112 protein-coding genes, 1 tRNA gene and 1 riboswitch (2 of these 114 running past the window's edge) are annotated in these 112321 nt (G+C 70.9%); of the genes, 47 read left to right on the top strand and 66 right to left on the bottom strand.

Annotated elements, in window-relative coordinates; all coding sequences use genetic code 11:
• The 4 genes from GEV27_RS01950 to GEV27_RS01935 form a co-directional block, all read right to left on the bottom strand.
• Window positions 1-294, bottom strand: partial view of an FAD-dependent oxidoreductase gene (locus tag GEV27_RS01950; RefSeq protein ID WP_153933333.1) — the beginning only. The gene continues 1266 nt to the left of window position 1, outside the view; 294 of the gene's 1560 nt are visible here — the first part of the coding sequence; the start codon lies at window positions 292-294; the stop codon falls past the left edge of the window.
• A complete protein-coding gene (locus GEV27_RS01945) occupies window positions 291-1148 on the bottom strand; it encodes an FAD:protein FMN transferase (RefSeq protein ID WP_309221980.1) in 858 nt (285 codons plus the stop codon). The genes GEV27_RS01950 and GEV27_RS01945 overlap by 4 nt, the downstream gene beginning before the upstream one ends.
• Before the next feature lies 1 nt (window position 1149).
• Window positions 1150-1620: an FMN-binding protein gene (locus GEV27_RS01940; RefSeq protein WP_153933332.1), complete on the bottom strand. Its 471-nt coding sequence runs from the start codon at window positions 1618-1620 to the stop codon at window positions 1150-1152.
• Between the two features lie 89 nt (window positions 1621-1709).
• Window positions 1710-3116: an NAD(P)/FAD-dependent oxidoreductase gene (locus GEV27_RS01935; RefSeq protein WP_153654639.1), complete on the bottom strand. Its 1407-nt coding sequence runs from the start codon at window positions 3114-3116 to the stop codon at window positions 1710-1712.
• 173 nt (window positions 3117-3289) lie between these two features.
• On the opposite strand from GEV27_RS01935, the gene GEV27_RS01930 reads away from it, so the two are divergent.
• Window positions 3290-4645, top strand: a complete 1356-nt coding sequence (locus tag GEV27_RS01930) for an FAD-dependent oxidoreductase (RefSeq protein WP_153933331.1) — start codon at window positions 3290-3292, stop codon at window positions 4643-4645.
• A gap of 1 nt (window position 4646) precedes the next feature.
• On the opposite strand, the gene GEV27_RS01925 is transcribed toward GEV27_RS01930, so the two are convergent.
• On the bottom strand, window positions 4647-5309 hold the full coding sequence (locus GEV27_RS01925) for a TetR/AcrR family transcriptional regulator (protein ID WP_153933330.1): 663 nt from the start codon (window positions 5307-5309) through the stop codon (window positions 4647-4649).
• Between the two features lie 145 nt (window positions 5310-5454).
• On the opposite strand from GEV27_RS01925, the gene GEV27_RS01920 reads away from it, so the two are divergent.
• The 11 genes from GEV27_RS01920 (at window position 5455) to GEV27_RS01870 (ending at window position 16717) form a co-directional block, all read left to right on the top strand.
• Window positions 5455-6954: an MFS transporter gene (locus tag GEV27_RS01920; RefSeq protein ID WP_153933329.1), complete on the top strand. Its 1500-nt coding sequence runs from the start codon at window positions 5455-5457 to the stop codon at window positions 6952-6954.
• A gap of 148 nt (window positions 6955-7102) precedes the next feature.
• Window positions 7103-7798 (top strand): phosphatase PAP2 family protein, encoded by a 696-nt coding sequence (locus GEV27_RS01915; RefSeq protein WP_194944105.1) that lies wholly within the window; start codon window positions 7103-7105, stop codon window positions 7796-7798.
• Window positions 7795-8409 (top strand): DedA family protein, encoded by a 615-nt coding sequence (locus GEV27_RS01910; protein ID WP_153654644.1) that lies wholly within the window; start codon window positions 7795-7797, stop codon window positions 8407-8409. Before GEV27_RS01915 ends, GEV27_RS01910 begins: the two co-directional genes overlap by 4 nt.
• A gap of 46 nt (window positions 8410-8455) precedes the next feature.
• The gene (locus GEV27_RS01905) at window positions 8456-9322 is read left to right on the top strand and encodes a 3-hydroxybutyryl-CoA dehydrogenase (protein WP_153654645.1); all 867 of its coding nucleotides are present in this window, start codon (window positions 8456-8458) and stop codon (window positions 9320-9322) included.
• Between the two features lie 2 nt (window positions 9323-9324).
• On the top strand, window positions 9325-10506 hold the full coding sequence (locus tag GEV27_RS01900; protein ID WP_153933327.1) for an acyl-CoA dehydrogenase family protein: 1182 nt from the start codon (window positions 9325-9327) through the stop codon (window positions 10504-10506).
• Between the two features lie 95 nt (window positions 10507-10601).
• Window positions 10602-11435, top strand: a complete 834-nt coding sequence (locus GEV27_RS01895; protein ID WP_153933326.1) for a universal stress protein — start codon at window positions 10602-10604, stop codon at window positions 11433-11435.
• 26 nt (window positions 11436-11461) lie between these two features.
• Window positions 11462-12274, top strand: a complete 813-nt coding sequence (locus GEV27_RS01890; RefSeq protein ID WP_153933325.1) for a hypothetical protein — start codon at window positions 11462-11464, stop codon at window positions 12272-12274.
• Entirely contained in the window at window positions 12271-13554 is a 1284-nt protein-coding gene (locus GEV27_RS01885) for an NRAMP family divalent metal transporter (RefSeq protein ID WP_153933324.1), read from the top strand. The genes GEV27_RS01890 and GEV27_RS01885 overlap by 4 nt, the downstream gene beginning before the upstream one ends.
• Window positions 13555-13686: 132 nt before the next feature.
• Window positions 13687-14517, top strand: coding sequence for a universal stress protein (locus tag GEV27_RS01880; protein WP_153933323.1), 831 nt, complete (start codon window positions 13687-13689; stop codon window positions 14515-14517).
• Between the two features lie 6 nt (window positions 14518-14523).
• A complete protein-coding gene (locus GEV27_RS01875) occupies window positions 14524-15261 on the top strand; it encodes a universal stress protein (RefSeq protein ID WP_153933322.1) in 738 nt (245 codons plus the stop codon).
• 55 nt (window positions 15262-15316) lie between these two features.
• On the top strand, window positions 15317-16717 hold the full coding sequence (locus GEV27_RS01870; protein WP_208430726.1) for an APC family permease: 1401 nt from the start codon (window positions 15317-15319) through the stop codon (window positions 16715-16717).
• A gap of 7 nt (window positions 16718-16724) precedes the next feature.
• On the opposite strand, the gene GEV27_RS18185 is transcribed toward GEV27_RS01870, so the two are convergent.
• The 3 genes from GEV27_RS18185 to GEV27_RS01855 all read right to left on the bottom strand — a co-directional run bounded on the left by GEV27_RS18185 (window position 16725) and on the right by GEV27_RS01855 (window position 20262).
• Window positions 16725-18371, bottom strand: coding sequence for a M15 family metallopeptidase (locus GEV27_RS18185; protein ID WP_153933321.1), 1647 nt, complete (start codon window positions 18369-18371; stop codon window positions 16725-16727).
• A gap of 161 nt (window positions 18372-18532) precedes the next feature.
• The gene (locus GEV27_RS01860; RefSeq protein ID WP_153933320.1) at window positions 18533-19372 is read right to left on the bottom strand and encodes an alpha/beta fold hydrolase; all 840 of its coding nucleotides are present in this window, start codon (window positions 19370-19372) and stop codon (window positions 18533-18535) included.
• A 56-nt stretch (window positions 19373-19428) separates the two neighbouring features.
• The gene (locus tag GEV27_RS01855) at window positions 19429-20262 is read right to left on the bottom strand and encodes an alpha/beta fold hydrolase (protein ID WP_153933319.1); all 834 of its coding nucleotides are present in this window, start codon (window positions 20260-20262) and stop codon (window positions 19429-19431) included.
• Window positions 20263-20394: 132 nt separating this feature from the next.
• Here GEV27_RS01855 and GEV27_RS01850 point away from each other — a divergent pair, with 132 nt between their 5' ends.
• A complete protein-coding gene (locus GEV27_RS01850) occupies window positions 20395-20952 on the top strand; it encodes a helix-turn-helix domain-containing protein (protein ID WP_153654655.1) in 558 nt (185 codons plus the stop codon).
• A 13-nt stretch (window positions 20953-20965) separates the two neighbouring features.
• Here GEV27_RS01850 and GEV27_RS01845 read toward each other — a convergent pair whose 3' ends face one another.
• Window positions 20966-22861, bottom strand: a complete 1896-nt coding sequence (locus GEV27_RS01845; protein ID WP_153933318.1) for a penicillin-binding transpeptidase domain-containing protein — start codon at window positions 22859-22861, stop codon at window positions 20966-20968.
• 245 nt (window positions 22862-23106) lie between these two features.
• Complete coding sequence (locus tag GEV27_RS01840; protein WP_153933317.1) at window positions 23107-24117, bottom strand: SGNH hydrolase domain-containing protein; 1011 nt, start codon at window positions 24115-24117, stop codon at window positions 23107-23109.
• Window positions 24118-24199: 82 nt separating this feature from the next.
• Between GEV27_RS01840 and GEV27_RS01835 the strand changes: the two genes are divergently transcribed.
• Window positions 24200-24823 carry a TetR/AcrR family transcriptional regulator gene (locus GEV27_RS01835; RefSeq protein ID WP_153654658.1) on the top strand — a complete coding sequence of 208 codons (624 nt, stop codon included), beginning with the start codon at window positions 24200-24202 and terminating at the stop codon, window positions 24821-24823.
• A 4-nt stretch (window positions 24824-24827) separates the two neighbouring features.
• Here the strand turns inward: GEV27_RS01835 and paaI are convergent, their stop codons facing one another.
• From paaI to paaA, 6 genes are read right to left on the bottom strand one after another with little or no spacing between them, the layout of a single operon-like run.
• The gene (paaI, locus tag GEV27_RS01830; RefSeq protein WP_153933316.1) at window positions 24828-25280 is read right to left on the bottom strand and encodes a hydroxyphenylacetyl-CoA thioesterase PaaI; all 453 of its coding nucleotides are present in this window, start codon (window positions 25278-25280) and stop codon (window positions 24828-24830) included.
• Window positions 25273-26367, bottom strand: coding sequence for a 1,2-phenylacetyl-CoA epoxidase subunit PaaE (gene paaE / locus GEV27_RS01825; RefSeq protein ID WP_153933315.1), 1095 nt, complete (start codon window positions 26365-26367; stop codon window positions 25273-25275). The genes paaI and paaE overlap by 8 nt, the downstream gene beginning before the upstream one ends.
• Window position 26368: 1 nt before the next feature.
• A complete protein-coding gene (paaD, locus tag GEV27_RS01820; protein WP_153909873.1) occupies window positions 26369-26887 on the bottom strand; it encodes a 1,2-phenylacetyl-CoA epoxidase subunit PaaD in 519 nt (172 codons plus the stop codon).
• Window positions 26881-27804, bottom strand: a complete 924-nt coding sequence (gene paaC, locus GEV27_RS01815) for a 1,2-phenylacetyl-CoA epoxidase subunit PaaC (protein WP_153933314.1) — start codon at window positions 27802-27804, stop codon at window positions 26881-26883. The genes paaD and paaC overlap by 7 nt, the downstream gene beginning before the upstream one ends.
• A gap of 14 nt (window positions 27805-27818) precedes the next feature.
• Window positions 27819-28112 carry a 1,2-phenylacetyl-CoA epoxidase subunit PaaB gene (gene paaB, locus GEV27_RS01810; protein WP_153654662.1) on the bottom strand — a complete coding sequence of 98 codons (294 nt, stop codon included), beginning with the start codon at window positions 28110-28112 and terminating at the stop codon, window positions 27819-27821.
• The gene (gene paaA, locus GEV27_RS01805) at window positions 28109-29071 is read right to left on the bottom strand and encodes a 1,2-phenylacetyl-CoA epoxidase subunit PaaA (protein ID WP_153933313.1); all 963 of its coding nucleotides are present in this window, start codon (window positions 29069-29071) and stop codon (window positions 28109-28111) included. The genes paaB and paaA overlap by 4 nt, the downstream gene beginning before the upstream one ends.
• A 98-nt stretch (window positions 29072-29169) precedes the next feature.
• Here paaA and paaZ point away from each other — a divergent pair, with 98 nt between their 5' ends.
• Genes paaZ through paaK form a run of 3 tightly spaced genes read left to right on the top strand, consistent with a single transcriptional unit; the run spans window position 29170 to window position 32836 of the window.
• Complete coding sequence (gene paaZ, locus GEV27_RS01800; protein WP_153933312.1) at window positions 29170-31215, top strand: phenylacetic acid degradation bifunctional protein PaaZ; 2046 nt, start codon at window positions 29170-29172, stop codon at window positions 31213-31215.
• 2 nt (window positions 31216-31217) lie between these two features.
• Window positions 31218-31526 (top strand): EthD family reductase, encoded by a 309-nt coding sequence (locus tag GEV27_RS01795; protein WP_153909869.1) that lies wholly within the window; start codon window positions 31218-31220, stop codon window positions 31524-31526.
• Window positions 31523-32836, top strand: coding sequence for a phenylacetate--CoA ligase PaaK (gene paaK / locus GEV27_RS01790; RefSeq protein ID WP_153933311.1), 1314 nt, complete (start codon window positions 31523-31525; stop codon window positions 32834-32836). The genes GEV27_RS01795 and paaK overlap by 4 nt, the downstream gene beginning before the upstream one ends.
• Before the next feature lie 6 nt (window positions 32837-32842).
• Here paaK and GEV27_RS01785 read toward each other — a convergent pair whose 3' ends face one another.
• Genes GEV27_RS01785 through pdhA form a run of 4 tightly spaced genes read right to left on the bottom strand, consistent with a single transcriptional unit; the run spans window position 32843 to window position 37017 of the window.
• Window positions 32843-33640, bottom strand: a complete 798-nt coding sequence (locus GEV27_RS01785) for an enoyl-CoA hydratase/isomerase family protein (protein WP_153933310.1) — start codon at window positions 33638-33640, stop codon at window positions 32843-32845.
• 25 nt (window positions 33641-33665) lie between these two features.
• Window positions 33666-34949, bottom strand: coding sequence for a dihydrolipoamide acetyltransferase family protein (locus tag GEV27_RS18180; protein ID WP_309221979.1), 1284 nt, complete (start codon window positions 34947-34949; stop codon window positions 33666-33668).
• Window positions 34946-35935, bottom strand: coding sequence for an alpha-ketoacid dehydrogenase subunit beta (locus GEV27_RS01775; RefSeq protein WP_153933309.1), 990 nt, complete (start codon window positions 35933-35935; stop codon window positions 34946-34948). Before GEV27_RS01775 ends, GEV27_RS18180 begins: the two co-directional genes overlap by 4 nt.
• Window positions 35935-37017, bottom strand: a complete 1083-nt coding sequence (gene pdhA, locus GEV27_RS01770) for a pyruvate dehydrogenase (acetyl-transferring) E1 component subunit alpha (RefSeq protein WP_309221978.1) — start codon at window positions 37015-37017, stop codon at window positions 35935-35937. Before pdhA ends, GEV27_RS01775 begins: the two co-directional genes overlap by 1 nt.
• 160 nt (window positions 37018-37177) lie before the next feature.
• Between pdhA and GEV27_RS01765 the strand changes: the two genes are divergently transcribed.
• A complete protein-coding gene (locus GEV27_RS01765) occupies window positions 37178-37627 on the top strand; it encodes an Lrp/AsnC family transcriptional regulator (protein WP_153654670.1) in 450 nt (149 codons plus the stop codon).
• Between the two features lie 18 nt (window positions 37628-37645).
• Here GEV27_RS01765 and GEV27_RS01760 read toward each other — a convergent pair whose 3' ends face one another.
• A complete protein-coding gene (locus GEV27_RS01760) occupies window positions 37646-38062 on the bottom strand; it encodes a hypothetical protein (protein ID WP_153654671.1) in 417 nt (138 codons plus the stop codon).
• A 67-nt stretch (window positions 38063-38129) separates the two neighbouring features.
• Here GEV27_RS01760 and GEV27_RS01755 point away from each other — a divergent pair, with 67 nt between their 5' ends.
• Window positions 38130-38630 carry a PGPGW domain-containing protein gene (locus GEV27_RS01755; RefSeq protein WP_153909865.1) on the top strand — a complete coding sequence of 167 codons (501 nt, stop codon included), beginning with the start codon at window positions 38130-38132 and terminating at the stop codon, window positions 38628-38630.
• On the opposite strand, the gene GEV27_RS01750 is transcribed toward GEV27_RS01755, so the two are convergent.
• Both GEV27_RS01750 and GEV27_RS01745 read right to left on the bottom strand, forming a co-directional pair.
• On the bottom strand, window positions 38627-39229 hold the full coding sequence (locus GEV27_RS01750; protein ID WP_153933308.1) for a PaaI family thioesterase: 603 nt from the start codon (window positions 39227-39229) through the stop codon (window positions 38627-38629). The two genes, GEV27_RS01755 and GEV27_RS01750, sit on opposite strands and share 4 nt — an antisense overlap.
• Window positions 39230-39232: 3 nt before the next feature.
• Window positions 39233-39529 (bottom strand): putative quinol monooxygenase, encoded by a 297-nt coding sequence (locus tag GEV27_RS01745; protein ID WP_153654674.1) that lies wholly within the window; start codon window positions 39527-39529, stop codon window positions 39233-39235.
• Window positions 39530-39646: 117 nt separating this feature from the next.
• On the opposite strand from GEV27_RS01745, the gene GEV27_RS01740 reads away from it, so the two are divergent.
• Entirely contained in the window at window positions 39647-41179 is a 1533-nt protein-coding gene (locus GEV27_RS01740) for an AMP-binding protein (protein ID WP_309221977.1), read from the top strand.
• Between the two features lie 107 nt (window positions 41180-41286).
• Here the strand turns inward: GEV27_RS01740 and GEV27_RS01735 are convergent, their stop codons facing one another.
• The 9 genes from GEV27_RS01735 to dnaK form a co-directional block, all read right to left on the bottom strand.
• Window positions 41287-42363 (bottom strand): acyl-CoA desaturase, encoded by a 1077-nt coding sequence (locus GEV27_RS01735; protein WP_153933307.1) that lies wholly within the window; start codon window positions 42361-42363, stop codon window positions 41287-41289.
• Window positions 42364-42569: 206 nt separating this feature from the next.
• Window positions 42570-45950, bottom strand: a complete 3381-nt coding sequence (locus GEV27_RS01730; RefSeq protein ID WP_153933306.1) for a pyruvate carboxylase — start codon at window positions 45948-45950, stop codon at window positions 42570-42572.
• 74 nt (window positions 45951-46024) lie between these two features.
• Entirely contained in the window at window positions 46025-46915 is an 891-nt protein-coding gene (locus tag GEV27_RS01725; protein WP_309221976.1) for a hypothetical protein, read from the bottom strand.
• The gene (locus GEV27_RS01720) at window positions 46912-47934 is read right to left on the bottom strand and encodes an SPFH domain-containing protein (protein ID WP_153933305.1); all 1023 of its coding nucleotides are present in this window, start codon (window positions 47932-47934) and stop codon (window positions 46912-46914) included. The genes GEV27_RS01725 and GEV27_RS01720 overlap by 4 nt, the downstream gene beginning before the upstream one ends.
• Before the next feature lie 63 nt (window positions 47935-47997).
• Window positions 47998-48474, bottom strand: coding sequence for an RDD family protein (locus tag GEV27_RS01715; RefSeq protein WP_153909861.1), 477 nt, complete (start codon window positions 48472-48474; stop codon window positions 47998-48000).
• Window positions 48475-48573: 99 nt separating this feature from the next.
• Window positions 48574-48984: a heat shock protein transcriptional repressor HspR gene (locus GEV27_RS01710; RefSeq protein WP_153909860.1), complete on the bottom strand. Its 411-nt coding sequence runs from the start codon at window positions 48982-48984 to the stop codon at window positions 48574-48576.
• Window positions 48984-50126: a molecular chaperone DnaJ gene (gene dnaJ, locus GEV27_RS01705; protein WP_153654681.1), complete on the bottom strand. Its 1143-nt coding sequence runs from the start codon at window positions 50124-50126 to the stop codon at window positions 48984-48986. Before dnaJ ends, GEV27_RS01710 begins: the two co-directional genes overlap by 1 nt.
• 21 nt (window positions 50127-50147) lie before the next feature.
• Window positions 50148-50747 (bottom strand): nucleotide exchange factor GrpE, encoded by a 600-nt coding sequence (locus tag GEV27_RS01700; protein ID WP_309221975.1) that lies wholly within the window; start codon window positions 50745-50747, stop codon window positions 50148-50150.
• Complete coding sequence (gene dnaK / locus GEV27_RS01695) at window positions 50744-52588, bottom strand: molecular chaperone DnaK (protein WP_153654683.1); 1845 nt, start codon at window positions 52586-52588, stop codon at window positions 50744-50746. The genes GEV27_RS01700 and dnaK overlap by 4 nt, the downstream gene beginning before the upstream one ends.
• Window positions 52589-52740: 152 nt before the next feature.
• Between dnaK and GEV27_RS01690 the strand changes: the two genes are divergently transcribed.
• Window positions 52741-53352 carry a hypothetical protein gene (locus GEV27_RS01690; RefSeq protein ID WP_153933304.1) on the top strand — a complete coding sequence of 204 codons (612 nt, stop codon included), beginning with the start codon at window positions 52741-52743 and terminating at the stop codon, window positions 53350-53352.
• Complete coding sequence (locus tag GEV27_RS01685; protein ID WP_153933303.1) at window positions 53349-53834, top strand: hypothetical protein; 486 nt, start codon at window positions 53349-53351, stop codon at window positions 53832-53834. The genes GEV27_RS01690 and GEV27_RS01685 overlap by 4 nt, the downstream gene beginning before the upstream one ends.
• Before the next feature lie 76 nt (window positions 53835-53910).
• On the opposite strand, the gene GEV27_RS01680 is transcribed toward GEV27_RS01685, so the two are convergent.
• The 3 genes from GEV27_RS01680 to GEV27_RS01670 form a co-directional block, all read right to left on the bottom strand.
• On the bottom strand, window positions 53911-56166 hold the full coding sequence (locus GEV27_RS01680) for an MMPL family transporter (RefSeq protein WP_153654686.1): 2256 nt from the start codon (window positions 56164-56166) through the stop codon (window positions 53911-53913).
• Between the two features lie 43 nt (window positions 56167-56209).
• Window positions 56210-56773: a TetR/AcrR family transcriptional regulator gene (locus tag GEV27_RS01675; RefSeq protein WP_153909857.1), complete on the bottom strand. Its 564-nt coding sequence runs from the start codon at window positions 56771-56773 to the stop codon at window positions 56210-56212.
• 123 nt (window positions 56774-56896) lie between these two features.
• Entirely contained in the window at window positions 56897-57451 is a 555-nt protein-coding gene (locus GEV27_RS01670; protein WP_228764908.1) for a TIGR03086 family metal-binding protein, read from the bottom strand.
• 46 nt (window positions 57452-57497) lie between these two features.
• On the opposite strand from GEV27_RS01670, the gene GEV27_RS01665 reads away from it, so the two are divergent.
• Window positions 57498-58178, top strand: a complete 681-nt coding sequence (locus GEV27_RS01665; RefSeq protein ID WP_309221974.1) for a TetR family transcriptional regulator — start codon at window positions 57498-57500, stop codon at window positions 58176-58178.
• Here the strand turns inward: GEV27_RS01665 and GEV27_RS01660 are convergent.
• A complete protein-coding gene (locus tag GEV27_RS01660; RefSeq protein ID WP_309221973.1) occupies window positions 58162-59067 on the bottom strand; it encodes a rhodanese-related sulfurtransferase in 906 nt (301 codons plus the stop codon). The two genes, GEV27_RS01665 and GEV27_RS01660, sit on opposite strands and share 17 nt — an antisense overlap.
• A gap of 9 nt (window positions 59068-59076) precedes the next feature.
• Window positions 59077-59604 (bottom strand): 2'-5' RNA ligase family protein, encoded by a 528-nt coding sequence (locus tag GEV27_RS01655; protein ID WP_153909855.1) that lies wholly within the window; start codon window positions 59602-59604, stop codon window positions 59077-59079.
• An 18-nt stretch (window positions 59605-59622) separates the two neighbouring features.
• Between GEV27_RS01655 and GEV27_RS01650 the strand changes: the two genes are divergently transcribed.
• Entirely contained in the window at window positions 59623-61032 is a 1410-nt protein-coding gene (locus tag GEV27_RS01650; RefSeq protein ID WP_153933301.1) for an amidase, read from the top strand.
• 143 nt (window positions 61033-61175) lie between these two features.
• Here GEV27_RS01650 and map read toward each other — a convergent pair whose 3' ends face one another.
• Together map and GEV27_RS01640 are read right to left on the bottom strand one after the other, a co-directional pair.
• Window positions 61176-61943, bottom strand: a complete 768-nt coding sequence (map, locus tag GEV27_RS01645; RefSeq protein WP_153909854.1) for a type I methionyl aminopeptidase — start codon at window positions 61941-61943, stop codon at window positions 61176-61178.
• The gene (locus tag GEV27_RS01640; RefSeq protein ID WP_153654693.1) at window positions 61940-62311 is read right to left on the bottom strand and encodes a hypothetical protein; all 372 of its coding nucleotides are present in this window, start codon (window positions 62309-62311) and stop codon (window positions 61940-61942) included. Before GEV27_RS01640 ends, map begins: the two co-directional genes overlap by 4 nt.
• Window positions 62312-62421: 110 nt before the next feature.
• Here GEV27_RS01640 and GEV27_RS01635 point away from each other — a divergent pair, with 110 nt between their 5' ends.
• A complete protein-coding gene (locus tag GEV27_RS01635) occupies window positions 62422-63894 on the top strand; it encodes a cryptochrome/photolyase family protein (protein ID WP_153933300.1) in 1473 nt (490 codons plus the stop codon).
• A gap of 10 nt (window positions 63895-63904) precedes the next feature.
• Here GEV27_RS01635 and GEV27_RS01630 read toward each other — a convergent pair whose 3' ends face one another.
• From GEV27_RS01630 to GEV27_RS01600, 7 genes are all read right to left on the bottom strand, one after another.
• Window positions 63905-64726: an SDR family oxidoreductase gene (locus GEV27_RS01630; RefSeq protein ID WP_194944167.1), complete on the bottom strand. Its 822-nt coding sequence runs from the start codon at window positions 64724-64726 to the stop codon at window positions 63905-63907.
• Window positions 64723-65937 carry an acyl-CoA dehydrogenase family protein gene (locus GEV27_RS01625; protein ID WP_153909852.1) on the bottom strand — a complete coding sequence of 405 codons (1215 nt, stop codon included), beginning with the start codon at window positions 65935-65937 and terminating at the stop codon, window positions 64723-64725. Before GEV27_RS01625 ends, GEV27_RS01630 begins: the two co-directional genes overlap by 4 nt.
• A gap of 1 nt (window position 65938) precedes the next feature.
• Window positions 65939-66397 carry a MaoC family dehydratase gene (locus GEV27_RS01620; RefSeq protein WP_153654697.1) on the bottom strand — a complete coding sequence of 153 codons (459 nt, stop codon included), beginning with the start codon at window positions 66395-66397 and terminating at the stop codon, window positions 65939-65941.
• Window positions 66398-66479: 82 nt separating this feature from the next.
• Complete coding sequence (locus GEV27_RS01615; protein WP_153654698.1) at window positions 66480-67175, bottom strand: energy-coupling factor transporter transmembrane protein EcfT; 696 nt, start codon at window positions 67173-67175, stop codon at window positions 66480-66482.
• A complete protein-coding gene (locus tag GEV27_RS01610; RefSeq protein WP_153933299.1) occupies window positions 67172-68560 on the bottom strand; it encodes an ABC transporter ATP-binding protein in 1389 nt (462 codons plus the stop codon). The genes GEV27_RS01615 and GEV27_RS01610 overlap by 4 nt, the downstream gene beginning before the upstream one ends.
• Entirely contained in the window at window positions 68561-69178 is a 618-nt protein-coding gene (locus GEV27_RS01605; RefSeq protein WP_153654700.1) for an ECF transporter S component, read from the bottom strand.
• Window positions 69168-69277: riboswitch (TPP riboswitch) on the bottom strand. Its footprint overlaps the gene before it by 11 nt.
• Window positions 69278-69315: 38 nt before the next feature.
• Entirely contained in the window at window positions 69316-70689 is a 1374-nt protein-coding gene (locus tag GEV27_RS01600) for an FAD-binding oxidoreductase (protein ID WP_309221972.1), read from the bottom strand.
• Between the two features lie 42 nt (window positions 70690-70731).
• On the opposite strand from GEV27_RS01600, the gene GEV27_RS01595 reads away from it, so the two are divergent.
• Window positions 70732-71400, top strand: coding sequence for a GPP34 family phosphoprotein (locus tag GEV27_RS01595; protein WP_194839901.1), 669 nt, complete (start codon window positions 70732-70734; stop codon window positions 71398-71400).
• Window positions 71401-71457: 57 nt separating this feature from the next.
• Here GEV27_RS01595 and GEV27_RS01590 read toward each other — a convergent pair whose 3' ends face one another.
• A complete protein-coding gene (locus tag GEV27_RS01590) occupies window positions 71458-75114 on the bottom strand; it encodes an Ig-like domain repeat protein (RefSeq protein ID WP_194944104.1) in 3657 nt (1218 codons plus the stop codon).
• A 302-nt stretch (window positions 75115-75416) separates the two neighbouring features.
• On the opposite strand from GEV27_RS01590, the gene GEV27_RS01585 reads away from it, so the two are divergent.
• Genes GEV27_RS01585 through GEV27_RS01575 form a run of 3 tightly spaced genes read left to right on the top strand, consistent with a single transcriptional unit; the run spans window position 75417 to window position 77668 of the window.
• Entirely contained in the window at window positions 75417-75959 is a 543-nt protein-coding gene (locus GEV27_RS01585) for a DUF4916 domain-containing protein (protein WP_153654704.1), read from the top strand.
• Window positions 75959-76414 carry a GNAT family N-acetyltransferase gene (locus GEV27_RS01580; protein WP_153933297.1) on the top strand — a complete coding sequence of 152 codons (456 nt, stop codon included), beginning with the start codon at window positions 75959-75961 and terminating at the stop codon, window positions 76412-76414. The genes GEV27_RS01585 and GEV27_RS01580 overlap by 1 nt, the downstream gene beginning before the upstream one ends.
• A 60-nt stretch (window positions 76415-76474) precedes the next feature.
• A complete protein-coding gene (locus tag GEV27_RS01575; RefSeq protein ID WP_153933296.1) occupies window positions 76475-77668 on the top strand; it encodes an MFS transporter in 1194 nt (397 codons plus the stop codon).
• Here GEV27_RS01575 and GEV27_RS01570 read toward each other — a convergent pair.
• Entirely contained in the window at window positions 77654-78598 is a 945-nt protein-coding gene (locus GEV27_RS01570; protein WP_309221971.1) for an AraC family transcriptional regulator, read from the bottom strand. The genes GEV27_RS01575 and GEV27_RS01570 overlap by 15 nt on opposite strands.
• Before the next feature lie 164 nt (window positions 78599-78762).
• Between GEV27_RS01570 and GEV27_RS01565 the strand changes: the two genes are divergently transcribed.
• The 3 genes from GEV27_RS01565 to GEV27_RS01555 all read left to right on the top strand — a co-directional run bounded on the left by GEV27_RS01565 (window position 78763) and on the right by GEV27_RS01555 (window position 83841).
• Window positions 78763-79566, top strand: a complete 804-nt coding sequence (locus GEV27_RS01565) for an alpha/beta fold hydrolase (RefSeq protein WP_153654708.1) — start codon at window positions 78763-78765, stop codon at window positions 79564-79566.
• Window positions 79567-79702: 136 nt separating this feature from the next.
• Complete coding sequence (locus GEV27_RS01560; protein WP_153933294.1) at window positions 79703-83206, top strand: heterodisulfide reductase-related iron-sulfur binding cluster; 3504 nt, start codon at window positions 79703-79705, stop codon at window positions 83204-83206.
• Window positions 83207-83466: 260 nt separating this feature from the next.
• Window positions 83467-83841, top strand: coding sequence for a YchJ family protein (locus tag GEV27_RS01555; RefSeq protein WP_153654710.1), 375 nt, complete (start codon window positions 83467-83469; stop codon window positions 83839-83841).
• A 15-nt stretch (window positions 83842-83856) separates the two neighbouring features.
• Here the strand turns inward: GEV27_RS01555 and GEV27_RS01550 are convergent, their stop codons facing one another.
• The gene (locus GEV27_RS01550) at window positions 83857-84669 is read right to left on the bottom strand and encodes an ABC transporter permease (RefSeq protein ID WP_153933293.1); all 813 of its coding nucleotides are present in this window, start codon (window positions 84667-84669) and stop codon (window positions 83857-83859) included.
• A complete protein-coding gene (locus GEV27_RS01545) occupies window positions 84666-85595 on the bottom strand; it encodes an ABC transporter ATP-binding protein (RefSeq protein WP_153654712.1) in 930 nt (309 codons plus the stop codon). The genes GEV27_RS01550 and GEV27_RS01545 overlap by 4 nt, the downstream gene beginning before the upstream one ends.
• A gap of 190 nt (window positions 85596-85785) precedes the next feature.
• Between GEV27_RS01545 and GEV27_RS01540 the strand changes: the two genes are divergently transcribed.
• Window positions 85786-86997 carry an AGE family epimerase/isomerase gene (locus GEV27_RS01540; protein ID WP_153933292.1) on the top strand — a complete coding sequence of 404 codons (1212 nt, stop codon included), beginning with the start codon at window positions 85786-85788 and terminating at the stop codon, window positions 86995-86997.
• Window positions 86994-87884 (top strand): carbohydrate kinase, encoded by an 891-nt coding sequence (locus tag GEV27_RS01535; RefSeq protein ID WP_153909844.1) that lies wholly within the window; start codon window positions 86994-86996, stop codon window positions 87882-87884. The genes GEV27_RS01540 and GEV27_RS01535 overlap by 4 nt, the downstream gene beginning before the upstream one ends.
• Here GEV27_RS01535 and GEV27_RS01530 read toward each other — a convergent pair.
• The 3 genes from GEV27_RS01530 to dcd all read right to left on the bottom strand — a co-directional run bounded on the left by GEV27_RS01530 (window position 87874) and on the right by dcd (window position 90268).
• A complete protein-coding gene (locus tag GEV27_RS01530) occupies window positions 87874-88713 on the bottom strand; it encodes a carbohydrate kinase family protein (protein ID WP_194944103.1) in 840 nt (279 codons plus the stop codon). The genes GEV27_RS01535 and GEV27_RS01530 overlap by 11 nt on opposite strands.
• Window positions 88710-89624 (bottom strand): pseudouridine-5'-phosphate glycosidase, encoded by a 915-nt coding sequence (locus GEV27_RS01525; protein ID WP_243838806.1) that lies wholly within the window; start codon window positions 89622-89624, stop codon window positions 88710-88712. The genes GEV27_RS01530 and GEV27_RS01525 overlap by 4 nt, the downstream gene beginning before the upstream one ends.
• A gap of 68 nt (window positions 89625-89692) precedes the next feature.
• Complete coding sequence (gene dcd / locus GEV27_RS01520; RefSeq protein WP_153654716.1) at window positions 89693-90268, bottom strand: dCTP deaminase; 576 nt, start codon at window positions 90266-90268, stop codon at window positions 89693-89695.
• Between the two features lie 39 nt (window positions 90269-90307).
• Here dcd and GEV27_RS01515 point away from each other — a divergent pair, with 39 nt between their 5' ends.
• A complete protein-coding gene (locus GEV27_RS01515) occupies window positions 90308-90859 on the top strand; it encodes a dihydrofolate reductase family protein (protein ID WP_153933290.1) in 552 nt (183 codons plus the stop codon).
• Window positions 90856-91323 (top strand): GNAT family N-acetyltransferase, encoded by a 468-nt coding sequence (locus tag GEV27_RS01510; RefSeq protein WP_309221970.1) that lies wholly within the window; start codon window positions 90856-90858, stop codon window positions 91321-91323. The genes GEV27_RS01515 and GEV27_RS01510 overlap by 4 nt, the downstream gene beginning before the upstream one ends.
• On the opposite strand, the gene GEV27_RS01505 is transcribed toward GEV27_RS01510, so the two are convergent.
• From GEV27_RS01505 to GEV27_RS01485, 5 genes are read right to left on the bottom strand one after another with little or no spacing between them, the layout of a single operon-like run.
• A complete protein-coding gene (locus GEV27_RS01505) occupies window positions 91301-91729 on the bottom strand; it encodes a hypothetical protein (RefSeq protein WP_153933289.1) in 429 nt (142 codons plus the stop codon). The two genes, GEV27_RS01510 and GEV27_RS01505, sit on opposite strands and share 23 nt — an antisense overlap.
• The gene (locus GEV27_RS01500; protein ID WP_309221969.1) at window positions 91726-92904 is read right to left on the bottom strand and encodes a molybdopterin-dependent oxidoreductase; all 1179 of its coding nucleotides are present in this window, start codon (window positions 92902-92904) and stop codon (window positions 91726-91728) included. Before GEV27_RS01500 ends, GEV27_RS01505 begins: the two co-directional genes overlap by 4 nt.
• Window positions 92901-93545, bottom strand: a complete 645-nt coding sequence (locus tag GEV27_RS01495) for a bifunctional 2-polyprenyl-6-hydroxyphenol methylase/3-demethylubiquinol 3-O-methyltransferase UbiG (RefSeq protein ID WP_153933288.1) — start codon at window positions 93543-93545, stop codon at window positions 92901-92903. The genes GEV27_RS01500 and GEV27_RS01495 overlap by 4 nt, the downstream gene beginning before the upstream one ends.
• On the bottom strand, window positions 93542-94192 hold the full coding sequence (locus GEV27_RS01490; RefSeq protein ID WP_153933287.1) for a DUF2064 domain-containing protein: 651 nt from the start codon (window positions 94190-94192) through the stop codon (window positions 93542-93544). Before GEV27_RS01490 ends, GEV27_RS01495 begins: the two co-directional genes overlap by 4 nt.
• Entirely contained in the window at window positions 94189-94851 is a 663-nt protein-coding gene (locus GEV27_RS01485; RefSeq protein WP_153654721.1) for a glycosyltransferase family 2 protein, read from the bottom strand. Before GEV27_RS01485 ends, GEV27_RS01490 begins: the two co-directional genes overlap by 4 nt.
• 80 nt (window positions 94852-94931) lie before the next feature.
• On the opposite strand from GEV27_RS01485, the gene GEV27_RS01480 reads away from it, so the two are divergent.
• The gene (locus tag GEV27_RS01480; protein WP_309221968.1) at window positions 94932-96227 is read left to right on the top strand and encodes a hypothetical protein; all 1296 of its coding nucleotides are present in this window, start codon (window positions 94932-94934) and stop codon (window positions 96225-96227) included.
• Between the two features lie 2 nt (window positions 96228-96229).
• Window positions 96230-96946 carry a response regulator transcription factor gene (locus GEV27_RS01475; RefSeq protein ID WP_153654722.1) on the top strand — a complete coding sequence of 239 codons (717 nt, stop codon included), beginning with the start codon at window positions 96230-96232 and terminating at the stop codon, window positions 96944-96946.
• A gap of 23 nt (window positions 96947-96969) precedes the next feature.
• Here GEV27_RS01475 and GEV27_RS01470 read toward each other — a convergent pair whose 3' ends face one another.
• A complete protein-coding gene (locus GEV27_RS01470) occupies window positions 96970-98007 on the bottom strand; it encodes an NAD-dependent epimerase/dehydratase family protein (RefSeq protein ID WP_309221967.1) in 1038 nt (345 codons plus the stop codon).
• On the bottom strand, window positions 98004-98804 hold the full coding sequence (locus GEV27_RS01465) for an S-methyl-5'-thioadenosine phosphorylase (RefSeq protein ID WP_153933285.1): 801 nt from the start codon (window positions 98802-98804) through the stop codon (window positions 98004-98006). Before GEV27_RS01465 ends, GEV27_RS01470 begins: the two co-directional genes overlap by 4 nt.
• A 105-nt stretch (window positions 98805-98909) precedes the next feature.
• Between GEV27_RS01465 and GEV27_RS01460 the strand changes: the two genes are divergently transcribed.
• Window positions 98910-98980: transfer RNA gene (locus GEV27_RS01460), tRNA-Gly, on the top strand.
• A 256-nt stretch (window positions 98981-99236) separates the two neighbouring features.
• On the opposite strand, the gene GEV27_RS01455 is transcribed toward GEV27_RS01460, so the two are convergent.
• Window positions 99237-101375: an ABC transporter permease gene (locus tag GEV27_RS01455; RefSeq protein WP_153933284.1), complete on the bottom strand. Its 2139-nt coding sequence runs from the start codon at window positions 101373-101375 to the stop codon at window positions 99237-99239.
• Window positions 101376-101491: 116 nt separating this feature from the next.
• On the opposite strand from GEV27_RS01455, the gene GEV27_RS01450 reads away from it, so the two are divergent.
• Together GEV27_RS01450 and GEV27_RS01445 are read left to right on the top strand one after the other, a co-directional pair.
• Entirely contained in the window at window positions 101492-102094 is a 603-nt protein-coding gene (locus GEV27_RS01450) for a TetR/AcrR family transcriptional regulator (RefSeq protein WP_153933283.1), read from the top strand.
• Between the two features lie 108 nt (window positions 102095-102202).
• Window positions 102203-103159, top strand: a complete 957-nt coding sequence (locus tag GEV27_RS01445) for a GGDEF domain-containing protein (protein ID WP_194944102.1) — start codon at window positions 102203-102205, stop codon at window positions 103157-103159.
• Here the strand turns inward: GEV27_RS01445 and GEV27_RS01440 are convergent.
• The 3 genes from GEV27_RS01440 to GEV27_RS01430 all read right to left on the bottom strand — a co-directional run bounded on the left by GEV27_RS01440 (window position 103156) and on the right by GEV27_RS01430 (window position 105747).
• Window positions 103156-104103, bottom strand: a complete 948-nt coding sequence (locus tag GEV27_RS01440) for an NAD(P)-dependent oxidoreductase (RefSeq protein WP_153933282.1) — start codon at window positions 104101-104103, stop codon at window positions 103156-103158. The genes GEV27_RS01445 and GEV27_RS01440 overlap by 4 nt on opposite strands.
• A 76-nt stretch (window positions 104104-104179) precedes the next feature.
• Window positions 104180-104803, bottom strand: a complete 624-nt coding sequence (locus tag GEV27_RS01435) for a YigZ family protein (RefSeq protein WP_153933281.1) — start codon at window positions 104801-104803, stop codon at window positions 104180-104182.
• 26 nt (window positions 104804-104829) lie between these two features.
• Window positions 104830-105747: a LysR family transcriptional regulator gene (locus tag GEV27_RS01430; protein WP_153654730.1), complete on the bottom strand. Its 918-nt coding sequence runs from the start codon at window positions 105745-105747 to the stop codon at window positions 104830-104832.
• A gap of 116 nt (window positions 105748-105863) precedes the next feature.
• Between GEV27_RS01430 and GEV27_RS17965 the strand changes: the two genes are divergently transcribed.
• From GEV27_RS17965 to GEV27_RS01420, 3 genes are all read left to right on the top strand, one after another.
• Window positions 105864-105995 carry a hypothetical protein gene (locus GEV27_RS17965; RefSeq protein ID WP_255489016.1) on the top strand — a complete coding sequence of 44 codons (132 nt, stop codon included), beginning with the start codon at window positions 105864-105866 and terminating at the stop codon, window positions 105993-105995.
• 86 nt (window positions 105996-106081) lie between these two features.
• On the top strand, window positions 106082-106669 hold the full coding sequence (locus GEV27_RS01425) for an HAD family hydrolase (RefSeq protein WP_153654731.1): 588 nt from the start codon (window positions 106082-106084) through the stop codon (window positions 106667-106669).
• A 122-nt stretch (window positions 106670-106791) separates the two neighbouring features.
• Entirely contained in the window at window positions 106792-108654 is a 1863-nt protein-coding gene (locus GEV27_RS01420) for an acyl-CoA dehydrogenase (RefSeq protein ID WP_153933280.1), read from the top strand.
• 66 nt (window positions 108655-108720) lie between these two features.
• Here the strand turns inward: GEV27_RS01420 and GEV27_RS01415 are convergent, their stop codons facing one another.
• Window positions 108721-109188: a DUF4385 domain-containing protein gene (locus GEV27_RS01415; RefSeq protein ID WP_309221966.1), complete on the bottom strand. Its 468-nt coding sequence runs from the start codon at window positions 109186-109188 to the stop codon at window positions 108721-108723.
• A gap of 257 nt (window positions 109189-109445) precedes the next feature.
• Between GEV27_RS01415 and GEV27_RS17625 the strand changes: the two genes are divergently transcribed.
• Entirely contained in the window at window positions 109446-109988 is a 543-nt protein-coding gene (locus GEV27_RS17625) for a hypothetical protein (protein WP_228765133.1), read from the top strand.
• A 10-nt stretch (window positions 109989-109998) separates the two neighbouring features.
• On the top strand, window positions 109999-110931 hold the full coding sequence (locus GEV27_RS01410; protein WP_153654734.1) for an oxidoreductase: 933 nt from the start codon (window positions 109999-110001) through the stop codon (window positions 110929-110931).
• A gap of 21 nt (window positions 110932-110952) precedes the next feature.
• Here GEV27_RS01410 and GEV27_RS01405 read toward each other — a convergent pair whose 3' ends face one another.
• Complete coding sequence (locus GEV27_RS01405; RefSeq protein WP_153933278.1) at window positions 110953-111744, bottom strand: SDR family NAD(P)-dependent oxidoreductase; 792 nt, start codon at window positions 111742-111744, stop codon at window positions 110953-110955.
• A gap of 86 nt (window positions 111745-111830) precedes the next feature.
• Here GEV27_RS01405 and GEV27_RS01400 point away from each other — a divergent pair, with 86 nt between their 5' ends.
• On the top strand, window positions 111831-112321 hold the 5' portion of the coding sequence (locus GEV27_RS01400; RefSeq protein ID WP_153933277.1) for a MarR family winged helix-turn-helix transcriptional regulator. The gene runs 7 nt beyond the window's last position; the window shows 491 of its 498 coding nt (coding positions 1-491); the start codon lies at window positions 111831-111833; its stop codon lies beyond the right edge, outside the window.

Below are 112321 nucleotides of genomic sequence, written 5' to 3'. Positions count from 1 at the left end.
GTTGCCCGTGTCGATCGACAGCAGGGGCACGAAGAGGAAGAACAGCAGCAGAGCCGTGATGACGGCGGACTCCGCGTGCGGGCGGACCCGCCAGAGCAGGCCCAGCACCCGGTTGCTGACGTACGACGCGATGAGCAGCACCGCGAGGCAGACCAGGTTGTCGCCCGTCGACAGGCCCTCGATCACGCCCGTCGCGGTGAAGACGGAGTAGACCACGACGAGCAGCAGCAGGCTCAGGGTCACGAGGCGGTACGTCGTGACGCGGCCGAGCTGTCGGTCCAGCAGGTCCCTCATGTGAACACCTCTCCGGGGAAGTTCTCGGACCACTCGACGCGGCCGTCGGCGTGCATGCGCACGAACTCGTGGGGGAATCGCTGCGCGAGCAGGTCGGCACGTGCGAAGAAGTGCGCGGTGGCCAGCCCGTCGGCGCGCATGCACGAGCGCGGCACGACGACCCAGGTCGCGCGGACGTCTCGGGTGGGGCGCCCCGTGCGCGCGTCGAGCACGTGGTGGAGACCGTCGCCCCACGCCCGGCGGTTCGTCGCGGAGGCGCACAGCGCCTGGCCGGGGCCGACGTCGACGACGCCGATCGCCCGGGTGGGATCGTCCGGATGCTCCATCGCGATCCTGGTCGGGTCGGGGTCGTGGTGGTAGATGTCGCCGCTCGCGTCGATCGTGAAGTCGTCCACGTACGTCCCCAGGACGCCCGCGACGAGATCGACCAGGAGGCCCTTGCCGGCGGCACCCACGTCGAGCAGGATCGGCTGACGGGTCGTCAGGACCGGCGGGTCCCACGAGATCGAGTCCCAGTCCGGGACCGCAGCCGGGTCGTCCGCGGCCCTGAGCGAGTAGCCCGCGTCGTAGCCGAGCTCCGCGAGTCGGCGCCCCACCAAGGGGTTGACCGCTCCGTGGGTGGCCTCGTGCAGCTCGCCGTAGAACGAGAGCAGCAGGTCCGCCTCGTCCGGCAGCGTCCACCGCCCCGGCCGGCGGGCGATGTCCGCGACGAGCGAGTCGTCGCGGAACCGCGACCAGGCACGGTCGAAGCACTCGACCCGATGCGCCACGTCAGCCTCGGCACCGGCCGGAAGCGGCGCCCGCGAGTCGATCTGCCATGCGGTGCCGATCGCCTCGAACGTCCAGGCGTGCACGTCAGGCCCGGGCTTCGCCCTTGATGGTCTCGATCGCCTGGTTGAACCCCTGGCTCGTCAGCGACGAGCCGGCAACCTTGGAGACCGACAGGTCGTCGAGGCTCTTGCCCACGACCTGGTCGGCGACGCCGCCCGCGAACTTGTTCTGGTACTGCTTCGAGGTCAGGTCGTCGGCCTCGGGCGTCACGGTGACGTCCGAGATCTTGCCGTCGGCGACGGTCAGGTCGACCTTGACCGTGGACTCGCCACCGGGGTTGGTGTAGCTGCCCTCGGCGGAGTAGTCGCCGTCCGCGTACGACCCGGGGGAGGAGTCCGCCGCGTCCGTGGTGGCGGCGTCGCCCGGAGCGGCCGAGCTCGACGTCTTGGGGGACGCGGCGCCGTCGGACTCGCTGCTGCCGCATGCCGCGGTGATCAGCAGGACCGACGCGGCGGCCGCAGCCGAGAGCATCTTCTTGTGCGCAGGAAGTTTCATCGTCGGGCTCCAGGTGTCGGGGGCAGGTGAATGAAGGTTCAACCGTAGAACGAGGGGCGCCGGGGCCGAGTTCCTCGATGAGAGAGTTCTCATCGGGCCAGGTCTGCGAGGGCCGCGGTGGCGGCATGGAAGCCGCCCATCCCGTGGACCCCTCCCCCCGGCGGGGTGGACGCCGAGCAGATGTAGAGGCCCTTCGCGCCGAGCGAGTACGGATTCGGCGACATGCGGGGGCGCATCACGAGCTGCCACGGATCGTTGGCGCCGCCGCCGATGTCCCCGCCGACGTAGTTGGCGTTGTGCGCCTCGAGCTGGGCGGGCCGCGTCGTGGTCTGCGCGACGATCCGGTCGCGGAAGCCCGGCGCGAAGCGTTCGACCTGCCGGGTGATCGCCTCGGTCGCATCGCCGGTGTAGCCGTTCGGCACGTGCGCGTACGTCCACACCGGGTGCACGTTGCCCGCGGACCGGCCGGGATCGGCCAGGTACTGCTGACACGCCAGCACGAACGGCCGCGCGGGCATGCGCCCCGCGTGGACCTCGCGCTCGGCCGCGTCGATCTCCTCGAGGGTTCCGCCGAGGTGCACCGTGCCGGCCTGGGCGGCCCACTCATTGGCCCACGGCACTCCGCCCTCGACAGCGAAGTCGACCTTGACGACCCCCGGGCCCGAGCGCCACCTTCGCAGCGGTCGACGGACCCGGCCCGGGAGGCGGTCGCCCGCGACCTGCAGGACCGTCCGGGGGGAGGTGTCGAAGATGACGATGTCCGCCTGGGGCAGCTCGGTCACCCGGTGCCCCGTCTCGATGCGGCCCCCGTGCTCGATCACGTCCGAGGCGAGGGCGTTCGCGATCGCGATCGAGCCGCCCTTGGCGACGGGCCACCCGTACGCGTGGCTCGTCACGGCGAACATCAGCCCGAGACCGCCGGTCGTCGGTCGACCCAACGGGTGCATCGCGTGGGCCGCGAGCCCGGCGAACAGCCCGCGCGCCTCCTCGGTCTGCCAACGCCGGGCGATCCAGGACGCCGGCTGCAGCGCCCGCAGCCCGAAGCTCGCGAGCAGGAGCGGATGCCTCGGCACGTGCAGGACGGGGCCGAAGATCTCCTCGATGAGCGCATCGCTTCGCCGGACCAACGGCGCGAAGAGCCGGCGCCAGGCCTCGCCGTCGATGCCGAGGCCGTCGACCGTGCGGTCGAGGTCGCGGAAGAGCACCCCGGCGCGTCCGCCGTCGAGCGGGTGGACGGCATCGACCTGCGGCCACAGCCACTCCAGGCCGTGCCGCTCGAGATCGAGACTGCGAAAGAACGGCGATGCGACCCCGGTCGGGTGGGTCGCCGAGCAGATGTCGTGCAGCACGCCCGGGACGTTGAGCTCGGCCGAGCGGGTGCCGCCACCGATCTCGTCCTCGGCCTCCAGCACCGTCACCGCGACGCCTGCGCGGGCGAGCACGACGGCGGCGGCGAGGCCGTTCGGACCGGATCCCACGACGACGGCTGAGGTCATGCCACCGACCCTAGCCGGGCCCCCTCCGCCACCCCCGGGCCCGCGTCCTGTGACCCCGGTCACCCCTTGAGCGGTCGCATGGCAAGACGGGTTCGACGGCGTGGGACGACCCCTTAGGCTTGCCTAAGGGGCAACCTCCCCTTCCACAGAACTCCCGTCCTCAGGAGCAGTGCATGAGCAGGCAGTTGCGAGTCGCCGTCATCGGTGCCGGCCCCGCCGGCATCTACGCCGCCGACATCCTCACCAAGTCCGAGGGCGTCGACGCGCGCGTGGACATCCTGGACCGCGACCCCACGCCGTTCGGCCTGATCCGCTACGGCGTCGCGCCGGACCACCCGCGCATCAAGGAGATCGTCAAGGCGCTCAAGCGCGTCCTGTCGAACCCGGACATCCGCTTCTTCGGCAACGTCAACTACGGCTCGGACCTCAAGCTGGACCACCTCCAGCAGTTCTACGACGCGGTCATCTTCGCGACCGGCGCCCGCGCCGACCGCGATCTCGACATCCCGGGCATCGACCTCAAGGGCTCGTTCGGGGCCGCGGACTTCGTCTACTGGTACGACGGACACCCGGACGCACCGCGCGAGTGGCCGTTCGAGCCGCACGCCGAGTCGGTCGCGGTCCTCGGCGTCGGCAACGTCGGGCTCGACGTCGCCCGTATGCTGGCCAAGACCGCCGACGAGCAGCTCGTGACCGAGATCCCGCAGAACGTCTACGAGGGTCTCAAGGCCAATGCGGCCAAGGACATCCACGTCTTCGCCCGTCGCGGCCCCGCCCAGGTGAAGTTCACCCCCATGGAGCTGCGCGAGCTGAGCCACTCCCCCAACGTCGACGTGATCGTCCACCCCGAGGGCTTCGAGCTCGACGAGGGCTCGATGGACTCGATCCGCGCCTCGAAGTCGGTCAAGCTCGTCGTCGACGTGCTGCAGAACTACCTGGCCAAGGAGCCGAAGGGTGCGGACCACCGCATCCACATCCACTTCTGCCAGAACCCCGTCGAGGTCCTCGGCGAGGACGGCCGGGTCGTCGGCCTCCGCACCGAGGTCACCGAGCTCGACGGCACGGGCAACGCCCGCGGCACCGGCGAGTTCAAGGACTGGCCCGTGCAGGCGGTCTACCGCGCGGTCGGCTACCGGTCGGACAACCTGGCCGGCATCCCGTTCGACAACAACACGGCCACGGTCCCCAACGACGGCGGCCGGGTCATCGACATCGATGGCGAGCCGCTGCCCGGCGCGTACGTCACGGGCTGGATCAAGCGCGGACCCGTCGGCCTGATCGGTCACACCAAGTCGGACGCCGCCGAGACCATCCGTCTCCTGCTCGAGGACGTCGACCGCCTCCAGCCCCCCGCGAGCCCCGACCGCGAGGACGTCGACGCGTACCTTGCCGGCCGCGGCATCGAGTTCACGACGTGGGAGGGCTGGGAGAAGCTCGACGAGCACGAGATCGCCCTCGGCGAGGCGGCCGGGCGGGCGCGCATCAAGGTCGTCCCGCGCGACGAGATGCTGCAGATCAGCCGCAGCTGAGTCAGGCCGGGCGGCCCTGCATGTTGCAGATCGTGTCGTGCATCGCCTCGTCGGGCGGGGCGGTGCACGGCAGCGGCTGCAGGTCCGGCCGCGCCCGCAGGCCGTCGAGCAGCAGTGCGAGGTAGCGCCGCCACAGATCGGGCTGTGCGCTCGTCGTCATGACACTGATGACCATGAGCTGCATGCCGAGATCGGTCACGCCGACGTCGGGGCGCAGCGTGCCGTCGTCCTGGGCGCGCCGCACCAGCTCCTCGAGGATCGGCCCCAGTCGTTCGCGGCCGATGCTGCGGTGCGCGTCCTGGGAGATCGTCTGCGCCATGACCTCCTTGAGCCCGCGGTCGGCGACCTGGTGCTCGAGGGCCTGCTCGAGGAACCACGCGAGCCCCTCGTAGGCGTCCGCCATCTCTGCGGACCGCTCGGCGATCGTGACGATCTCGGCGATCCGGGACTCGAAGAGCGCCTGGACCAGCTCGGCCCGCTCCGGGAAGCGTCGATAGACCGTGCCCACCCCGATGCCCGCACGGCGGGCGATCTCGTCGTAGCCCGCGTCGAGCCCGTGCTCGGCGAACACCTCCACAGCCGTGTCGAGGATCAGCTGACGGTTGCGAGCAGCGTCGGCGCGCAGGGGGCGTTCCGCCTCCGCCGCCTCGATGCTCGTGGTCATTCGCCCATGCTACGGGAGCGGAGCCGATTCTCCGGTTCGTGCGGCATCTCACACACTCAACTGGAGCCAAGGTTCCGGTTCTGTCGTACATTGAAACGGAAGGGGGTTTCCACTTCTTCGTGACCTCACAAGAGCTGGAGATCCCATGGCCCGCACGATCACCGAGGACCGGGCGCCCGAGCCCGCGGTCGGCACGACCAATCCTCATCATGCGACCCGCTGGGTGATCCTCGCCGTCATCGCGCTCGCCCAGCTCATCGTCGTGCTGGACGCGACGATCGTGAACATCGCGCTGCCGACCGCGCAGGAGGCCCTCGGGTTCTCCAACGACAACCGCCAGTGGATCGTGACCGGCTACGCCCTCGCGTTCGGCTCGCTGCTGCTGCTCGGCGGTCGCCTGAGCGATCTGGTCGGACGCCGACCCATGTTCATCGCGGGCCTGATCGGCTTCGCCGTGGCGTCGGCCGTCGGCGGTGCCGCGCAGAACTTCGAGACCCTCGTCGGCGCCCGCGTCGCCCAGGGCGTCTTCGGCGCCCTCCTCGCCCCCGCGGCGCTGTCGCTGCTGACCGTCACGTTCGTCGACGCCAAGGAGCGCGCCAAGGCGTTCGCGATCTTCGGCGCGATCTCCGGCGGCGGCGGCGCGATCGGCCTCATCCTCGGCGGCGCGCTGACCGAGTACCTCTCGTGGCGCTGGTGCCTCTACGTCAACGCCCCCCTCGCGATCCTCGCAGTCCTCGGCGGCGTCTTCCTGCTCAAGAAGCAGCCGAGGTCCGAGGACGCCAAGGGCATCGACGCCCCCGGCACCGTCGTGGTCATCGCCGGCCTGATCTCGTTCGTGTACGGCTTGGCGAGCGCCGAGTCCGACGGCTGGGGCAGCGCCACCACGTTGATCTGCATCGGTGTCGGCCTGGCCCTGCTCGCCCTCTTCGCAGTGATCGAGAGCCGCGTCGAGGAGCCCCTGCTCCCCCTGCACATCGTGTGGGACCGCACGCGCGGCGGCTCGTTCCTCGTGGTCGCGATCGTGGGCATCGGCCTGTTCGCGGTGTTCTTGTTCCTGACCTACTACGTCTCGCTCACGCTGGGCTACACCCCGCTGAAGACGGGCTTCTCGTTCGTCCCGATGATCCTCGGCATCATGGTCACCGCGACCAGCTCGGCGGGGCTCGTCGCCCGCATCGGCCCGAGGATCCCGGTGTTCGTCGGCATGCTGCTCGCCGCCGTCGGCATGGTGCTGTTCGCCCAGCTCGACCTCGACAGCACGTACGCCGCGAACATCCTGCCCGGTCTCGTCATCACGGGCCTTGGTGTCGGGCTGTCGATGGCCCCGGCGTTCAGCGCTGCGGTCTCCGGCGTGGACGCCGAGCACGCGGGTGTCGCGTCCGCGTCGGTCAACACGTTCAACCAGATCGGCGGCTCGATCGGCACCGCGGTGCTGAGCGCCTTCGCCGCGACCGCCACCTCGGACTACCTGGCCGGCAGGACCCCGTCCGCCCTCAACCAGCAGCTCGCGGCGATGCACGGCTACACCACGGTGTTCTGGTGGTCCGCGGCGATCTTCGCAGTCGGCGCCGTCATCTGCGGGGCACTCCTCCGGAGCGGACCCATCACGATCGATCCGGACGCGGCGCCGGTCCTGGCTCACTGAGGAGCCGAGACCCGTCATGTCCACCCTCACCGGACAGCAGCGCGGCCCGGCCCGCGGGACTCCCTCCCCGCGTGGGCCGGCCGTGTCTGCGCATGCCCTGCGCGCAGGGCGCCGAGTCGCGTCGTCGACCGGCCTCCGGGAGGTGGCCGTGCTCGCCGGTCTCTGGGTCGCGTACAGCATCAGCCGCCTCCTGGCCACCGACGACCTCGCTTCCGCACGTGCGCGAGCGGGCGACATCCTGCACGTCGAGAGCCTGCTCCACCTCGACTTCGAGTCGTGGCTGAGCTCAACGGTGGGCGCCGTCACGCAGATCGCGGTGCCGATGTCGTTCTGGTACGCGACGCTGCACTACGTCGTGACACCGGCGGTCCTGGTCCTCGTGTTCCTGCGGCACCGCGCCGACTACCCGCGCGCCCGCAACGCGATCGTGATCGGCTCGGCCATCGGGCTGGTCTGCTACGTGCTCCTGCCGACCGCACCCCCGCGGCTCATGCCGGGCGGCCAGTATCTCGACGTCCTCGCGATGACCTCGACGTTCGGCTGGTGGGGCGGTGACGCGTCGGCCCCCGCCGGGCTCGGCCACCTCACCAACGAGCTGGCGGCCATGCCGTCGCTGCACGTGGGCTGGACCGTCTGGGTCGCCTGGGCGATCTGGCGTCACACGGGTCTCGTCGGGCGCGCGATCGCCTGCCTGTACGTGGCCGGGACGACCTTCGTCGTCATCGCGACCGGCAACCACTGGGTGCTCGACGCAGTCGCCGGGGCCGCGGTCGTGGCCGTCGGCATCGTCCTCTCCGGACGCATCGCGTCCCGCACTCCCGCTGACGACCTGGCCAGCAGATGATCGCCCCCCTGCTGGGCTTCGCGTTCGCCTTCGCCGAGTCCGGCCTGGGCCTCGGCGCGGTGATCCCCGGCGAGGTCGCGATCACGAGCCTCGCGGCGAAGACGGACGGACCGCTGGCGCTCGCGGTCCTGGGCGCAGCGGTCGCGCTCGGGGCGACGGCCGCGGACCACCTCGGACTCTTCATCGGACGGGCAGGCGGACCACGTCTGCGGGAGTCGCGGCTCATCGCCCGGGTCGGGGTCGAGCGCTGGGACCGCGCCGGCCGCCTCATGCAGCGCCATGGGTTCTGGGCCGTGCTGGCCAGCCGCCTGCTGCCCCTCGTGCGCACCGTCATGCCGGTCGTCGCGGGTGCGGCGCACCTGCGCTACCGCTGGTTCCTGCTGGCCTCCGTCCTCGGCGCGATCGCCTGGTCGAGCCTGTGGGTCGGCGCCGGCGCCGGCATCGCGGCAACCGGCGTCCTGGACGACCCCTGGCTCGTCGGTGGACTCGTCGCGGTGATCGTGGCGGGCCTGGTCATCCGTGCCCTCGTGCGCCGCCGGCGAGCTCGCACGGCACCCGAGCCGACCGGATCGGCTCCGATTTCGGCCACGGAGCCCGGCGAGATATTATGACGTCCTAGGAATTTACTAGGACGTCCTAGTGATTGAGGAGTGCTGCATGAGCGGAATCGACAAGGTCGGAGTCATCGGCGGAGGGCTGATGGGCTCGGGCATCACCGAGGTCGCCGCTCGCGCGGGTCTTGACGTCGTGGTCATCGAGATCAGCCCCGAGGCGGCCAAGGCCGCCGCCGAGCGCGTCGAGGGCTCTCTGCGCAAGGCTGAGTCCCGGGGCAAGATCGAGTCCGCCGAGGTCACCGCGGTCCTGGACCGGATCCGGTTCGAGACCGATCTGGAGACGCTGGCCGACCGCGATCTCGTGGTGGAGGCCGCCAGCGAGGACGAGCAGATCAAGCTCGAGCTGTTCCGTACGCTCGGCCGGGTCCTGACCAAGGACGACGCGATCCTCGCCTCCAACACGTCCTCGATCCCGATCGTCAAGCTGGGCGCGGTCTCGGGCCGTGCGCACCACGTCATGGGCGTCCACTTCTTCAACCCCGCGCCGGTCATGCAGCTCGTCGAGCTCATCCCGTCGCTGACGACGTCCGCCGAGACGCTCGACCGCATGCGCGGCTGGGTCACCGACACCTTGGGCAAGCAGCCGATCGACGCGACCGACCGCGCCGGGTTCGTGGTCAACAGTCTTCTCGTCCCGTACCTGCTGTCCGCGATCCGGATGTACGAGGCGGGCTACGCCTCGGCCGAGGACATCGACCGCGGCATGGTGCTGGGCTGCGGCCACCCGATGGGCCCGCTCGCCCTGTCCGACCTGATCGGCCTGGACACCATCAAGGCGATCGGCAAGTCGATGTACGACGAGTTCAAGGAACCCCTCTACTCACCCCCGCCGTTGCTCGACCGCATGGTCGACGCCGGACTGCTCGGCAAGAAGTCCGGGCAGGGCTTCTACGGCTACGAAGGACGCTGACGATGACCGACGCCGACCAGGCAACCGACATGTTCGTGCTCTCCGAGGAGCACCAAGCGATCCGCGAGGCCGTCCGGGCCGTCGCCGAGGACAAGATCGCCCCCTTCGCCGCCGACGTGGACGCGCAGCCGCGCTTCCCTCAGGAGGCCGCCGACGCGCTCCTGGCGTCGGACTTCCACGCTCCCCACGTGCCTGAGCAGTACGGCGGCGCCGGTGCGGACGCCCTCGCGACCGTCCTGGTCATCGAGGAGGTCGCCCGTGTCGACGTGTCCGCCTCGCTGATCCCCGCGGTCAACAAGCTCGGTTCGCTGCCGGTCCAGATCGGCGGCAACGAGGAGATCAAGGCCAAGTACCTCGGCAAGCTCGCGCGCGGCGAAGGCGGCTTCTCGTACTGCCTGTCCGAGCCGGACGCCGGCTCCGACGCCGCCAACCAGAAGACCCGCGCGGTCCGCGACGGCGACGGCTGGGTGCTCAACGGCGTCAAGCGCTGGATCACCAACGCGGGCGTCTCGGAGTACTACACGGTGCTCGCCCAGACCGACCCGACCAAGCGCACCAAGGGCATCACCGCGTTCGTGGTCGAGAAGTCCGATCCCGGCGTCTCGTTCGGTGCCCCGGAGAAGAAGCTCGGCATCAAGGGCTCGCCGACGCGCGAGGTCTACCTCGACAACGTCCGCATCCCCGGCGACCGCATCATCGGCGAGGTCGGCGAGGGCTTCTCGATCGCGATGAAGACGCTCGACCACACCCGCGTGACGATCGCCGCCCAGGCTGTCGGCGTCGCCCAGGGCGCCCTGGACTACGCGCTCGGCTACATCCAGGAGCGTCAGCAGTTCGGCCACCCGATCAGCGACTTCCAGGGCCTGCAGTTCATGGTCGCCGACATGGGCATGAAGATCGAGGCCGCCCGCCAGCTCACGTACGCGGCCGCCGGTCGCTCCGAGCGCGGCGACAAGGACCTCACGTTCTTCGGCGCGGCCGCCAAGGCGTTCGCCTCCGACACCGCGATGCAGGTCACGACGGATGCCGTCCAGCTCCTCGGCGGCTACGGCTTCACCGCCGACTACCCGCTCGAGCGCATGATGCGCGATGCCAAGATCACCCAGATCTACGAGGGCACCAACCAGGTGCAGCGCGTCGTCATGGCGAGACAGCTGCTCGCCGGGGTGCAGTCGAAGCTCTGAGGACCTAGGTCCCCGTTTTTTTCGGGTCCCGCGGCCGTGGCGCCGTCGCGCCGGGCGCCCCAGCGTTGCACCTGACCCCCAGGGAGAAGGCGACGATGAGCGGTGGACCGGTGGTTCTCGGCGATGACGGCACCCGCGGAGCGGCGATGGACTTCGCTCTGGCGGAGGCGCAGCGGCGGCACGCGCTGCTGAAGGTCGTGCACTGCGCGCCGCTGCCGACGGATCTCGGCGACCTCGTGGCCAGCGAGGCGGCCCACCGCGAGGTGCTGTCCGCGGGGCAGGAGCTGCTCGACAGGACCGCGCAGCTCATCGAGCAGCGCCGGGCCCAGGTCGACGTCGAGTACGTGCTGTCCGACCTCCCGCCGACCCAGCACCTGCTCGAGGAGTCAGGGACAGCGCAGCTCCTGGTCACGGGCATCGACGACATCCCGTGGTACGACCGACTGTTCGGCGGGGCCGTCGCCAGCTATCTCGCAACCCACGCGGAGTGCCCGCTGGTCACCGTCCCCAAGCATCTCGACGACGGCCGGCGGCACGAGGGTGTCGTGGTCGCCCTCGACGGCACGTCGGATGCACGGCCGCTGCTGTCCTTCGCCTTCGAGGTCGCACAGGGGTGGGGAACGACCCTGCACGCCGTGCGGATGGTGTCGGTCGGCGCCGTGCCCGACGTGGTCGAGAGCGCCCGCGCCAATCTCAGCGAGGTCCTCGCCGGGTGGGGCGAGAGCTACCCAGACGTGCGGGTCGAGCAGGAGGTCGTCGTCGCCGAGCCCAGCGACGCCTGCATCGCCGCGACCAGTCGTGCCGAGCTCGTCCTGGTGGGCCGGTCGGGCCGGCACCGGATCCGCCGGCCGACCGCGGCCGCCCTCGTGCGGCACGCCACGTGCCCGGTGGCCGTCGTGCCACTGGATCCGCGGCCGGCCGCGACGTGACGGAGGGCCCGGAGCGAGAGCTCACCTTGACCCAGCTCCTGGCGATCAGGATCAGGACAGCGGACGGCAGGAGCCTGGGGCGCCTCCGGGACCTTCGGATCGAGCGGCTCGCCCCCGGCTCACCGGTCGATCGCGTCCTGCTGGGCGCCGGTCGCGGCGACCGCTACGTCCTGCCGTGGTCCATGCTCGACCTCACGCCGGACGACAGCGTCGCGTCGACGCTCCGGCTCCGCTCGGAGGAGATCGGCAGCCACCGCGTGCGGGACGACGAGCCGTCGCGGCCCGGGTCGGGGGCGGTCTGGCTGGGTCGGGACGTCCTCGACTCCCAGGTGGTCGACCTGTCGGGCAGCCGACTCTCCCGGGTGTCGGAGGTGTTGTTGCGGGTCGACCACCATGGTGCGCCTGTGCCGATCGCCGTCGACCTGGGCGTCGGCGCGCTCATGGCCCGCATCGGTCTTCGCGCCGCCGCACGTCACCTGCCGCGGGTGATCGTCCCGTGGGACGATCTCTACCTCGCATCCGCGGGCGGTCACCGCTCGGAGCTCGCCGTGTCCACGGATCGGTTGGGTCGCCGGGACGCGTCCGTGGTCGCCGAGATCATCGCTCGTCTGCCGCTCAGGAGATCTGCCGAGGTCCTCCAGGCCGTCCCCTCGTCCCGCGCGGCCACGGCCCTCACGGCCAGCAACCGCGCCCTGCGCCGTCGGCTGGTCCGGCTGCTCCCCGCGCGCCGCTCGGACGCACCGGTCGTCAGCCACGACCGCGACTCGGTGACCGATGGCCGCAGGCTCCTTCGGACGGCGGGGTGGCGCGTCCCGCGTCCTCGGAGGACGAGCCGATGAGCGGTGCCCCGGCGTCTGTCGGCAGCACGGTCCCCCGTCCCGGTCCGCTGCGGCGCTGGCGACTGCGGCTCGTGGCCCTCATGGCCGTGGTGGGCCCCGGGCTGCTGGCGGGACTGTCCGACGACGACCCGGCCGGCATCACGACGTACTCCGTCCTCGGGACCGACTACGGCTATCAGCTGTTGTGGGTCCTGGCCCTGTCGACCCTGGCGCTGATCATCTTCCACGGACTCGCGGTGCGGGTCGGTGTGGTCACCGGGCAGGGACTCCTCGGTCTGGTGCGGGACCGCTACGGCCCCCGCGTGGGCTCCATGACCCTCGTGCTGCTGCTCATCGCCAATCTCGGCACGACGTGCGCCGAGCTCGCCGGCGTGGCGGCCGGCCTGGAGCTGTTCGGCGTCAGTCGCTACATCGCCGTGCCCGTCGCTGCAGCCGGTGTGTCGCTGCTGGTCCTCAAGGGAGCGTTCCACCGGGTCGAGCACGTCCTGATCGCGTTGGCCGCGGTGTTCGTCTGCTACGTCGTGGCAGGCGTGGTGGCAGATCCCGACTGGGGGGCGGCGGTACACGGCCTGGTCACGGTCTCGATGCCCGTCGACCGGGACGCGGCAGTCATCGTGTGTGCGACCGTCGGCACCACATTGGCGCCCTGGGGGCTCAGCTTCATCCAGTCGTACGCGGTGGACAAGAAGCTGACGGTCGACGACCTGCCGTCCGAGCGCATCGACGTGGTCGTGGGCTCGATCCTCACCGGTGTCATCGGCTTCTTCGTCGTGGTCACGTGCGCCGCGACCCTGCACCCCGTGGGCGCCTCGATCAGCGACGCCACGGACGCGGCCGACGCCCTCAGACCCCTGGTGGGCAAGGAGGCGCCCCTGCTGTTCGGCGCCGGGTTGATCGGCGCCGCGGTGCTCGCGGCGGCGATCCTGCCCCTGTCCACGGCGTACTCGGTGTGCGAGTTCATGGGCCGGGAGGGGGCGCTGGACGACGGCTTCTCCGGGGCTCCCCTGTTCTACAGCACCTACGTCACCATCATGGGCACCGCGGCAGCGCTCGTGCTGCTTCCCGGCGTCTCGCTCGTTCCCGTCCTGGTGCTGACCCAGGTGCTCAACCTCGTCCTCGTCCTGCCGCTCATGGTGATCATGTACCGCCTGGGCCGCGACCCCGGCGTCATGGGGACCTACAGGGTCTCGGAGCGGACCAGGGCCGTGTACCTCGCCGCGATCGTGCTGGTCGGTCTGTGCGTGACGGCGCTCGCGGTCCTCCTGCTCCCCGGGCGTTGACGCCACGCAGCGCGTGACGGTGGACGGCGACTGGGGCCCTTGGTCCCACCGATCGTGGCCCACCGGCGGTGACGGGGCGGGGTCCGCCCACCTGATCGTGAGAGCACCATCTCGAACCAGGAGCTCCCCCCCATGTCCAAGCCTGTCACCGTCGGCATCCTCGACAAGCAGCCCAACGTGCTGTCCTACGCCATCCGCGCTGCCGCCACCGGGGACAGCGTCCTCCGCGTCGTCCACGCCGCTGGCTTCCCGGCCCAGTCCGCAGACTTCTACGCCGGGATGGAGCTGCTGGACGATCTTCGCGCCGCCGGCCAGGGGGTGCTCGACGACGCCCGGGAGCTCGTCGAGCACGAGGCGCCCGACCTCACCGCCGAGTACGTCCTGACGACCGAGACCCCCCTCCACGCTCTCAAGCACGAGGCCGCCCAGGCGCGCATGCTGGTGCTCGGCTCGGACCAGGTGTCCTGGTTCGACCGGCTCCTGCGCAGCCGGGTCTCCGGACATCTGGCCCTTCACGCGGCATGCCCGGTCGTGGTGGTGCCCACGCTGCCGTCCGCAGAGGATCTCGGCCGACGGGTCGTCCTGGCGCTGGACGGCGACGCCTCGGACGAGGGCCCGGTGCGGTTCGCCCTCGAGCAGGCCGCAGCGCGCCGCGGGCCGCTCAACGTCGTCCATGCCCTTGCTGCGGGTGTACCCCCGAGCGAGGTCGGTCGGCTGCGCGCCGAGGTGAGCGGGGTGCTGGAGGACGCGAGCGCCGCCTACCCCGACACGCCGATCTTCACCTCGTTCTCCGTGGGAGAGGTCGGGCACGCGATCATTCACGAGGCCCGTCAAGCCGGGCTCGTGGTCGTCGGCAGGCCCAGCGGCCCCGCCAGGATGTTCTCCCGTCCGGTGGCCACCCAGGTCCTGCGTGAGGCGCACTGCGCGGTTGCCATCGTCCCTCCCACCTACAAAGGCCCCTGAACACAGATGCCCACACCACCCCCGGTCTCAGCCGGTATCGGACCCGACGAGGCACCCGGAGTGCTGCGCTACGCCACCATGGAAGCTGCACGGCGCGGGGCGACCCTGCGACTGGTCCACGCCTACACCGTCCCTCCCGCCACAGTGGGCGCGATGTACGGCTACGACTTTCCGGCCAGCTTCCGGGAGGCCGGACAACAGCTTCTGGACAGGTCTGCGGCGATCGTGTCGCACCTGGAGCCCGACGTGCGCGTCGAGCAGGTGCTGGTCCGTGGCACCCCCGCCAGGACCATGGAGGACGAGAGCCGCCTCGCCCAGCTGGTCGTCGTCGGTGGCGACACCGACAAGCCGCTGCTCATGCGTCTGTACGAGGGGCGCACGGCAAGCCACCTGGCGCGGAACGCCCACTGTCCCGCCGTGATCGTGCCTGCGGACTGGTCGGCGACACCCGTCGGCGGGGATGTCCTGGTGCTGGTGGACCACCACCAACCCCCGGACGAGGCGACCATCGACTTCGCGGCCGCTCACGCCCGACGGCTCCGTTGCGAGGTCATCGTCGTCGACATCGGCCCTCGTGCACGGCAGGTGGTCCACGACGCCGCGGCGACCGACGAGTCGGGTCTGGTGGTCGTCGGCCGTGACTCCCACCCCGGCCGGAGCCACCTGGCTCACCTCCTCGACGCGCCGACCTCGTGCCCCATAGCAGTCGTGCCCCCCTCTGCTCCCTCCGTTCGCAGGACCTAGGTCCCCGGGATCATCGGCCCTGTCGGACCCGCGGGGGTCGGCCGAGAATCAACGGGTGAGTGCGCCCAACACGGTTGACCGGGTGATCGCCCAGGGCCGCCAGATGGGCCTGACCCAGTCCACCGCCCTGGTCATCGGCAGCATCATCGGGGTCGGCGTCTTCAGCCTTCCCTACTCCTTGTCGAAGTTCGGTCCCATCAGCCTCGTGGCCATGGGCATCGCCAGCCTGACCGCGATCGCCTTCGCCCTGCTGTTCGCCGCCCTGAGCCGGCGGATGCCTGCCGACGGAGGGCTGTACGCGTACTCGCGCACGGCCTTCGGCAACGCCGTCGGGTTCGGCAACGCGTGGTCGTACTGGATCGACGCGTGCGCCGGCAACGCCGCGATCGCCGTGGGGTGGGTCTACTACGTCGAGCACTTCATCAACAAGGACGGGACGACCGGCGGCAGCGTCCTCATCGCGCTCACCTGCCTCTGGGTCCCTGCCGTGGTCAACATGACCGGGGTCCGCAACGTCGGCGAGCTCCAGGTCGTCACCACGGTCCTCAAGTTCATTCCCCTGCTCTTCCTGGCCACCGTCGGCCTGTTCTTCATCACGTCCCAGAACTTCTCGACGTGGAACACGAGCGGGGACTCCGACGTGTCCGCGATCGGCGGGGCGATGGCGATCTGCCTGTTCACCTACCTGGGGGTCGAGACGGCGGCCGTCGCGGCCGCGAAGGTGCGCAATCCGCGTCGCAACATCCCGCGCGCGACCGTCTTCGGGACGCTCGCGAGCGCCGTGGTCTACATGCTGTCCCTCACCGCGATCTTCGGCATCCTGCCCACGGCCACCCTCTCGCTCGAGGAGAACCGCGACTCGTACGCCGTCGCGACCAACACCATCCTGGGCGGGACCTGGTCCGGCGACCTCGTGGCGGCCGCAGTCATCATCTCCGGCATCGGGGCCAGCAACGGCTGGACGATGATCTGCGCCGAGATGCCCCGTGCCGCGGCCGAGGACGGCCTCTTCCCCGCCGCGTTCACCCGGACCAACTGGCGCGGCGCCCCCTTCGTGGGCATCGTGTGCTCGACCCTGTTCGCGTCTGCCGCCGTGCTCGTCAGCTTCTGGGGAGCGGACGGGTCCACGGTCTTCACGACGCTGGTGCTGACGACCGGCATCACCGCGGCCATCCCGTTCGGGTTCTCGGCCCTCGCGCAGATCGTCTGGCGCGTGCGGGACCGGCGCCTGGGCATCACCGCCCACTTCGTGCGGGACGTCCTGGTCGCCGTCGTCGCGGTCGCGGCGTCCATCGCGTTCATCTACTACTCACGCAACACCGGTGAGTCCGGGTACGTCGTGTGGGGTCCGTTCCTGCTGGCCGGCATCGCCCTCCTGCTCGGCGTGCCGGTCTATCTGGCCGAGCGCTCCCGCATGGTCCCGCCGGACCCCGTTCCCCCCTACGACGCGCCCTGAGCCGGGCTCACCCGTCGAAGTGGTGGCCGTCGGCGAGCCCGTACGTCCACCGGAACCCGTTGCGCTTCATGATCCGCGGCACCAGGTGCGAGCTCTTGGTCCAGGCGTACGTGCCGGCGGCCCGGGTGCGCCACCAGGTGTTGGGCACCCAGCCGTCGCTGCCGGACAGGTAGGGGTTCTCGAACGGGTTGATGTCGATCGCGCGGCCGTACGCGTGCAGGGAGCGCACACCGGGGCGGCCGACGACGTTGCGGCAGTTGAACGCGCTGGTGTTGTCCGCCGCCATCGACGCGTAGTCGTTCGCCCCACGCACCCGGGACGAGTAGCCGAACCGGTCCACGCGATACATCGCCCGGATGGACACCTTGTTCGTGTACAGATCGGTGAACAGCCGCGCGGTCTTGGCGCCGATCGCCTTGTGCACGACGATCTCGCCGCGGTGCCGGTAGCCGTCGAAGCCCCAGTAGTTGACCTTGACCACCCGCAGCGAGCTGCGGCCGACCGGGCAGCCCGAGCGCCACGAGCGTCCCTTCATCGACTTCCAGGTCTTGGCACTGATCTTCGAGACCTTCGCGTTCGCGCCCGATCCCGACGCACGGGACTGGGCGGGCAGCGACCTGGGCTTGGGCGATCCGGCGAGCCGTTTGATGACCTTGCCCGGCGGCACGTTGCGGACCCGGACCTTGGCCGAGGTGTCGCCGCTCTGCCACGTCGAGGACGCGACCTTGATGCGGAACCAGTACGTCCGGCGGGGCCGCGGGGACGCCTTCGCGACCCCCGAGGAGCTGGTGCGGGCCCGCGAGAAGGTGGTCCACCGGCCGTCCTTGTAGTGCTGGAACGACACCTTGGCGCTGGGCAGCGCGCCGAACTCCGTACGCACCTGGGCCGACAGCTGGGCCTTCTGCTCGTCCACGACCTTCGACGGGGCCGTGAGCGTCGCCGTGGTCGTCTGCCTGGACGCGCTGACCGCGTGCGGCGCGGAGGTGGACTCGTCGTAGCCCTCGACGCCCAGGTAGCGCGCCCGCAGGACCGTCCTGACCGACGTGATGACGACGCTGGTGGTGGCGGTGCCCGCTCCGGTCACGGTCACGTCGGCGACCTTGGCCCAGTCACCGCCGGACTGCTGCTCGAACCGGACCACGCCGAGCGCTGCGGGCTCTCCCGCGCCGGCCACGGTCGCGGTCAAGGTGATCGGGCGGCGCAGCTTGGTGCTGGCGGCGGCCTCGAGGGTCGTGGTGGTGGACGCGGCGACGCCCTCGTTCTGCGTACGCTGCGCGTCGCTGACGGCTGCGGCGCGCGTGTCGTCCCCGTCGAAGCGCGCGTAGTAGCTCGAGTACGCGCTCGACCGGTCGCCGTCCGCGGTCAGGGTCGCGACGCCCTCGGCGTCCGTGCTGCCCTCGGCGACGCGGGGATCCGGGACGCCGTCGTCCGGCAGGCCCCGGAACAGCGTGACGGGCGCGTCCGGGATGCCGCCCGCCGCGCCCTGGAGGATCGCGGTCGCCGTCACGTCGGCGCCTGCGGGGGTGCTCGCGGGGACCGACAGCTGCAGGGTGGTCGAGTCGTCACCGCTCGGGGCCGCGCCGGCAGGGGGCATCACGGACAGGGTGAGGGCGGCGGACACCAGGCCGGCCGAGACACTCGTGGCGATCTTCACGGCTGGTCCTCTCGGCGTGCGCGGGCGTGGTGCTGGACGGCGCACTCCCGCTCCGTGCCGGGCACTGCTCCCCCGGACGAAAGTACCTCCGTGAATCCTTGCCGTACACCCTGCACGACCCCGGCAGCGTGGTCGCTGCCGGGGTCGTGCAGGGTGGTCGACTACCTGACGCGGGCAGCCTTCTCGATGAGCGCGGCGACCGTGTGCGGTCCCTCCACCATCGCGAGGTGGTCGTTGCCGGTCCTCGTGACGGTGCCGTGCGCCCGCTTGGCCATCGCGAGCTGCTGGGCCGGCGGCAGGACCTTGTCGCGCGAGCCGATCAGGAAGAAGCTCTTGATCGTCTTCCATGCCGGCGCCCCCGACGTGTCCTTCAGCGCGGACAGCGCGATCGGCTCCTGCCCCGCGGCGAGCACGTCCGCCTTCGTGTTCGAGATCCTCGCGGCGAACACCTTCCGGAACAGCTCAGGCTTGACGTACGTGTCGACGTCACCCTTGCCCTCCGGGTACTGGACGAAGTTGAACACCTTCTCCGGGTGCGGGTTGGCAAGCAGCGAGCCTGGCTTCTCGCCGGTCAGGTTGTACGTGGTCTCCCCCTCGGCCGGCGCGTACCCGTTGACGTAGACCAGCGCCTTCACGCGCGGGGTCGCGGTCGCGGCGTTGGTGATGACGCTGCCGCCGTAGGAGTGGCCGACCAGCACGACCGATCCCTTGGTGTTCTGGTTGATGAACGCCGCGACGTTGGCGGCGTCCGTCTTCAGGTCACGCAGCGGGTTCGGCGCGTTCACGACCTTGTAGCCGTGCTTCTGCAGGATCTTCGTCACGGGAGCGAAGCTCGATCCGTCGGCCCAGGCGCCGTGCACGAGCACCACGGTGGGCTTGGCCGGGCTCGACGTCGGTGCGGGCGCTGCCGAGGCGGCCGGCACCGCAACGCCGAGGGCGGCTGCGGAGACTGCCGCCAGGCCGACGAGCGTGCGCTTCGTGAAGCGGGGGGTGATGGACATGATGTTTCCTTTCGTGGCGACGCGGCGCCGGTTGGGTGAGGTGGTGGTGGGAGGGGTCAGCGCGCCAGGAACGTGAGCAGCGCAGCGTTGAACTGCTCGGCGTGGGACACGGTGATGCCGTGCGGGCCGCCCTCGATGACGACGAGCTCGCTGCCGGGGATCGACTCGGCGGAGCGTCGACCACTGACCTGGAACGGGACGACCTGGTCGGCATCGCCGTGGATGACGAGGGTCGGCAGCGTGAACTTCTCCAGGTCGGGGCGGAAGTCGGTCCGGCCGAAGGCCGAGACGCCGGCGAGGGTGGCGCGGGGCGAGGCGGTGTTCGCCAGGTCCCGGCCGAAGAGGCGCTGCGCCTCGCTGACCGCCAGCCCCTCCGACGTCGAGTGGAACAGCGTCAGGAAGTGATCGACGAAGTCCGCGCGGTCCGCGGTGATGCCGGCCTCGAAGTGCGCGATCGTCCCGTCGTCCAGTCCACCGCCCGGGTGCCCGTCCTCGACGTGCAGGAACGGCGTCACGGCGCTGGCGAGGACCGCCTTCGCGACCCGTTCGGTGCCGTAGGCGCCGATGTAGCGGGCCACCGCCCCGCCCCCGGCGGAGAAGCCGACCAGCGTTGCCTGCGTGAGATCGAGCTGCCTCATCAGCGCGTCGAGGTCGGCCGCGATCGTGTCGAAGTCGTGGCCGTCCCAGGTCGGCGTCGACTGACCGAAGCCGCGGCGGTCGTACGTGATCGCCTGATGGCCGGCTTCGACCAGCGCAGCGACCTGCCTCTCCCAGGAGCGGCCGTTCAACGGCCAGCCATGGATGAGGACGACGGGAGCTCCGGTGCCGTCCACCTCGTAGTGGAGGTTGACGGCGGAGCCGTTCTCGGTGGCGACGGCGAGTTCAGGCATGTCTGTCTCAGATCTGTAGTGAGTTCTGAATTGCTACTTAGTTCAGAAACTGTACTTACTGAAATGGCAGCCGTGAACGGGACCTTGTGCCCGAAAAAGTCCCTTCGCGACGCGAACTCGATAGGATGAGTCATGAGCAACAACAGGGATTTCTCGGCGTGGCCGTGCTCGCTCGCGCGCTCGGTCGACGTGTTCGGGGACTCCTGGAGCGTCCTCATCGCCCGCGACGCGCTGCAGGGGCTCACCCGGTTCGACCAGTTCCAGCGCTCCCTCGGCATCGCCCGCAACACGCTGTCGGACCGGCTCGGCAAGCTCGTGGAGGCGGGCTTCTTCGAGAAGCGGTTCTACCAGGACAACCCGCCCCGCTCCGAGTACGTCCTGACCCCGATGGGCAGGGACTTCCTGCCGGTGCTGGCCGCACTGCTGGCATGGGGCGACCGGTGGCTCGACGGCGGGGCGGGCGCGCCCGTCAGCCTGCATCACCACGAGGACGACCACCACGCCGATCCCGTCGTGATCTGCGCCGACTGCGGGGACCCGATCGTCCACGACGACATCCAGTACTGCGTGGGACCGGGCTATCCCGAGGACTACGACGGTCCCCGTGACACCCGGGACCGACTGGCTCGCGAGCCCGGCGGGTCGGGGGGACGGCCGGCAGTGCCGTCCGGCACGCAAGCGATCGCCTAGTCCCAGCGGGACGTCAGCGAGCCGCGCGCAGGAGCTTCTCCAGCAGCGGCCCGGCGGTCGCGGACCCCGAGTCCCCGTCCCCGACGAACACCGAGACCGCGAGATCACCCTGGGTCCCGACCATCCACGCATGGGTCCGCGGCGGGACCTCGTCGCCGTACTCCGCGGTCCCGGTCTTGGCGCCGACCGGCGGTCCGGGCACGTCCAGGAGGAAGCGTCCACTTCCGTCGGTGACGACCGCGCGCATCATGTCGGCGAGGCTGGTCGCCTCCCGCGCCTTGAGCGGCTTCGCCGGGGCGGACGCGTCCTTCGGCCTCAGGTCCGGCAGCAGCACCGGGGTGACGAGCCGGCCGTCCTGGACCGAGGCAGCGACGACCGCCATCGCCAGCGGCGACGCCTCGATGCGGCCCTGACCGATCATCGACGCAGCCCGTTCCGTGCCCTTCGCCGTGTCGGGCACCGACCCGAGGAACGCCGGCACGCCGAGGTCGACGTCGCGGCCGAGCCCCAGCGCGTACGCCGCATCGGCCAGCCGGTCCTGCGGGGCCTTGTTCATCGTGGCGATCATCGCGGTGTTGCACGAGTTCGCGATCGCGGTGGTCAGGGAGACCTTGCCCAGCGCAGAGGACGGGTAGTCCGAGTAGTTCTTGAACGTCCGACCGTCGACCGTGACGGTCGGGGTGCACGGCACCTTCGTGCTCGGGGTGACGCCTGAGCGCAGGAACGCCAGTGCGGTCGCGATCTTGAACGTCGATCCGGGGGCGTACCGGCCCGAGGTCGCGGTGTCGTTGCCGTCACCACCTGGTCCGCTCGCGACGGCCAGCAGCTCACCAGTCGACGGCCGGACGGCGACGATCGCACTGGCCGGCTCGACGTCGCCCAGGATGTCGTCGGCCGCGGCCTGCAGCTTGGGGTCGAGCGTCGTGCGCAGCGACGTCCCGTCCGTCGGCTCGCTGGTGAAGACCTCCCGCGGGGCGACCGCCGGGTCGCTGACGATCGCGGCGATCTCGAGGCCCGGCCGGCCGCGCAGCTGCGTGTCGTAGCGCTTCTGCAGTCCCGACAGGCCGACCTGGTCGCCGGGCCCGAGCGCGCCCTTGGAGTCCTCGATGATCTCGGCGGTGACGTCCCCGACCGATCCGAGGAGCGGCTGCCCGAACGTCCGGGTGGGCCCGAGCGGCAGCTCGGCGTCGATGCCGACCGCTCCGGGGATCTTGGCCAGTGCAGCGTCCGCCGGGGCGTCCCCCGCTCGTACGACGAGACCCTCGACGAACGCCCGGGCACCGGACGCCTCGACCCGCTTGCGGAACGCGCTGGCATCGATGTCGAGCAGCTCGGCCAACGCGGTCGCCGAGCCTCCCGCGGCCCGGGCCTTGACCCGCGTCTTGTCGATGCCCACCCGGACCACCGGCCGCTGGGTGACCAGAGGCTTGTCCTTCGCCCCGAGGATGTCGCCGCGCTCACCGGCGACGGTGAGTGCGGTCAGTCGCTCGTCCCCCTTCACCGGCGCCACGATCGAGGGCTCCCACTCCACCTCCCAATGGTCGTCGGCCTCGACCAGCGACGCCTTGGTCGTGTACGACCACTCGGCCCCGCTGACGACGCGGCGGGTCGACAAGGTGACGGTGGCGGCGCCGTCCTGCTCGACCACCTTCGTGACCCTCACCTTCTGGGTGTTGCCCTCCCCGAGACCCTTGACGATGCGCTCCAGGTCGGCCTGGTTGTCCGTGGCCATCCCCCGCGTCGGGACCTTCGAGACGTCGCCCGACGTCAGCGCTGCCGCCAGATCGTTCGCGGTGTCCCGGGCGTCGGGCCCACCTCCGCCGCACGCGGCGAGCGCGCCGACGGCCAGGGCGAGGCCCGCACCGGCGGCCCCCAGTCGAGCAGGGCGGATCCGCCGGGGTGGGAGCATGCCGAGAAGTAGAGCAACTCGCCCCAGCACCGTCAACCGCGCCCCCCAACCCCCCACGAGTCACGCACGACCGCTGACGAGTCACGTATGAACGGTCGCGAGTCACGTACGACCGCTCACGAGTCACCTACGACGGCTGACGAGTCACGTAGGCCGACTCCTCGCCATCCGTACGCGACTCGTCACCATCCGTACGTGACTCGTCGGCGGTCGTGCGCGACTCGTCGGCGGTTGTGCGTGACTCGTCAGCGGTTGCGGGTGAGGGCGCCGTCGGTCGCGGCAGCCAGCTGGCGCGCGAGCTGACGCTGCGCGCTGACCGTGAACGTCTTGGTCAGGTGGCTCCCGGCGCGGTAGACGAGCACCCTGCAGATCACGGCGGGGCACCGCTGCAGTCCCGGGCAGTAGGCCGGCGCCATGTCGACGACCCCGACACCCGGAGTTGCCTCGGCCGCCGCACGCTGCACGGGCGCGGACGACTCGGCGAGCGGGCCCGCGAGCTCGTAGGCGCACCGCGTCAGGTCGCCGGGGTGGTCCTCGACGCACTGATAGGTCGGGTGCGAGGTCGGCATCGGGTTGTCCAGCAGGACGACGACCTGGATGCCGGCCGCCTGCAGCTTCTCCCAGTAGCGCTGCAGGCCGCGGACCATCGCACCCTTGCTCCGCTTGCCGTCGACGACGGCGGTGTCGTGCACCTGCGAGGTCACCACGACGTCGGGCTTGATCCGCAGGGCGTCCGCGAGGGCGGCCCGGCCCCACTCACGACAGTCGGTGAACGCCTTGCCGCCGCTCGTCATGTCGGCGTCGGTGAACGCGCAGGCGCTCTTGGTGCTGCTGAGCACCCGCCAGTGCTCACGCCGCCCGAGATTCGCGAAGGCGGTCTGCCACTGGCCGATCTTGGAGTCGCCGATGAGCATCACGGTCCGCTCGGCGTCCCGGTCGCCGTCGACGCACACCTTCGGCACCGCGTCCCCCGCGAGCACCTGGCACCCCTCGGCGTAGAGCGCGGGACGATCCTGCTTGGCGTCTCTCGGCAGTGGCCGGACCGAGCGGATCGAGTCCACCGCACCCCAGTCGACGTCTGCGTTCGCGGGATCCAGCAGCGCCGCCGCACCCGGGCTCTCGCCCGCGCGCGCGAGCGTCAGGGAGCCGCCCGTCGGCGGTGACGGCGACGTCCGACCCACCGTCACGACGACTCCTGCCACGACGAGGGCCAGCACGACGAGGGCGCCGACCACCAGACGTGTTCGCGCCGGCATGCTGCCTCCTCTGGTCGGCTCGGTGATCCGGGACGCTGCCACCGTACCGACGGGGGCGTTGCAGGCGTGAGAACCTAGCCTCATGTCCGACCAGGCCGCGACGCCCCCGGCACCCCGGCGCGGTCGCCCGGGGTACGACCAGGAGACCGTGCTGCGGCGCGCGATCGACCTGTTCAACCGGCAGGGCTACGACGGCACGAGCATGGGCGACCTCGCGAAGGAGCTGGGGCTCACCAAGTCCGCGATCTATCACCACGTGCCGAGCAAGGAGCACCTGCTGTCGGCGGCGCTCGACGAGGCCCTCGACAGCCTGTCGACCGCGGTGGACGGCGCCGCGGCGTCAGCCCCGGGCACCAGCGCGTACGCACGCCTGCGCACCGTGGTCCAGGAGTCGGTCGAGATCCTGGTGCAGCACCTTCCCGCCGTCACGCTCCTGCTGCGGGTGCACGGCAACAGCGAGATCGAGCTCGCGGCCCTCAAGCGGCGCCGGGCGATCGACGAGAAGCTCTCGGCGCTCGTGCAGGCCGCCGTCGACGAGGGAGCGCTGCGCGCCGACATCCCGCCGGACCTCATCAGCCGACTGCTCTTCGGCATGGTGAACTCGCTCGTCGAGTGGTACCGACCCGGCGGTCCGGTGGACGCCGACATGCTCGCGGCGTCGATCGTCGCGCTGGCCTTCGACGGACTCTCGCTCCACCAGCCCTGAGGGGTCAGCGGGCAATCTGCCGGTTCAGCGCGCGGGAGCGGCCGCGGAACTCCGCGATCATCGACGGCCCCTCGCCCAGCGTCCGGCTGACGGTCACGTCGTAGATGCCGTTGCGCCCATGGGTGCTCCGCTCGGACGCCGACGCGACCAGTGTGTCCCCGAGCCGTGCCGACTCCAGGAACACGATGTCGAAGCCGGCCGCCACCGTGACCTCCCCGTGGGAGTTGCAGGCCAGGGCGAAGGCCGAGTCGGCGAGGCTCGCGAGGAACCCGCCATGGCACACGTCCCAACCGTTGATCATGTCGGGACGCACGACCATCGACACCTGCGCCGACCCCGGCCCGACTCGTACGAGCTCGATCCCGAGCGCGCGGCTCGCGGCGTCGCCGGCCCACATCGCCTGCGCACTCGCGCGGGCGACGTCCCACGCCGTCATGTCCTCGCGCCCCTCAGGCATCGAAGTCGACCGTGACCCGGTCGCTCACGGCGAACGTCTGGCAGGTCAGCACGAAGCCCTGGTCGACCTCGGCCGGCTCGAGCGCGTAGTTGCGCCGCATGTCCGCCTCGCCGTCGCAGAGCCGGGCCCGGCACGTGCCGCACACGCCCCCCTTGCAGGCGAACGGCAGGTCGTTGCGGGTCGCGGCGGCGCCGTCGAGGATGCTCGCGTCGCGTGACATCGCGGCCGTCGTCGTCCGTCCGTCGAGGACGATCGTGACGTCGCTGGTGTCGCCCGTGACGACGGCCTCGGGTCGGTGCAGCTCGGGCGGCGGCTCGTCGACGTAGAAGAGCTCGAAGTGCACCCGGTCGGCCTGGAGGCCGAGCTCGTCGAGCACGGATCGGGAGTCGGCGATCATCCCGAACGGACCGCACAGCCACGCGTGGTCGACCGCGTCGACCGGCACGAGCGCCGCCAGCAGGCGCCGCAGACGATCGGCCTCCAGCCGCCCCGAGAACAGCTCGACGTCGCGGGGCTCGCGCGACAGGACGTGCACGAGGTCGAGCCGCGGACCGTAGCGGTTCTTCAGGTCGGCGAGCTCCTCGGCGAACATGACCGATCCGCTCGTGCGATTGCCGTAGAGCAGCGTCACCTGGGCCGCGGGGTGCGTCAGCACCGTCGAGACGATCGACATCATGGGCGTGATGCCGGAGCCGGCCGCGATGCACAGGTGCCGACCACCCTCGGCCGGATCGGCCCGCAGGCTGCCCGTGGGCGTCTGCACCTCGACGACGTCGCCCGGTCGCACGTCGTGCACCAGCCAGGACGAGAACAGCCCGTCGGGGATCTCGCGGACGCCGATGCGCGGCCGCCGGCCGACCGCGGCGCAGATCGAGTACGACCGGCGGTGCTCCTGGCCGCCGATCGTGCGACGGACCGTCAGCGCCTGTCCGGCCCGGAAGTCGAACGCCTCCCGGAGCCCCTCCGGCACGTCGAACGTCACGGCGACCGAGTCGTCGGTGAGCCGGTCGACGGACGCGACCGTCAGGGGGTGGAACGCGGCGCGTGCCCGTGGGGCGGGGCCTGTCTGCGCCTCCTGGACCGTCATGTCAGATCTCCTTCACGTGCTCGAAGGGCTCCAGGCACGACGCGCAGCGATACAGCGCCTTGCAGGCCGTGGGACCGAACTCCGACGTCAGCTCGACGTCCCCGGACCCGCACCGCGGGCACGTCAGCGCCCGGCGCACGGGAAGCAGCGACAGCGGGACAGGACCTGCGTGCACGGGAGCCGGGCCGGGGGCCGACAGGCCGTGCTCGGCGAGGGATCGACGGCCCCGCGCCGAGATCCAGTCGCTGGTCCACGCCGGTGAGAGGCTCACCCGCACCTGCACCGCGCCGAAGCCCTCGTCCTGGAGCCGGTGCACGAGATCGTCGCGCATCGTCGCCATGGCGGGGCAGCCCGAGTACGTCGGGGTGATCGTGACGACGACGCCGTCCGGCACGATCTCGACGTCCCGCAGGACCCCGAGATCGGCCAGCGTGAGCATCGGCATCTCCGGATCGCTCACCGTCGCGGCCACTTCCCGGGCGCGATCGGCGCGGGTGGGCGTGGACGTGCCCCTCACCATGCGCCTGTCGGGTGGGCCCGGGCGACGACCTGCATCTCGGCGAGCAGCCGGCTCAACGCCTCGGTGTGCAGGCCGTGACGGCCCGTCCGGCCCCGCACCCCGGCCAGCGCAGAGACGCTCGGACGCTCGACCCCGCCGGCCGAGAGCACCTGATCGAGCAGCCCGTCGACCTCGTCGGCCACGGTGTCCGGGGCGACGCCCACCCCCGCGTCGGCGACCCTGCGCTCGACGTCCTGGGTCACGAAGAGCTCACCGTGCAGCGGCCAGATCGCGGTCAGCCCCTCGACGACCCGGCGACGCGACTCGTCGGTCCCGCGCGCGAGGGTCACGAACCACCTGGCCGCGTAGTCGCGGTGGTACGTCATCTCCTTGACCCCCTTGACCGCGACCGCCGAGAGCACGTGGTCACGGCTCGGCGTCAGGTGCTCGAGCAGCGCGAGCCGCCACGCCGAGAAGACGAGCAGCCGGGCGATCGTCCGGCCGAAGTCGCCGTTGTCGCCCTCCACGAGACGGACGTTCAGCAGCTCGCCGTCGCCGCGGAAGAACGCGAGGGCGTCCTCCGGAGGCACCGGGGACCCCTCAGGCAGCACAGGGACCACCGAGGGATCGGCGGCCGCGGCACGGGCGAGCAGCAGCCGGGCCTGCCCCAGCAGGTCGAGCGCGATGTTGCCGAGGGCGATGTCGTCCTCCAGGTCGGGCGCCCGGCTGCACCACTCGGACAGGCGGTGCGACATCACCAGGGCGTCGTCGGCCAGCATCAGGCAGTACGTCGCGAGGTCGTGCGCGTCGACGCCCCCGGGCAGGGTGGTGTCGACCCCGGCCAAGGGGTCCTCGAAGTCCGTGCCGAAGGCCCACTGCGAGTCGTCCCCGCCGAGCAGCCCGTCGTACACGTTCTCGTGATCCACTTCGTCAACCATGGGTCGGCACCTGCTCACATGTGGGGGACGTCGTCGGGGATGTCGTAGAACGTCGGGTGGCGATAGACCTTGTCGCCGCTCGGGGCGAACAGCGGGTCCTTCTCGTCGGGGCTCGACGCGGTCACGTCGCTGGAGCGGACGACCCAGATGCTGACGCCCTCGTTGCGTCGCGTGTAGACGTCCCGCGCGTGGCGGACGGCCATGTCGTCGTCGGCCGCGTGCAACGAGCCCACGTGGACGTGGTTGAGGCCCCGCTTGCCGCGGACGAACACCTCGTAGAGCGGCCACTCGGCCTGCACCCCGCTCATCGGGCTGCCTCCCGGTCGGCCTCGGTCCGGCGGGCGAAGGCCGTGGCCGCCTCCCGCACCCAGGCACCGTCCTCCCAGGCGCGACGCCGGTGCTCGAGCCTTTGTGCGTTGCAGGGTCCGTTGCCGCTGATGACGTCCTTGAACTCGTCCCAGTCGGGGGTGCCGAAGTCGTGGGCCTGGCGCTCCTCGTTCCACCGGAGCTCGGGATCGGGGAGCGTGACGCCCAGCGCCTCGGCCTGCGGGACGGTCATGTCGACCATGCGCTGACGCAGGTCGTCGTTGGTGTTGCGCTTGATGCCCCACGCCATCGACTGGGCGGTGTTGGGCGAGTCGTCGTCGGGCGGGCCGAACATCATCAGGGCGGGCCACCAGAACCGGTCGACCGACTCCTGCACCATCGCGCGCTGCTCGTCGGTGCCGCGCATCATGGTCGCGAGCAGCTCATAGCCCTGCCGCTGGTGGAACGACTCCTCCTTGCAGACCCGGATCATCGCGCGGCCGTAGGGCCCGTACGACGTGCGGCACAGCGGCACCTGGTTGCAGATCGCCGCACCGTCGACGAGCCAGCCGATCGTGCCCACGTCGGCGTACGTCAGCGTGGGGTAGTTGAAGATCGAGGAGTACTTCTGCCGGCCGCCGATCAGCATCTCGGTGAGCTCGCCGCGCGAGACCCCCAACGTCTCGCACGCGGAGTAGAGGTAGAGCCCGTGGCCGGCCTCGTCCTGCACCTTGGCGAGCAGGATCGCCTTGCGGCGCAGCGAGGGCGCGCGGGTGATCCAGTTGCCCTCGGGCTGCATGCCGATGATCTCCGAGTGGGCGTGCTGGGCGACCTGCCGGACGACGGTCCTGCGGTAGCCCTCGGGCATCCAGTCGCGCGGCTCGATGCGGTCGTGGCGCTCGATCGTCGCCTCGAAGCCGGCCATCAGCTCCTGCTCGTCCCGCTCGGGTGCGACCGTCATGACCCCTCCAGAAATCTCGCGTCGGGCATTTACTGACCGAACGGTCTGTAATAGTGTGACACGGGACACAGGTCCGTGCAACGAAAGGTCCCTCCCCGATGAGTGCACTGCTCGAGAGCTATGCCGCCGGTTCGTGGTTCCGCGCCGAGGACGAGGGACGACCCCTCCTCGACGCGGTCACCAGCGAGGAGGTCGCCCGCATCTCCTCGACCGGGCTCGATCTCGCCGCGATGACCGACCACGCACGGATCGTGGGCGGGCCGGCGGTCCGCGAGCTCACGTTCCACCAGCGCGGAGCCGTCCTCAAGGCCGTCGCAAAGCTCCTCGGAGCAGACAAGGACGAGCTCTACGCGCTGTCGGCGCGCACGGGCGCGACGCTCCGCGACTCCCAGGTCGACGTCGACGGGGGCATCGGGACGCTGTTCAGCTATGCGAGCAAGGCGAGCCGGGAGCTGCCGGCCGACACGATCGTGCTGGACGGCGACACCGAGCAGCTCGGGCGCACCGGCCTGTTCCTCGGCCAGCACCTCTACACCTCCAGGCCCGGGATCGCGGTGCAGATCAACGCCTTCAACTTCCCGGTCTGGGGAATGCTTGAGAAGCTCGCCCCCGCGTTCCTCGCGGGACTGCCCACGATCGTGAAGCCTGCGAGCCAGGGCGCCTGGCTCACCGAGGCGGTCGTGCGTCGCATCATCGACTCGGGACTCATGCCGGAGGGATCGCTGCAGCTGCTGTGCGGCAGCCCCGACGGCCTCCTCGACCAGCTCGGGCCACAGGACTCGGTGGCGTTCACCGGATCGGCGGCGACCGGCGCGCTCCTGCGCCAGCACGCCTCGGTGGTCCACGGCGGCGTGCAGCTGGGCGTCGAGGCCGACTCGCTCAACTGCTCGATCCTCGGCCCCGACGTCACCGCCGAGGACCCCGAGCTCGATCTCTTCGTCAAGGGCGTCGTGACCGAGATGACGGTCAAGGCCGGGCAGAAGTGCACCGCGATCCGGCGCGCGATCGTGCCGGCCGCGATGGCCGACGAGGTCGTGGCCGCGATCAGCGCCCGGCTCGCGAAGGTCACCGTCGGCGACCCGGGCTCCGAGGGCGTACGCATGGGGGCCCTCGCGAGCCTCGCCCAGCGCGACGACGTCCGCAAGGCGATCTCGACCCTGCGCAGCTCGGCCGAGATCGTGTTCGGCGACCCCGACCGGGTCGACGTGGTCGGTGCCGACGCCGAGCGCGGGGCGTTCATGTCGCCCGTGCTGCTGCGCGCGACCGCGGGCGCGACCGAGCCGCACGAGGTCGAGGCCTTCGGACCGGTGAGCACCGTGATCACGTACGAGAGCCTCGACGAGGCCATCGCGCTCGCGGCGCTCGGGCGCGGCAGCCTCGCCGGCTCGCTCGTCACGCATGACCCCCAGGTGGCCCGGCAGGTGACGCTCGGGCTCGCACCGTGGCACGGACGCCTGCTCGTCCTCGACCGCGACGACGCGCCGGAGTCCACGGGGCACGGCTCGCCCCTGCCCGTGCTCGTGCACGGCGGTCCGGGCCGGGCCGGCGGCGGCGAGGAGCTCGGCGGCATCCGAGCGGTGCTGCACCACATGCAGCGCACCGCGGTGCAGGCCTCCCCCGACATGCTCACGGCCATCACCGGCCAGTGGACCAAGGGTGCGGCGCAGCAGGTCGACGAGCAGCACCCGTTCCGCAAGAGCCTGGCCGAGCTGCGCATCGGCGACACGATCCGCTCTGCGTCGCGCACCGTGACGCTCGACGACATCGATCGCTTCGCCGAGCTGACCGGCGACACCTTCTACGCCCACACCGACGCCGAGGCGGCGGCGGCCAATCCCCTGTTCGGCGGCATCGTCGCCCACGGCTACCTCGTGGTGTCGATCGCCGCCGGGCTGTTCGTGGACCCCGACCCGGGACCCGTCCTGGCCAACTTCGGGGTCGACCACCTGCGCCTGCTCACGCCGGTGAAGGCCGGCGACACGATCGACGTGGTGCTGACGGTCAAGCAGATCACGCCCCGCGCGAGCGCCGACTACGGCGAGGTGCGCTGGGACGCCGCGGTGTCCAACGCCGACGGCGCGGCGGTCGCGACGTACGACGTCCTGACCCTCGTCGCCAAGACTCTCGACAACCAGGAAGGCTGACCATGCACCGCATCACGATCGAGTACGGCGCCCCCGGCGATCCCGAGACGTTCGAGCAGCACTACACCGAGGTCCACGCGCCGCTGGCCGCGAAGCTGCCGGGGCTGCGCCGCTTCACGACCTCGCACCCGCGGGGCCTCGGCACGGACGCCCCGTCCTTCGTCGCCGAGCTCTGGTTCGACGACGCGGACGCGCTCAAGGCGGCACTGAAGTCACCCGAGATGGCGGCCGCAGCGGCCGATGCGCAGACCTTCGACGTCGCCTCCATGACGATGTTCAGCGGCGAGGTCGTCGAGACGTCGCTCCCATGAGCACCGGGCACGACATCCGCCGGAAAGCCGGGCTGGACGACATCGAGACGGCACCGGTGGAGCAGATCCGCGAGCTGCAGCTCGAGCGGCTGCGGTGGTCGATCCGCCATGCGTACGACCACGTCGAGCACTACCGGACCGCCCTCGACTCCGCAGGAGTGCACCCTGACGACATCCGCGCCCTCGGCGACCTGTCGCGCCTGCCGTTCACGACCAAGGAGGACCTGCGCCGCCACTACCCGTTCGGGATGTTCGCAGTGCCGCAGGACCAGGTCTCGCGCGTGCACGCCTCGTCCGGGACGACGGGGCGCCCGACCGTGGTCGGCTACACTCGCGACGACCTCGCGACCTGGGCGCAGGTCATGGCCCGCAGCATCTTCGCGGCGGGCGGCCGTCCCGGCGACATCCTGCACAATGCCTACGGCTACGGGCTGTTCACCGGCGGCCTCGGCGCCCACGCCGGGGCCGAGCTCCTCGGCTGCACCGTCGTGCCGATCTCGGGAGGGATGACCGAGCGCCAGGTCCGGCTCATCGACGACTTCCGACCGCGGGTCATCATGGTGACCCCGTCGTACATGCTCGCGCTCGTGGACGAGATGGAGCGCCAAGGCATCGACCCGCGCTCGACGTCGCTCGAGATCGGCATCTTCGGCGCCGAGCCGTGGACCAACGAGATGCGCCGGGAGGTCGAGGAGCGGCTCGCGATCCGGGCGGTCGACATCTACGGCCTCTCGGAGGTCATCGGCCCCGGCGTCGCCCAGGAGTGCGTCGAGACCCAGGACGGCCTCCACGTCTGGGAGGACCACTTCTATCCCGAGATCGTCGATCCGTTCACCGACGAGGTGCTGCCCGACGGCGAGAAGGGCGAGCTGGTCCTCACCTCGCTGACCAAGCAGGCGATGCCGGTGCTGCGCTATCGCACCCGCGACCTCACCCGGCTCCTGCCGGGCACCGCGCGCAGCATGCGACGCATCGAGAAGATCACCGGCCGCAGCGACGACATGATCATCCTGCGCGGGGTCAACCTGTTCCCCACGCAGATCGAGGAGCTCGTGCTCGAGTCGGTCGAGCTCTCGCCGCACTTCCAGTGCGTGCTGACCCGGTCCGGACGCACCGACACCCTCACGGTCAAGGTCGAGCACCGCCCCGGAGTCGCCGCGGACAGCGCGCTGGCGGCCGGACGGCAGCTCGCGGCCCGGGTCAAGGCGACGATCGGCGTGACGGTCGGGGTCGACGTCGTCGCGATCGAGAGCATCGAGCGCTCGGTGGGCAAGATGCGGCGGATCGTGGACCTGCGAGCCGTGGGCTGAGGCCCGTCACCTGCCGACGAACTGCGGCTTCTCCTTCGCCAGGAAGGAGCGGACCGCCGCCGCATGATCGATCGACAGGCCGAGGCGGGCCTGGGCCCGCGACTCGGCAGCCAGCGCCTCCGCCAGCGGCAGGTCGCCCGCGCGAGCCAGCAGCTGCTTGGACTCCGCGAACGCCGCGGTGGGTCCCGCCGCGAGCCTCCCGGCCGTGGCCAGGGCGGAGCTCAGCACCTCGTCGGGGTCGCAGACCCGCCCGGCCACGCCCCACCGCACGGCGTCCTCGGGAGAGAACGGCCGACCCAGCAGCACGAGCTCGCGGGCCCGCGACTCCCCCACCGCGCGGACGAGCGTCGAGGACAGGCCGGAGTCGCAGGTCAGACCGATCGCGCTGAACGCGGTGCCGAGCGTCGCGGTGGAGGAGAGCACCCGCAGGTCGCAGGCGAGGGCGAAGCCGAGACCGGCTCCCACGCACGCGCCGTTGACCGCCGCGATGACCGGCTTGGGCATCGTCGCCAGCGCCATCACGATCGGCGAGTAGTGCTCGTCGACCGTGTCGAAGGCCGTCGACGCGTCCGCCCCGAGCGCGGCCGCGTGCTCCCCCAGGTCCTGGCCGACGCAGAAGGACGCCCCCGCGCCCGTCAGCACGACCGCACGGACGTCGTCGTCCCCGCCCACGCGGTCCAACGCCTCGCGGAGCGCGATCTTGGTCGCGGTGTCCAGGGCGTTGTGGCGATCGGGCCGGTTGATCGTGACGATCGCGACCGCGCCGTCGCGGTCCACCGTCACGACGTCGGTTGCTGCTCTCATGTCGTCTCTCCCTGCTCGTCGTGGCCTAGAGGTGGTCGATCGCCCGAGCGGGGCTCTCGATCGCGTCCGCGACGATCCGCATGAAGCCGGCCGCGGTGCCGCCGTCGCAGACCCGGTGGTCGAAGACGAACGACATCTGGCCGATCTTGCGGATCGTCAGCTCCCCGTCGACCACCCACGGCCGGTCGATGATCCGGCCGAAGCCCAGGATCGCGACCTGCGGGTGGTTGATGATCGCGGCACTGCCGTCGACGTTGAACGCTCCGTAGTTGTTGAGGGTGAACGTGCCGCCGCTCAGCTCGGCCTGCGTGGCCCGGCCCTCCCGCGCCGCCGTCGTGAGGCGACGCAGCTCGGCGTCCAGCTCGGTCGTCGTCAGGCGATGAGCACCCAGGACCGCAGGGACCACGAGGCCCCGGTCGGTCTGCGTCGCGATCGCGAGGTTGACCCCGTCGTACCGGATCAGCTCCTGCCGATCGGCGTCGATCTCGCCGTTCAGCTCGGGGTGCACCTGCAGGGCCGCGACCGTGAACCGTGCGAGGTACGCCAGCAGTCCCGGTGCGAGCAGGCCGCGGGCCCGGGCCTGATCACGCAGCGCGAACAGCTCGGTGAAGTCGACGTCGACCCAGACCGTGGCCTCGGGGATCTCGCTGCGGCTGCGGCTCAGCGCCGCCGAGACCGCCTTGCGGAATCCGTTCATCGGCACCCGTTCGGCCACCGCCAGACCCGTCCGTGAGCTGGTCGTCCCGGTCGTGGAGGCAGCGATCGCCGCCTCCACGTCCCGCCGGGTGATGAGACCGTCGGCACCGGTGCCCGCGATGCCCAGCACGGACAGTCCCGCCTCCCGTGCGAGCCGGCGCACCAGCGGCGAGGTCACCCGGGGCACCCGGTCCGGCATGGCAGGCGTGGCGGCTGCGTGCACCACGTCCGCGGCACCGCCCGCCCTGCGCGTCCGGCGGCGTCCCGGCGTCCTTTCGGAGGTGCCGTAGCCGATCAGCACGTTGCCCGAGCCGGCCTGCTCCTCCTCGCGGTACTGCTCACCGGCCGGTGCAGCCCGCTCGATCGAGATGAGCGGACGGCCGACGTCGACGGCCCGCCCCTCCTCGCCGTGCAGGACGCTGACGGTGCCCGCGTACGGCGACGGCACCTCGACGACCGACTTGGCCGTCTCGACCTCGACCACGGCCTGGTCGACCGCGACGGGATCGCCCACCGCGACCAACCACCGGACGATCTCGGCCTCGGTCAGCCCCTCGCCCAGGTCGGGGAGGGTGAACGTCTGCGTCGTCCCCGCGCCCGGCGAGGCGCTCACGCGTCCTCCCACTGCAGGGTGTCGACGGCGTCGAGGATGCGGTCGACGCTCGGCAGGTGGAAGCGCTCGAGCTTGGGCGGCGGATACGGGATGTCGAATCCGGTGACCCGTCGGACCGGGGCGGCCAGGTGGTGGAAGCACCGCTCGGTCACCCGCGCCACGATCTCGGAGGCCACGCTCGCGAACCCGGCCGACTCCGCGACCACCACCGCCCGGCCGGTCGAGCGCACCGCGGCGCACACGGTCTCGTCGTCGAACGGGACCAACGAGCGCACGTCGACGACCTGCAGGCTGCGGCCCTCCGTCGCCGCGACGTCGGCGGCCTCGAGCGCGAGCGGGACCGAGGTGCCGTACGCGATCAGGGTCGCGTCGGTGCCCTCGCGGCGCACCACGGCCCGGCCGATGCCGGGCTGCGGGGCGTCCAGATCGACCTCGTCCTTGCTGAAGTAGAGCTTCTTGGGCTCCAGCACCACCACGGGGTCCGGCGAGCCGATGGCGGCGCGGAGCAGCGCATAGCCGTCCGCGACGGTCGCGGGGGCGAGCACGGTCAGTCCGGGCGTGTGGACGTAGTACGCCTCGGAGGAGTCGCAGTGGTGCTCGACGCCCCCGATGCCGCCCGCGTAGGGGATGCGGATCGTGATCGGCATCGGCATCCTGCCCCGGGTGCGGTTGCGCAGCTTGGCGACGTGACTGACCACCTGCTCGAACGCCGGGTAGGCGAAGGCGTCGAACTGCATCTCGACGACCGGACGCATGCCGTTCATCGCCAGACCGACCGCCATGCCCACGATGCCCGACTCCGCCAGGGGCGTGTCGAAGCAGCGGCTCTCACCGAACTCGGCCGTCAGCCCGTCGGTGACCCGGAACACCCCGCCGAGCGGACCGACGTCCTCGCCGAACATCAGCACGGACTCGTCCTCGCGCATCGCGTCGCGCAGCGCGAGGTTGAGCACCTGCGCCATCGTGATCTTCTCGTGCTCGGCCATCAGACGGCGTCCTCTCGGCCCAGCTCCTCGGCGAGGAACGCGGACTGCTCCCGCAGCTGAGGGGTGGGCTCGGCGTAGACGTGGGCGAACAGCTCCTGCGGGTCCGGCTCCACGTCGGCCATCAGCCCGTCGCGCATGGCCGCGGCCAGGGTCTCGGCGGCCGCCGTCATCTCGGACTCGATCGCCTCCGTCAGCAGCCCCTTGCCGGTCAGGTGCGTGGCGCTGCGCAGCAAGGGGTCGCGCGACCGCCAGGCCTCGACGTCGTCATCCTTGCGGTAGCGCGTCGCGTCGTCGGCGTTGGTGTGCGCCTGCATCCGATACGTGTGGGCCTCGACGAGCTGTGGGCCCCCACCGGCGCGGGCGGCCTCGACAGCGTCCCCCAGGACCGACAGCAGCGCGGCGACGTCGTTGCCGTCGACCCGCCTGCCCGGCATCCCGTAGCCGACCGCCTTGTGCGCGAGCGACGGTGCGACGCTCTGGCGCGCGAGCGGGACGGAGATCGCGAACTCGTTGTTCTGCACGAAGAACACGACCGGCGCACCGAACACCGCGGCGAAGTTGAGGGCCTCGTGGAAGTCCCCCTCGCTCGTGGCGCCGTCACCGCACATCGCCATCACGACCGTGTCCTCGCCGCGCAGCGTCGCGGCATGGGCGACGCCGACCGCGTGCGGCAGCTGGGTCGCGAGCGGAGTGGCCTGCGGTGCGACCCGCGTGGCGACGGGGTCGTAGCCCGAGTGCCAGTCACCGCTCAGCAGCATGAGCGCCTCGGCCGGATCGACCCCGCGCGTGACGATCGAGACGGTGTCGCGATAGGTCGGGAACAGCCAGTCCTGCTCGTCCAGCACGAGCGCGGCCGCCACCTGGCACGCCTCCTGCCCGTGCGAGGAGGGATAGACCGCGAGCCGGCCCTGCCGCACGAGGGCGTACGCCTGGTCGTTGATGCGGCGCCCGACGACGAGCGCCTCGTGCGCACGGACCAGGTCGGCGTCCGCGGGCGGGCGCAGGGTGGACTCGGGGACGGGCCGGCCCAGGGGGTCGACCAGCTGGATCGGCTCCCCGGGGAGCATGCCGGCAGGCGTCACAGCCCACTCCTCTCGTCGTCACACCATGTCCTCGCATCGTCACCCACGGGGGCAGTTGACTTCCACCACCGGCGAATTCCTGAGAACATGTCCACGACGGACCCGGTTGACCGGTCCATACGTCCAATCGCGAGGCGAGCAGTCAGGAACGGTGAGACGTATGGCAGGTGCCGAGCTGGACGACATCGACGAGCGGATCGTCCGCGCTCTCGAGGCCGACGGGCGGCTGTCGATGCGGCAGCTGGCCGAGCAGGTGCACATCTCCCGCGCGAACGCGTACGCCCGGGTGGAGCGCCTCACCACCTCCGGCGTGATCACCGGGTTCACCGCGACGACCGACCCCGTCGCGCGGGGACTCGGCACGTCCGCCTACGTGACGATGAACGTGCGCCAGACCGACTGGCGCTCGATCCACACGCAGCTGCGCCGCCTCAGCGGCATCGAGCACATCGCCCTCGTCGGCGGCGACTTCGACGTCGTGCTGCTCGCCCGCGCCAAGGACAATGCGGATCTGCGGCGCTTGGTGCTGGACGAGATCCAGGCGATCCCCGGGGTGGTCAACACCCGGACCCTGCTGATCTTCGAGGAGTCGTTCCCCCACCAGCCGTGAGAGCGCGGCGTACGTGCGCTACTTGGTCTGCAGCACCTGGACGTGGCACGTACCGCCGCCCTCGGGCGCCGGGATCCGGTAGATCTTGAACGCCACCGAGCCGTCGGGGGCGATGTTCTCGACCCGCTTGGTCTTGGCCCGCTCGGGGCTTCCGGTCGCCTCGCCGATGAACACGGTCACCTGGAAGCTCGCCAGGGCCTTGCCGCCGTTGACCAGGAAGCCCGAGGCCGCCCACCTGCCCTCGGCGTTCTTCTCGCAGCGGAAGCGCAGCAGCGCCTCCGGGACGGACGGGCCTGCCGCGTCGACGACGGCCGAGCCGACGGCCGGCTGCGTCGTGGCGCCCGTCGAGGGGCTCGGTGCCGCGGACGACCCGTCCGACTCGGCGCCGCAGGCCGCCAGCAGGAGGAGGAGAAGAGCCACCGCTGCCGTACGCATGGACCCATCCCATCACGCCGGGCCGCTGACACGGCGGAGGCTCGCGACGCCATGTAGCCTCGCGGGCATGAAGTCCAAGCGCGTCGCACGGCGCATCGCGATCGAGGTCTTCGGGTGGACGCTCGTCGTCGCCGGCCTCGCCGCCCTCGTCCTGCCGGGCCCGGGGCTGCTGTGCCTGTTCGCGGGTCTCCTGATCCTCTCCCAGCAGTACGAGTGGGCCGAGCGCCGCATGCGTCCCGTCGAGGTCGCGGCCTACAAGTCCGCGGCGCAGGGCGTCCAGACCTGGCCGCGCATCATCGCGAGCACCGTGTTCGCCCTCGGGATCGGCGCGGTCGGCATCGTGTGGGGCATCGGGCCGGACGCACCGACCTGGTGGCCGGTCGACGAGAAGTGGTGGCTGATCGGCGGCTGGGGCACCGGCGCGACCCTGCTGGCATCGTCCGCGTTCGCTCTCGCGCTCATCGTCTACAGCTTCCGCCGGTTCCGCGGCGTCGAGGACATCGAGGCCGAGGCCGAGCGGGCGGCCGCAGGCCGCGAGGACTCGAGCACGCCCGAGGAGTCCCGCTAGCCCTGACGCTCCACGACGAACAGCGCCTCGGCCTCTGCACAGAGCGTGTCGCCGGCCCACAGCTCGCCGCGGACGTACCGCTTGCGCCCCTCCTCGCGATCCATCCAGCCACGGATCCGGATCGGCTCGCCGATCGGCACGATCGAGCGGAAGTCGGTCTTGAGGTACGCGGTGCGTGTCGCGCTGTGCCCCCTGTGCGAGGCCATCACGCCGAGCACCTCGTCGAACACGGTCGCGATGGTGCCGCCGTGGGCCGCGCCTCCCCGCCCGAGGAAGAACGTCCCGAAGGTCACCGTCCCCTCGACCTTGTCGTCCTCGACGACGTCGAGCAGCACCGGCGGCAGGGCCGGGTGGCCGCGGACCGGCAGGTTCCGCAGCCGACCCGCGAGACGATCGGGCTCGGGGACCTCCAGCGGCGTGAGCGTCTGCGTCCACCCCTGCAGGTCGGCAGCCAGCCGCTCGAGCACGTCGGCGCTCGGCGCCGCCGCGGTCAGCGCGTCGTGGAAGCCCCGCAGCGCCTCCAGTGCGGTCCCGAAGGCCCGCACCTGCTCCGGGCCGGCGGAGCTGTCGAAGTGGTTCTCAGCGGAGTCCGAGCCCATCCGTCAGATGGCCGGATCGGTCGTGAAGACCGTCAGCACGGGCGCAGCCGCGAGCAGCGGGCCGAGGTCGGTGACCTGGCCCGGTCCGGCGCGGAACTCGCGGTAGGCCGCGTCGTGCTCCTCGGACTCCCAGCGCTCGTACGCGACCCAGTGCGCAGGATCCTCGCGATCGACCAGCACGTCGACGCCCTGGTTGCCGTCGAAGGCCCGGGTCTCCTCGAGCACCCGTCGCAGCACGGTCCGTGCCTCGTCGAGGAGCTCGGGCTTGAAGCGGAGCTCGAGCGTTGCGGTGATCGCCATGGTGTTCTCCAGTTTCGGTGGTCGGACCGCCCACACTAGAGCCGAGGCGCAACCCTGTCGCATCCAGTGGCAGGGCACTATGGGGTGACGTGACCCACGCCATACCCGGAGGTTGATGTGCACTTCCCCCTGACCGTTCGTGATTTCCTCGACCGTGCCGTCACGGTCTATCCCGACCGCGTCGCGGTGGTCGACGAGCCGGACCAGCCCGCCGAGTCGTGGGGCGAGATCACCTACGCCGAGCTCGGCCGCCGAGCCCGCGCCCAGGCGGCGACGCTCGACGAGATGGGCGTCCCCGTCGGGGGCCGGGTCGCGATCGTCTCGCACAACTCGGCGCGCATGCTCACCTCGTTCTACGGCGTCTCGGGCTGGGGACGCGTCCTCGTGCCCATCAACTTCCGGCTCGCGGTCGCCGAGATCCGCTACATCGTGGAGCACTCCGGCGCCCAGGTGCTGATGGTCGATCCCGAGCTGCGCCACCTCGTCGACGAGATCGACTGCGAGCGGATCTTCGTGCTCGGCGAGGACGACGACAAGATCTGGGGATCGACCGCGGAGCCGCAGCCGTGGGAGGGCGACGAGAACGCGACCGCCACGATCAACTACACGTCCGGGACGACCGCGCGACCCAAGGGCGTCCAGCTCACGCACCGCAACAACTGGCTCAACGCGACGGTCTTCGGCTGGCAGGCGTCGGTCTCGGACCGCGACGTCTATCTGCACACGCTGCCGATGTTCCACGCCAACGGCTGGGGCCACCCGTTCACGGCGACCGGCATGGGCGCGCAGCACGTCATCATCCGCAAGATCGACGGCACCGAGATCCTGCGGCGCATCGAGCGTCACGGCGTGACGTACCTCTGCGCCGCGCCGGCGGTCGTCACGGCAGCGCTGGACGCGCTCAAGACCTGGGAGGGCGAGGTGCCCGGACGTGACCGCGTCCGCATCATCGTCGCGGGCGCACCCCCGCCGACCCGCACGATCGAGCGCGTCCGCGAGGAGCTCGGCTGGGAGTTCATCCAGATCTACGGCCTGACCGAGACCTCGCCCCTGCTCACGATGAGCCGCATGCGCGCGGAGTGGGACGATCTGGAGCCGCACCAGCAGGCGGTCAACCTTGGCCGGGCCGGCGCGCCCGCGGTCGGCGTCCGGATGATGGTGGACGACCAGGGCGAGGTGCTGGCGCAGTCCAACCACAACCTCGCGTCGTACTGGGAGAACCCCGAGGCCACCACCGACGCCCAGGCCGGCAACTGGTTCCACACCGGCGACGGCGGCACGTTCGAGGACGGCTACATCACGATCGCCGACCGCAAGAAGGACGTCATCATCACCGGCGGCGAGAACGTCTCCTCGATCGAGGTCGAGGACGCCCTCATGTCGCACCCGTCGGTGAGGGAGGCCGCCGTGATCGGCATCCCCGACGAGAAGTGGGGTGAGCTGATCACCGCCCTGATCGTCCTCGATCCCGACGAGAAGCCCACCGACGAGGCCGCCCTCGTGGCGCACTGCCGCGAGCACCTCGCGGGCTACAAGTGCCCCAAGCGCATCGAGTTCCGCGACGAGCTGGCCCGCACCGCGACCGGCAAGCTGCAGAAGTTCAAGCTCCGCCAGGAGTTCTGGAAGGACGCCGACCGCCAGGTCAACTGACCCGCCGATTCCCAGGAGAACCCAGGAACCTGTCACCGATCACCCGTCACGACGTGGGTGAGACGTCAGCTTCGGGGGTTCTCCTGGGAATCTGCGACCCGTCGGGCTCAGCCGCGCAGCTGGGCGGCGAGGGGGCAGTCGAAGGGATCGCGCGCCCGGATGCCGACGTTGTTGAGGTAGTCGATCACGATCCCGTACGACTGGAAGAGCCCGACCTCCAGGTAGTCGACGCCCTGCGCCTCGCAGTGGGCGCGTACGAGCGGCTGCGCCTTGCGCAGGTTGCAGCGCGGCATGTTGGGGAACAGGTGGTGCTCGATCTGGTAGTTCAGCCCGCCCATCGCCCAGTCGACGACCGGATTGCCCCGCACGTTGCGCGACACCATCACCTGGCGGCGCAGGAAGTCGAGCTTCATCTCCGGCGGGATGATCGGCATCCCCTTGTGCGCCGGCGCGAACGAAGCGCCGAGGCAGAAGCCGAACACCGCCATCTGGACGGCGAAGAAGGCCAGGGCCTTGCCCAGGGGCAGGAACGTCAGCAAGATCGCGACGTACGCCGTCAGGCGGGTCACGACCAGGAACAGCTCGACCCGGCGCCACGGTTGCTTGGAGGTCTTGTCGCGGGCCGCGCGGATGCTCTCGGCATGCAGGTTCAGCCCCTCGAGCGTCAGCAGGGGGAAGAACAGCCACCCCTGGCGCTTGACGAACCAGCCGGCGAATCCCTCGGTGCGCTGCGCGACGATGCCGGGCGTGAAGGCGATCGCACCCGGCCCGATGTCGGGGTCGTAGCCCTCGAGATTGGGACCCTTGTGGTGCATGTTGTGCTTCGCCCGCCACCACGCGAAGCTCAGCCCGGCGAATCCGCCCGCAAGGATGCGGGCTGTCCAGGAGTTCCACTTCGCGGAGGTGAACATCTGCCGGTGGGCGGCGTCGTGGCCGAGGAAGCCGAACTGCGTCACGATGACGCCCAGCGCAGCCGCCAGCACCAGCTGGAACCATGAGTTGCCCAGCGCGAAGAAGGCGACCCAGATCGCGAAGAACGCCGCGACGTGCGCGCCGATCTGCCACCAGTAGTAGAGGCGCCTGCGCTCGAGCAGTCCCTCGTCGCGGACCGCCTTCATCAGCTCGGCGTAGCGACTCACGTACCGCTCGCTCGGCGCCGGGCCGGTCTGGAGCTCCTGGGTCATGTGCGCCCCCTTCTGGGGTGCTCATCACGGACCGCCGGGGGCTGGACGCCACTGACTGGCAACGTGTTGACCACTCTGGCACGCATCCGGGAAGGCTGCGCGCCCAGCGGCCGATTCCCAGGAGAACCCCGGAATCCTGCGGCGACCACAGGTTGCGCCCGGCGGGACGTGACGGATTCCGGGGTTCTCCTGGGAATCCGGGGCGGTCAGTCCAGGACGAGCAGGAGGTCTCCGCCTTCGACCTGGCGGGGCTCGGCGATCACGAGCCGCGCGACCGTGCCGGCGTGGGCGGCCGTGATGGACGCCTCCATCTTCATGGCCTCGATCGTCGCGACGACCTGGCCGGCCTCGACGACGTCGCCCTCGGCCACGAGCGCGTGCACGACGCCCGCGAACGGCACCGCGACGTGGCGCGGGTTGCCGGTGTCGGCCTTCTCGGCGGCCGCGACCTTGGAGTCGACGGATCGGTCGCGCACCTGGGTCGGCCGGAGCTGGCCGTTGATCGTGCCGAGCACGTTGCGGACGCCGCGCTCGTCGGCGTCGCCGATCGCCTCGACGCCGAACAGCAGCAGATTGCCCTCGGACACCTCGACCTCGGTCTCCTCCCCGGCCCGCATGCCGTAGAGGAACGCCTCGGTGGGCACGGCGGTCAGGTCGCCGAACTCGACCCTCGCCTGGTCGAAGTCGTGGGTGGGCCCCGGGAACAGCAGCCGGTTGAGCGTGTGGCGACGATCCGTGGTGAGGCCCGCGCGGTCCTCGTCCGACAGCTCCTCGACCCGCGCCTTGACCGACCGGCCCTGCAGCGCCTTGGTGCGGAACGGCTCGGGCCACCCGCCGGGCGGGTCGCCCAGCTCGCCGGACAGGAAGCCGATCACCGACTCCGGGATGTCGAACGCCGCGGGGTCCTGCGCGAACGCCGCGGGGTCGGCCCCCACCGCGACGAGGTGCAGGGCGAGATCGCCCACGACCTTGGACGAGGGGGTCACCTTGACGATGTCGCCGAGGATGTCGTTGGCCGCGGCGTACATGTCCTCGATCTGCTCGAACTTCTCGCCCAGGCCCAACGCGATGGCCTGCTGGCGCAGGTTCGACAGCTGACCGCCGGGGATCTCGTGGCGATAGACCCGTCCGGTCGGGGCGGGCAGACCCGATTCGAACGGCGCGTAGAGGCGGCGGGTCGCCTCCCAGTACGGCTCGAGGGCGTTGACGGCCTCGATGTCGAGACCGGTCGGACGGTCGGAGTGGTCGGTCGCCGCGACGAGGGCCGACATCGGCGGCTGCGACGTCGTGCCGGCCAGCGCAGCCGACGCGGCGTCCACCGCGTCCACTCCCGCCTCGATCGCCGCGACGAGGGTTGCGAGCTGCCCGCCGGGCGTGTCGTGGGTGTGCAGGTGCACCGGCAGGTCGAAGCGCTCGCGCAGGGCACGCACGAGCGTCCGCGCGGCCGGTGCACGCAGCAGCCCGGCCATGTCCTTGATCGCCAGCACGTGTGCTCCGGCGTCGACGATGCGCTCGGCGAGGTCGAGGTAGTAGTCGAGCGTGTAGAGCGTCTCACCCGGATCGGACAGGTCGCCGGTGTAGCAGAGGGCGACCTCGGCGACGGCCGTCCCGGTCGCGCGCACCGCCTCGATCGCGGGCCGCATCTGGTCGACGTCGTTGAGCGCGTCGAAGATGCGGAAGATGTCGACACCCGTCGCTGCCGCCTCGGCGACGAAGGCGTCGGTGACCTCGGTCGGGTACGGCGTGTAGCCGACCGTGTTGCGCCCCCGCAGCAGCATCTGCAGGCAGATGTTGGGGGCCGCCTCGCGCATCGCCGCCAGCCGGTCCCACGGGTCCTCGTTGAGGAAGCGCAGCGCCACGTCGTACGTTGCTCCGCCCCACGCCTCGATCGAGAGCAGCTGCGGCGTCAGCCGTGCGACGTATGGTGCGACCTGCACGAGATCGCGGGTCCGCACCCGGGTGGCGAGCAGCGACTGGTGCGCGTCGCGGAACGTCGTGTCGGTCACGCCCACGGTGTCGCGCTGGCGCAAGGCGGCGGCGAATCCCTCGGGCCCGAGCTCGGCCAGCAGCTGCCGCGACCCGTCCGGAGCCGGGGCCCCGAGGTCCACCTCGGGCAGCTTGGAGACAGGGTCGACGGTCGTCGGCGCGGGACCGTGCGGCTTGTTGACCGTGACGTCCGCGAGCCAGGACAAGATCTTGCCGGCGGGGTCCGCGGCGCCGTGCGCCTCCAGCAGCCCGGGGTGCTCCTCGATGAACGACGTCGTGACGCGCCCGGCCCGGAAGTCCGGATCGGCCAGGAGGCCCTGCAGGAAGCCGATGTTGGTCGACACCCCGCTGACGTGGAACTCGCCCAGTGCTCGCTCGGCACGGGTCACCGCGGCCTCGAAGTCACGGCCCCGGCACGTCAGCTTGGACAGCATCGAGTCGAAGTGCGGGCTGACCACGGCTCCGGTGAACGCCGTGCCGCCGTCGAGGCGTACGCCCGGACCTCCCGGCGAGCGGTACGCCGTGATCGTGCCGGTGTCGGGGCGGAAGCCGTTGGCCGGGTCCTCGGTCGTGATCCGGCACTGCAGGGCGAAGCCCCGCGCGGTGATCGTCGACTGGTCGTCGAGGCCGAGGTCGGCGAGCGTCGCGCCGGCCGCGATCTCCATCTGGGCCTGCACGAGATCGACGCCGGTGACCTCCTCGGTCACGGTGTGCTCGACCTGGATCCGCGGGTTCATCTCGATGAACACGTAGCGGTGGTCGGCGCCGAGCAGGAACTCCACCGTGCCCGCGCACGAGTAGCCGATCGACTCCGCGAACCGCACCGCGTCGGCACACATGGCCTCGCGGACCTCGGCCGGCAGGTGCGGCGCGGGCGCGATCTCGACGACCTTCTGGTGTCGCCGCTGCACCGAGCAGTCCCGCTCCCGCAAATGAACCACTGAGCCGACGGAGTCGGCAAGAACTTGCACCTCGATGTGCCGGGCGTCGACGACCGCCTCCTCGATGAAGCAGGTGGGATCACCGAACGCCCCGTCGGCCTCACGCATCGCCGCCTCGATCGACTCCCGCAGCCGCGCCGGGTCGTCGACCCTGCGCATGCCGCGGCCGCCACCTCCGGCCACCGCCTTGACGAACAACGGGTACGTCAGCGCGTCCGAGCTCGCCATCAGCTCGTCGACGTCCGCGGACGGCTCGACCGACGTCAACGTGGGCACGCCGGCGGCCCGGGCGGCGGCGATCGCGGACGCCTTGTTGCCGGTCAGCTCCAGGACCTCGCGCGCGGGACCGATGAAGGTGATGCCGGCCTGCTCGCACGCCTCCGCGAGATCGGGGTTCTCGGACAGGAAGCCGTAGCCCGGGTAGATCGCGTCCGCCCCGGCCGCCACCGCTGCCGCGACGATCGCCTCGGGGTCGAGATAGGCCCGCACGGGGTGCCCCCGCTCGCCGATCTCGTACGCCTCGTCGGCGCGTACCCGGTGCTCCGAGCCGCGGTCCTCGTAGGGGAACACCGCGACGGTCTGCGCGCCGAGCTCGTGCGCGGCGCGGATCGCGCGGATCGCGATCTCCCCGCGATTGGCGACAAGAATCTTGTGGAACAACGGGGGCGTCCTTGCTCAGAGGGTCCGAGTCCACAATGTAACGGCCGGTCGTCGCGCCTCGCGGCCCCAGGGCCTCAGCGGACGAGCAGCAGCCGGCGCCCCGACCGACGGATCGTGAGGCGTTGGCCCCACGAGAGGGACATCGAGTCCGCCTCGATGCCGTCACCGAAGCACACCAGCCGGTCGGACTCGACGGCGACGACGAGCGAGCCGGCGTCGGGGACGATCCCCTCGGTGAAGCTCGTGCCCGTCGCCGGGGAGGGCCACGGCTCGCGCACGAACCAGCACAGCTCGGGCGAGGTCGGCTGCGGCAGCGCGAGCTCGCTTCGCCGCTCCTGCCAGCTCGATCGCAGCCAGCCGGTCGCCCCGGTCCCCGTGCCGGCGAGGATGCCCGAGGACGAGTGTCGCTCCTGGCGTCCCTCGGCCTGGATCACGTAGCGCGCGGACTGGTGGCTCGGGTGACCGATGAAGAGCTCGTTGAGCGCGCGCAGCTCCTGGCCGTCGTCCGTCACGGCCTCGACCATCGTGCGCTCCTCGAGCACCCCGGCGCCGCGGCCGAGCGCCGTCAGCACGGCGCCCACCGCTTCGGGCGCGTGCGGCACGAGGACCCCCGGATTCCACTGCGGCTCCGGGTTCACGCCGACGACGGGCTGCCCGCTGAGGTACTTCGCGACATTGGCGACCAGTCCGTCCTGGCCGACCGCGATCACCACGTCCTCGGGGCCGAAGACGAAGCGGTCCAGCTCGTCGCGCTCGACCTCGACGCGCCTCCACTCGACCGGGATCGCCGCCGAGGTCGCGGCGCGTGCCGCCATCAGCGCAGCATGGCGCCGCTCCACGTCGCCGATGTCCCGGCCGCGCGAGGACAGGAAGAACTCCGCCTGGCCGTGCGTGCCGTGACGCGCGACCAGGTCCTCGTACTCCGAGCGGCGGTGGACCACGACCGCGCGGGGCCGCAGACTCACTCGGACGCCGTAGCCGTCGTCCCCTGCCCGTCGCCGAGCCGGGTCAGCAGCGGCGCCAGCAGCTCCGGGGTGATGCTGAGGTGCGTGATGGGCGGCAGGTTGGCGGCCAGCTCACGCAGGGCGAGGGCGATCAGCTTGTCCTGGTCGACGTCACCGTACGCGGCGAACTTCGCCGACTCCGCAGTCGCGTCGGCCTCGCCGAGCAGCCGCGTCCGGGCCGCATCGGCGTCCGCGATCAATCCTTGGCGCTGGGCCTTGGCGACCGTCGCGATGCGGTCGGCCTCCGCCTGCTCACTTGCCCGCTTGCGCTCGTTCTGTCCCCGTTGGGCAACGAGCTCCTCCTCGCGCCGGGCGAGCTCGATCTGGTTGGTCAGCTCGTTCTCGGCGATGGCCCGCTCGTTCTCGACGGCCACGGCTCGGCGCTCGAACGTGGCCCGGTCGGCCTCCTGCTGCACCGCCTCGCGGGTCGGCGTCTGCAGCGCACGCTCCAGGTCGGCCTCCGCGCGGATGGCGACGACCCGGACGTCGGTCACCGACAGCCCGCGCTCGATCAGTCGCTGGTCGTTCGCGAGCTGGTCGGCGACCTGCTGCCGCACAGGTCCGATGCCGTGGGCGAGAGCCTCGGCCATCGTGATGCCGGCGAGGTACTCGAGCGCGGGCTGCTGCGCGAGCTCGGTCAGCAGGCCGCCCAGGCGCTCGAGCGGACGGGCGTTCCACTCGCCCGAGCGCGGGTTGATGCCGAAATCGATGCGGGTCGCGGCGACGACGGGCTCGGACACCCGGTACGTCACGGTGGCCTGCACCGACACGACCTGGAAGTCCGACGTCCGCGCCTGGAACATCAGCGCCTGCTCGCGGTCGTCCATGGGGACCTCGGCGAGGGCCGCCGTGCTGGGCCGGAACCAGAACGAGACGCCCGCGCCCGAGCGCATCACGGCACCGTCGCGCAGCTGCAGCACGAACGACGTCGGGTCCGAGCGCAGGTGGTGGACGAAAGGTCGTCGGGTGATGTCTGCCATGGTTCCCCTCGGGAGTCGGACGGTCGGGGGACAGTCTGCCTGTCTCCCCCCGTCCGGCTCGCGTCAGGCCTTGACGACGCGCGTGTCGAGGATCATGTCGGCGAACGTCCGGTTCTCCTTGTCCCACAGCGGCCACAGGAATCCGATGTAGCACGGGATCGCGTCGAGGATGTGGAGGAAGGACCGAGCGATCGAGAGCCCGAAACCGACCGGCTGTCGCGTGGCCGCACCCACCAGCGCGATCTTCATGACCTTCTTGCCCAGCGACTGTCCGGTGCGACCCTGCATGGCGCCGGTGTTGTACAGCAGCCAGCCCAGGCCGAAGAGCAGGTTGAGCACGAACGGCAGGCCGCTCAGCTCGAACGAGGCCTGACCGTCCGACGTCTCGGTGCTGCCGAACACGAAGGTGAGGACGATCGCGACGGCCAACGGCGGCAACACATCGATGATGGTCGCGGCGACGCGCGATCCCCAGCTGGCGAGGCCGCCGGAGGAAGCACCCTGAGGGGCTTGCGGCGAGGTCGGGTACGGCTCGGTCATGGGTTCTCCTGGTGGTCGACGATGTCGACCCACAAGGTAGCGACGCGACGCCCTGCCCGTACGACGTTTGCGGCTATCGGTGTCGTCTTGTCACGAAGCTCAGCGACGCCGCTGGCGCCAGATGACGACCTGGTTGCCGGACACGCGGGCCGGCAGGTTCTGCGGCAGCTTCGACTGCGCGATCTCGGCCTGCAGCTCGGCCACCTTCTCCTGCAGCGCGAGCACCTGGTTCTCCAGCTCGATCACGCGCTTGACGCCCTCGAGGCCCAGGCCCTCGGCGGTCAGTCGAGCCACCGTGCGCAGGAGCTCGATGTCACGCAACGAGTAGCGCCGGCCACCCCCGCCCGTGCGCCCGGGGGCGACGAGGCCCAGCCGGTCGTACGTGCGGAGGGTCTGCGGGTGGAGCCCGGACAGCTCGGCCGCGACGCTGATGACGAACACCTTCGCCTCGGGCCCAGGGGGCTGGAATCCCGCCCCCTGGGCCGCCGACTTCTGCGAGTCCGTCGACATCACGACACCGCCTCGAACATCCCGTCACGCGGGGAGCCTGCGCCGCGTGCCTCACGGAAGGCCTCGACCGCAGCCCGCTCCGCGTCCGACAGCTCGGCGGGCACCTGCACCTCGACGGTCACGAGCAGATCGCCTCGACCGCCGTTCTTGGTGGTGGCGCCCTTGCCGCTGGCACGGAACGTGCGACCCGTGGGCGTGCCCGCGGGCACCTTGATCCGGACCGGCGGCCCGTCCAGGGTGGGCACCTGGATCTGAGCGCCCAGCGCGGCCTCGTCGAAGGTCACGGGCACCGTGATCGTGAGGTGATCACCCTTGCGCCCGAACAGCCGGTGGGGCTCGACGTGCACGAGCAGGAACAGGTCCCCGTTCGGCCCGCCGTTGTCACCCTTGCCGCCCTTGCCCTTGAGCCGGATGCGCTGACCGTCCTTGACGCCCGCAGGCACCTTGACGTTCAGCGTGCGGCTCGTGGGCGCACGCCCGGAGCCGTGGCAGGTGTCGCACGGGTGCTCGACGATGAGCCCCCGGCCACGGCACAGGTCGCACGGCTCGGTCATGGCGAACACGCCGCCGGACGCGCCGGTCACCATGCCGCTGCCCTGGCACTTCGGGCACACCTTGGGCGTCGTGCCCGGTCGCGCCCCCGTGCCGTGGCAGGTCGTGCAGGGCTCGTCGCTGGTCATCCGCAACGGGAGCGTCGCCCCGTCGACGGCCTGCTCGAAGGTGATCGTCGCCTCGGTCTCGAGGTCGTCACCCTTGCGTCCCGGGGGACGCTGCCGGCCCCGTCCGCGGCCTCCGAAGAGGCCGCCGAACAGGTCCGACATGTCGAAGTCGGCCTGGGTGCCGCCTCCGCCCGGCGGGCGGAAGCCGCCCCCGGAACCGAATCCCCCCGGGCCGCCGCGGAACTGCCCGAACATGCTGCGCTGCTCGTCGTACTCCTTGCGCTTGTCCTTGGACGAGAGCACGGCGTACGCCTCGGAGACCTCCTTGAAGCGCTCCTCGGCGGCCTGGTTGCCGGGGTTGGAGTCGGGGTGGTTCTCACGAGCCAGCTTGCGGTACGCCTTCTTGATCTCGTCCTGACTCGCGTCCTTCTTGACCCCGAGGACCTTGTAGAAGTCCTTGGTCGCCCAGTCACTCGCTGCCATCTGCCACCCCTCCTTCCGTTGCTACTGGTTGTCGTCGGCGTCGGTCGCGGACTCCGCTGCGGGAGCCTCCGCCGATGCGTCCTCGGCAGGTGCCGAGGGCGCTGCCGCGTCGCTGGCCGGATCGACGACGCCGACCGTTGCGGGCCGGATCACGCGATCGCCGATCTTGTAGCCGGTGCGCATCACGGTGTCGATCGTCGTGGTGTCGACCTCGGTCGACTCCCCGGCGTGGAACACCGCCTCGTGCAGCGCGGGGTCGAAGGCCTCGCCCTTGGCGCCGAACGCCTCGAGCTTGTGCTTGGCCACCGCTGCCTGCAGCGAGTCCGCGACAGCCTTGAAGCCGCCCGCGAGCTCACCGTGCTCGGCCGCGCGACCGATGTCGTCCAGCACGGTCAGGAGGGACTGCAGGACTGCAGCCTCTCCCTGCGCACGGACGAGCTCACGGTCACGGTCGACGCGACGCTTGTAGTTGACGTACTCCGCCTGGAGCCGCTGCAGGTCGAGCGTCCGCTCGGCCAGCTGCTGCTCCGGTGTCGGCTCGGTCGGCGTCTCCGCCGGCTGAGCTTCCTCAGCCGGCGTCGACTCCTGCTCGGGGACCGAGTCGGTTCCCGGCTCCGTCACTTCTTGTCGTCCTCGTCATCGACGATCTCGGCCTCGACGACGTCGTCGTCATCGCCGGCGTCCGCGGTGGGCGCGTCCGTGCCGGCAGCCTGGGCGTCGGCCGCAGCCGCGGCGTACATCGCCTCGCCCATCTTGGAGCTGGACTCACCGAGCTTGGTCACGGCCGCCTGGATGGCGTCCGCGTCCTCGCCCTTGAGCGACTCGTTGAGCGCGTCGAGGTCAGCCTGCACCTCGGCCTTGACGTCGTCGCCGACCTTGTCGCCGTTCTCGGAGAGGAACTTCTCCGTGGTGTGCGCGAGAGACTCGGCCTGGTTGCGGGTCTCGACGGCCTCGCGACGCTTGCGGTCCTCCTCGGCGTACGCCTCGGCGTCCTTGACCATCTTGTCGATGTCGTCCTTGGACAGGGCCGAGCCGCCGGTGATCGTCATCGACTGCTCCTTGCCCGTGCCGCGGTCCTTGGCGGACACGTTGACGATGCCGTTGGCGTCGATGTCGAAGGTGACCTCGATCTGCGGCACGCCACGCGGCGCCGGGGGCAGGCCGGTCAGCTCGAACGTGGCCAGCAGCTGGTTGCCCGCCGCCATCTCGCGCTCGCCCTGGTAGACCTGGATCGCGACGGACGGCTGGTTGTCGTCGGCCGTCGTGAAGACCTCGGACCGCTTGGTCGGGATCGTCGTGTTGCGCTCGATGAGCTTGGTCATCACGCCGCCCTTGGTCTCGATGCCGAGGCTCAGCGGGGTGACGTCGAGCAGGAGGACGTCCTTGACCTCGCCCTTGAGCACGCCGGCCTGCAGGCTCGCGCCGAGAGCGACGACCTCGTCGGGGTTGACGCCCTTGTTGGGCTCCTTGCCGCCGGTCAGGCCCTTGACGACCTCGGAGACGGCCGGCATGCGGGTCGAGCCGCCGACCAGCACGACGTGGTCGATGTCGCTGACCTTGATCCCGGCGTCCTTGATGACGTTGTGGAACGGGGCCTTGGTGCGCTCGAGCAGGTCCGAGCTGATCTTCTCGAACTCGGCGCGCGTCAGGGTCTCGTCGAGGAACACGGGGTTCTTGTCGGCGTCGACCGTGATGTACGGCAGGTTGATCGAGGTCGACGACGAGCTCGAGAGCTCGATCTTGGCGCGCTCGGCGGCCTCACGGACACGCGGCATGGCCATCTTGTCCTTGGTCAGGTCCAGGCCGGTGCTGCTCTTGAAGCGGGTGACGATCCAGTCGACGATCTTCTCGTCCCAGTCGTCGCCACCGAGGTGGTTGTCGCCGCTCGTGGCCTTGACCTCGATGACGCCGTCGCCGATCTCCAGCAGGGACACGTCGAACGTGCCGCCGCCGAGGTCGAAGACGAGGATCGTCTGGTCGTCGGCCTTGTCCAGGCCGTACGCGAGGGCGGCCGCGGTCGGCTCGTTGATGATGCGGCTGACGTTGAGGCCCGCGATCTCACCGGCCTCCTTGGTCGCCTGACGCTGGTGGTCATTGAAGTACGCCGGGACGGTGATGACCGCGTCGGTCACGGCCTCGCCGAGGTACGCCTCCGCATCCCGCTTGAGCTTCTGCAGGATGAAGGCGGAGATCTGCTGCGGCGTGAACGTCTTGCCGTCGATCTCGGTGGTCCAGTCCGTGCCGATGTGACGCTTGACCGAACGGATCGTGCGATCGACGTTGGTCACGCCCTGGCGCTTGGCGACCTCGCCGGCCAGGACCTCTCCGTCCTTGGCGAATGCGACGACCGAGGGGGTGGTGCGAGCGCCTTCGGCGTTCGCGATGACGGTGGGCTCGCCACCTTCGAGCACGGCGACGACGGAGTTCGTCGTGCCCAGGTCAATTCCGACCGCTCTTGCCATGGTGTGTCCTCCTGCTGTGGGTGGTTCGTTGCTGTGGGGTCTGTCGGGGTGACTTCAAGAATGTGTGTCAACTGACTTGAGTCTGATCTTATCAACCCCGTCCGAGGCACCCGTATTCCACTGCCCACGACGTCTACCGATAGTTTTCACAGATGCGCACCTTCTCCCGCCGCGCAGCGGCACTCACCCTCATGGCCACCCTGACCCTCAGCGCCTGCGGCAGCAGCGACAGCTCCGACAACTCCTCGTCCTCCTCCTCGTCCTCCAGCAAGAGCGAGAAGGCCACCGGATTCGACGCCCCGCCCGCGGACGGCCCCACGATCAAGGGCACCGACTACACGTACTCGGTCCCCGACAGCTGGGAGACGCCGAAGAACAAGCCCGCCGGCTTTGACTTCGACAGCCTCGCGGTCGACAGCGACGACAAGGACGGCTTCGCCGACAACATCAACGTCCTGCGCCAGTCCCCCGCCCCGACCGGCGTCACCATCGAGGAGCTCAGCAAGAACCTCGGCGACGAGCTGACCAAGCAGGGCGCACGGGACGTCAAGACCAACGAGTCCGTGACGGTCGCGGGCGAGTCGGCCGCGCACATCTCGATGTCGCAGGAGCTCAACGGCAACAAGAACCTCACCGAGCAGTACTACATGCTGCGCAAGGGCGCCCTGTACGTCGTCACGTTCTCGCACAGCACCGACGTGTCGAAGGCCGATCGCGACAAGATCGCCGGCTCGGTCCTGAGCACCTGGACCTGGTCTGCATGACCCAGCTGCCCGGCTCGGACGACCTCGCCCGCAGGATCCTTGCGGTGCTGTGGGAGACGACCGACCGCCAGGTGACGCGAGAGATCGCGCACCTGGCGGACATCGTCGTCGACACCAGCGACGACGGCACCCACACGGCGCCTGAAGGACTGGTGATGCCGCCGTCGGGCTGCGTCACGACGCTCGTCACCGCGACGGCTCGTGATCACCCCGGCGTCACCGAGGACATGCGGGTCGCGGTGTGGCCGGTGGCGGACGGCGGCGAGGATCCCGCGTTCGTCGTCACCCGCTCGGACTCCGAGCTCACGCTCCCGGTGGCCCTCGCCGAGATCCACCCGGAGGCCACCCCCCGCCTGCAGGCGCGGGTCAACGACTTCATCGCCACGATCATCGCCCACATGGTGGCCGAGCTGGACGTCAAGATGCAGCGGACGTACATCCGCGAGTCGCAGGGCGACCTCGCGGAGTACACCGAGGACTGATCCGGCCGGTTCCGTCACGACAGCGGCGCCCCCACCCGTCGAGGGTGGGGGCGCCGCTGTCTCGTGCGGGCACCTGTCAGGAGCTGATGCGCTCCCGCTCGGGCGTCGTGCCGGCCACCGAGTCACCCGTGTGGCGGGCGAGCGACTCCCCCTCGATGTCGAGGTTCGGCAGCACCTTGTCGAGCCAGCGCGGGAGCCACCACATGCGATCGCCCATGAGCGCCATGAACGCCGGGACGATCATCATGCGGACCAGGAACGCGTCCGCCAGCACGCCGACCGCGAGGCCGAAGCCGATCGACTTGATGATGATCTCGTCGCCGAGGGCGAAGCTGCCGAAGACGCCGATCATGATCGCTGCGGCCGCCGTGACGACGCGAGCGCCGTACTGGAAGCCGAACACGACCGACTCCTTGGCCGGGCGGCCGTGGACGAACTCCTCGCGCATGCGGGACACCAGGAACACCTCGTAGTCCATCGCCAGGCCGAACAGGATGCCGGTCAGCAGCAGCGGCAGCATGAACAGCACCGGGCCGGAGGTGTCGACGCCGAGCAGGTCCGCGGCCCAGCCCCACTGGAACACCGCGACGGTGGCTCCGAGCGAGACGCCGACCGAGAGCAGGAAGCCCAGGACCGCCTTGATCGGGACCAGGATCGAGCGGAAGACGATCATCAACAGGATGAACGCGAGCCCGACCACGACCAGCAGGTACTTCGGGAACGCCTTGGCAAGCTCCTCGGAGATGTCGACGCCCACGGCGGTCTGTCCCGTGACGTACACCGTCGCGCCGGTGTCGGCCTCGACAGTGCCCACGGCCTCGCGGATGTCGTCGACCAGGGCCTGGGTGTCGGCGTCGGACGGTCCACTCTTGGGAATCACGGTGATCGTGGCGTACTGCGCCCCCTCGAGCTGCGCCTCGTACGCCGCGACGGCCTTCTCGTCCGCCGGGTCCGGCGTCGGCGGGACGACGGCAGCGACGTCCTTCTCGATGCCCTGGACCTTCTGGGCGGCCAGGTCGACCGCCTCGGCCGGGTCGTCGGCCCCCTTCGTGTCGACCACGACGAGCAGCGGACCGTTGGTGCCGGCGCCGAAGTTCTCCGCGATCAGGTCGTACGCCACGCGGGGACCGGTGCCCTCGGCGGCCGTGCCGTCGTCCGGCAGTGCGAGCTGCATCGACGCGACGGGGATCGAGACCACACCGGCGACGGCGAGACCGCCGACGAGGGCCTTGATGCGGTGCTTGGTGATGAGGTCGGCCCAGCGACGTCCAGCGGTCGTCCCCACCGTCTCGTCCTCAGGATCCGGCGCCTTGATGAAGGGCACCTTGCCCCAGCCGGTCCGCTTGCGGGCGGCCCCGAGCAGGGCGGGAAGCAGCGTCAGGGCGATGAGGACCGCGATCGCGACGGTCGCGGAGGCCGCCAGGCCCATCTGGGTCAGGAAGTTGATGTTGACGACCGACAGGCCGGCCAGGGCGATCACGACTGTGAGCCCGGCGAAGACCACCGCGGAGCCCGCGGTGCCGACGGCGCGACCGGCCGCCTCCTCCTGCGAGCGTCCGACGTGGATCTCGTGGCGGTAGCGGGAGGTGATGAACAGCGCGTAGTCGATGCCGACCGCAAGTCCCAGCATCAGGGCGAGGGTGGGCGTCGAGGAGCCGAGGTCGATGAAGCCGGTCGCGGTGGTGATGCCGGTGACGCCGATGCCCACGCCGATGAGCGCGGTCAGCAGCGGCATGCCGGCCAGCAGCAGCGACCCGAACGTGATGAGCAGGACGATGATCGCGATGCCGACGCCGAGCAGCTCGGTGAGCCCCTGCTCGGGGATCTCCTGCAGCGCGTCGCCGCCGATCGCGACCTTCAGGCCTGCTTCCTCGGCGACCTCGGGTGACTTCTCGAGGGCCTCCTTGTCGGCGTCGGTCAGGTCGATCGACTGCGTGGCGTACGACACCGTCGAGTACGCGGTGCGCCCGTCCTTGGACACCGTCCCGGTCTCGAACGGGTCGGTCGCGCCCACGACGTTCTTGGAGTCGATCGCGGCGAGGGACTCGGCCACGGCCTTCTTGTTGTCCGCGGAGGTCAGCTTCTCGCCCTCCGGCGCCTGGAAGACGACCCGCGCGGTCGCGCCGTCCGGGGCTGCGTCAGGCGTGCGCTCCTTGATCAGCTCGAACGCGTCGACCGACTCGATGCCGGGCAGCGTGAACGTGTCGGAGGTCTTGCCCTGGAGCGTGGTCGAGGCAACCCCCATCAGCAGGAGCAGGCCGATCCAGAACGAGATGACGATCCGACGGCGCCGGAACGACCAGCGTCCGAGTCGATAGAGATACCAAGCCATGGAAGTTCTTCCTTGTAGGGGTTCTTGAAGGGGGTGAGACGGGTCAGTGGATGCCGAGGGCGGGCAGGAGCGCGCCGTCGACGTACCGGCGCAGGAAGTCCTGGGACGGCTCCTCGCCCTCGAGCAGGTGGTGCAGGACGATGGGCGCGATGAACACGTAGTCGACGAAGACGAGCCCCGGGCAGTCCGCGGCAACCTCACCGCGCTCGACGGCACGGGCGACGACCTCGCGGATGCGATCGCGGCCGGGCTCGAGGATCTGCGCGCGCACAGCCTCGGCGAGCTCCTCGTCCTGACGGACCGCGTGCATGATCGCCGCGAGCATGTCGGCGTCGTGCTCCTGGCCCTCCGCGCGCTCGACCATCGACAGGAGGTCCCCGCGCAGGGTCCCCGTGTCCGGGAGCTCCAGCTCGGTCTCCCCTACGCACTGCAGGGCCTCGACGACGAGCGCCGACTTGCTGCCCCACTGGCGGTAGAGGGTCGCCTTGCTCGAGCGGGTCGCCTCCGCGACCTGGTCCATCGTCAGGTTGTCGTAGCCGTGCTCGGCAACGAGGGCGAGAGTGCCCGCATACAGCTCCTGCAGCCTTTCGGCAGTCAGTCGACTCACAGCGCTCCTTGGGCGTACGAAACCGTTTCGTTTCGATGCTACGCGGAGATCCGCCGCCGTGCCCACTCGAGTGCCGTGACCTCGCTCACCGCATCGTCTCCCCCACGGCGGCTCGCGGACGCCTCATGGCGTCCAGGCGGGATCGCGGCCGATGAAGCCCATCAGCCGGTCCTGCACCGAGGCGTCCTCGGGCACGGGCACGGCCGGCCCGTACTGGCCCGAGCCGCGCAGCAGCTCCTCGATCGGCCTCATCCCGGCCAGCAGCGCCTCGCACCGCGCGGGGTCCAAGCTGTCGTCCTGACCGCTCGCCCGGGCCAGGTCCCAGGTGTGCATGAAGACGTCGGCGACGTAGAAGCTCTCGACCAGCCGGCCGAGGACCTGCGTCCCGGCCTGCGGATGCGTGAAGTCCTCGGCCGCCCGTCCGGACTCCAGCAGCGACTGGACCGCATCCGCGTGGTGCCGCCAGGCTGCGACCGGGTCGTCCGCGACGGACGGGCCGGACGGCAGCTCGACCCCGCCGCCGGACAGGAAGCCCGGGAGCCAGCCCACCAGGTGCCCGACGACGTCTCGTGCCGTCCAGCCCTCGACCGGGGCGGGCGCGTCCCAGTCGCGCACACCCGCGACCCGCTCGGAGAAGATCCGGGCGACCTCGCGATGGGCGTCGGCGGGACTGTCCATGGCCGCCATTCTCCACCGTCTGTGCCCCGGAGGCTAGATTGAAGTCGTGCCCGACTCCCCGACCCGTTCCGCCAAGGCCGAGCAGACCCGGCAGTCGATCATCGACGCAGCCATGCAGCTGTTCCGCCTCTACGGCTACGAGAAGGCCACGATGCGCGCGATCGCCGACCGGGCGGGGGTGTCCATCGGCAATGCGTACTACTACTTCTCGTCCAAGGAACACCTGATCCAGGCGTACTACGACCAGATCAACGTCGAGCACGCAGCCGCGGCCACCGAGGCGCTGACCGGCACGACGACCTTCGATGAGCGCCTGACCGGCGTCCTGATGGCGTGGATCGACGTGGCCGAGCCCTACCACGAGTTCGCGGGCAAGTTCTTCAAGACCGCCGCCGAGCCCACCAGCCCGCTGTCACCGTTCAGCAAGGACTCCGAAGCCACTCGCCTCGCCTCGATCGGCCTGTTCCGCGACGTCGTCGAGGGCTCCGACATCAAGCTCGCGAAGGCCCTCCGCGAGGAGCTGCCCGAGCTGTTGTGGCTGACCCAGATGGGCGTCGTCCTGTTCTGGGTGCACGACTCGAGCGAGGGCCAGGAGCGCAGTCGTCAGCTGGTGCGCCAGGCGGTCCCGATCATCGACCGCGCTCTGCGGCTGACCCGGTTGCCGGGCGTGCGCGGACTCGTCGACGACGTCATCGGCCTGGTCCGCACCCTCAAGCCGACGAGCTGACCGTCACCGCGTGGCGATCGCACATCGCCTCGCGCGCGACACACCCCTCGCACCGCACCATCTGGCGCACGCACGAGACGTCGCCGCAGTCGGCCACGTGGCTGGTGCCCGTGCCGCACGTGTCGCACGTCCCCACGAGCGCGGGATGATCGGAGAAGGTCATCGTGATGCGGTCGTCGAAGACGTACAGCGCACCCTGCCAGAGGCCGTCGTCGCCGTACGCCTCGCCGTACGTCGCGATGCCGCCGTCGAGCTGGTAGACCTCCTGGAAGCCGCGCTTCTTCATCAGCGGCGTCAGCACCTCGCAGCGGATCCCGCCCGTGCAGTAGGTGACGACCGGCTGGTCCTTGAGGTGGTCGTACGCGCCGCTGTCGAGCGCTGCGATGAACTCGCGCGTGGTCTCGACCGGTGGCCTGATCGCGCCAGCGAAGTGCCCGACGGCCGACTCGATCTGGTTGCGCCCGTCGAAGAAGACGACGTCCTTCTCCTGCACCAGCGCGTGGAGCTCTGCTGGGCTCAGGTGCGTCCCGCCGTCGACCACCCCGTTCTCGTCGACCTCGAGCTCGTCGGGCGCGCCGAACGTCACGAGCTCGTCACGCACACGGACGCTCAGCCGCGGGAAGTCTGCCGTGGTGCCGTCCTCGAGCGCACGACCCTCGCTCCACTTGAAGTCGATGTCCTTGAACGGCGCGTACGCACGGGTGCCCTTGACGTACTTCTTGAGCTGCACGACGTCACCGCCGAGCGTCGCGTTGATGCCGTCCTTCGAGACGATGATGCGCCCGCGGACGCCGAGCGACTCGCACAGCGTGCGCTGCCACAGCCGGATCGCCTCGGGATCGGCGAGCGGCGCGAAGCCGTAGAACAGGAGGACTTTGGGGGTGGCCACCACCCGATTCTAGGAGGTGGCTCCGAGGTGCCACGTCACCCGCGCATCGCCGTCCCAGCGACGCAGGCTGCCGAGCCCGCCCTCGAGGTGGCGCGGCCGTCCGCCCAGCACCTCGAGCGCGAGGGCGAGCGCCTCCGGGGCGAGCCGCCGGGCCAGCGTCACGTGGGGCGTCCACCGTCCGGGGGCGGTGGTCGACGGCTGGTCGGGCAGGCCCTCCATCGCCTGCGCCACCTGTGCGTGCAGTGACAGCAGCTCGGCGGACGGCACGACGGCGCGGGCCAGGACGTGGCGACGTCCGCTGAAGACGAGCCAGCCGCCCAGGCGTATCGCCATGTCGCGCGGGGCAGCCAGCCCGTGCAGCGCCTGCTCGACGGCAGGCGTCACCGCGCTGGCCAGGCCGAGCGTGATGTGAGGGGCGTTCGACTCGCCCGTGTGCCGCGCCTGGCTGGGCAGCCCCGCATCGAGCAGCGCGGCCCACTCCTCGCGGACGAGCCCATCGAGCCCTTCGTCCAGGACGATCTCGACCGACTGCACCATCGGTCTATCGTCGTGCACATGAGCGAGCTTCACGAGCTGGACGCCACCGACCAGGCCGAGCTGCTGCGGGGCGGCGAGGTCTCCTCGGTCGAGCTCGTGCGGCACCATCTGGACCGCATCGACCGGTACGCCGCCGACCTGGGCGCGTTCGTCACCGTCACCGCCGACCTGGCGCTGGCCCAGGCGGGGGAGGCGGACGCCGCGATCGCCTCCGGCGCCGCGCCCGCCTTCGCCGGCGTGCCGACGGCGATCAAGGACCTGACCCCGACTGCGGGAGTGCCCACCTCGATGGGCTCGGCGGCGATGCGTGACGTCGTGCCGGACACCGACGCGTACGTCGTGGACCTCGTCCGGCGCGCGGGCTTCATCAGCCTGGGCAAGACCAACACCCCCGAGTTCGGCCTGTCGTCCTACACGGACAACGACCTCGTCGGCCCCGCTCGTACCCCCTGGGACCTGACGCGCAACGCCGGCGGTTCGAGCGGTGGCGCGGCCGCGGCCGTGTCAGCCGGGCTCGTGCCGCTGGCCCAGGGCAGCGACGGCGGCGGATCGATCCGCATCCCGGCCAGCTCGTGCGGCATCTTCGGGTTCAAGCCGAGCCGGGGCCGCGTCAGTGCGGGCCCGACGGGATCGGACTGGAGCGGTCTCGGGGTGGACGGGCCGCTCACCCGCACCGTCCGTGACGCCGCGGCGCTCCTCGACGCGATGGCGCACGCGATGCCCGGCGACGTGCGCCCGCTGCCCGATCCCGACGTCCCGTTCGTCGAGCGGGCCCGCCGCGAGCCCGGTCGGCTGCGCATCGCCCGCTGGTCGGGCACCCATCTCGACGGGATCTCCCCCGGCGCGGACGCCGTCGCGGCCTGGGAGCAGGCGAGCGCGCTGCTCGCCTCGCTCGGGCACGACGTCGTCGACATCGCGAACCCGTTCCCGCAGGAGCTCGAGCCGCAGTTCAACGTGATCTGGTCCAGCGGCATCGCCGCGGCGCCGTTCCCTCCCGAGGCCGAGGCCCTGCTACGGGCCAACACGCGCTACTGGCGCGAGCGCGGAGGTCGGGCCTCCGCCGTCGACCTGGCCGGTGCCATGCGGTTCCTCGAGGCGACCACCCGCGACGTCGTCGCCGGCCTGCAGCCGTTCGACGCCTTCCTCACGCCGACCCTCGCGCTGCCGCCGCAGCCGGTCGAGTGGTTCAACGAGTCCGGCGATCCGGTCGAGGACCACCACCGCGAGCTGCTCTACACGCCGTACACCGGGCTCTACAACATGACGGGCCAGCCCGCGGCGAGCCTGCCGCTGCACTGGTCGGACGACGGCCTGCCGATCGGCGTCATGCTCGCGACCCACCCCGGCCGGGACGGCCTGCTGTTCAGCCTCTGCGCCCAGGTCGAGACCGCCGCCCCCTGGTCGGGCCGCCGGCCCCCCGGCTTCTGACCGCCGCCGCGTGGCGCCTGGGCGCGGTTTCCCAGGAGAACCCCGGAATCTGACACGGCACCCCGGTCGTACCAAGGGTGACGTGCCAGAAACCGGGGTGAGGCCCTGCGGATTCCCAGGTTCTCCTGGGAATCCGGGACGGGTCAGTCGCGGGCGGTCATGATGATCGGGTCACCGTCGGTGATCGCGATCGTGTGCTCGACGTGGGCGCCTCGGGAGCCGTCGGCGCTGCGGATGGTCCAGCCGTCCTCGTCCATGCGGATGTCGTCGGTGGTGTGCAGGAACCACGGCTCGATCGCGATGACGAGTCCCGGCTTGAGCGGCAGGCCGCGCCCGGCCTTGCCGTCGTTGGCGATGTGGGGGTCGCCGTGCATCGTGCGACCCACGCCGTGGCCACCGAACTGGGTGTTGATCTTGAGGCCGTGCGAGCGCCCCACAGCACCGATCGCCGCGGAGATGTCGCCGACCCGGTTGCCCGGACGCGCGACGGCGATCGCGGCGTCGAGCGCCTCCTGCGCGTGCTCGATCAGCCGCACGTCCTCCTCGCGGGGCGTGCCGACGACGACGCTGACCGCGGAGTCACAGACCCAGCCGTTCAGCGACGCCGCGAAGTCCAGGCTCAACAGGTCGCCGTCGCGCAGCTTGTACTTGTGCGGCAGACCGTGCAGCACCGCGTCGTTGACCGACGTGCAGAGCACCTTGCCGAACGGCATCGCACCGAACGAGGGGTGGTAGTCGATGTAGCAGGACTCTGCGCCCGCGTCGCGGATCATGTCGTGGGCGAGCGCATCGAGATCGAGCAGGTCGACCCCGACCGCGGCCTTCTCCGACAGTGCGGTCAGGACAGAGGCGACGAACCGTCCGGCCGGTCGCATCTCGTCCAGCTGGGTGGGAGTGAGCAGCTCGATCATCGGGATTCTTCCTTCAAGCGGGATGAGGCGATCTGGGAGACGACGACCGCCGCGACGATCGCGAGGGTACCCACGAGGGCCATCGGGCCGCTGCCGTAGACCTCGTCACCGCCACCGGTGCTGACCGCCGCGACGAGTGCCGCGCCGCCGAGCAGACCCAGCAGCATCGCGCACAGGGTGTGGACGGTGTTGCGGTGGGACCAGGTCGCGTACGTCGCGATCGCCACGAGAGCCGCGGCGGCCACGAGGGCGATCCGCAGACCGGTGGTCCAGTCGCTGACGTCGATGTCAGTCCGGTCCACGACGTAGACCACCACTGCCACCACCTCGGCGATCATCATCGCCACCATTGCGCGTCCGCTCTTCACCCAGCACACCCCTTCGACGTCATCGTCCACCCTACGCGGGGCGTGCGCCCGTCCCACGCGCGAGCGTGGGCTGAGGTCGCGGAACGGCCCGATCTGACTACCGTCGAGACATGAGCCGAGCGCCGTCCGTCCGACTCGTGTCCCCGCACCAGCTGTTCGTCGAGCACCTCGAGGCGCCGGCCGGGACGATCTTCGTCCTGGTCGAGGACGACCTGTTCTTTCGTCAGTACCGCTTCCACGTGCAGAAGCTCGTACTGCACCGGGCCTCGATGCGTCGGTTCGCCACCAGGCTGCGCGAGGCGTCGTTCGACGTCGAGGTCATCGAGACTGATGCACACCACACCAGCGTGGCCAGGCTCGCCGCCCTGTTGCGGCAGCTCGAGCCGGCCACGGTGACGATGTTCGACGTCGTCGACGACTGGCTCTCCCGCGACATCGCGACGGCCGTGAGGGAGGCGGGGCTGGACCCGGCGTCCCTCCACGTGCTCGAGTCGCCCAACTTCCTGACCACCCGCGACCAGCTCACGGACTGGTTCGGCGACCACCCCGCGCGCATGCAGCACTTCTACGCCTGGCAACGACGGCAGCTCGACGTCCTCGTCGACGACGACCGGCCGGTCGGCGGCCAGTGGTCGTACGACACCGAGAACCGCAAGAAGCTGCCGCGCCGGCACCCGGTGCCCGACGTGCCGTGGCCGCGCCGCCATCCCGAGGTGGACGAGGCGATCGCGTGGGTCGCCGAGCACTTCCCGGACAACCCGGGGCGCGCCGACACGTTCCATTGGCCGACCTCGCACGACGAGGCCGAGACGGCCTACGAGGCCTTCCTCGCCGAGCGGTTCTCCCAGTTCGGCCCGTTCGAGGACGCCATCAGCGCCCAGCACCCGTTCCTGTTCCACTCGGTCATGACGCCAGGGCTCAACATCGGGCTGCTCTCCCCGGCGGACGTCGTCGAGCGCGCCCTCGACGCGGCCGACGGCGTGGACCTGCCGTCGGTCGAGGGGTTCGTGCGCCAGGTCATCGGCTGGCGGGAGTACATGCGGGCCACGTACGTCCTGTACGGCGCGCGCATGCGCACCAGCAACCGCCTGCAGCACACGCGGCCCCTCGACCCGGGCTGGTGGACGGCGTCGACGGGACTGCCGCCTGTCGACCTGGTCGTCGACCGGGTCCTCGAGCACGGCTGGAGCCACCACATCGAACGGCTGATGGTCGCGGGCAATGCGATGTGCCTGCTGCGCACCGATCCCGACGCGATCCACGAGTGGTTCATGGAGATGTACGTCGACGCGTACGACTGGGTGATGGTGCCCAACGTCTATGCGATGAGCCAGTTCGCGGCGGGCGACGCCATCACGACCAAGCCGTACGTGTCGGGCAGCAACTACCTGCGCAAGATGTCGGACCTGCCGACCGGCGACTGGACCGCGGACTGGGACGGCCTCTACTGGACGTTCGTCCGCGATCACCGCGAGGTGTTCGAGGACAATCGCCGCGCGTCGATGATGACGCGCATGTACGACGCGATGGCGCCGGAGAAGAAGGCCGCCCACACCCGGGCCGCCGCCCGGTGGCTGACCTGATCGCGGACGATCAGCCGCCGAGCGACGTGCGGAAGCGTTGCATGCCCGAGATCCAGTGATCGGTGTCGGCAGCCTTGCGGGCGTACATCGTGCCGACCTCAGGGTGCGGCAGGGCGAAGAACCGGCCCTCCTCGACCGCCCCGAGCACCACGTCGGCGACCTCGAGCGGCGTCACCGGCTCACCCGCGCTCACCACCGAGCGCATCCCGAGGGACGCATCGGCGTCCCCGGCCGACTCCCCCTCCGAGAGCATGTCGGTGCGCACGCCCATCGGGCACGCGCACACGACCTGCAGGCCACGATCGCCGTACGTCGCGGCGAGCCACTCGGCGAAGCCGACCGCCGCGTGCTTGGTCGTGGAGTACGTCGGTGAGCCCAGCTGGGTCAGCAGACCCGCGGCCGAGGCCGTGCTGACGAAGCAGCCGCCCGCACCGCCCGCGGCGGCGCGCTCGAGCCAGCCGGGCACCAGCGCACGGGCCGCCAGGACGTGGGAGCGCACGTTGACGTCCCACGACGAGGCCCACTCCTCATCGGACGCGTCCAGGCCGAAGCCCCTGAACACGCCGGCGTTGGCGAAGAACACGTCCACCTCGCCGGCAGCCGCGATCAGCGCCGCGACGTGCTCGGGGTCGGCGGCGTCGCCCGCGACGTGCGAGACGCGTCCCGGGTGGTCGGCGCCGAGCCTGGCCGCCGTCCGCTCGAGGCGGGACGCGTCGAGATCGCCGATGACGACCGTCGCGCCCCGCTCGAGCAGGCGCTGGGCCAGCGCCTCACCGATGCCGCTCGCGGCACCCGTGACGACGGCGACCGCGCCGCCGACCTGGAGGGTCACCGATACTTCTTGATCTCGGCGCGGGCCAGGGCGTTCTTGTGCACCTCGTCCGGTCCGTCGGCGAACCGCAGCGTGCGCATGCCGGCGAACCACTCCGCGAGCGGGAAGTCCTGGGACAGGCCACCGGCTCCGTGCACCTGGATGGCCTTGTCGAGGATCCACTCGACCGCGGCCGGGGTCGCGATCTTGATGGCCTGGATCTCGGTGTGCGCGGCCTTGTTGCCCGCGGTGTCCATGAGCCACGCGGCCTTGAGGGTCAGCAGCCGCAGCTGCTCGATCTTGACCCGCGACTCCGCGATCCAGTCGCGGACGACGCCCTGGTCGGCGATCGGCTTGCCGAACGCGACGCGCTCGAGGGCCCGCCGGCTCATCATCTCGACCGCGCGCTCGGCGATGCCGAGGGACCGCATGCAGTGGTGGATCCGGCCGGGCCCGAGACGCGCCTGGGCGATCGCGAAGCCGTCGCCCTCGCCCGCGATCAGGTTGGCCGCCGGCACGCGCACGTCGGTGAACCGCATCTCGGCGTGGCCGCCGTGGTCGCGGTCGTGGTAGCCGAAGACGCGCATCCCGCGGATGATCTCGAGGCCGGGGGTGTCCCGCTCGACCAGGATCATCGACTGCTGGCGGTGCCGGTCGGCGGTCGGGTCGGTCTTGCCCATGACGATGAAGATCTTGCAGTCCGGGTTCATCGCGCCGGTGATCCACCACTTGCGACCGTTGATGACGTAGTCGTCGCCGTCGCGGACGATGCTGAGCTCGATGTTGGTGGCGTCGGACGAGGCGACCTGGGGCTCGGTCATCGCGAACGCCGAGCGGATGTCGCCCGCGAGCAGCGGCTCGAGCCACAGCTTCTTCTGCTCGTCGGTACCGAACATGCTCAGCACCTCCATGTTGCCCGTGTCGGGCGCGGCGCAGTTGAAGACGGCCGGGGCCATCTGGATGCTGCGTCCGGTGATCTCGGCGATCGGCGCGTACTGCAGGTTCGTCAGGCCGGCGCCGTTCTCGCTCGGGTCGAAGAAGTTCCACAGCCCCTGCGCCTTGGCCTTCTCACGCAGCTCCATGACGATCGGGGGGAACGTCCAGCGGTCGTTCGCGACGTTGTCCTCGATCTGCTCCTTGAGGATCCCCTCGGCCGGGTAGACCTCGGCGTCCATGAACGCCTCGACCTTCGCGATGAGGTCGAGCGTCTTGTCGTCGTGTCCGAACTGCATCTCACTCACCTGCCATGACGTAGACGACCTCGGCGATGCAGACGGGCTTGTCGGCACCCTCACGCTCGATCACGAAGTTGATGATCACCTGCGTGCCGATCGCGATGTCCTTGGTGTCGACCAGCGTCGCGGTGGCGCGCAGCCGCGAGCCGACCGGGACCGGGCTGGGGAAGCGCACCTTGTTGGCTCCGTAGTTCATGCCGAACGCCAGGCCGCGGATGTCGTAGATCTGCGAGCCGAAGACCGGCAGCAGCGACAGCGTGAGGTAGCCGTGGGCGATCGTCCCGCCGAACGGGCCCTGGGCAGCGCGCTCGGGATCGACGTGGATCCACTGGTGGTCGCCGGTCGCGTCGGCGAACGTGTTGATCTGCTCCTGGGTCACCGTGAGCCACTCGCTGGTGCCGAGCTCCTCACCGGCGGCGGCCTTGAACTTGTCGAGACTGTCGAACACACGGGGCATGGGGGACCTCACTGAAGGACGATTGCGGGTAAGCGCTTGCTTAGCCCGCACCCTAGCCGCCGCGCGGGCCACGCGCCAGAGGTCAGATGAGATGGACGACCACGGGCACTGCGCCCAGCGCCGCGGCCAGGACGGTGGCGGCGCGATCGAGGACGCTCCAGGACGCCCGCTCCGCCCAGGTGCGGTCGTGGGCGGTCGCGAACCCGCGGGCGTCCATCGCGATCGACGAGGCCGACGCCCCCCGCAGCGCCTGCACCAGCAGGGCGAAGGACATGTCGGCGATGTACGGACCGTTCGTGAACGGGTTGCGGCCCGCTCCGAAGCCGCGGGCCCGCCGGACCCGGTCGAGCTGTTGCCACGCGAGGTGGAAGCCGAGGAATCGCTGCAGTGCGGCCGAGAACGCCGCCACCATGCGAGCCGGCAGCCGCAGCGACTGCGCGAGGTAGTCGCCCAGCCGGGCCGGGTCGAGATAGCCCAGCATGACCGAGCCGGGCCACGCGAGCACCAGGATGCGCAGTCCGGCCGTGACCGCCTCACGCTCGTCCCGGCCGCCGAGCCGCCACGTGGAGTACACGATCGTGACCGCCGCGACGGCCGACAGGAGCAGGCACAGCAGCGGATAGCGCCACGACGGCAGGAACAACAGCGCCGCCAGCGCGTACGCCCCGACCGCCCACGCGGCAGTCGTGAGATCGCGGACGAACAGCGAGCCGATCAGCGAGAACAGGCCGAACGAGAAGAGCACCAACGGGTTGAGCCGCACCACGAGCGACCTCATCGCAGCGCCCCCTCGGCCAGCGCGATGTCGACGTCGCGGTCCAGGTCGGCGTCGTGCGTCGACACCACGACCGTGGCGCCGGCTCGCCGCGTCGCCGCGATCCAGCCGGCGACGGCCGCCCACGTCGACGGATCCTGGCCGACCGTCGGCTCGTCGAGCAGCACCAGGCCCGGCCGGTGCGCGAGCCCGGCCGCGATCGCGAGGCGGCGCTGCTCGCCGCCGGAGAGCCGATAGGGGTTGCTGGGCGCGAACCGTCCGAGCCCGAAGACGTCCAGGATGCGGTCGACATCGACCTCACGGCCGAGGCGACGAGCCGAGTGTGCGACCTCGTCGGCGACGGTACGCGTCAAGAAGCCGTGCTCGGGATTCTGCGGCACCCACCCGGCGACTGCTGCCAGGGCGCGCGACCTCATGGCCCGCATGTCAGGGGTCACGGTGCCTTCGCTCACCTTGACCAGTCCGCCCACGACCGCGACCGCGGTCGACTTGCCCGCACCGCTCGGACCCGTGAACGCCGACACCTGCCCTGGCAGGATTGTCGCCTGCAGCCCTTCCAGCGCACGGGTGCGGCGGACGCCGCGCAGGGTCCGCAGCACGAGGTCCACCGAGACGCCGTCGAGCACGACCTCGGGGGCAGGCCCTGTCGGTGCGACCAGCTCGGCGGGGACGTCGAGCGGGACGGGGACGGTCATGCCGGGCGCCCACACGCCGGACGGCGCGGGGCCGGCCAGGAAGGACGCCACGTCACCGTCGGCGACGACCCGGCCGTCGGCGGAGAGCACGACGACCCGGTCGACGTGCTCCAACCAGGGACCGATGCGGTGCTCGACCACGATCATCGTGCGACCCCGGGCCGCCGACACGATCGCGTTACGGACCGTCGCGGCCGTGTCGGCGTCCAGCATCGCGGTCGGCTCGTCCAGCAGCATGACGTCGGGCTCGAGCGCCAGCACCCCCGCGAGGGCGAGGCGCTGCTGCTCACCGCCCGACAGGGCTCCCGTCGGGTGCTCACGACCCTGGCGCAGGCCGACGGCCTCGAGCGCGCCGTCGACCCGCGTCCAGATCTCGTCGCGCCGGACCCGGAGGTTCTCCAGGCCGAAGGCGACATCGCGACCGATCTGCTCGGCGACGACCGCATCGGCGGGATTCTGCAGGAGCAGACCGATGCGGCCGTCGACCGTCGCGGAGCCGGTCAGGTCGCCCGCGATCGTCGTCCCCAGCGCACTTGCGAGCCCCAGGAGCATCGTGGACTTGCCCGAGCCGCTCGGGCCGACGAGCAGGACGCGCTCGCCGGCACCGATCGACAGGTCGAGCCCGGCGACGACCGGCTCACGGCGGCCGAGCGGCCGCCACGTGAAGCCGTCGAAGCGGACCTCTCCGCGCACCTAGACCTCGACGGCCTGCTCGCGCCCGGCCCCGAACGCGTCCAGGACGCCGGTCCTCGCAAGGGCACGGACCAGCGCAAAACCGCCCAGTCCGGCGATGACGACGCCCGAGGTGACGAAGAAGCCGAGGTGCGCGAGCTTGTAGGGCCAGTCCCAGTCGGGGTAGTACGACGACCACTCGTAGACGGCCTCGAAGCCTGCCGCGACGGCGCCCGCGAGCGCCGCGACGACGAGGCCGAACCGGCGGTAGAAGAACAGCAGGAACACCAGCTCGGCGCCGATCCCCTGCCAGAAGCCCGAGGCCAGCGTGCTGAATCCCCACTGGCTGCCGCCGATGACGACGGTCGACACCGCCGCGGCGATCAGCTCGGTCGCGAACGCGGCGCCGGGCTTGCGGACCACCAGGCCGCCGACGACTCCCGCCGTCAGCCAGACTCCCGCGAGCAGGGCCGAGCTGGGCGGATAGCCGAAGACGGCCAGGTCGCTGAGCGGCTCATAGGCCTTGTTCCACCCCCAGAAGATGACGCCGAAGGCGACACCCAAGGTGGCGATGGTGACCAGGTCGATCGTCCGATAGTGGACGTAGAACCCGGATGGGGACGTGTGTGCAGAACTCATCGTGACTCCCTTCGCCGGTACTAACCGGTGCAGGTTCAAGGGTCTGCGGCGGATCCGCACTCTCAGCGCCCTCTGCGTGGCGCTCCCCTGTCGTGTGCTTCGAGGTTACCCCGTGATGGGCCGAGGCGCGGCCCGGATCACCGACCGGTCAGTCGATCGCCGATCCGCGCGAGGCGGCTCGGGCGGACGAGGCCGCGGTCCTCGCGGCGATCAGCCTCCCGGTACAGGCCGTACATCGCGCGCACGCCGAGCCATCGCAGCGGCTCCGGCTCCCAGCGACGGACCGACCGGTCGACCCACGGCAGGGCGGTGAGATCGGACTCGCGACCCAGCACGAGATCGGCGAGCGTACGCCCCGCGAGGTGGGTCGTGGTGAGCCCGCTGCCGACATAGCCGCCGGCCGAGCCGAGCCCGGTCGACGGGTCGTACGACACGCTCGCGCACCAGTCGCGGGGGACGCCGAGCACGCCGCACCACGCGTGGGCGATCGCCGCGCCACGGGTCGCGGGGAACATGCCGTGCAGGATGCCGGTCAGCGACTCGACGGTCCATGCCTGCGTCCGGCCGTCGACGTCGGTGCGGGAGCCGAACCGGTAGGGGATGCCGCGTCCGCCGAGCGCGATCCGGCCGCCGGCCGTGCGCTGTGCGTAGCAGTACGCGTTGGCCCGGTCCCCGAGCAGCTCGGCGCCGGCCCAGCCGATCTCGTCCCAGACCGCCGCGGGCAACGGCTCCGTCACGATCATCGCCGAGTTCATGGGCAGCCACGTACGACGCTGGCCCCGCACGCTCGCGGTGTATCCCTCGAGGCAGCGCAGGATCCGGGCCGCCCGCACGACGCCGTGATCGGTCGTGGCGACGCCCGGCTCGATCCGGGTCACCCGGGTCCCCTCCAGGATGCGTACGCCGCGCCGCTCGGCCGCCGCGGCGATCCCGGCGACGAGCTTGGCCGGGTGCACCCGCGCGCAGTGCGGGCTGAACGTGGCACCAACCGCACGGTCGACGTGCACCCGCTCGCGCAGCTCGTCGACGCCCAGCTCGCCCCGGTGCGAGTCGCCGATCCCCCACGACGCGTCGTCGGCCAGGCCCTCGCGCAGGCGGACGAGCTGGGACGGCGACCGTGCCACGTAGAGCACGCCGTCCTTCGCGATGTCGGCGTCGATGCCCTCGACCCGGCACACCTCGATGACGTCGTCGACCGCCCGCTGCATCGCTCCCACGAGTGCCCGGACGCCCTCCGCGCCGTGCGTCGCGGCGTACCGTCCCTTGCTCCCCGACAGCTCGGCCGAGAGCCAGCCGCCGTTGCGGCCGGACGCCCCGAAGCCGGCGAACTCGGCCTCCAGCACCACGATGTCGAGCGACGGGTCGAGCCCTGCGAGGGCGTAGGCGGTCCACAGTCCGGTGAGTCCGCCGCCGACGATGCAGACATCGCAGTCGAGGTCTCCGTCCAGGCCGGGACGCTGCTCGGGCCGGCCGATCTGCTCCCACCAGAACGAGACGCCGCCGTTGATCACGTCCTCATGCTGTCACCGCCGGACGCCGATAGCGTGGGGACCATGACGACCGCAGAGAACTTCCTGCTCGTGCTGACCGACTCCGACACCGGCAAGGCCCCGATCGGACAGATGGCCGTCGAGCCCGTGTTCGGCGGGGCGTTCTTGTTCGACCTCGTCGCGGCCGGTCGGCTCGAGCTGCAGGGCACGGGACGCAAGGCGCGCCTCGTCGTGACGGATCCGACCCCGGTGCCGGATCCACTGCTGCAAGCGGCGTTCGAGCGCGTCCTCTCGGCGCGCCGTCCGCTGACGCCGCAGAGCGCGGTCTCGCGGCTGGGCAAGAAGGGTCGCGAGCGGACGTACGACGCGCTCGCCGCCGCGGGTGCCGTGCGTCCGCGCCCGGAGAAGGCACTCGGCCTCTTCCCGGTGACCCGCCACGACGTGGTGGACGTCGCTCGCCGCGAGGCGCTGCTGGCAGGCATACGCGCGAGCCTGCTGAACGGCCAGCCGGCCGACGAGACCACCGGCCCGATCATCGGTCTGCTGTCGGCCGCCGACCTGACCAAGGCTGTCGTCGACAAGCCCGACCGCTCCCTGGCCAAGGCGCGCGCGAAGGTCATCTCCGAGGGCGACTGGGCCAGCGCGAGCGTGCGCAAGGCCATCCAGGCCGCGCAGAGCGCGATCACGACGACCATCGTCGCGGCGACCATCGTCACGAGCTCGTCCAGCTGATCCGCACGCGAACGGGGAGGGACCCGAAGGCCCCTCCCCGTTGCGCTCCTGCCCGGACTACTTGGTGATCCTCACCGCCTTCGTGGGGCTGGTGACGCCCGCGTAGTTGCCGTTGCCGGAGTACACCGACTTGATGCGAGCCGTGCCGGTCTTGGTGACCTTGACCTTGGTGCTCACGACGCCCTTGGCGGCCGCCGAGACCTTCAGCGTGCGGGTCAGGACGTACTTCCCGCCGGACTTCTTGACGTAGACCTTGACCGTGCCGGTCGGCTGGGTGCCCGCCGTCGCGCCGCGGACGTAGGTCTTGACCGTGAAGGACTTGCCCTTCTTGACCTTCGACTTCGACGAGGTCTTGGCCGTCGTGGCCTTCTTCTTGACCACGTGCTTCGCCGTGGCGACCCCGCTGGGGTCGACCTTGTCGGTGCCGTTGAAGACCGCCTCGACGTCGTACGTGCCGGCGTTGAGCGTCTTCGGCAGGCTGAACGTCGCCGTGCCCTCGTCGCCGAGCTGCACGTCGAACGAGGTGCTGCCGTAGGAGACGGTCACCGTGCCGCCGTCGCCGTTGGCGACGCCGACCGAGCCCTTGACGCCCGTGCCGTACACCGAGGTGTCCGACGCCAGCACCATCGCGATGCCCGACTTGCCCTTGGTGAGGGTCAGCCCGACCACGTTGGACTCCGAGCGCTGGGCCGAGGCCGTCTGCCCGAACACCGCGGTGAACGAGTGCTCGCCGGCCTTGAAGCCCGCGGGGACCTCGAGCGTCGCCGTGCCGTCCGTGACGTCAGCGGTCCCCAGGGACGTGTCGCCGTCGAAGAACTCGACGGTCCCTGCCGTGTCGGTGCCCGTGACGGTCGCGGTCAGCGTGGCGCTCTCGTTGATCCCCGGGATCTCCGGGGACAGTGCGAGCGTCGTCGCGGTGGCGGTGAGCACGGAGATCGAGCCCGTGGAGGTGAACCCGGTTCCCGAGCCGACCGCCGTGACGGTCGCCTCGCCGATCGCGGCGTCCGTGGGCAGAGCAGCCGTGAGGACGACCGTGCCGCTCGCGTCGGCCAGCGCCTCACCGAGGCTCGCGGCGCCCACCGTGAAGGCCACGGACTCGCCCGAGCGGTAGCCCGAGGCCGTGAACGTCACCTGGTCGCCGGGGGCCGGCGTCGTGTCGCTGACCGTGACCGCACCGGTCGTCCCGGACGCCGCCAGCTCGGCACACGCATCGCCCTGCACACCAGCCGCGGGCAGTGCCACGGCGGAGCCGGTCACGCCGTCGTCCTCGCGGACGACGAGGTTGTCCAGCGCCTTCGAGCCCATGACGGCGCCCGAGGTGTTGATGACGGACGTCTTGATCACCGTGCTGTTGGTCGAGCTGGCCAGCTTGTCGCCGAGGATCGGCGACGAGACGACCTTGCACGTCTCGCCCGGGGCGAAGGTGACCTTCTCCATCGTGATGCCGCCGCGCCCCGTGGCCGACCCGAGGACCGACACGTAGCCCGTGACCGGGCTGGACGCCTTGTCGCTCAGGTAGACCGCGATGTCGGCGGTGCCGGGGGCATCACCCTCCGCGACCGACGTGCCGCGGACGTTGATCGTCGTCTCGGTCTTGACCGCGGGCGTGCCCACCGAGGACGACTCGAATGCGAGGTCCGAGAGGTAGACCGCGCCGGCGGGGGTCTCGTCAGCACCCGTCGCCGCGGCGAACCGCACCTCACGGATGTCCGACACGTCCAGGCCTGCGTCCTTCAGCGCGGACGTCGGCACGTTGACCTGCTGCAGCACGAGCTTCTTCAGCAGTGCGGACGTCCCCGACGCCGGCAGGCGGTTGACCGCCAGCGGGTTCAGGGCCGAGACCTTCGAGCTGTAGGTCGCACCCTCGGCGTCGATGACGCTGAGGGTCAGGTCGGTGCCGGCCTGGACCGACTCGTCGGCCGCGATCTTGACCGACAGACGCTCCGCACCAGCAGCGTTGCGCGCCTTGGCCGGCACGCCGACCCGCAGCTCGCTCGGCGTCTGGCCTGCCGTGAGTGCCGTCCACGCGAGCTTGGTGACCGGCGTCGCCGGCACGTTGCCGCCGTTGCTCGCCGGCGTCCAGTGCGGAGCCGCCGACGTGTTGATCGACGTCGTGCAGGCCGGCAGCGCCTGCGGGACCGTACGACCTGCCGCGCTCGCGCACACCGTGGCCGTCGCGGAGCCGACCGGACGGACCAGCGAGCTGGTCGACTCGAACGACGTGATCGTGGCGCGGGCCGAGGCCGGAGCCGTCGAGACGCTGCGGACGTCCTCACCGTTGAGCACGGCGGGAACCGTGCCCGATCCGTCGAACATGGGCAGGAACTGCTTCTCGCCACCGAGGGTCAGGCGGAACCAGCCGGCCATGTAGGCCGTGCCCATGTCGTACTGCTCCTGCGCCGTCATGCGGATGTTGGTGGCCGAGCGCGGACCGCAGACCGCGTCGGTCGACGTCGCGCCCCAGTCGTCGCTCACCGAGTAGCCGTACACACCGGGTGTCCAGACGGTGTTGAAGAAGTTGTGGTTGGCACCCATCGCCCACACGCCGCTGCGCAGCGAGTCGTCGTCGAACGCGTAGCGCGAGTCGTCCAGCATGTGCTGGCCCTGCTGGTTGGAGACGTCGCCGTCGCAGTAGGGCAGGATCACGTTCATCGCGACGTTCGGGACGGTCATGCGCGCGAAGTCGACCGGCGCGAGGGGCAGGATCGTCTTGATCCCCCACGGCTTGTCGAGCGCCTGGTTGAGGGTTGCCGCGGAGGTGACGCCCTCGCCGCCTCGGGAGTGGCCCATCATGCCGACGTCGGTCAGGTCGAAGCGACCGACGAGGTCTGCGGGGCTCATCGGCTGCGTCGCCTCGGTCAGGCCCGGGAGCGGGCTCTGGTCGGCCAGGGCCTCGGCGAGGGTGACGTCCTTGTCGGTCTGCGCGTCGAAGTAGCTGACCGCCTGGCCCTTGCCCGCCTTGTCGAGCATCGAGAGCGTGTCGAGCAGCAGCTGTCCGCGTGCCTGCGCACCCTGGTCGAGCGCGAGCTGGTTGTCGTTGGAGTTGATCGCGTTGGCCGCGATCGAGACGACCGCGTAGCCGTGACTCGCCAGCGCACGGGCCGTGCCGTCGTAGCCGGCGAAGCTCGGGACGTTGATCTGTCCGGGGTTGCAGGGCCAACGCGTCGCGGGCGTCACGCCGGTGCTGCACGAGGTGTGACGGCCGTGCAGGAGCAGCACGGTCGGGCGCGCCCCGCCGGTCTTGGGCAGGTAGATCTTGCCCTGCATCTCACCCTTGATGCCGCCGATGCCGGCCAGGGGAATGGACTGCGCGCCGAAGTTGTAGACCGACTCGGTGATCTCGTAGCGACCGGTCGAGGCGGGGTTGGCGTCGAGCTCCTCGGCCTGCGCCGCGAGCGGTGCTGCGGTCGCGGCAGCGCCCAGGCGGGCGGCGATGCCGGTCGACGGCTTGCTGAACCAGCCGGCGTCGACGTCGTCGGCCTTGACGACACCCGCGTCGGTCGTGAACACCGAGAGGCTCTTGCCGTCGCCGGACTCGGTCGCGATGCCGATCGACCGGCCGTCGACCTCGATCGTGGGCGCGTCCGAGACCATGGGCAGCTTCTTGTCCAGGTCGACCGTGACGAGATAGCCGCCGGGGGCCTGGGAGACCGACCAGTCCGAGCCGGAGGCGAGCTCTCCGTCTGCGGCTGACGCACCGGACGGCAGGGACACCAAGGGGATGGTCACGAGGGCGGCGGTCAGACCGAGTCGCCATCCGTGACGTCGTTGAGATAACAACACACAGCTCCTTAACGGGGGATGTCCGTCCGGCATGTCGACAACGTCGACCGGGAGACTCGGGCGGGCGCGACCAGCGTCGACGCAGTCGGTTTCTGGATGGTTTCGCCGTACGTCACGAGCGTGTTTCGAAGTCGCCTGGGCGGTTAACAAATGGCGTCGGACCACGTCGGCGCGTGTGCTATCGACGTGTGCGCGGGCCCGCAGCCCAACCGGCGGTAGGACAGAATGTGGCCATGTCCGTGCGCACCCCTGACCCGAATCCCGGCTGGCTCCCCGACTTCGCCCTCGACGAGACGCGGGCCCGCGTGCCGATCCTGTACGTCGAGGCCGTCCCGGTGCGCGTCGACGCCAACGGCAACGTCGAGCACATCGGCATCCTGCTGCGCGGCTCGTCGACGACCGGCGCGATGACCCGCACCCTGGTGTCGGGTCGCGTCCTGCACGGGGAGGCGGTCCGCGACGCGCTGCTGCGCAACCTCGAGAAGGACCTGGGGCCGACGGCGTTCCCGCAGCTGCCGACCTCGATCGTGCCGTTCACGGTCGCGGAGTACCTCCCCTTCCCCGGCGTCTCCGCGCTGCACGATCCGCGTCAGCACGCGGTCGCGCTGGCGTACGTCGTCGCCGTGACCGGTGAGTGCAACCCGCGCCAGGACGCCCTCGAGCTCACCTGGCTCACGCCCGAGGAGGCCGCGCACCCCGACGTGCTGGCCGACATGGAGGGTGGCCGCGGCGTGCTGCTCAAGCAGGCCCTCGCCCACGTGGGCGCCCTGCGCTGATGTCGTCCCTGCTCGTCCGAGCAGCCGTCGAGGACGACCTGGCAGTGATCCTCGGTTTGACCGCCGAGGACTCGATGCACTACTTCGACGAGCCGGCGGGCGTCTCGACCCGCCAGCGCGCGGCCTTCGCAGAGATCACCGCCGACGCGCACCAGGACCTCCTGGTCGGTGAGATCGACGGGACGGTCGTCTGCACCGCCCAGGTCACCTGGATGCGCATGCTGTCGGCCGACGGCGGGCTCTACTGCCAGGTGGAGGCGGTGCGCACGGCTGCAGCATCCCGGGGGCGCGGCATCGGCGGCGAGCTGATGGCCTGGATCGAGGCCGACGCTCGCCGGCGCGGCGCCGCGCGGCTGCAGCTGACCAGCAACCGGCAGCGCACGCGGGCTCATGCGTTCTACGAGCGGCTGGGCTACGTCGCGTCTCACGTGGGGATGAAGAAGCACCTGTTGTGACGCGCAGCCCGGCCGGGCGTAGTCTGAATCCTGAGACAGTTCGTATCAGGATGTGGACACATGGGTGAGACCGGGGCGCGCGCACCGAGCCGCTGGCTGATGCTCGGCGTCTCGATGCTCGGCCAGGTCGCCGCCACGATCTACGTCAACGGCGCCCCGTTCCTCATCCCCTACCTGCACCTTGAGCGCGGGCTGAGCCTGCCCGAGGCCGGCGTCATCGCGGCTGCGCCGTTCGTGGGGGTCATGGCCACCCTCGTCCTGTGGGGGCTGGTGGTCGACCGGATCGGGGAACGCGCCAGCATGGCGACGGGCCTGGCGATCGTCACCGTGGGCGCGACGGGGGCCGCGTTCAGCTCGTCTCTGGTCGCGCTCGGCGCCTGGTTCGTCCTCGGTGGCATCGGTGCGGGCAGCACCAACTCCGCGAGCGGGCGCATCGTGGTCGGCTGGTTCCCGGCCCACCGCCGTGGCCTCGCGATGGGCATCAGGCAGACCGCCCTGCCGCTCGGCGTCGGCGCCGCCGCCCTGCTGGTGCCCAACACGGTCTCGACGGAGGGGCTCCGCGCGACCCTGCTCGTCACGGCGGCGATCTGTGCCGCGGCGACCGCACTCGCGGCCCTGCTGATCGTCGACCCGCCCCGGCCCAGCCGCCAGCAGGCCGCCGACAGCGGACAGCTCGTCAACCCGTACCGCCGCGACCACCGCCTCACCCGCATCCACCTGGCCTCGGCCCTGCTCGTGATCCCGCAGTTCACGGTCTGGACCTACATGCTGGTCTGGCTGATCGACGAGAAGGGCTGGTCGACGTTCGCCGCGAGTGCGCTGGTCGCCGCGACCCAGCTGCTCGGCGCGGCCGGCCGGATCGGCGCGGGCTGGTGGTCCGACCGAGTCGGCAGCCGGCTGGGCCCGATGCGCGTGGTCGCGATCGCCGCGGCGGCGACGATGCTGGCCCTGGGCCTGCTGTCCGGGACCCCCCTCGGCATCGCGCTGATCGTCATCGCGACGGCCGTGACGGTCGCCGACAACGGCTTGGCGTTCACGTCCGTAGCCGAGATCGGCGGTCCGTACTGGTCCGGACGGGCCATGGGTCTGCAGAACACCGGCCAGTACGTCGTCTCGGCCGCAGTGCCCCCGCTGATCGGCGCGCTCATCTCCGGGCACGGCTACGCGGTCGCGTTCGCAGTCGTCGCGCTCGCCCCGCTCCTCGCGATCCCCCTCGTCCCAGTCCGAGGCGAACGTCTCTCAGCGACCGACTGACCCCGCCCGCGCCTCGCGAGGACTCAGGCCGTACGCGTCGCGGAAGGCGCCGTTGAACGTGCTGACCGACCCGAATCCCGAGGCGTGCGCGATGTCGGCCACGCTCCGATGCACCCCGGCCGGGTCGTCGAGCCGGGCCCGGGCGCGGGCCAACCGGGTCGAGCGGATCATCTCGGACGGAGTCGTACCCGCGGCCTGGGCGACTGACTGGACCTGCCGCAGGGACCAGCCGAGCCGACGCGCCAGCGAGGACGGCGTCAGGGTCGGGTCGTCGGACTGAGCGCGCACCAGCGCGACAGCGGCCTGCGCCAGCTCGGGCCAGCGCTCAGTCGCGTCGTCGGCCAGGCACTGGGCCAGGAGTCGCGCCAGCGCGGCCGTCACCTCGCGGAAGTCCGTCTCCGACAGCTGTCGCCGCTCGGCCGACAACTGTGTCGTCATCGAGGCGACCACGGCACCCATCCCCGAGCGCAGGTCCAGCACCCGCGGCTCCCGCGGGATGATCGCCCGCGGCCACATCGACTCGGGGACGCTCACGACCCACGCTCGCGCCCCCGCCCCGTGTGAGAGCGCGAAGGCCGACGTCATCGACACCGCGACGGCGCCGCCGGGCCCGACCCGCACCTCGCCGTCGGGCCGCGTCACCCGAAGCTCCCCCGTGCGCGGAACGAGCACCCGCAGGCTGCGGTCGTCGTCCGTCCGGGCCGCGCGGGCCCGTCGCTCGTACGTGATGGCATCGGAGCTGAACTCCACGAGCTGCAGCTCGCCCGAGCGCTGGACGACTGTTTCGCCCCAGAACCCGGAAGGCCGCTCGAAGACGAAGTCGAGGCCCCCGTGATTGAACCGCACGTGCTCGCGCCAGAGGTCGGGACGATCCGACGCCTCGACCTCGGACGTGTCGAGGTGCGACACCTCGTAGTCCGTGCCGACCACCACACCGCCTCCGCACCGCGCCATGGGCACCGCGCACGGGGCATCGTGCGCGTCACCGTCAGCTCGCTGCGCGTTCCCGGAAGACCCTCGCAGCCGAACGCCTGGATGCTGGACCTTATTGTGTCGCTCGTCACATCGGGCGGCAAAGATCCGAGGAGACACACATGCAGACGGTCCAGGTCAACGGCGCAGAGCTCGCCTACACGGACTCCGGCCCCACCGACGGCGTCCCGGTCCTGCTCAGCCATTCATTGTTCTTCGATCACTCGATGTTCGACGACCTGCGCGACAAGCTCGTCGAGGCCGGACACCGGGTCGTCGCGTACGACCACCGCGGCCAGGGAGCCAGCTCGCCCGGCACGCGTGACGAGCTCGCGGTGGACGCCCTCACCGACGACGCCGCCGCGCTGATTCGCGCACTCGACCTCGCCCCGGTCCACGCCGTCGGGAACTCCCTCGGCGGCTTCGTCGCGCTGCGCCTCGCAGCACGCCACCCTGACCTCCTGCTGTCCGCTGCCGCGCTCGGCTCGTCCGCGGAGGAGGAGCACCAGCTCGAGGCGTTCGCCCCCCTCGTCGACCTGCTCTGCGAGGTCGGCGGCGCCGAGCACGTCGACACCTTGCTCCACATCATGTTCGGGGACACCAGCCTCGCCGAGCAGACCCCCGCGGTCGAGCACTGGCGAACGTCCATGGCCGCACTCGGCCCCAGCATCGGTGACGCCGCGTGGCAGGTCATCCACCGTGGCCGGATCGTGGAGGAGCTGGCCGATTGCCGCGTACCCGTCCTGGCGATAGCGGGCAGCGAGGACCACGCCTATCCGCCGCCCATCTCGGACATCAACATCGCCGAGGCGGCTGCCGGGTCGTACCGGACCGTGTCCGCGGCGGGCCACTCCGTCGCGCTGGAGCAGCCTGACATCGTCGCGAGTCACCTGCTCGAGCACTTCGCCGCAGCTCCCGTACGCTGAACGCCCCTCTGGTCCGGCGTGTGTGACACACCACATGCACCGGACCTTTGGCATGCCTTAGTCGGCGATGGCAAGGCCCACCGGATACTGTCAGCCCTACTGTCACGGTCCGTGTCGTCAGGGAATTGAGGCCTTCATGCAGATCGTCGCGATCGTTGTGTCGCTCGTTGTCACCGCGGTGGCGCTGCCACTGATCATCAAGGCGGTGCGCGACATGCTGAAGGTCGTCCGCACCGGGCGCCCGCTCGTCGGGCGGCGCGATCGCCCCGGCAAGCGCACCGCCAACATGCTCGTCGAGACGTTCGGTCACACCCGGATGTTCCAGAAGCGGGCCGTCGCCGTGGCGCACTGGTTCGTGTACGCGGCGTTCATCTTCCTCAGCACGGCAGTGCTCCAGGGCTACTTCCAGCTGTTCAACCCTGACTTCGCGTGGCCCATCATCGGCCACTGGTACCCGTACGAGTGGGCGGCCGAGGGCCTCGGACTGCTCAGCACGATCGGCATCCTCTACCTGATCTTCGTGCGTCAGCGGAACCACCCGCGTTCGCTCGGCCGCAAGAGCCGCTTCTTCGGCTCGACGTTCTGGCAGGCGTACTTCGTCGAGGCCATGGCGATGCTCGAGGGCGCGGCGATCCTGTTCATCCGCGGTGCGGAGTACAAGCTCATCGAGCTGCACCACGGCGGCGAGAACGGCGGACGGGCCCACTTCCCGATCAGCTCGTACGTCGGCGACGCCCTCTACCCCGACTCCGAGCAGGGCCTGAAGAACGTCATCTTCTTCGTCGCGATGTTCAAGATCACGCTCGCGATGGTCTGGCTGATGGTCATCGCCCGCAACCTCACGATGGGCGTGGCCTGGCACCGCTTCACCGCGTGGCCGAACATCTGGTTCAAGCGCAAGGCCGACGGCGGCACGTCCCTCGGCGGACTGCCCCCGATCTACATCAACGACAAGCCCCTCGACCTCGAGGCCATGGAGGATCTCGAGGAGGAGGACTTCGAGAAGCTCGGCGTCGGCAAGCTCGAGGACTTCTCGTGGAAGGGCATCCTCGACTTCACGACCTGCACCGAGTGCGGACGCTGCCAGGAGCAGTGCCCCGCCTGGGCCACCGAGAAGCCGCTGTCGCCCAAGCTGCTGGTCCTGGGCCTGCGCGAGCACGCGTACGCCAAGGCGCCCCTCCTCTCGCTGTCCGAGGAGGAGCAGGGCAAGCTCAGCGACGAGCAGAAGCGTGAGCTCGAGCGCCCCCTCATCGGTGACGAGTCGGTCTACGGCGTCATCGACCCCGACGTCCTGTGGTCGTGCACCAACTGCGGCGCCTGCGTGCAGCAGTGCCCCGTCGACATCGAGCACGTCGACCACATCGACGACATGCGCCGCTTCCAGGTGCTGGTGGAGTCCAACTTCCCGGCCGAGCTCAACAACATCTTCAAGGGCCTGGAGCGCAAGGGGAACCCGTGGGGCATGAACCCCAAGGGCCGCATGGACTGGGCCAAGGACCTCGACTTCGAGGTCAAGCAGGTCGGCGTGGAGGTCGAGGACCTCGACGAGGTCGACTGGCTGTTCTGGGTCGGCTGCGCCGGAGCGTTCGAGGACCGGGCCAAGAAGACGACCCAGGCCGTCGCCGAGCTGCTCGACATGGCGGGCGTCTCGTTCGCAGTGCTGGGCGACGGCGAGACCTGCAGCGGTGACCCGGCCCGTCGCGCCGGCAACGAGATCGTCTTCCAGCAGCTCGCGATGCAGAACGCCGAGGTGTTCAAGGAGACTAAGGTCAAGAAGGTCGTCTCGACCTGCGCGCACTGCTTCAACACGCTGAAGAACGAGTACAAGGAGTTCGGCGTCGAGCTCGAGGTCGTCCACCACACGCAGCTGCTCAACCGCCTCGTGCGCGAGGGCAAGCTCAAGCCGCTGCCGCCCGTGGAGGGCGAGGAGCAGAAGAAGATCACGTACCACGACCCGTGCTTCCTGGGTCGTCACAACCAGGTCTACGAGGCACCTCGCGAGCTGCTCAACGTCATCCCCGGCGCCGAGTTCACCGAGATGCCCCGCAACTCCGAGAAGTCCTTCTGCTGCGGCGCCGGTGGTGCCCGCATGTGGATGGAGGAGACGATCGGCTCGCGCATCAACGTCAACCGCACCGAGGAGGCCATCGCCACCGGCGCTGACCAGATCGCTGTGGGTTGCCCGTTCTGCCGCGTGATGCTGTCGGACGGCCTGACGCTCAAGCAGTCCGAGGGCGCAGCCCGCGAGGAGGTCGAGATCCTCGACGTCGCGCAGATGCTGCTGGCGGGCGTCAAGCGCGCCCCGGCTCCCGAGCCGACCGAGGACGAGACGAAGTCGGTCGTCGACGAGGCGGAGGCTGCGACCGCGGCCGCTGCCACGGGTGGCGACGGCCCCTCGGACGAGGACGTCGCCAAGGCGACCGAGGCCGAGCCGAACGCCGAGGACCGGGCCGACGACTCGCTCAGCGAGACCGCCGAGGTCGGTGCCGCGGCCAGGGCGACCGAGGACGGCGACCCGGGCGACAAGGGCACGACGGACGTCGACGAGCTGCAGGAGCCGGCCGACTCCGACGCTGCCACGGATCAGCAGTTCGCTGCCGATCACAACGTCAAGCTCGATGAGCAGGGCGGGGGGCACGCCGACGAGTCCGCAGCGCCGACCGAGCCCCGCAACGCCGATGCCCGCGACATCCAGACGTCCGACGCGTCCACGGACGAGCCGGAGTCCACGAAGGCGGAGCCCGCGGAGCCGGAGGCCGAGGTCGACACCGAGCCGGCGTCCGCGAAGGAAGAGGCGGCCTGGGCCAACGTCGGTCCGGTCAACACCGACCTGACCCCCTCGGACGACGCCCCCGCGGCCACCACCGAGGCCGAGCCCACCCCGGAGGAGCCGGCCCCCGCGCCGGGACCCACCGAGGAGACCGAGCCCGTCGAGGAGAACGCCCGCGAGGAGGAGGCCGAGACGGTCACCGACCAGGCCGACACCGAGACGGACGACCGCGACGCATCGGAGAAGGAGAAGGCTGCCTGGGCCAACGTCGGTCCGGTCAACACCGACCTGACCCCCTCGGACGACGCCCCCGCGGCCACCACCGAGGCCGAGCCCACCCCGGAGGAGCCGGCCCCCGCGCCGGAGCCCACCGAGGAGACCGAGCCCGTCCAAGAGGACGCCCGCGAGGAGGAGGCCGAGACGGTCACCGACCAGGCCGACACCGAGACGGACGACCGCGACGCATCGGAGAAGGAGAAGGCTGCCTGGGCCAACGTCGGCCCGGTCAACACCGACCTGACCCCCTCGGACGACGCCCCCGCGGCCACCACCGAGGCGGAGCCCACCCCGGAGGAGCCGGCCCCCGCGCCGGGACCGACCGAGGAGACCGAGCCCGTCGAGGAGGACGCCCGCGAGGAGGAGGCCGAGACGCTCTCGGACGAGGCGGCGCAGCCCGCGCCGACCTCGCAGGTCGAGGCTCCGTCCGAGGTGACCCCGGTCGAGGACGGCGAGAACACCGCCGACCCCGTCTCCGAGGACGTCGCCGAGCTCAGTGAGGCCAACCCCAGCGGGAAGGACCTGACCGAGACCGCGACGCAGCTCAGCCTGGACTATCACGAGGACGAGCCGGGCGACGACACCAAGTCCTAGCCCGCAGGACGACACAGAAGAAGGGACGCACCCCTGGTGCGTCCCTTCTTCTTTTTTCCCCGGGCGCGGGTCCGGGAAGATGCGAGAAGTCCGACCGGGAGGGAGCCACGGGTCGGACTTCTGCTGATCGGGGGATCAGCGTCGCAATCGGGCGGGAGGGAGTGTTCCCGATTCGACAGGTACAACGAGGCAGCCGCGCGGACGTCACGGGCTGCCGAAGATTTTTTTGTGCCGGTGCACGGGTACGGGATGATCGTCGCGTGAGCCCTTCGCGTTGTCCTTGCCTGAGCGGCCTGACGTACGACGACTGCTGTGGCCGGCTGCACGCCGGCACCGCGACCGCCCAGACTGCCGAGCAGCTGATGCGGTCACGGTTCAGCGCCTTCGCGGTCGGCGATCCTGCCTACCTGCTCTCGACCTGGCACCGGAGCACCCGTCCGGCCAGGCTCGAGCTCGACCAGGATCGCCGCTGGTACCGGCTCGACATCCTGGCGACGCGCGGGGGCGGGCCGTTCGAGACGACCGGTGTGGTCGAGTTCGAGGCCTTCTACCGCGCCCCGACCGGCAACGGCAGCCAGCACGAGGTCAGTCGGTTCGTCCGCGAGTCCGGCACGTGGTTCTACGTCGACGCGTGACCACCCGGGGCGGCGTCAGGCGTCTCGCGTGCGCAGCAGCCACCAGGCCAGGGTGCAGAGGGCGGCGACCTCGCCCATGAGGACGCCGAAGCCGGTCCACGCACCCAGGGCTTCGGGGTTGAACGAGACCGGCGCGACGAGCGAGGACGCCGCGTTGCCCGGCATGACCTTGGTGATGAAGTCGCCCAGCTCACCGGGGATGAGCATCACCATGTTGCCGATGACGAACACCGTCGCCAGCACGATCGAGATCGCCGCCGCGGTGTGTCGTACGAGGAAGCCCACGGCCATCGACAGCAGCCCCAGCGCTGCGAGGTACAGGCCGCTGCCGTACATCGCGCGGGCGACGTCCCCCTCGAGCGCCAGGCCGATGCCCTCGCGGTCGAGGAAGTAGTTGCCGCCGAGGTAGCCGAGCACCGCGGTCGCGGTGCCGACGACGAACAGGACGCCACAGACCACGATCGCCTTGGCCGCGAACACGGCCCCACGGTGGGGGACGGCCGCGAACGAGGTGCGGACCATGCCGGTGCCGTACTCGGACGTCACCGCGAGCGTGCCGACGATGACCGCGCACACCTGGGCGATCATCATGCCCCAGGTGATGAACGAGCCGGGCGACTCGTCGGCGTCCGAGCTCGCGAGCCAGCTGGCGTTGCCCCAGCAGATCAGGGTCGTGAGGCCGGCGCCGAGCACGACCAGCGCGGACATCGTCCACCACGTCGAGCGGACGGTCCACAGCTTGATCCACTCCGCACGCAGCGCGTGGCCGAATCCCGACCGCGGCGCATCCAGCTCGGCGCGGGTCTCCTCGAGGGTCTGTGAGCTCATCGTCGTACCGCCTTGATCTCCTCAGCGGCCTTGGCGTGGTACTCCACGCTGTCGGCCGTCAGTGCCATGAATGCGTCCTCGAGCGAGGAACGCACAAGGGTCAGCTCGTGCAGGAGCAGGCCGTGGCTGCCCACGAGCTCGCCGACCGCGGCTGCTTCGAGCCCTTGGACCCGCAGCTCGTCGTCGACCCGGTTGACCTCGAGCCCCCGGCCGACCAGGAGCGCCTCGACCTCGGTCGACCGCGCCGCCCGCACCCGGACGTACGAGGCCGCGTGATCGGCCATGAACTGCTGCATCGAGCAGTCCGCGAGGATCGTTCCCCGCCCGATGACGATGAGGTGGTCGGCCATGAGCGCCATCTCCGACATCAGGTGGCTGGAGACGAAGACCGTCCGCCCCTCGTCGGCGAGCTGGCGGGCCAGCTGCCGCACCCAGCGGATGCCCTCGGGGTCCAGGCCGTTGACCGGCTCGTCGAGGATCACGACCCCCGGATCGCCGATCAGCGCTGCCGCGATGCCGAGCCGCTGGCCCATGCCGAGCGAGAAACGTCCCGCCCGCTGACCGGCGACCGTGTCGAGCCCGACCTGCTCCAGCACCTCGCCCACCCGGGTGGTGGGGATGCCGTTGCTGGCAGCCAGCCATCGCAGGTGGTCGCGGGCGGATCGTCCCGGGTGGATCGCGTGCGCCTCCAGCAGCGCCCCGACCTCGCGAAGCGGTGCCGGGGAGGTGGCGTAGCGGTGGCCGTTGACGCTCACCGACCCCTTGGTGGGGGTGTCGAGACCGAGCGCCATGCGCATCGTCGTGGACTTGCCGGCCCCGTTCGGTCCGAGGAAGCCGGTGACCCGGCCGGGGGCGACGGTGAAGTCGATGCCGTCGACGGCGATCTTGTCGCCGTACGTCTTGGTGAGTCCCTGGGCGCGGATCATGCCGACCACCGCCCGGTGCGGCCCGTGGCCGTCTGCTGTGAAGTCATGACTTCACCCTCACGCCGCAGGACGTGGTGCGGCATCGGGGAACGACCCCTGACACCCCCTGAACCCACCCCTAGTGGGATGCGGTCGCAGCCCCGGGCCCTGCTGCCCGGCCTCGTCGCGGCCGCGCCGGTAGCGTGAACCCATGAGCGACGACACCCCCGGAAGCCCTGCCTGGCGAGCCGCCTCCCGCAACGACCTGCTCGCGTTCGCGCGCAGGTCGGTCCGTCCCGAGGGCGGATTCATCTGGCTCGACGACACCGGCCAGCCGGACCGTGACAAGGGCCTGGAGCTGTGGATCAACGCCCGCATGACGTACGTCTTCTCCCTCGCCCACCTCGCGGGCGAGAGCGACGCCCTGCCGCTCGCGGAGCACGGCGTCGCCGCACTGTCCACGCTGTTCCACGACGACACCTTCGGCGGCTGGTACGACGAGATCGGCTTCGACGGCACGCCGGTCGACACCGCCAAGCGCTGCTACGGCCACGCATTCGTCCTGCTGGCCGCCGCGACGGCCGCCGCGGCAGGGGCCGAGGGCGCCCAGGCGCTGCTCGCCGAAGCCGGCGAGGTGCACGCGCACCGGTTCTGGGAGCCGACCGCGGGCCGTTGCCTCGAGCAGCTGTCCGAGGACTGGTCCGTGGCCGACGCCTACCGGGGCGCCAACAGCAACATGCACACGGTCGAGGCGTACCTCGTCGCCGGCGACGTGACCGGCGATCCGCAGTGGCACGATCGGGCGCTCGCGATCTGCGAGCGCATCATCGGCATCCACGCCCGATCGCACGAGTGGCGCATCCCGGAGCACTACGACGAGGACTGGACGCCGGTGCCGGAGTTCAACCACGAGATCGTCGCCGATCCATTCCGTCCGTACGGCGCGACGCCCGGGCACGCCTTCGAGTGGTCCCGGCTCCTCGTGCAGCTCGCCGCGGCCATGGCCGACCCGAAGCCGTGGATGATCGAGGCCGCCGAAGCGCTGTTCGCGCAGGCCGTCCAGGACACCACCGAGGACGACACCCCCGGCCTCGCGTACACCACCAACTGGCACGGCGAGCCCGTCGTGCGCGAGCGTTTCCACTGGGTCATCGCGGAGGCCGTGCTGGCGGCCGAGGCGCTGCACGCCTCGAGCGGCAAGGCGTTGTACGCGGGCCTCGCGAGTCGCTGGTGGTCCGAGATCGACGACTACTTCGTGGACCCCGCCACTGGGTCGTGGCACCACGAGCTCGCCCCGTCGATGGCAGTCTCCACCCGGACGTGGCGCGGCAAGCCCGACGCGTACCACGCGTTCAACGCGCTCACCCTGCCCGATCTGCCCCTCGCGCCGAGCGCCGCGCTCACGATCGGCCGCGAGCAGTGACGGTCCTGGTGATCGGCGAGGCGCTCGTGGACGTCGTGCAGCGCGAGGGCGGGGACCCCGAGCCCCACGCGGGCGGGTCCCCCTTCAACGTCGCAGTCGGCCTGGCCCGGTTGGACGTCCCGACGCTGCTCGCCGCACAGGTCGGCGACGACGCGTACGGCGACCTGCTGCGCGAGCACCTCTACGACTCCGAGGTCGGGCTCGAGCGCCTCGACCCGGTCCCGACGAGGACCTCCTCGGCGGTCGCGACGCTGGCCGAGGACGGCAGCGCGAGCTATGACTTCGACCTGACCTGGGACCCCGCCGCACTCCCCGACGCCGCAGACTTCGAGGCGGTCCACGTCGGCTCGCTGGGCACCGCGCTCGAGCCGGGCGCGGCGCTGGTCGCCGGGCTCGTGGTCAGCGCCGACGTGCTCGGCATCCCGGTGTCGTATGACCCGAACGTCCGCCTGAGCGTGGAGCCCGACGCCTCCGTCTGGCGCGGGGTGTTCGACACCATCGCGCCGCACGCGACGATCATCAAGATGAGCGACGAGGACGCCGCAACGCTCTTCCCGGGCGAGGAGCCCGTCGCCGTGGTGCGCCGGCTCGCCGCCGACCACGGCATCGTCGCGATGACGCGCGGAGCGGACGGGGCGGTCGTCGGCGCCGGGGACGTCCTCGTCGAGGTGCCGCCGGCCGAGGTGCGCCTCGTCGACACGATCGGTGCGGGCGACTCGTTCATGGCCGCGATGCTCTCGTGGTGCGCGACCTACGAGTGGCCGTCCGCCGACGAGCTGGACGCGACGGAGCTGCGCGATCTGGCGATGTACGCCTCCAGCGCCGCCGCGATCACCTGCTCCCGTCCCGGAGCCGATCCGCCGCGGACCCGCGACCTCACCCCCTGAGCACTCCGCCCGCCGGGCGGGCGCCACGGACCGCGACGCACTCCGCGGCGGCCCTCGCGCCGGCGGCCAGGGACGCCTCGGGGTCCCCGTCGCTCGTCCAGCGGCTGAGGAAGCCGGCGGCGAACGCGTCACCCGCGCCCACGGTGTCGACCGCGTCGGTCGCGAGAGCGGGGACCGCGTACGCGCCGAACGTCGCACCCTCGGCCCCGCGGGTCAGCACGATCCCGTCGCCCGTGAGCTGCAGGAACCGCTGCTCGTCGTCGTTGGGGAACACCAGGTCGGCGCCCTCGAGCCAGCCCAGGACCGTCTCGCGTCCGGCCTGCTCCAGGAATCCCAGCGAGCTGGGGTCGATGCTGACCCCGGCGCCGCGGCGGCGCGCCTCCTCGACGAGCCGCAGCGCCACCGGGCGCACGCCGTCGTCGAAGAACGAGTAGCCCGTCAGGTGCAGCCACGTCACGCCCTGCCACACCTCGGCGGGCACGTGATCGTCGGTCAGGGTCGTGTTGGCAGCCCGGTCGACGTACATCGTGCGGTCGGCGGCGTCGTCCAGCGTCAGCACGATCGTCGCCGTCGGCAGGTCGGGATCGCCGCTGATCCGGGCGTCCACGCCGTACGCCTCGAGGGCCGCGACGTGCCGGGAGACGGCGTCCGCCCCGCACCGGCCCACGAAGCGGACGGGGGCGCCGAGGTGGCCGAGCCAGGCCGCGACGTTGGCCGCCGATCCCCCGGCCGTCATCCGGATCTCCGAGACGGTGTCGCTCGCCGCGTTGACCGACCCGAGCGGGCGGACGCCGATGTCGTCGACGAGGTCACCGACGACGAGGATCACTTCGACCGACCGGCCCAGGACAGTGCGATCTCGCCCGCGACGCGGATGTTGTTCTCGGCGATCTTGAGGTTGACCGCGAGGCTGTCGCCGCCGGTCAGGTCGACGATCGTCTGCAGCAGGAACGGCGTGACCTCCTTGCCGCTGAGACCCTGCTCGTCGGCCATGCGCAGGGCGTCCGCGAGGGCCCGGTCGTGCACGGCCGGATCGAGCTGCTCGGCGATCGGCAGCGGATTGCCCACCATGACCGCAGCAGGCTGGCCGAGCGCGTCCCTGGCGGCCATGACGTCGGCGACCGCGGCCGCGTCCGGGACGGACCAGTCGAGCTCGTGGCCGGAGTCGGTCAGCCAGAAGCTCGGGAACCTGTCCGTCCCGTAGCCGAGCACGATGACCCCGAGGGACTCCAGGCGCTCGAGCGTCGCCGGGATGTCGAGGATCGACTTCACCCCCGCCGCCACGACCGTGATCGGCACCTCGGAGAGGACCTTGAGGTCGGCGGACTCGTCGAACGTCTCCGAGGCGCCGCGGTGCACGCCCCCGAGGCCGCCGGTCGCGAAGACGCGGATGCCCGCGAGGTTCGCGATGTACGAGGTCGCGGCGACGGTCGTGGCGCCGCTGCCGCCCCGCGCCAGCGAGATCGGCAGGTCGCGGACGCTCAGCTTGGGGACGTCCTCATTGGCGACCCGGACGAGCTCGTCGTCGGTCAGGCCGGCCTTGAGCTCACCGTCGAGCACCGCGACGGTCGCCGGGACGACGCCCATGTCGGTGAGGATCTGCTCGAAACGGCGCGCCGCCGCCAGGTTGTCCGGACGGGGCAGGCCGTGCGAGATGATCGTCGACTCCAGGGCGACGACGGGCCAGCCCTCGTCGAGAGCGGACTGGACGGCGGGCGAGATGCTCAGGGGGATCGTCACGCCGGGAGCCTATCGATGAGTCAGGCTGTTTGTGACGGCGGCCACCCTCCGAGCGGGGCGTCAGGCCCTCAGATCTCGGTGCGGTGGAAGTTCGCGTGCGAGCGGGACGCGGTCGGGCCGCGCTGGCCCTGATAGCGCGAGCCGTACTTGGCCGAGCCGTAGGGGTTCTCGGCCGGCGACGTCAGGCGGAAGTAGCAGACCTGGCCGATCTTCATGCCCGGGTAGAGCTTGATCGGCAGCGTCGCGACGTTGGCGAGCTCGAGCGTCACGTGCCCGGAAAATCCCGGGTCGATGAAGCCGGCCGTCGAGTGCGTCATGAGGCCGAGACGCCCGAGGGACGACTTGCCCTCGAGACGAGCGGCGATGTCGTCGGGCAGGGTCACGAGCTCGTACGTCGACCCGAGCACGAACTCGCCGGGGTGCAGGATGAACGCCTCATCGCCCTGGACCTCGATCTCGCGGGTCAGGTCGGACTGGTCCGCTGCCGGGTCGATGTGGGGGTACTTGTGGTTGTCGAACACGCGGAAGAACTTGTCGAGCCGCACGTCGATGCTCGACGGCTGGATCATGCCGGGGTCGAACGGGTCGAGCGCGACGCGTCCGGCATCGATCTCGGCAAGGATGTCGCGGTCGGAGAGAAGCACGTGTAGAAACTACACGCACCGCGGCGCTACGGTCGTCGCATGGCCCGGCTCCTGCACTCCTCGAACGTCACCCTCGACGGTTACATCACCGATCGCAAGGGCAGCTTCGACTGGGGCGTGCCGAGCGCCGAGCTCCACCAGTTCTTCAACGACCTGTTCCGGCCGGTCGGCACGCACCTGTACGGACGCCGTCTCTACGAGACCATGGCCGTCTGGGAGACGATGGGCGACGACGATCCCGTGACGCGCGACTTCGCCGAGATCTGGCGGGCGGCGGACAAGGTCGTGTACTCCCGGTCGCTCGAGCACCCGAGCACCCCGCGCACCCGCATCGAGAGCGACTTCCACCCGGGCGCGGTCCGGTCGCTCGTGGACGCGGCCGAGCGTGACGTGCTCATCGGCGGCGCCGAGCTCGCCGGGCAGGCGCTCGCCGCCGGGATCGTCGACGACCTGCACACCTTCGTGTCCCCGGTCGTCGTCGGCGGCGGCGCCCGGTCACTGCCGGACGACGTTCGGATCGATCTCCAGCTCGTCGACGAGCACCGCTTCGACAACGGTGTCGTGCACCTGCACCACCGCGTCGTGCGGTGACCCGGTTCGAGATCCGGGAGGACGACCTCAGCGGCCCTGAGGTCGTGGCCCTGCTGGAGCAGCACCTGGCGGAGATGGCCTCGCACACCCCGGCCGAGAGCGTCCACGCGCTGCCGATCGACCGCCTCTCGGGCCCCGACGTCACCTTCTGGAGCGTCTGGTCCGGCGGTCGCCTCGCGGGCTGCGGCGCCCTCAAGGAGCTCGACCCCACGCACGCCGAGATCAAGTCGATGCGCGTCACCGACGAGTTCCGGCGCCAGGGGGTGGGCGAGGTCGTGCTGCTGCACCTGCTCGACGTCGCCCGGCGCCGTGGGTACGCCCGCGTGAGCCTCGAGACCGGCAGCAACCCCCCGTTCGAGGCGGCACGGAGGCTGTACGCCCGGCACGGGTTCGTCGAGTGCGAGCCGTTCGCCGACTACGTGCCGGACCCCTGGAGCGTGTTCATGACGCTCGAGCTGCGGTAGCGACCGAGCGGGATCGACGGCGCCGGAGCCCGTCTCCCACGACGTACGCGATGAGCATCCCCGTCATGACGAGCCACGTGAGGACGTACGGAAGGCCGAGGACCGTGTCGTTGCCGGGCTTGCCGCCCTGCCCGCTGAGGGTCGGGAAGAACGCGACCGTCAACGTGCCCCACACGATGAACGCGATTGCCGCAGGACGTCGGAACGGCCCGGGCAGCAGCCGGTGGCCAGCCCATCCCACGAGGACGGCGATCGGGGCGAGCACCGCATCGTGCAGCACGACCGCGCCCACGGCCCAGAACGCCTCGGACGTCAGCTGCTCGCGGGTGAGGTCCCGCATCTGCCACAGCCCCCACAGCGCGAGTCCCGCGCCCAGTGCGCCGAGCAGCACCCGTGCGGCCCTCATGCCTGCACCTCCAGGCGGTTGAGCCACTTGGTCTGGAAAACGCCGGGCCGGTTGGGCGCGATCAGGCGGCACGGGTAGCCGTGCTCGATGTCGAGCGTCTCGCCGTTGAGCTGAAGCGCGAGCAACGTGCGGGGATCCGCCACGACGTTGCCGACCACGCGGGAGGAGCCGAACGCCCCCTTGGTCTGCAGCGACCGCACGACGACGTCGGTCCGGGGGCCGGCGCCCGCCAGCGCGATGACGTCCCGCAGCGGGACGCCCGTCCAGACGGCGCTGCGGCTCCACCCCTCGACGCACGCGATCGGCAGCCGGTGAGTCCGTTGCGGCATCGCGAGCAGGTCGTCGCGGGTCAGCCGCACCGTGCGGTCCGCGCCCGTCACCTCGAGCACCCAGTCAGGGTCGAGCGCGGACGTGGACGTGCCCGCGCTGCGCGCCGTGCGGTTGATCGGCAGGTCCTGCGGGCCGTCGCCCGGACGCACCGAGAACACCGAGATCCTGCGCAGCCACGGCACGGCCTGGCCTGCCGTCAGGACGACGGCGAGGCCCGACGCGAGGAACGCTCCTCGCAGCACGTCCCTGCGGGTCGGTTCATCGACGTCCACCGGGGTGCGCTCCGGCGACGCCGGCTCGACCGGCTCGCCCCACGCCTCTCGGATCACCGGCAGCTTGACCGCGACGTGCACCAGCACCGATCCGATCGCGACCCAGGCCATGGCGCCGTGCGTCCGCCGGAAGCTGAACTCCCACGGGTACCAGCCGATGATGTTGAGCGTCCCGCTCACGAGCATGAACAGGGCCGAGCCCATCAGCACGGCGATCGACCCGCGCTCCAGCAGGGTCAGGATCCGGGCGCGGGCTCCCCGGGGCGGACGGGCGAACAGCCGGGGGAAGACCGACCACAGCTTGACCAGCAGGAGCGGGATCGCAGCCGTCCCCGAGATCACGTGGATGCCCTGGGTCCAGCGGTAGAGCTGGGTGGGTCGCGGGCTCAGGGTCAGCCAGCCGGGCGTGGAGTACTGCCAGTGGCTCCACATCCCGGTCAGGAAGCAGATCACGAAGCACACGCCGACCGCCGTGCCGACACGAGCGGAGACCTGGGGGCCACGGGCACGGCTGGGGAAGTCGTCGGGACGCGGCAGCCGCTTCTCGATGTCGGTGACGGTCGGCAGTCTCACGGACTGATGGGGATCATCGTGGCGGTGTGGCGACCGCCCACCGAGCTCGTGCCGATCACCCGCATGCCGCCCTCCGCCGCGACGGCCTCGATCGCGTCGAGCCCCACCACCGCCCAGTCGAACGCCACCGAGAGCCGCCCCTCGACGAGCAGCTGGCGCTCCTCGCGCACCAGGCCTGCACCGTGCTCGGCGACCTCCGCGATCACGACACCGTCAGGCGACAGCACCTCCCGCAGGCGAGCCAGGAGTCGCGCCGGATCGCCGCCGATGCCCAGGTTGCCGTCGGCCAGCAGGGCGTACTTCCACTCCCCCTCGTCGGGGATCTCCAGGAAGATGTCACCGAGGAGCGCGTCAGCGCCGCGGAACCTGGTCTGGCGCACCGCCTCGATCGACACGTCGATGCCCATGGCCGGCACGTCCCGGCGGGCGATCTCACCGACGAGCCGGCCCGGCCCGCACCCCACGTCGAGGGTCGCGCCGTCGCACGGGTCGATGAACAGCGCGTGGTCGATCCAGTCCGGATCGGAGGACCAGACGCCGACCTCGAAGGGCTCATGTCCTCCGCTATCGCCGACGACCTGCGTCGCCTTGCCGGAAAAGGCCGCGTCGTAGGCACTGGTGGGGTCGAAGGCCAGGCTCATGCGCGCGACGACTCCACCTGCGCGACGGCGTCGGCGAGGCGCGAGATGGGCACCTCACGGGCGATCTCGACCGCGTCGTCCCAGGTGTCCATGTCGCGGACGGTCCGCAGCCGGATCCACTCCCCGCCGAGCGCCTGCTGGGTCAGCTCGAGGGTGTCGTCCTGCGACATCGGCACGTCGACCAGGGCGCGCGCGGCGGCCGGGTCCGGCAGGCCGAGGAGCCACCAACCGCCGTCCTCGGCGGGGCCGATGACCCGACCGCCGAGCTCGACCGTGCGTCCGGCGTCGAGGTAGTCAGCGACGGTCAGCTGCGGCGTGTCCATGCCCACCTGCACGACCCCGAAGCCGTTGTCGGCGTCGGCGTGGGCGTGGGCGAGGCGCTCGGCGAACGAGTCGCCCCGCTGCGGGACGACCGTCGCGGCGGCGAGGGCGGCGGTGACCTCGTCGTGCGCGGACGCGGCGGCGAGGTCACCGGTCATCGCGACGACCAGTGGCCAGCCGACCGCCGAGGCGGTCGTGAGGGTGTCGAGCAGCGCGGCTGCGGCGACCGCCGCCGCGGCCTCGTCCCCGATGGTCTCGGCGATGCGGGTCTTCGCCTCTCCCGCGACGGGCGCTTTGGCCACGACCAGGAGGGTGGGGGCGCTCATCGGAGCACCTTCGCGAAGTCCTGCACAACCCGGGCCGTGCCCCTCACCGACCCGGAGACCTTGGACCGGGTGCCGGCAGCCCGCCGGCCGTACGAGACGTCAACCTCCTGCACGGTCCACCCGGCGCGGGCCGCCCGCAGCATGAGCTCGAGCGGGTAGCCGAAGCGGCGGTCCTCGACGTCGAGCGCGAGCAGGTCGTCGCGGCGGCACACCCTCATGGGGGCGAGGTCATGGATGGGGAACGCGCTGCGGCGCCGGATCCATGTCGCGAGAACGTGGGTGCCGAGACGTGCGTGCCACGGCCAGACCCCCCGGCCGACGGGGCGCCGGCGGCCGACCGACATCGTGACGGCCCCCGAGCGTACGGCGTCGAGCATCGGCACGAGCTCGGTCAGCTGCATCGACGCGTCACCGTCGATCACGGCCACGAACTCCGCCCGGGCCGCGAGCACGCCTGCGTGCACCGCAGCGCCGTAGCCGGCACGTGACTCCTGCACGACGCGTGCGCCGAGCCCGCGAGCGACGTCCGCAGTCCCGTCCACCGAGCCGTTGTCGACGACGATGACCCCCCAGCCCTCGGGGACGCTTCGCAGGACGTCGGGCAGCGCAGCTGCCTCGTCCCGGCAGGGGATGACGACGTCGCAAGTGCTCATGGCCATGATTCGAACCTAAGGCGCCCGCGGATGGGCCGCACTTCGCCGACGGGCCGTCCGTGGTGGGGCGCCCTACGCTGTGGACCGTGCCTCGGACGTCAGCCTCTTCCCGCGCGGCCGTGCTGTCAGCCCTCGTGGGCCTGCTGGTGGTGGCGGCCTCGATGATCGTCCCGAAGCTGCTCGACGAGGACGTGCGCGTGCACTGGCCACCCCTCCATGCCGACTGGGATCCCCGCATCGGACTCCTCACGCTGCCCGCCGTCGTGATCGGTCTGGGGCTCGTGCTGGTCGTGCCGCGCCTGGCCCGCTCCGCCCCGTGGGGTGCGGTGCTCGCGACCGGGTTCGGCGGGTCGTGGTTGTGGACCGTGGCGCTGGCGATGACCGAGGGCACCGACGGACTGTCCCGCGTCTTCGAGCGGCGCCAGGAGTACGTGTACGACGCGCAGTCGGTCGGCTCGATCCACACGATGCTGCAGACCTTCGTCGACCGGATCCCCTATTCGTCCCCCGAGAACTGGCACGTCCACGTGGCCGGCCACCCGCCCGGCGCCCTGCTCTACTTCGTGGGTCTCGACCGCCTGGGGATCACCGACCCGTTCTGGATCGGCGTGGTGTGCGTGACGGTCGCGAGCACCGCCGCCGTGGCCGTGCTGGTCACGCTTCGGACCCTCGGCACCGAGCGACTCGCGCGGTCCGCGCTGCCGTGGCTGGTGCTGGCGCCCAGCGCCGTGTGGATGGGCGTCACGGGCGACGCGGTGTTCACGGCCGTCGCCGCCTGGGGGCTCGCCCTGCTCGCGATCGCGGCCGTCCACCGCCGGGTGCTGCCGGCGATCGGCGCGGGACTCCTGCTCGGCGCCTGCGTCTACCTGTCGTACGGACTGGTGCTGCTGGCGATCCTCGCCGTCGCGGTGCTGCTGATCGCCCGGAGCTGGCGCCCGCTGCCCTGGGCCCTCGGCGGGGCCGCGCTCGTCGCCGCCCTGTTCACGCTCGGCGGTTTCGCGTGGTGGGAGGCGTACCCGGTCCTGCGGCAGCGCTACTACGACGGCATCGCGTCCGAGCGGTCGTACGCCTATTGGGTGTGGGCCGACATCGCCGCGTGGACGTTCACGGTCGGACTCGCGGTCTGGGCCGCGTTCCCGCGCGCCGCCCGGCTCGTGCGGACGAACGTCATGGCCCAGCTCGCCGCGGCCGCGCTGCTGACGATCGCGGTCGCCTGCCTGTCCGGCATGAGCAAGGCCGAGGTCGAGCGCATCTTCTTGCCGTTCACGATCTGGGTCGTCGCGCTCCCGGCGCTGCTGCCCGAGCGGTGGCACCGCCCGCTGCTGCTGTCGCAGGTCGTCCTCGCCCTCTGCGTGCAACAGCTTCTGCTGACAAGGTGGTGACCATGGCCCTCGGCGATCGCCCCCACGTGCTCGTGGTGCTGCACGCCGCGGACCTGCGGGACGACCTTCGCCGCCACCTCGAGATCGAGGACTACGACGTGAGCGTCGCGGTCGCCGGACCGGAAGGGCTCGCTGCCGCGCGCGAGCTCGAGCCCGATCTCGTGGTGCTGGAGTCCGCGCTGGCGGGCATCGACGGCGTGCAGATCTGCGAGCACCTGCGGGTCGACGACGCCTCGCGGGTGCCGATCATGCTGCTCACGCCCGATGTCGGCGACGAGCGGTTCTCCCGCCTCACGAGCGGCGCGGACGACTACGTGGCGACGCCCATCGGCGCCGCGGAGCTGGCCCGGCGCATCGGCTCGGTCCTGCGTCGCAGCCTGGTCTCGTCGGGCCCTCGTCCGGTCGCGGGCCTGCTCACGGACGGAGATCTCGCGCTCAACCCGGTCACCCGCACCGCGATGCGCGACGGCATCGAGCTCCCCCTCACACCACGGGAGTTCGACCTGCTCCACTTCTTCGTCCGTCACCCCGGCCGGGCGTTCCGCCGGGACGACCTGCTGCGGCAGGTGTGGGGCTGGGAGTACGCCGACGACTCGACGGTCGCGGTCCACGTCGAGCGGGTGCGCAACAACGTCGAGGAGGTCCCGGCCGAGCCGCTGCGGCTCGTCTCGGTCGAAGGTGTCGGCTATCGCTGGGACCCCACGCCCGACGGCGCCTAGGCACCCAGGGCCCGGCTGCTCGCCTAGCGCGTCCTCAGCGGATCGGTCGCCAACGCGGCCAGGCCGTCCTGCGGCACGATCGCGGCCTCGAAGCCCAGTCCGCGGCGTGCAGCGTCCGGCGAGGCGACCACGTGACGGACGTCGAAACGGCGGTAGTCGCCGGTCAGGACCGGGGGCGCGCCGCCCGCTGCGGCCGACAGGGTCTCGGCCATTTGCCCGATCGTGAACGTGCGCCCGGAGGCGACGTTGTAGGGGGTCAGACCGACCGGGTGGCCGGCCACCTGCTCGATCGCGAGGACGTTGGCCCGGGCGACGTCGCGGACGTGGACGAAGTCGCGGACCTGCTGCCCGTCCTCGAACACCCGCGGCGCCTCCCCCCGTGCGATCGCGGACCGGAAGATCGCGGCGACCCCCGCGTAGGGGGTGTCCGCAGGCATGCCCGGGCCGTACACGTTGTGGTAGCGCAGCGCGATCGCGCGCGTCCCCTCGAGCGTGCACCACGCGGAGGCGTAGTGCTCCTGCGCGACCTTGGACGCCGCATAGCTCGTGCGCGGCAGGAACGGGGTGTCCTCGTCGATCTGGCTCCAGGCGATCTCGCCGCCGCAGACCGGGCACCGCGGGTCGTACCGCCCCGCGGCGAGGTCGTCGTCCTGGCGGACGGCCGGCGGGACGTCCCCGTCGACCGGGCACGTGTAGCGGCCATCGCCGTAGACGACCATCGAGGAGGCGAGCACGAGGTCGCCCACGCCCGCGCGCGCCATCGCGGCGAGCAGCCGGGCGGTGCCGGCGTCGTTGTGCTCGGCGTAGTCGGGCAGGTCCTGCGCGTCCACGCCGTTGCCGACCATCGCGGCCTGGTGGCACACGACGTCGATCCCGTCGAGGACCTCGTCGAGCACGTCGCTTCGGAGGTCGAGCTGCGCGTAGCCGTCCGGGCGGGCTCCCGGTCCGTGCGCCTTCTCCAGGAACATGTCGAGCGGGACCACCTCGTGGCCGCGCTCGCGGGCGACCTCACCGATGTGCGTGCCGATGAACCCAGCGGCCCCCGTCAGCAGGATCCTCACGGCAACGTCACCGGCAGGTCCATCCCGTCCACCGCGTGCGAGCATCCGCAGTCACGCTCGCCGAGGCCGGCGACGACCCCGCCGAGCACCTTCTTCAACGTGCCGGTGTGCTCCGCGAAGACCTCGAAGACCGCGTCCATGCTCACCGAGGACGCCTGGTCCACCCCCGCGTCGTAATCGGTCACCAGTGCCACCGGGGCGTAGCAGAGGGCCAGCTCACGAGCGAGGACCGCCTCGGGATGACCGGTCATGTTGATCACGGCCCAGCCCTGGTCGCCGTACCACTTGGACTCCGCGCGGGTGGAGAACCGGGGCCCCTCGACGACGACCATCACCCCGCCGTCGACCGGCTCCTGCTCGGACAGGCCGGCGACCAGGTGCTCGCGCAGCCGCGGGCAGTACGGATCGGAGAACGACACGTGGCACGCGCCGGAGTCGAAGAACGTCTGGACGCGTCCGGACGTGCGGTCGACCAGCTGATCGGGCACGAGGAACGTCCCCGGCCCGTACTCGACCTGCAGCCCGCCGACGGCGCACGGAGCCAGCACCTGCCGGACGCCGATGCTGCGCAGTGCCCACATGTTCGCGCGGTACGGCACGGTGTGGGCCGGGAACTCGTGGTGGGAGCCGTGCCGGGGCAGGAACGCCACCGAGCGCCCCTCGACCGTGCCGATCGAGATGGGGGCGGACGGCTTGCCGTACGGCGTCTCGATCTCCACCTCGCGCGGGTTGTCCAGGAACGTGTAGAAGCCGGAGCCGCCGATCACGGCGACGTCGGGGCGAGGCATCTCGGTCATGGTTCCGAGCATGGCAGGACGAGGCCGGATCAGCAGTTCGGGGCGAGGCGCTTCATGGCTGCGTCACCTCGTGGATATGGTGGACCCGACGCCGCGAGGCGTCGCGCCGATGTAGCTCAGTGGTAGAGCGCTTGCTTCCCAAGCAAGATATGCGGGTTCGATTCCCGTCATCGGCTCTCAGCCCCCGGCGCGAAGCGCCCCCTCGCGGGAGCCGATCCGCGAATCGAGTGGGCCCCTCCCCGCGGCGAAGCCGCCACCAAGGGATCCCGTCATCGGCTCTCAGCTGCGGCGGAGCCGGGACGCGAAGATGAGGGTTTGCGGTACCCACAGCGACCACTAACCCTCATCCACCGTCACCCCAACCTCGGACGATGAGGGTTCGCGGTCGCGCTGGCAACCACAAACCCTCATCGTCTGTCCCCCCGAAGGGGCTCAGGCGGGCTGCTGGACCAGCTCGTCGTCGTGCGGCGTCTTCTTCTGGCGCTTCTCGGGCATGTGCTTGGGACCGAGCGGGGCGTGCGGCTTGGCGCCGTCCCGGTTCAGCCAGCGATCGACCACGAGCACGTTCAGCGCGAGGCCCGCCAGTCCCCAGAGGGCGATCACCAGCAGGTTGCCGCCGATGCCGGTGCCGTCGAAGTAGACCAGCGAACGGGCGATGTCGACCGCCGCAGGCAGCGGCAGCACCTCGCTGAGCCAGCGGAAGACCTCCGGCACCATGTAGACCGACAGTCCGCCGCCGGAGGCCGGGACACCCGCCAGCATCACCACGATCATGACCGGCACCAGCGCGCCGAGCCCCCACAGCCGGATCAGGACGGCACTCGCCCACGCGACCGCGAAGACCGTGAACGCACCGCAGCCGATCAGCGCCAGCGCGTGGCCGTTGACCGCGCCGATGAGCACGTCGAAGAGGAACCACAACCAGACCGAGATGCCGACCGACCAGCCGGCGACGAGCGGGAGCAGCTGACGCGTACGGGTCAGGTCCGGGGCACCGCCGCGCATGACGGCGAAGAACAGGAATCCGGCCATGATCCACGACATGCCGACGTACAGGCTGTTGCTGCCGCCGGTGTCGTTGCCCGTCAGCGCGGCGACGTCCTTGATCTCCAACGAGGCACCGCTCTCGGCGGCGATCGGGCCGAACATCTGGACGGCCGTGACCTTCTGGCTCGCACCGGCACCGCCGGCCGTCAGCAGCACTGGCGCCCGCTCCTCCGCGGTCGGCAGCACGTACGCCGCAGCGATCTCCTGCTTCTTGATGAGCTGCTCGGCCTCGTCGGCCGAGTCCACGACCTGAAGGTCGACGTAGTCACCGAGCTTGGGCTCGACGCCGTCCACGAAGGCGGACGCCTGCGCGCCGACGACCGCGACCGGCAGGTCCTTGAGGTCGGGCTTGTGCATCGACAGCGACATCAGCGTCACGACCGTGACCATGATGCCGAGCGGGAACGCCGCGACACCGAACAGGCGGCGCCGGTAGGAGGCGACCGGCCCGCCGGGCAGCGCCGGCAGAGGGGCGTCCGGTGCGGTGTACGCCGGACCGGCCACGATCGGCTCGTCCGAGCGGCGGTCCTTCAGGACCACCAGGACGAGCGGGATGACGAGCCACAGGGCCAGGGTGCGCACGTGCCCCCAGACGCCCTCGCCACCGAAGTAGATCACCGAGCGGATGGCCTCGCCAGCGGCCGGCAGCGGCAGGACGCCGTGCAGCCAGCCGAAGAACCCCGGCATCGTGTCGATCGCCATGGCCAGCCCCGACGACGGGACACCGAAGACGACCCACAGCAGCATGCCGAGCAGCACGGCGAACGGGCCCATGACCTTCGTGAACAGCAGCTGCGAGACCCCGACGGCCATGACCGCGAGCGTGCCGACCCCGAGGAAGAGTGGGTAGTGGCCGTCGACGGCACCGACGAGGGGGCCGAGGATCAGCCAGATGAGCGAGCCGGTCAGCGCGCCCCAGCCGAGCGCGATCGGCAGGAACGTGCGGGCACGCAGCAGGTTCGGCGTGCCGGACAGCATGCTGCTGAGGGGGACGTAGCCGGCCAGCATCATGCCCATCGCGGCGAACAGCACCATCGTGCCCGTGCCATCACCCTCCCGGAGGGGCGCCAGCTCGACCTTCTCGGTCTCCCAGCCCTCTGCGATCGCCAGCGGGCCCAGCAGTCCGGACACGACGGACGCCTGGGACGCGCCGCCGGCCGAGGCCTGGTAGATCTTCGCGACGTCACCGCTCGCGGGAGGCTCGATCGCGCCGGTGATCTCCTCCTGCGCGATGAGCTCCTCGACCGCGGAGACGTCGTCGACGACCCGTACGTCGAGCGCGTCCGGCGCGGCGCTGCGCAGCCGGTCGGCGAAGCCCTCTGCCTGCGCACCGGTGCCGACAACCGCGACGGGCATGTCGCTCGGCTGCGGATCGTGCATCGTGCTCATGTAGACCGCGTACATCATCGTCACGATCAGGAACGGCATGACGAACAGCGCCACCATGCGCCCCTTGCGCTCCGCAGGGGTCTCCGGCGGAGGCGGCGGATACTTCTGGGCGACGGACTCGGCGGACGGTTCCACAGGCACTCCCTAGCGTTCGGAGCGATCCGTGCGGACCGCTTCGATATATTAAGGCATGTGGCGTAAAACCATCGGCGATGATGGCTGTGACGCTCCCGACCAGCTCAAGGAGATCCATGCCCCGCGCCGACGCCAGTGGCGACCTGCTCGAAGCCGCCGAGCGGCTCTTCGCCGAGCACGGCATCGCCGCGGTGTCGGACCGCAAGGTCGCGGAGGCCGCCGGCAACAGCAACCACTCGGCAGTCCGCTACTACTTCGGCGGACGCGAGGGACTGCTCGACGCGCTGCTCGACCGCCACCTGACCGGTCTCGAGCCCGCGCGCAAGGCACTGTTCGAGCAGTCCGCCTCGCTGCTGGGGGACGTCCGCGCGCTCGTCCTGCCCGTGACCTCGTCCTTCGCGGCGCTGCCGACCCCGAGCTACCGCGCCCGCTTCCTGCAGCAGGCCTACGCCTACCCCGCGGCGATCACCCTGCTGATGGCCAAGCGCGACCGGGCCCCGGTCGCGGCGCGGGTCATCGCGTCGGTCAGCCAGAGGCTGACGCACCTGGACCCCACCATCGTCAACGCGCGCATGCGACTGATGACCCACATCCTCACCACGGCCTGCGCCGACATCGAGGCTCGTGACAGCGACGCGCCGCAGTGGTCGCAGGCGGGAGACTTCCTGTGCGACGCGATCGCGGGCATGCTCCAGGCGCCCGTCACGTCTGCGACCTGATCCCAACGGCTCGACTCGGCGATCACGCCTCGACCTGACATTCTTCGGCGTTGGTCACGCATGACGGCGACGAGCGTGACAAAGTGTCTGAGTCGAGCGGAGACAGACATGCACGTGGCACGGACGATCACAGGAGCCAGGGCGACCGCCTTCAGCCTCGTGACGTCCCTGGGCGCTCTCGTGATCGCTGCCACCGCCATCGCCGACGTGATCACCGGCTCGGTGAACCTGTCCACGCAGTGGACCTGGCTGGTCATCTCGGTTGCGCTCGGCGTCGCGGTGGCGCCGTTCATCCTCGGCGAGCGCTTCCCCCCGGCGATCGCCCTGTACGGGTGCTGGCTCTTCGGCGGCGTCACGTCGTTGCAGGTCTCGCTCGGCGGCGACACGATCATGACCGTCAACAACCTGGTGCTGTATCCCATGGTCAGCTGTTACCTCGGATGGTTCTTCCGACCGCGGCTCGCCCGGGCGTCCGTGGGCGGTCTCTTCGTGATGTCCGGGACGGCCCTGCTCGTCTCGGACCACCACGAGGTCTTCGCGACCTGGTCGAACCTGGCGCTGGCCTCACTCTTCTGCCTCGAGGCCGCCCTGTACCTGCGCGCGAAGCTCGAGCGCCAAGCCCAGTCCGACCCCCTCACGGGCGCCTTCAACCGCACGGGCCTCTCCGACCAGCTCGCCCGCAAGCTCCCCCGGAACCAGCGGACGGCTCGTACGCTGACGCTCGCCGTGATCGATCTCGACGGCTTCAAGGCGATCAACGACCGTCTCGGGCACCACGCGGGCGACCAGACGCTCGTCCGCCTGGTGGAGGACCTGCGCGGATCGCTGCGGCCGCAGGACACGATCGCGCGCATCGGCGGCGACGAGTTCGTCATCCTTCTTCCCGACACGTCCACACCCGCTGCCACCACGATCATGCGCCGGCTGCAGACCGAGTCGGAGGCCGCCTGGACGTTCGGGCTCGCCACCGCCCGGCGCACCGACACCGAGGACTCGTTGCTGCGGCGCGCCGATCAGCGCCTGTACGCCCAGAAGAAGGGCCTGTCGAAGGCTCCGCAGGACTAGCGTCCGGCGGCGGGATCGTCTCCCTGCGCCCCGCGCAGGCCCGCGTCGATCTCGGCCAACGCCGTCGCCGGACCCACTGCGGGGACCCAGCCCCAGCCACGAGCCCGATCGTTGAGGATCTGGCCGGTCCAGGCGGGGGCGTCGTCCCAGAGCGGCTCGACGCCCACGGCTCGGGTCACGGTCTCGTAGTAGTCGCGGACGGTCGCGGGGCCCGCGGCCGCGTTCACCGCGGTGCATCCGCCCTCGACCGGGCCGTGCTCCGGATCGTCCGACGTCGCGATGCGGCCCGTGGCCAGGTCGGCCACGAGCCCGGCCAGGTCGTCGACATGGACCCAGGAAAAGGTCTGCTCGGGCACGGCGTGCCGGGCGCTCTCCTCGTCGCGGATCGCGGCGGGCCGCAAGGCGTTCCAGACCGAGGTCTCGCCGGCCCCCAGGATCGCCGGCGGGCGCACCAGGACCCGGGTGAGTCCGTCCACGTCCGCGAGGGCGGCGTCGGTGTCGCGCTTGGTCGCCGCATAGTCGTCGGCGTCCTCGCCGACAAGGGCCGACGACTCGTCGACGTCGCCCGCCGAGGGCGAGCGGTCGTAGACCGCCGCGGTGGAGACGTGCACGAGGCGCTCGACACCCGCGTCGCGTGCGGCCCGGGCGAGGACGGGCGTGCCCTCGACAGCGACACGGTGCTGGGTGTCGCGGTCCGAGCCCATCGGGTGGACCGTCGTCACGACACCCGTGGCGCCCTCGACCACCGACGCGGCGAATGCGGGATCGCCGAACTCGCCCACCCACTCCTCGACCCCGGCGGGTATCTCGGCCCCGGGACGGCGCACGACGGCGCGGACGGTGGCGCCGCTCTCGACAAGACGGGCACAGACCCGTGATCCGACGAGGCCGTTCGCACCGGTGACGACGATGACAGGGGACGTGGTGGGGCTCGGCTCGCTCATGCAGCCACCATGGCACGACGAGGCACGGCTTTCGACCCGGGCGGGGCGTCCGCACGCGCCGCTCGGGCACCCACGGTCAGCGGTCGACCCAGCGCTCCCCTACCGGCCGGGCCTCTGCGGCGCCACCGGTGAGCTCGGCCAGCACCGAGTCGAGCCGGGGGACGTCGTCCGGCGCGGCCCCCAGCCGGAGCCGGACCCGATCGCTCCACGACACGTCCAGCACCGCGATCCCTCGGGTCCGCAGCTCGTTCTCGATGCGGCCGGCATCGGCAGCGTCGACCTCTGTCTCGAGCTCGCGGACGAGCTCGCGCCGCAGCGTTCCCGCCTCGTCGAGCCCGGCGCGGACCGCGTCCGAGTAGGCCCGGACGAGGCCACCGGCCCCGAGGAGGGTGCCGCCGAACCAGCGGGTCACCACGGCGGCGACGTCGCTGAGGCCGGCGCCGACGATCACGTCGAGCATGGGAGCGCCGGCCGTTCCGGAGGGCTCACCGTCGTCCGAGGACCGCTGCAGCCGGCCCTCAGGTCCGATCACGACCGCCGAGCAGTGGTGGCGGGCGTCCCAGTGGTCCTTGCGCAGCCGAGCGACCAGCGCGCGGGCCTCGTCCTCGGTCTCCACCCGCTTCACCGTGCACAGGAAGACCGAGTGCTTCACCTCGATCCGGGCCACGGCATCGCGCGCGATCGTGGTGTACGCGCTCATGGCGCCACCCTACGGCGACGGCGCCGTCAGACCGCCTGGTGCTGGTCGGCCACCGCGCGGGCCTCGTCGCGAAGCGCCTGGACCACGAGGCGGACGGACGGTCGCTCGTAGCGGTCCGGTCGCAGGAGGGCCGCGATCTCCCGCTTGGCCCGGATGCCCACCAGCGGGCGGGTGACCAGGCCGTTCCCGTGCTCGCGGGTCGTGAACCTCGGAAGGATCGCGATCCCGTGGCCGGCAGCCACGAGCGCCTCCACGATGCTGTTGTCGGAGATGCGCTGGGCGATGCGGACCGGCTCGCCGGTGGCGGCCACGACCTGGCTGAGCACCCGGTCGAACGGGTAGTCGTGGGGCACACCGATCCAGGTCTCGCTGCCGACGTCCTTGGGGGACAGACTCACCTTGCGCGCAAGGGGATGCCCCTCCGGGAGGGCGACGTCGAGCGGCTCGCTCATGAGCGGCACGACCTGGAGCCCTCGCTCGTGCCACGTGGCCGCGGTCGTCGGTGAGTCGGCGATCACGACGTCGTAGTCGGGGGTCAGGTCGGCGAAGTCGACCGTGACACCGTCCTCGTCGGAGCAGACCAGCTCGACCTCGGGGACGTCGGCCATCCGCGTCAGCACGCCGGGCAGGAGCATCTCCCCGCCGGTCGGGAACGTCGCGACCCGGACGAGGCCGGCAGGCCGCTCCATGTACTCGCGCCAACGCCCTTCGGCGCGCTCGATCGCGACGGCGATCTCGGTCGCGGTCTGCGCCAGGGCGCGACCCGCGGCCGTCAGGGCGACCCCACGTCCGGCCGGCTCGACCAGCGTGTATCCGGCCTCCCTTTCCAGCACCTTCAGCTGCTGGGAGACCGCCGACGGTGTGACCTTCATCGCGTCCGCGACGGCCCCAACGGTGCCACGTTCGGCGAGTTCCCTCAGCAGAGAGAGACGATGGACATCCATGTAGAAAGACTACACGTTACCCGTAGTTATGTTCGCTTGTCCTTGACGATCACGCGAGTCAGACTGGAGACACGAACCAGCCCGGTTCGACCCTTCAACGCCTCAGGGAGGCCACCATGATCGTCATCGGAATCCTCGTCGGTGCCGTCTCCGTCGTCGGAATCGCCAAGACCCTTCGTCTCGTCTCGAACGATGGTTACGGCCACGTGCCGGAGCGCACCTACCCGCACATGTTCAGCATCCGCTGACACCTGCACCACCACCAGGCCCTCCCGACGCAGGTCGTGAGGGCCTTGTCGCGTCCTGGGCCGTTCACCGGGCTACCGTCGGGGCCATGACGACGACCGGCTTCGACCTCGACATGACGCTGATCGACTCCAGGCCGGGCATCAAGGCGGTCTACGACGAGATCGTGACCGAGTCCGGGTTCGCGATCGACACCGATCTGGTCATCTCCCGCCTGGGGCCGCCGCTGGAGTGGGAGCTCACCAACTGGATCCCGGAGGCGGAGGTCGCCCGCTGGGCGGACCGCTACCGCGACCTCTACCCGCAGATCGCGCTCGACCTGGTCGAGCCGCTCCCCGGGGCGCACGAGGCGCTCGCCGCTGCCGGACGCCTGGGCCGCACGATCGTCATCACCGCCAAGCACGGCCCCAACGCCCGGCTGCACCTCGAACGTCTCGGCCTGGAGGTCGACGAGGTCTTCGGCCAGGCCTGGCGCGAGGGCAAGGCTGACGTGTTGCGGGCCGAGGGCGCCACGACATACGTGGGTGACCACGTGCACGACATGGACGCCGCGGGACTCGCCGGGGCCGCAGGCATCGGCGTGACCACCGGACCGTGCACCGCGGACGAGCTGCGGGCCGCGGGAGCGGGCCTCGTCCTGCCGTCCCTGGAGGATCTGGCCCAGCACCTCGTGTGACGGGGTCGACAGCGGCGTTTCGGCGATTGACTTGTCTTTCGTGCCCTACCGGGCGGATACTTAAGTTACTTCCCAGTAGCAAGCTGCGGCCTGCAGCGCGTACCCCCTGAAGGAATGCTGGCATGAGCCATTACAAGAGCAACCTCCGCGACGTCGAGTTCAACCTCTTCGAGCTCTTCGACCGCGGCAGCGTCTACGGCACCGGCGTCTTCGAGGAGATCGACCAGGACACGGCGTCGAGCATCCTCGGCGAGGTCGAGCGGCTCGCCTCGACCGCCCTGGCCGCGTCCTTCGACGATGCCGACCGCAACCCCCCGGTCTACGACCCGGAGGCCAAGACGGTCACGATGAACCCGGCGTTCGCCAAGTCGTACCAGGCCTGGATGGACGCCGAGTGGTGGCGCATCCAGATCCCCGAGGAGCTCGGCGGCCAGCGCGGCCCGGCCTCCCTGATCTGGTCGAGCTCGGAGTTCGTGCTCGGTGCCAACCCGGCGATCTGGATGTACGCCTGCGGCCCCGCGTTCGCGCGCATCGTCTTCGAGAACGGCATCGAGCGCGACAAGAAGATCGCCCAGCACATCGTCGACCGCCGCTGGGGCGCCACGATGGTGCTGACCGAGCCCGACGCGGGCTCCGACGTCGGCGCCGGCCGCACCAAGGCGTTCCCCAACGAGGACGGCTCCTGGAACATCGAGGGCGTCAAGCGCTTCATCACCTCGGCCGAGCACGACCTGGCCGAGAACATCATGCACCTCGTCCTCGCCCGCCCCCAGGGCGTCGAGGGAGTCGGCGGACCCGGCACCAAGGGCCTGAGCCTGTTCCTGGTCCCCAAGTTCCACTTCGACCACGAGACCGGTGAGCTGACCGGCGAGCGCAACGGCGCGTACGTCACGAATGTCGAGAAGAAGATGGGCATCAAGGTGTCCACGACGTGCGAGGTCACCTTCGGCGACGGCGCACCCGCGCAGGGCTGGCTCCTCGGCGAGGTGCACGACGGCATCAACCAGATGTTCCGCGTGATCGAGAACGCGCGCATGTTCGTCGGCGCCAAGGCCATCGCGACCCTGTCGACCGGCTACCTCAACGCGCTCGACTACGCCAAGGAGCGCGTGCAGGGCGCCGACCTCACGCGTGCGTCCGACAAGACCGCGCCGCGCGTCACGATCACCCACCACCCCGACGTCCGTCGCTCGCTGCTGATGCAGAAGTCGTTCGCCGAGGGCCTGCGCTCGCTGATGATCTACGCCGCGACGTTCCAGGACGAGGTCATGCAGAAGACCGCGGACGGTGAGGACGCCTCGCTGCCCGAGGCCATCAACGATCTGCTGCTGCCCCTCGTCAAGGGCTATGGCTCGGAGCGCTCGTGGACCCTGCTCGGCACCGAGTCGCTGCAGACGTACGGCGGATCGGGCTTCCTGCAGGACTACCCGATCGAGCAGTACGTCCGTGACGCCAAGATCGACACCCTCTACGAGGGCACCACGGCGATCCAGGGCCAGGACCTGTTCTTCCGCAAGATCGTGCGCAACAAGGGCCAGGCACTCGGCCACCTGTCCGCCGAGATCGAGGCCTTCATCAAGAGCGAGGCCGGCAACGGTCGCCTCAAGGTCGAGCGCGAGCTGCTCGCGAAGGGCCTCGAGGACGCGCAGGCCATCATCGGCGCGGTGTTCACCGACCTGATGTCGGCCAACCCGGCCGACGAGAAGGGCGACATCGCCAACATCTACAAGGTCGGGCTCAACACGACCCGCCTGGTGTACGTGCTGGGCGACCTCGTCGTCGCGTGGCTGCTGCTCCGCGGCGCCGACGTGGCGCTGACCAAGCTCGACGGCGAGGTGTCGGCGTCCGACAAGTCCTTCTACGAGGGCAAGGTCGCGGCCGCCTCGTTCTTCGCCCGCAACGTCCTGCCGCTACTGGCCGGCGAGCGCGCGATCGCCGAGAACATCGACAGCTCGATCATGGAGCTGGACGAAGCAGTGTTCTGATCGGAACCGTCTGATCGGACCCGTCGAGGCCCCGCACGCCGTCAGGTGTGCGGGGCCTCGACCGTCTCATCCGTACGTCTTGCGGTGCTCGGCCCTGAGACGCTGATATCTCTCGTCGGCGGCCGCGGCGTCCCAGGCCCGCTTGAAGATCTGCGCCGACTCGGCCTTGACCGGGTCCTCCTCGTCCGGCGGCAGCTCACGCCGACCGTGGGCGCCGCTGCGACCCTTCTGGTCGGCCGGGACGGGCCCGTCGTACTTCCTGCCGCCGCGGTGGCGGGCATAGCGTCGGGACCGGGTGTAGCCCATCTGCAGGTACTTGCGCGCCATGTCCGCGCCCACGAAGTCACCCGCCTCGAGGTAGTCGCGGAACGCCTGAAGGATCGCCTCACTGCTGGTCGTCGCCACGTCGGGCGTCGCGAAGCGCCACAGCGGCAGCAGCTCGGACGCGTAGGGCTGCACGCCGAACACGCCCTGTTCCCCGCGTCCCACGCGGTACGCCTCGGGGTGGGCGCGGTGGTCGATCTCCTGGCTCACGGAGCCGTGCGTACCCCCCGCGATCGTCCTCACCCCGCGTCGACGTGCCCGATCGGGGTACGAGGTTGGTCGACGAGAGGACAGCTCATGACCGAGCCACTGCAGGAGCCGCAGCCCGAGCCCGACACCGAGGCCAAGCCCGGCGTCAACGATCCGGTGCCCGAGGGGACCGGCTCCGACGAGCCGATCACCCCGCTCTAGGCGACACCCACCCCGCGACGCGCGGCCCGCACCCGCACGTGTGGGAAAGTTGGCGCGTGAGACTGACCAACCCGCTCTGGTATCTCGCGGCCTTCCTCCTCGCGATCGGGAGCACGATGGCGGCAACGGCAGTGGCCGCCAGCGCCTTCGACAGCGTGCGCGAGGCGAAGCTGACCCCGGTGAGCGAGCTGGCCGACGCGAAGGGCAGCACGCTCGCAGTCTTCAGCAACGATCCCGACCGCGGTGCGATCGCGTGCCACGGCCGCGACCGGGCGAAGGAACGGGTCGAGATCCCCGACAAGGACGTCGGTGTGACCAACCGGGCCGCAGGCGAGACCTGGTACCTCATCGCGATGCTCGAGGACGGCCGCGACGGCCTGCGCATCGTGTGCCGGCCCGAGAGCGACCGCCCCGACACCGCGGGATATGCGTTCGCCGGCGTCACGACGTACGCCGGCACCGTCAACAACGGCAAGGGGATCGCGATCCTCGGTGTCTCGGCGGGCGCCCTCCTCGGTGCGTACGTCTTCTGGTCGCGCCGGGCCGCGCGTCGCGACCGCCGGCTGCTCGACACTGCGACGACGTCCTCCCGGCAGTAGCCTGTGCGGCGTGACCTGGAGCGCCGACGACATCCCTGACCTGTCCGGGCGGCGCGCCGTCATCACGGGAGTGACCGGGGGCCTCGGCCTCCACACCGCACTCGGCCTCGCCCGCAAGGGCGCCGAGCTCGTGGTCACCGCACGCGATGAGACCAAGGCGAGCGCGGTCGTCGACCGCATTCGCCGCGACGTGCCCCGGGTCCGCATCGACGTCGTCGCGCTGGACCTGGCCGATCTCGCGGACGCGAAGCGGGCCGCTGCCGAGGTCGCGGGCACGTACGACCGCATCGACGTCCTGGTCAACAACGCCGGCATCATGATCCCGCCCAGGAGCGAGACCAAGGACGGCTTCGAGCTGCAGATCGGCACGAACCACCTCGGCCACTTCGCCTGGACCGCCGGCCTGTGGCCGGTCCTCGACGCGAGCGACGCCCGGGTCGTGACGGTCTCCTCGATGGCCCACACGTCGGTCGGCGGCATCGACCTGACGTCGCTGACGCCCGCCGGCAGCCCACGCCGCTACCGCCGCTGGCAGTCCTATGCCGAGTCCAAGCTGGCCAACCTGCTGTTCGCGGTCGAGCTCGACCGCCGGGCGAAGGCGGCGGGCAGCGGGGTCGTGAGCGTCGCGGCGCACCCCGGCTACGCCGCGACCAACCTCACCAAGACCGGGCCGTCGGTCCGCGGGGTGTCGCTGCCGGGCGTCGGCATCCACCAGGTCAGCAAGATCATCGGCCAGCCCGCGTCGCACGGGGCCTGGCCCCTGTTGATGGCCGCGACCGATCCGAGCCTGACCGGTGGTGAGTACGTCGGACCCGGCAGCCTCGGTGGCATGCGCGGCCGGCCCAAGCTGGTGGGGATGTCGCGGGCCGCGCGCGACGAGAGCCTGGCGGACGACCTGTGGGCGGCCTCCGAGGCCGCAACCGGCGTCGAGCTCAAGGTCTGAGCCCGGTCGCGGCCTCGGCCGTCACAGCATGGCCGTCAGCACCCCGCCGTCGGCCCGCAGCGCGGCTCCGTTGGTCGCCGACGCGAGCGGGCTGGCCAGGTACGTCGCGAGGTGGGCGATCTCGGCCGGGTCGATGAACCGCTGCAGCAGCGATGTCTGGTTGCCACTCGCGATGGCGTCCTTCAGCACCTCGACCGGCACACCTTGCTGCTGCGCGAGCTGCTCGACCGCCCGGGCGACGCCGTCGGAGTACGTCGGCCCGCCGAGGATCGTGTTGACCGTGACCTCGGTGCCCCGGGTGAGCTTGGCCAGGCCGTTGGCGAGCGCGATCGTGCCCGCCTTGGTGACGCCGTAGTGGACCATGTCGGCCGGGACGTTCACGCCCGACTCGCTGCCGACGAAGATGATCCGGCCCCAGCCCCGGTCGAGCATGCCGCCGAGCACGTGCCGCGACAACCGGACGCCGCTCATGACGTTGATCTCGAAGTACCGGTGCCACTCCTGGTCCGGGACGTCCGCGAAGGGCGCGAGGTCGAACAGGCCCACGTTGTTGACCAGGACGTCGACGTCGCCCAGCGCCTCGAGCAGGCCTCCGACCTGCTCGGCGTCGGCGAAGTCGGCGGCGATCCCGGAGACGGCCGCGGCCGGGAACGCCGCCCGCAGACGGGCCACCGCCGATCGGACCCGTTCGTCGTCGCGTCCGTTGACCACGACCGATGCACCCTCGGCGAGGAGGGCCTCCGCGATCGCGTACCCGATGCCCTGGGTCGAGCCGCTCACGAAGGCGGTCCTCCCGGTCAGCTGCAGATCCATGCTCGTCATCCTTTTCACTTGATCAGTCAAGTGAACGGTACGAGAGATGACTTTCCTGATCAAGTCAACTGTCGTACGGTGGGGTCATGTCACACCCCGAGAGCCCGGCCGACCTCAGCGGCGAGGACCTCGAGGCGTGGTCCGCACTGGCCACCGTCCTCGAGTGGCTGCCGGCGGCGCTGGACGCCCAGCTGCAGCGCGATGCCGGCCTGACGCACTTCGAGTACGGGCTGCTGTACGCGCTGGCCCAGTCACCCGAGCAGACGCTGCGCATGAGCGTCCTGGCCGGCTACGCCAACAGCTCGCTGTCCCGCCTCTCGCGTGCCGCGTCACGGCTGGAGACGAGGGGCTGGCTGCGGCGCACCCCCGATCCCGCCGACGGTCGCTACACGCTGGCGATCCTCACCGACCGGGGACGCCGCACGGTCGACGACGCGGCCCCGGGCCACGTCGCCACGGTCCGCCGGCTGGTGCTCGACCCGCTGACCCGGGCGCAGGTGGAGCAGCTGCGGGAGATCAGCCGACGCATCACCGGCACGATCCGCGACGACGGCGGGTGGCGCCCGCCGTCGTCCAC

The sequence above is a fragment of the Aeromicrobium sp. S22 genome, from assembly GCF_009661045.1.
GTDB lineage: Bacteria > Actinomycetota > Actinomycetes > Propionibacteriales > Nocardioidaceae > Aeromicrobium > Aeromicrobium yanjiei.
This window is presented reverse-complemented; position numbering and strand designations above follow the sequence as displayed.

Bases quoted from the DNA above. Each gene is read 5' to 3' on its own strand.
- GEV27_RS01940 (WP_153933332.1), bottom strand. From the start codon at position 1,620: ATGAAACTTCCTGCGCACAAGAAGATGCTCTCGGCTGCGGCCGCCGCG.
- GEV27_RS01935 (WP_153654639.1), bottom strand. From the start codon at position 3,116: ATGACCTCAGCCGTCGTCGTGGGATCCGGTCCGAACGGCCTCGCCGCC.
- GEV27_RS01930 (WP_153933331.1), top strand. From the start codon at position 3,290: ATGAGCAGGCAGTTGCGAGTCGCCGTCATCGGTGCCGGCCCCGCCGGC.
- GEV27_RS01925 (WP_153933330.1), bottom strand. From the start codon at position 5,309: ATGACCACGAGCATCGAGGCGGCGGAGGCGGAACGCCCCCTGCGCGCC.
- GEV27_RS01920 (WP_153933329.1), top strand. From the start codon at position 5,455: ATGGCCCGCACGATCACCGAGGACCGGGCGCCCGAGCCCGCGGTCGGC.
- GEV27_RS01910 (WP_153654644.1), top strand. From the start codon at position 7,795: ATGATCGCCCCCCTGCTGGGCTTCGCGTTCGCCTTCGCCGAGTCCGGC.
- GEV27_RS01905 (WP_153654645.1), top strand. From the start codon at position 8,456: ATGAGCGGAATCGACAAGGTCGGAGTCATCGGCGGAGGGCTGATGGGC.
- GEV27_RS01900 (WP_153933327.1), top strand. From the start codon at position 9,325: ATGACCGACGCCGACCAGGCAACCGACATGTTCGTGCTCTCCGAGGAG.
- GEV27_RS01895 (WP_153933326.1), top strand. From the start codon at position 10,602: ATGAGCGGTGGACCGGTGGTTCTCGGCGATGACGGCACCCGCGGAGCG.
- GEV27_RS01885 (WP_153933324.1), top strand. From the start codon at position 12,271: ATGAGCGGTGCCCCGGCGTCTGTCGGCAGCACGGTCCCCCGTCCCGGT.
- GEV27_RS01880 (WP_153933323.1), top strand. From the start codon at position 13,687: ATGTCCAAGCCTGTCACCGTCGGCATCCTCGACAAGCAGCCCAACGTG.
- GEV27_RS01875 (WP_153933322.1), top strand. From the start codon at position 14,524: ATGCCCACACCACCCCCGGTCTCAGCCGGTATCGGACCCGACGAGGCA.
- GEV27_RS01860 (WP_153933320.1), bottom strand. From the start codon at position 19,372: ATGTCCATCACCCCCCGCTTCACGAAGCGCACGCTCGTCGGCCTGGCG.
- GEV27_RS01855 (WP_153933319.1), bottom strand. From the start codon at position 20,262: ATGCCTGAACTCGCCGTCGCCACCGAGAACGGCTCCGCCGTCAACCTC.
- GEV27_RS01850 (WP_153654655.1), top strand. From the start codon at position 20,395: ATGAGCAACAACAGGGATTTCTCGGCGTGGCCGTGCTCGCTCGCGCGC.
- GEV27_RS01845 (WP_153933318.1), bottom strand. From the start codon at position 22,861: ATGCTCCCACCCCGGCGGATCCGCCCTGCTCGACTGGGGGCCGCCGGT.
- GEV27_RS01840 (WP_153933317.1), bottom strand. From the start codon at position 24,117: ATGCCGGCGCGAACACGTCTGGTGGTCGGCGCCCTCGTCGTGCTGGCC.
- GEV27_RS01835 (WP_153654658.1), top strand. From the start codon at position 24,200: ATGTCCGACCAGGCCGCGACGCCCCCGGCACCCCGGCGCGGTCGCCCG.
- paaI (WP_153933316.1), bottom strand. From the start codon at position 25,280: ATGCCTGAGGGGCGCGAGGACATGACGGCGTGGGACGTCGCCCGCGCG.
- paaE (WP_153933315.1), bottom strand. From the start codon at position 26,367: ATGACGGTCCAGGAGGCGCAGACAGGCCCCGCCCCACGGGCACGCGCC.
- paaD (WP_153909873.1), bottom strand. From the start codon at position 26,887: ATGGTGAGGGGCACGTCCACGCCCACCCGCGCCGATCGCGCCCGGGAA.
- paaC (WP_153933314.1), bottom strand. From the start codon at position 27,804: ATGGTTGACGAAGTGGATCACGAGAACGTGTACGACGGGCTGCTCGGC.
- paaB (WP_153654662.1), bottom strand. From the start codon at position 28,112: ATGAGCGGGGTGCAGGCCGAGTGGCCGCTCTACGAGGTGTTCGTCCGC.
- paaA (WP_153933313.1), bottom strand. From the start codon at position 29,071: ATGACGGTCGCACCCGAGCGGGACGAGCAGGAGCTGATGGCCGGCTTC.
- paaZ (WP_153933312.1), top strand. From the start codon at position 29,170: ATGAGTGCACTGCTCGAGAGCTATGCCGCCGGTTCGTGGTTCCGCGCC.
- GEV27_RS01795 (WP_153909869.1), top strand. From the start codon at position 31,218: ATGCACCGCATCACGATCGAGTACGGCGCCCCCGGCGATCCCGAGACG.
- paaK (WP_153933311.1), top strand. From the start codon at position 31,523: ATGAGCACCGGGCACGACATCCGCCGGAAAGCCGGGCTGGACGACATC.
- GEV27_RS01785 (WP_153933310.1), bottom strand. From the start codon at position 33,640: ATGAGAGCAGCAACCGACGTCGTGACGGTGGACCGCGACGGCGCGGTC.
- GEV27_RS01775 (WP_153933309.1), bottom strand. From the start codon at position 35,935: ATGGCCGAGCACGAGAAGATCACGATGGCGCAGGTGCTCAACCTCGCG.
- GEV27_RS01765 (WP_153654670.1), top strand. From the start codon at position 37,178: ATGGCAGGTGCCGAGCTGGACGACATCGACGAGCGGATCGTCCGCGCT.
- GEV27_RS01760 (WP_153654671.1), bottom strand. From the start codon at position 38,062: ATGCGTACGGCAGCGGTGGCTCTTCTCCTCCTCCTGCTGGCGGCCTGC.
- GEV27_RS01755 (WP_153909865.1), top strand. From the start codon at position 38,130: ATGAAGTCCAAGCGCGTCGCACGGCGCATCGCGATCGAGGTCTTCGGG.
- GEV27_RS01750 (WP_153933308.1), bottom strand. From the start codon at position 39,229: ATGGGCTCGGACTCCGCTGAGAACCACTTCGACAGCTCCGCCGGCCCG.
- GEV27_RS01745 (WP_153654674.1), bottom strand. From the start codon at position 39,529: ATGGCGATCACCGCAACGCTCGAGCTCCGCTTCAAGCCCGAGCTCCTC.
- GEV27_RS01735 (WP_153933307.1), bottom strand. From the start codon at position 42,363: ATGACCCAGGAGCTCCAGACCGGCCCGGCGCCGAGCGAGCGGTACGTG.
- GEV27_RS01720 (WP_153933305.1), bottom strand. From the start codon at position 47,934: ATGGCAGACATCACCCGACGACCTTTCGTCCACCACCTGCGCTCGGAC.
- GEV27_RS01715 (WP_153909861.1), bottom strand. From the start codon at position 48,474: ATGACCGAGCCGTACCCGACCTCGCCGCAAGCCCCTCAGGGTGCTTCC.
- GEV27_RS01710 (WP_153909860.1), bottom strand. From the start codon at position 48,984: ATGTCGACGGACTCGCAGAAGTCGGCGGCCCAGGGGGCGGGATTCCAG.
- dnaJ (WP_153654681.1), bottom strand. From the start codon at position 50,126: ATGGCAGCGAGTGACTGGGCGACCAAGGACTTCTACAAGGTCCTCGGG.
- dnaK (WP_153654683.1), bottom strand. From the start codon at position 52,588: ATGGCAAGAGCGGTCGGAATTGACCTGGGCACGACGAACTCCGTCGTC.
- GEV27_RS01690 (WP_153933304.1), top strand. From the start codon at position 52,741: ATGCGCACCTTCTCCCGCCGCGCAGCGGCACTCACCCTCATGGCCACC.
- GEV27_RS01685 (WP_153933303.1), top strand. From the start codon at position 53,349: ATGACCCAGCTGCCCGGCTCGGACGACCTCGCCCGCAGGATCCTTGCG.
- GEV27_RS01680 (WP_153654686.1), bottom strand. From the start codon at position 56,166: ATGGCTTGGTATCTCTATCGACTCGGACGCTGGTCGTTCCGGCGCCGT.
- GEV27_RS01670 (WP_228764908.1), bottom strand. From the start codon at position 57,451: ATGGACAGTCCCGCCGACGCCCATCGCGAGGTCGCCCGGATCTTCTCC.
- GEV27_RS01655 (WP_153909855.1), bottom strand. From the start codon at position 59,604: ATGGTGCAGTCGGTCGAGATCGTCCTGGACGAAGGGCTCGATGGGCTC.
- GEV27_RS01650 (WP_153933301.1), top strand. From the start codon at position 59,623: ATGAGCGAGCTTCACGAGCTGGACGCCACCGACCAGGCCGAGCTGCTG.
- map (WP_153909854.1), bottom strand. From the start codon at position 61,943: ATGATCGAGCTGCTCACTCCCACCCAGCTGGACGAGATGCGACCGGCC.
- GEV27_RS01635 (WP_153933300.1), top strand. From the start codon at position 62,422: ATGAGCCGAGCGCCGTCCGTCCGACTCGTGTCCCCGCACCAGCTGTTC.
- GEV27_RS01625 (WP_153909852.1), bottom strand. From the start codon at position 65,937: ATGCAGTTCGGACACGACGACAAGACGCTCGACCTCATCGCGAAGGTC.
- GEV27_RS01620 (WP_153654697.1), bottom strand. From the start codon at position 66,397: ATGCCCCGTGTGTTCGACAGTCTCGACAAGTTCAAGGCCGCCGCCGGT.
- GEV27_RS01615 (WP_153654698.1), bottom strand. From the start codon at position 67,175: ATGAGGTCGCTCGTGGTGCGGCTCAACCCGTTGGTGCTCTTCTCGTTC.
- GEV27_RS01605 (WP_153654700.1), bottom strand. From the start codon at position 69,178: ATGAGTTCTGCACACACGTCCCCATCCGGGTTCTACGTCCACTATCGG.
- GEV27_RS01595 (WP_194839901.1), top strand. From the start codon at position 70,732: ATGACGACCGCAGAGAACTTCCTGCTCGTGCTGACCGACTCCGACACC.
- GEV27_RS01585 (WP_153654704.1), top strand. From the start codon at position 75,417: ATGTCCGTGCGCACCCCTGACCCGAATCCCGGCTGGCTCCCCGACTTC.
- GEV27_RS01580 (WP_153933297.1), top strand. From the start codon at position 75,959: ATGTCGTCCCTGCTCGTCCGAGCAGCCGTCGAGGACGACCTGGCAGTG.
- GEV27_RS01575 (WP_153933296.1), top strand. From the start codon at position 76,475: ATGGGTGAGACCGGGGCGCGCGCACCGAGCCGCTGGCTGATGCTCGGC.
- GEV27_RS01565 (WP_153654708.1), top strand. From the start codon at position 78,763: ATGCAGACGGTCCAGGTCAACGGCGCAGAGCTCGCCTACACGGACTCC.
- GEV27_RS01560 (WP_153933294.1), top strand. From the start codon at position 79,703: ATGCAGATCGTCGCGATCGTTGTGTCGCTCGTTGTCACCGCGGTGGCG.
- GEV27_RS01550 (WP_153933293.1), bottom strand. From the start codon at position 84,669: ATGAGCTCACAGACCCTCGAGGAGACCCGCGCCGAGCTGGATGCGCCG.
- GEV27_RS01545 (WP_153654712.1), bottom strand. From the start codon at position 85,595: ATGATCCGCGCCCAGGGACTCACCAAGACGTACGGCGACAAGATCGCC.
- GEV27_RS01540 (WP_153933292.1), top strand. From the start codon at position 85,786: ATGAGCGACGACACCCCCGGAAGCCCTGCCTGGCGAGCCGCCTCCCGC.
- GEV27_RS01515 (WP_153933290.1), top strand. From the start codon at position 90,308: ATGGCCCGGCTCCTGCACTCCTCGAACGTCACCCTCGACGGTTACATC.
- GEV27_RS01505 (WP_153933289.1), bottom strand. From the start codon at position 91,729: ATGAGGGCCGCACGGGTGCTGCTCGGCGCACTGGGCGCGGGACTCGCG.
- GEV27_RS01495 (WP_153933288.1), bottom strand. From the start codon at position 93,545: ATGAGCCTGGCCTTCGACCCCACCAGTGCCTACGACGCGGCCTTTTCC.
- GEV27_RS01490 (WP_153933287.1), bottom strand. From the start codon at position 94,192: ATGAGCGCCCCCACCCTCCTGGTCGTGGCCAAAGCGCCCGTCGCGGGA.
- GEV27_RS01485 (WP_153654721.1), bottom strand. From the start codon at position 94,851: ATGGCCATGAGCACTTGCGACGTCGTCATCCCCTGCCGGGACGAGGCA.
- GEV27_RS01475 (WP_153654722.1), top strand. From the start codon at position 96,230: ATGGCCCTCGGCGATCGCCCCCACGTGCTCGTGGTGCTGCACGCCGCG.
- GEV27_RS01465 (WP_153933285.1), bottom strand. From the start codon at position 98,804: ATGACCGAGATGCCTCGCCCCGACGTCGCCGTGATCGGCGGCTCCGGC.
- GEV27_RS01450 (WP_153933283.1), top strand. From the start codon at position 101,492: ATGCCCCGCGCCGACGCCAGTGGCGACCTGCTCGAAGCCGCCGAGCGG.
- GEV27_RS01445 (WP_194944102.1), top strand. From the start codon at position 102,203: ATGCACGTGGCACGGACGATCACAGGAGCCAGGGCGACCGCCTTCAGC.
- GEV27_RS01440 (WP_153933282.1), bottom strand. From the start codon at position 104,103: ATGAGCGAGCCGAGCCCCACCACGTCCCCTGTCATCGTCGTCACCGGT.
- GEV27_RS01435 (WP_153933281.1), bottom strand. From the start codon at position 104,803: ATGAGCGCGTACACCACGATCGCGCGCGATGCCGTGGCCCGGATCGAG.
- GEV27_RS01430 (WP_153654730.1), bottom strand. From the start codon at position 105,747: ATGGATGTCCATCGTCTCTCTCTGCTGAGGGAACTCGCCGAACGTGGC.
- GEV27_RS17965 (WP_255489016.1), top strand. From the start codon at position 105,864: ATGATCGTCATCGGAATCCTCGTCGGTGCCGTCTCCGTCGTCGGAATC.
- GEV27_RS01425 (WP_153654731.1), top strand. From the start codon at position 106,082: ATGACGACGACCGGCTTCGACCTCGACATGACGCTGATCGACTCCAGG.
- GEV27_RS01420 (WP_153933280.1), top strand. From the start codon at position 106,792: ATGAGCCATTACAAGAGCAACCTCCGCGACGTCGAGTTCAACCTCTTC.
- GEV27_RS01405 (WP_153933278.1), bottom strand. From the start codon at position 111,744: ATGGATCTGCAGCTGACCGGGAGGACCGCCTTCGTGAGCGGCTCGACC.